This window comes from Nocardia sp. NPDC127579, assembly GCF_042672005.1.
GTDB lineage: Bacteria > Actinomycetota > Actinomycetes > Mycobacteriales > Mycobacteriaceae > Nocardia.
This window is the reverse complement of the sequence record NZ_JBHXVZ010000003.1, coordinates 1-113,668: the sequence shown is the minus strand read 5'-3', so window position 1 is coordinate 113,668 and position 113,668 is coordinate 1. Positions and strand designations below refer to the sequence as shown.

The following is a 113,668-nucleotide window of genomic DNA, read 5'->3' as shown; positions in this document are numbered from 1 at the left end:
GTGCCAGAACAATTGGACCGGGCTGATGGTGCCGGAGAACGTCGAACTGAACTCCTCGAGCACCCGGCCCACCTGACTGTGCACATGGAACGCGCGTTGCGCCAGCTCCGGCACATAGTCCGCGTGCTCGGTGTCCTCGGCGAACGGACGCTCCCGATCCGGCAGGTCGTAGGGGTAGGGCCGGGCGACCATGGCGCCGACCTCCACCTCGCGCAGCGCCGCCATGGCCGCGGTGTAGAACGTGGCGACCGACTGCCCCTGGAGTGGCACCACCGCCTGGGCGCCACGATCGGTCGCGATCCGCAACTCGTGGTCGAAGAAGTCGAACGCACAGGTGAAGACCGGGCCGTTGCGGGCGGTGCCGAGCGGAACGGTGGTCCAGCCGCGAGCAGTGAGCCGATAGGTCATATGCCACCAGTGATTGCGCCGGATTCCCGCGGCCAGGGCCACTTTTCCGATGATCTGGGCGAACCGGTGCAGCGTCTCCTTGGTGGGGCGCCAGGAGTCCAGGGGGATGGCGGGCAGTGGTTCCGACGTCCAGTCCTGCATCACTCGAGTGTGCCACGAGTTTGCCGTAGGCTGGATCACGGTCCGGCGCACAAGGAGGGCACATGCAGTTCGGCGTCTTCACGATCGGCGATGTCACTCCCGATCCGACCACCGGCACGGCGCCCACCGAAGCCGAGCGGATCCAGGCGATGCTCGCCATCGCGCTCAAAGCCGAGGAGGTCGGCCTCGATGTGTTCGCCACCGGCGAGCACCACAATCCCCCGTTCGTGCCGTCTTCGCCGACCACCATGCTCGGCTATATCGCCGCCCGGACCGAGCATCTGGTGCTGTCGACGGCGACCACGCTGATCACCACCAACGATCCGGTCAAGATCGCCGAGGACTACGCCATGCTCCAGCACCTGGCGCAGGGCCGCGTCGATCTGATGCTGGGGCGTGGCAACACCGGCCCGGTGTATCCCTGGTTCGGCAAGGACATCCGCGACGGCATCCCGCTGGCCATCGAGAACTACCATCTGCTGCGCAAGCTGTGGCGGGAGCCGGTGGTGAACTGGCAGGGCAAGTTCCGCACGCCACTGCAGAACTACACCTCCACCCCGATGCCGCTGGACGACACGCCTCCGTTCGTCTGGCACGGCTCCATCCGCTCACCCGAAATCGCCGAGCAGGCGGCCTATTACGGTGACGGGTTCTTCCACAACAACATCTTCTGGAACAAGGAGCACACCCAGCAGATGGTGCGGCTGTATCGCGAACGCTTCGAGCACTACGGCCACGGCGCGGCGAACCAGGCGATCGTCGGCCTGGGCGGGCAGGTATTCATGGCCGATTCCGAAGCCGAGGCCAAGAACTTCTTCCGGCCCTACTTCGACAACGCCCCGGTCTACGGGCACGGGCCGTCGCTGGAGGAATTCGCCGAACTCACACCGCTCACCGTCGGCACACCGCAGCAGGTGATCGAACGGACCCTGGGCTTCGCCGACTACGTCGGCGACTATCAGCGCCAGCTGTTCCTGATGGATCACGCGGGGCTCCCGCTGAGCGTGGTGCTCGAGCAGATCGAGTTGCTCGGACGGGAGGTGGTTCCGGTGCTGCGCAAGGAATTCGAGGCCCGTCGCGCCGCCGGCGTGCCGAGCGATCCGCCCACTCACGACACCTTGTCGGAACTGGGACCCGACGCGCCCTACCATCTCGTCGAGCCGGGCCGGGCAGTCGCGCTCGACCAGCTCGGCGCCGAGGAGTCCGAGCCGTGACGCGCCGGGTGGTGATCGTGACCGCGGGCCTGTCGCAGCCCTCGGCGACCCGCATGCTGGCCGATAGTCTCGGCGCCGCGGTCGCCGCCGCCGTCTCCGGCCGGGGCGAGTCGCTCGAACTCCAGGTCGTCGAATTACGGGAACTGGCACAGGAATTGGCGACCATGATGACCACCGGCGGCCTGCCCACCGCGGGCGTCGCCGCCGTCCGCGAACAGATCTCCGCCGCCGACGGCCTGATCGCCGTGACACCGGTCATGGCCGCCGGCTACAGCGGCCTGTTCAAGATGTTCTTCGACGCCCTCGACCCGGACGCGCTCAACGGCATGCCCGTCCTGATCGGCGCCACCGCCGGCACCGCCCGGCACTCGCTCGTGCTGGACTACGCGCTGCGCCCGCTGTTCGTCTACCTGCGCGCCACCGTCGCCACCACCGGTGTCTTCTGCGCCAACGAAGACCTCAACGCCGCCGACACCACCGACCGGGTCACCCGTGCCGCCGCCGAATTCGCCGGGCTGCTGCTCGCCGAGGACACCGTTGTCCGCGGCTTCCTCTCCGACGACGGCCAGCGGTCCCGCCGCTCCGGCAACGATCTGGGGCGCTCCGCCCCGTTCACCGAACTCCTCGCCGGACACGACGGCACCTCCGGCTGAGCGTCATCTCCTGCGATGTTCCCGGCAGTATTCGACATGCAACCACTGCCGCTGTTCGTCGACGGTGATCTCGGCGCAGCAGTGCGTGTCCGGCTCCTCGTGCATATGCCGTGGGCAGTCCTCGACCAGCTCGCGCAACGCGGGCGCTTCGAGGTCGAATGCGGTTCTGCTGCCGACCAGAAACAGGGTGTCAGCGGTGATCCGTTGCCGGAGAACATCTTTGAATTCACGATCCCAGCGTGCGGCCGCTACGTCGGCTACCTGCGCGGCCTGCGGCAGCCCCCGGCAGAACACCGTGTGCGGCTGTCCGCTCCCGAGCCGGGCTCGCACGTCCTTCCATCGCGACACCGGAAACCGCAGACTGTGGTGCAGCAGCACCAGATCCAGCGGCGGCTCGGTACCGTGCCCGTAGTCGTTGCATTCGAAGCCGTTGCGCCGCAGCGGAAGATAGATGATCGTGCGCGGCGATCGCGCCGCCAGCTCCCACGCCATCCCCAAGGTCAGCGCCGCCGTCTTGTCGACGGTCAGCTGAGCCCCGAGATACCCCTCGTGCAGCGGCGCGTGCGTCACGGTCTGCGCGGGCCGCACCACCCGGTACTCCCGCGGGCCCAATCGCACCGTACTGACCAGCGTTCGCCACCGCTGCCCCGCCTGTCGCATGCCCCCTCCTCCGATCCGCCCGGTGACGATACCGCGCGGGCACCCCACAATCCTCGGCTGCCGCGTGCGGCGTGCAACGCCTACGGTAGGGCGAGAAGATCGACTCACCACCACACCCGGAAGAGGATCTGATGCGCAACCCGAAACTCTGGCTCGCCGCCCTCGCCCTCGCCCTCGCCCCGCTCGCCGCTGCCGCACCTGCCGCCGCGACCGGGCTGCCGCTCACTCCTACCGAGGAGCCGGCGGTCATCGACCAGCAGCAGCCGTGCGTCAATTACCCCGGCAACATCCCCTGCAACCTGTCCACCTTCTCCGCTCAACTCGGCATCGGCCGGTAGCCGGTTCTTATCCGGCCTCGGGTTCGCGCCGATGCCAGGCGTGGCGGGTGTCGTACCACTGGTCACCCGCCGGCACGCCCGCCAGATTCCAGCTCCACGATCGAACCGGCGTGATGCGCAGATAGTGGCCGGGGCCCACCAGGCCCGTGCGCTCGACCGGCGGTTCGGCGTGACCGTAAATGCGAATACCGCGCGCGACGAACGGGTCGAGTGAGACCAGATCGTCGACTACCAATGCCACCTCCGCATTGCCCGCGATGATATTGCGGGCCTTACGCGTCGACGCAACGGTCGCGCCGCCGCCGACCCAGATGGCGGCATCGTCGAACTCGAAGGCAACCGGAACAACGTCCGGTTGCCCGTCGGTGGCACGGGTGGCGAGACGAGCGAGCGGCTGTGACCGCAGGTAGCCGATTTCGGCGTCCGTGAAGCTCATGCCCGCCGATTATTCCGCACCGGAGGCGTCACGAGCAGCAGGTCGCGGGCGCAGCCGGTTCGGTGGCCTGCACGATGGCCGAGTGCATCCCGTCTGCCATCGAGTGCGTCGAGGGTGATCTCGACGCCGCGCGCTCGTCGAGCAACTCCTCCGGGGGCTGCTGCCCTCACACCGGTGCCGACTCCAGGAATTCCTCGGACTCGAAACCCAGCCGGACAACGTGCGCGATTTCGCCGCGCGTCACGGTGATCTCGCTGGTCACCAGCGGGTAGCCGCGGGCCACGATGGTGTATTCGCCTTCGTGCAGGCCGGTCACCCGGTAGCGGCCGTGGGCGTCGGTGCGCGCGGCCGCTACCGCTACGCCGGTTCGGTCGAGGACGGTGACGTGGGCGTCGTGGACCGCCAGGTCCCCGGCGCGGACGGTGCCCCGCAGGATCGCCATCGGTGCGAGTTCGATGTCGAAACGCATCTGCTCGTTGTTCGGCAGGGTCAAAGTCGTTGCGCTGGGCCGCAGCTCGGCGGCGGTCGCGACGAGCGTGTGCGAGCCCGACGGCACGGCATCGAACGCGTAGGCGCCGTCGGCCGCCGTCGCGACGCCGTCGATCACCTCACCGTGCTGGTCGGTCAGCGTGACCGTGGCACCCGCCACGGGTTCGCCCGTCGCAGTGCGCACCACACCCGAGACTGCCGCGGATCCGTACAGTGTCGCGTCGACCCGCTGGAGCAAGCCGTCCACGGCGGTGACGTTCACCGCGACCGGTCGATATCCCTCCGCCGCGAAGATCAGGACGTAGTTTCCCGGCGCGGGCGGGACGATCTCGTAGTCGCCGTCGCTGTCACCGTTGGTGCGTGAAACCTGTTGCCCGCGTGGGTCGAACAGCGTCAGCAGGGTGCCGGATACCTGCCGCCCGTCATCGCGGCGAATGCGGCCCGCGATACGGCCGCCCGCCGGATCCGGTCGTCGATTCTGTCCGCCTACCCGATCTTGTCGCGGACTCGGTCCCCCTACCGAACCTTGTCCCGGACTCCGCCTCCCTACCTGATCTCGTCGCACAGTCTGGTCCCCTACCGGGCCCTGTCGTGGATTCTGTTGCGGCCCAAGGCCATTGACGCCCACGAGGGCGACCTCGTCAGATACCGGCTCGGGAACCACCGTGCGAGGCACGACGACCGGCGCCGGCGCGACCCGGACCACCCGGGACTCCCGCAGCTTGGCCCCCTCGACATCGATATCGGGCAGCACCCGGTCGAGCCAGCCCGGAATCCACCACGAATGCCTGCCGATGATCACCAGCAGCGCCGGAACCAGCACCATCCGCACTACGAAGGCGTCGATGGCGACACCGGCGGCCAGCGCGAAGCCCATGGATTTCGCGGTGACATCGGATTCGAGCAGGAAGGAGCCGAACACCGAGATCATGATGACCGCCGCGGACGTGACCACCCGCGCACCGTGGTGATATCCGGCGATCATGGCCGCTTGCGGCGACTTCCCGTGCACGTATTCCTCGCGCATGCGGGTCACCAGGAAGACCTGATAGTCCATGGCGAGCCCGAACACCAAGCCGATCAACATGATCGGCAGGAAGCTCACGATCGGCTGCGGATCCGCGATCAGCCCGAACGCGCCCTCCTGGAAGATCAGCACGGTCGCGCCGAAGGTGGCCGCCATGGACAGCAGGAATCCGAGGGCCGCGGTCAGCGGCACCAGGATCGAGCGGAACACCAGGATCAGCAGGACGAACGCCGCACCGGCCACGATCGCCAAGTAGGGCACGATCTTGCCGAGCAGCACGTGGTCCATGTCGGCGTAGATCGCGGTGGTGCCGGTGATTCCGAACTCCAGGCCGTACCGCTCGGTCAGCTCCGCTTCGGCGGCTCGCGCGTCGCGCACCAAATCCTTGGTGGCCTGGTCGTTGGGCCCCGCGCGCGGGACACCGTTCAGCATGACGCCGAGTCCGTTCGCGCTGAACTGCGGCGTCGTCACGTAGTCCATCTCGGGGAATTCGGCGAGCCGGTCACGCAGCGCGGCCACCGCGGCGTCGCGCGCGTCCGCCGGCACATGCTGCAAATCCGCGGCCACCGTCAGGATGCCGTTGCTTCCCTCGCCGAACCCGGCCGTCCTGATGTCGTAGGCCTTGCGGACCGTGGAGTTGGTCGGAAAGCTGTCCTCACCGGGCAGGCCCAGCTGCAACCCGAGCGCCGGAACAGCCAGTGCGACAAGGGCCGCCACGGCGAGGGCCAGCGCCGCCCAGGGACGCCGGCCGATCAACCGGGCAACCCGCATGCCGTTGGTGACCGACGTGTCATCCTCCTCCGGATCGTGCCGGGCCACCAGCGGCAGTCTCGGCCGGAACAGGAGGCGGCCGAACGCGCCCAGCAGGGCGGGCATCAGGCCGATCGCGGTCAGCACCGCGAAGAACGCCGCGATCGCGCCACCCAACCCCATGAAGGTCAGGAAGTTCACCCCGACGATACTCAGCGCGCTCAACGCGACAATGACGGTGAGACCGGCGAACACCACCGCCGAACCCGCCGTACCGACCGCGATACCGGCTGCCTCCTCGGGGCTTTCGGCAGCGTGTAATTCGTGTTTGTACCGGGAGACGATGAACAGCGCGTAGTCGATGGACAGCGCGATGCCGATCATCGAGGCCAGGAAGGTCGTGAAGCTCGGTACCTCGATGATCGAGGTGCTCAGCGCGATGAGCAGCATCGCGGCCCCGAGACCGACCAGCGCGGTGATGATCGGGACAAAGGCCGCGACGAACGCGCCGAAGGCGATCACCATGACCACCAGCGCCACGCCCATGCCGATCATCTCGGCCTGACCACTGGGTTGTTCCTGTTCCTGCTGAATGGCTCCGCCGAGTTCGACGGTCAATCCCTTAGCGCGGGCCGGATCGGCGACGGCGTAGGCGGCTCGGCGTTGTTCGTCGGTGATGTCGGCCGCGGAGTCGATGTCGAACGGCACCGTGAGCACGGCGACGGTGGCCGGCGCGTCGGCGCTGAGTACATTCAGCGGTGCACCCGAGCACGCCGCCGGGTCGGCGGCGCGCAGGCAGCCCATCGCCTCGGCGGTCTCGACCGGATTCTGTAGTGCCTCAGCATCTTTCGCGGCGACCAGGGTGCGCCCGCCGTCCTCGACCGACAGCGTTTTCAGGTCCGTGATGAGTGCGGCGATGGCGGCGCTGTTACGCGCGTCGGTGAGTTTCGTCCCGGCCGGCGCCGCGATGACGTACGCGCCGCTGACGGCATCGACGCCGAATCGGGCCGACATTCCCGGGAATTGCTTGTCCAGAATGTCGGTGGCGCGTTCGGACGGCAGCGACGGCATGCTGAACTCGTCGCTCATCGGCTTGCTCAGCATGCCGCCGGCGACACCGAGCACGCCGAGCAGCAGCAGCCACACCGGCAGCACCATCCACTTGCGGCGGAAGGCGAATTTGCCCCAGCGATAAAGGTATACGGACACGAAGGGTTCTCCTGGAAGTAACCGGTTGTGCTGAATTCAGGGCCCGATACAGCACCTTCGCGGCCCGCCGTGCGTGCGAACTGCTCCCCCGCCGTCGCTTTTCCACGGACGTAAACGGAGGAAATACCTCTGGTTTCGAGAGCCTACCGCACGCGCGGAGCCACCCGCGGCGGGGCCGTCATCAGCCGACGCGGCGAAACCGCCCGATCCGAGCGGCATCTCGGACTAGCGTGACGCCTTATGGCTACCAGGGATGTCACCGTGACCGTGTCCATGGACGATGCCCAATGGCACACGCTCCACGACGCGGCCGAGTGCGCGGGAATGACGTTGGAGGCGTACCTGTCCTGGGGCGTCCGTTTGCTGGCGACCCAGCCGCGCCCCGGCAAGAACCTCACCGGCGCAGCCCCCACCCGAATCACGTCCCCGCGCAGTGCGGCCGAGGAGACAGAGTCGGCATGGACGGAATCCTTCGCCGAACGCCTGTCCCATCGAGCCGAACCGTACCGGGAGATCTGAGAGTCCGGTATGGCACAACAGAAGACAGCGCGCGGCTACGTGCGGAAGTATCGGTGGGCGGCGTATTTCCTGGCCCTGGTGATTTGCACGGTGCTCGGCGTCGTCCTCTGGATTACCACGCCGCCGACGGCCGACGCGGTCGACCGGCTCGGAACCCGGCTCGCGCCGGGATTCCTGAGCGCGGCCATCGTCGCGTTCCTGTTTCTGCTCAGCGAATGGATCAAGACCGGCGACGACGAACTCGGCAAACAGGAGAGCGCCGAGGCCGACGACAAAATGCGCGAGTCCATCACGAAACTGGCGACCCAGGTCGAGGCGCAAGCCGCGGAGATCCGTGTGCTGCGGGCCGAACTGGACATCGACGGCCGCGCGAAAGACCTTGCCCGCGTCGGGATCACCGGCGGGTACGGCGGACGTATCGTCCCGAACGAACGGGAATATCTACAGCGCTACCTGAACGCGAGCAAAGGGGTCGACATGATCGGCCTCGACTTCAGTTCGATCACCCGCAATTTCGCGTCCTATTCGCGATTCCGCCCGGGCATCCGGGTGCGAGTTCTCATGCTCGATCCGGACTACCCGGCGGCCGCGAGTTCCTATGTGGGACAGCGGACCACCGAGGAGCGGCAGCCGCGCCCCAGACAGGTCAGCGGTGCACAACTGTTCTGCCAGAACTTCGCGCGCTGGCGCAACGAGCTACCCGCCGAACAGCAGGGCGCGCTCGACTATTCGATTCGGCTTTATCAGACCCTGCCCGCGATCCACTATGTCCGCTACGACGACGAGATCCTGTTCGGCCCGTATCTCATCGAGAAGAGCAGCGAGAACACCTTCACGGCGATCTCCAACAGCGGAACGCCGATCTTCGCGCAGCTGACCGAACACTTCGAGGCTCTGTGGACGCGGTGGTCGCGTCCACCGAACGACGATTGGTTCGATATCACCCGGCCGTGATCATCGGAAGAGGACGTCGATGATCATGACCGAGCCGGCGCCGCCGCTGCCGCCGCCGACCGAGCCCGCGTTGGCGATCTGACGGGTGCCGAGCACCAGTTGCTGGCCCGCGCCCGGGCCACTCTGGATGCCGAGCGTGCTGATGGCGTTCTGGCCCACGGGTGAGGTGACCCAATTGCCCGAAACGACGCTCACCGATCCATCGGACCAGGCGATCGTCCCATTTGCCGGATTACCGCCCGCGCCCGTTCCGGAATTGCTGCCGGTCGCGACATTGAACGGATACCTGATATTCAGCATGCCGCCGGTGACGCCGGGTAATTGCGGGCTGGCGCAATCGGTGAGCCCGCCGGTCACGTTGGTGTCCATCCCGACACTGCCGGTTCCCGGGACGTTGGTGGTGGTCAGCTGACCGCCGTAGCAGCCACCGGCGACCGGATCAGCGCCGGCCGTACCGATCAGCGCGGGGAGGGCGAGTGCCGCTCCGAACAGAACCGCAGTACAGCGTTGAATTCGCATTCGAGTACCTTTCGCCGTGATGCACGGGTGCATCTCGATGGCAGTACGAACGACATATCGATGGTAGGCCGATCGGCCAGGGCCGGCCATGCGCCCCGGGCTCTGCGCACACCTGCCGGTGGCCGTCCCGAAGATAGGTCGATCGACCGATTCGGCAGTGTTCACGGCGACGGACCATCGACGAGTGAGACGAATACTGCGCTACGTGCTGGCCGCCACAGGGTCCGCGGCTGTTGTCCTGCTGCACAACCCGATTCCCGTCTCGGCCCACCCGATGCCGGGCACCTCGATTCTGCTCGATGTGGGTGAGTCGGCGATCGAAGCCGAATTGTCGATCCCCGCGGGCGATCTCGCGGAGGCCAGCGGAATCGATCTGAACTTGCGCGCCGACCTGTCGGCGGATTCCGCTGCGCTGGCGACCTATGTGCGTGAGCGCGTACGCCCGGCCACACGCGACGGTGTGCCGTGGACAGTCGAGATCAACGCCATGCGAATGGACTACGCGGACGGATCGGCGCTGGGTTCCTACAAGGAGCTCGTCGTCGACGCGGCGCTGACGCCACCGCCGAACGCCGATCCGCGCCGCTTCACCCTGAGTTACGACGTGGTCATCCGTGAGGTCGCCACCCATACCGCCGTCGTCTCGGCCCGCCGCGCCGGACAGGTGGATGCCGCCCATCGACTCGGCGTCCTGCGGATGACCGACGGCACCGTCGCCCCGCTGTCGGTGGATCTGACCGCTGCCGCCACCTGGCAGGGTTTCACCGAAATGGTCGTGCTCGGCGGCCACCATATTCTCGAGGGCACCGACCACCTCCTGTTCCTGTTCACCCTGCTGCTGCCCGCCGTCCTGATCTCCGAGGCCGGTCGCTGGCGTTCCGACAACCGCTGGCGGCGCGCGGTGCGGCACATCACCGCCGTCACGATCGCCTTCACCCTCGGCCATTCGGTCGCGCTCGTGGTCAGCGCGCTCACCCGCGCGCAGCTCCCGGCGGTGCCGGTCGAAACCCTCATCGCCGCAACGATTCTGGTGGGTGGCGTCCATATGGTCCGGCCGTTGTTCCCGGGCCGTGAAGCCGTCGTCGCCGGGGCGTTCGGCGTGATCCACGGCCTGGCCTTCTCCTTCACCCTCACCGAATTGCATTTGTCCACCGGCCAATTGGCGCTCAGCGTGCTCGGCTTCAATCTCGGCATCGAGGCGGTTCAGCTGGTCCTGGTCGCACTGGCGCTGCCGTCGCTGCTGGCACTCGCCACCACCCGCGCACAGCCGATACTTCGCGTGGGCAGCGCGGCGCTGGTGATCATCGCCGCGCTCGGCTGGGCGCTCGACCGCGTCGGCATCGCCAACCCCGTCGCGGCAGCCGCAGACCGGCTCGGCGGGTGGGTTCTGCCGATCATCGCCCTCGCGGCCGTTGCCGGCGCCGTCCCGGCGATCCGGTCCGTCTGCGACACCTCGCCCAGCGCGCATCGTCGACGGCACATCCGAATCTCGTTGAGGAACAGCACGAACAACAGTGTCGGGCAGACGATTCGGGCTTCGAACCGGTAGCCTGACCTCTGCGCGGAGGTGGAGTCACCGGCCCGGAGCGGGAGCTGCGCAGAGTACATGCACGGCATGGCGCAGTTCTGAATCGGAGGGGGTTCGGTGCTCGATCCGCGCGCGGTTGCGGTCGTCATCCGCCGGAAAGACGACCGGGTACCGGAGGACAAGACCCTCGAGATCAGCGAATGCGAACCCGGACAACAGCGGGTCCGCGTGCGCTACAGCGGGTTCAAGGATTATCACTTCGGCCCCGAACGGGTGAGCATTCTCGGCCGCCCCGCACCGGTCACGCTGGGAACCGGCCTGGTGTTGTTCGTGGACGGCGAGGCGGTGGCGGGAGCCGAGGCGGCGTACCTGTTCACCGGCCCGCCCGAGGCTGGGTCATGGTGGCATGTGCTGAGCGCGGCCGGTACTTGGAGCGCCCACAGCGCGGACCGGGTGCAGGTACTGCCGAACGCCGCCGCCCGCCCCCGCTCCCGGGATGTGCTGGCCTACTGGCGCACGGTCGCGCAGCGGCTGCCCGGCAGCGAGGTTCTGCTCCGCAACCACGAGAACCTCGAATTCGTGCACCCCGACAGCGCTCTGAGCCGCATCCTCGAGCACGCCCCGATCACTCCGCACCCGGACGACCGGGTGCCCTTGCCGGTGTACCCGTTCCGCACCAACGTCAGCCAGAGCGAGGCGACGCTGAAAGCCCTGCGATTCCCGGTCGCGGTGATCGACGGCCCACCGGGCACCGGAAAGACCCAGACGATCCTGAACATCATCGCCTCGGTGATCTGCGCCTCCGGCGCATCGGTCGGGGTGGTGTCGTTCAGCAATTCCGCCGTGGACAACGTCTTCGAGAAGCTGACCAGGGAAGGCTTCGGGATGGTCGCGGCCAATCTGGGGCGCAGAGTCAAGAAGCAGGAGTTCTTCGACGGCCAGGGATCCCGCAACGCGGCAGTCGATGCGATGTTGCGCAGCGCGCCGCCGCTCGCCGACGACGCCGCGACCGCGCTACGCCGGGTGAACCAGGACCTCGCCGAGCTTCTCGGTCACGATCGAGCACGTGCCGAGCTTCGCAATCGACTGCATGCTTACCAGCTCGAACAGCGACACTTCCAGACCTTCTTCGACCGGCATGAGGTTCCCGGCGCCGCGGACCTGCCGCTGCTGCGGCGCTACAGCGCCGCCAAACTCCTCGATTTCATCGCCGATACCGATCCCCGGTGGCTCCGCGACAGCGGTTGGGGCCGGATCGCCGACACGATGAATCGCTATGTCAAATACCGCGCGCTCCGCAAGGTCGACGCCGAGGACGCCGACGTCATCCTGCGGATTCAGCGCCTGTACTACGAGAAGAAGACGGCCGAACTCGAGCGCGGCATCGAGCAGCTGAGCAGGAAGCTGGCCGGAAGGAGATTCGACGAACTGCTCGCCGAACAGGCCGAGCTCTCCCGGCAGTTACTGGTCGAAGCACTGCGCATCAGGTACACGTCGATGTCCCGGACGATCCACGGCCCGCGGTATCGGCGGAACTTCGGTCAGTTCACCCGAGATTATCCGCTGATCCTGAGCACCTGCCATTCGCTCCAGAACAGCATCGGACCGTCGGCGCTACTCGACTATCTGATCATCGACGAAGCCTCCCAAGTGGATCTGCTGACCGTCGGCCCGGCCCTGGCCTGCGCGCGGAATGTCATCATTGTCGGTGACCTGCAACAACTTCCACCGGTCAGCACGGATCTCGCCGACCCGCCGTCGCCGCCGGATCCGGTGTTCGACTATCGGCGCAGCGTTCTGGCCGCGATCATCGAGTTGTACGGCGATCAGGTCCCGCGGGAGATGTTGCGGGAGCACTATCGATGCGATCCGGACATCATCGGCTTCTGCAACCGGACGTTCTACGACGGCAACCTGATTCCGTATACCACCAGCACGCCGGGAATCGCCTCGATGCGCGTGGTGCGGACCGCACCGGGCAACCATATGCGCTACATCCACGGCGACCCCGACCCGAAGTTCAACGGGCGCAGCAATCAACGCGAGATCGACGTGATCCTGCATGAGGTCCTGCCGTGGTTGAGTGCCGATATTCCGCCCGACGAGGTCGGCATCACCACGCCGTACCGGCGGCAGGCCGACAAGGTGACCGACGCGCTGATCGACTCCATCGAGTCCGACACCGTGCACAAATTCCAGGGGCGCGAAAAGACCGCGGTCGTCATGACCACCGTGCTGGACGGCACCGCCGGCCGGCGGTCCGTCGATTTCGCGGACGATCCACATCTGATCAATGTGGCCGTGTCCCGGGCGATATCGATGTTCGTCCTGGTCACACATCCCTCCGAACTGCCGGAGAGCCGGTACCTGCGCGATCTGATCGGATACATCCGCTATCGCGATCCGGCCCACGCTGTCCTCGACAGCGACATCGTGTCGATCTTCGACCTGCTCTACTCCGACTACACCGCACGGCGGCGCGCCCGTCCACGCCTCGGGTGGGGCCGGACCGCGGTGGACTCCGAGGACATCGCTCTGTCGATGCTCGAAGCAATACTCGCCGAAACTACTTACGGCCACATGGGAATACATCGACAGGTTCTGCTCCAGGATGTGTTTCCGCGCGACCTGGGCAGACTGGACGCACAGCACCGGCGATTCGCCCAGCGCCGGTCGTCCTTCGACTTCGTCATCTACAACCGGATCACCAACGCGAACCTCGGCGCCATCGAAGTCGACGGCTTCAGCTCGCATGAGGCTCGTCCGGAACAACGCGCCCGCGACGCCCTGAAGGACGAGATCTGTGCCCGCTACGATTTCGAACTGTTGCGCCTGCCGACGACCGGCAGTGGTGAAGCCGCCCGGGTCCGCAGATTCCTCGACCGCCTGCCCTGAGCACGTCGCTCGTCCACCGAGGTGTCGTCGGAGCCGCGTTCGACGAACAGCGTCTTGGCCGCATCGCACCTCACCGGATCACCCGAGTCCGGTGCCGCGGCAGCCGATCCCCTTGTAGTACTGGGCAATCCACGAGATCCGGCCGAGCGATCCGTGGGCGGCTCGGCCGACGGCGGAGCACCGAGTCGGCCACGCGTCACAGCCAGGGCCAGCAGCCCACCACCGCCCATGACCACGGCGTCGATCCACTGGTACACCGGATCGATCGCCGCCGCCTGCAACCCGTAGGCCAGGTTGGCGAACGTGTGCGCGGTAACGATGACCAGCACATTGCCCCCGGTGGAGTTGTACAGCCAGCCGAGCAGCACGGCGAACCCGGTCGTCGAGACCACGTAGAGCGGATAGTTCGAATCATGTTGCCCGACAGCCGGATTCCACCACAGCGGCAGGTGCCACAGCGACCACACCACCCCCAGCAGCAGATTCGCCGCCCACACCGGGAGCCGTTCCTGCAGGTGCGGTAACGCGAATCCGTGCCACCCCAGTTCCTCATCGATCCCGCCGCCGAGCACGAATGTGAACACCAGCAGGAACGGGAACGCGGCGAGTCCCGAAACCGCCCCCGCCCCATCCCAACTCGCCCCCGCGAGCAGTTGAACCGGCACGGTACCCAGCACCAGGACGGCCATCCCCGCCGTCGCCGCCAGATGGAACCGCGGCGCCGCACGCCACCGAAACGCGTACCGCAGGAACGGCCGCACCCCCGGTCCTCCCATGCGCCGGCTGGAGCAGATCACGGCAGCGACCGCAGGACCGAGCCCGCCCGGAATCATCAATACGATCCACGGCAGCTCCACCGGCACCGTGCCACGCTCGACCAACGCCGCCGGAACCCACCACATCCAGGTCAGCACGAACGCCAACCCGAAGAACCCGGCCACTCGCCCCCACGCCATACCGCCCCTCCGTCCACCGCATTCCGACACCTGGACGGTAGGCCGCGAATTCTCGATCGCCCTCACCCCACAGCGCTGCTTCGACCTCGTACCCAGGTTGCAGAACCCGCGGCACGATCGACATCGAGGACGCGACGCTCCCGGCCGCGCCGTCTTGATCGGGTTCGGCGCCACCGTCGTCTACGTTGAACGTGTTCTTGGCTGGTCATCCACGGGTTTCGATCGTGCTCCACGAGGAGAACACAGTGCGATTCTTGCGTCCTGCCCTGACCTTCGCGGCATCGGGAAGCCTATTGGCGGGGATCACAACCGCCTGGGCGGCACCGGCCTCCGCTGCCCCACCGCAGGCGGTCTGTGGAATCGACTACAAGACGGTGAGTTCGATGCGCATCGGCTCCTCGGGCACCGTCTACCTGACATACAACTCCTCGAACGGCAACAACTGCGTCGCGACGATCCGCGACAGCACTGGAAGCACCGTGGACATGTCCGTGCGGATCGAGGTCCCGGACACCGGGAGCTCGGCCGAGGACTTCGGCCGCTTCACCTCGCACACAGGCCCGGCCTACGTCTACGGCAGAGGACATTGCGTGAACTGGGGCGGCAGCATCGGCACCAAGTACGTGCAGATCTACAACTCCAACTGCGGGCGGCAGGAGCGCCGGGAAACCTACACCAGGTAACCGCGCGGCTCACTACCCCTGCGGATTCCAGGTCGAGGCCGCCCAGATGACGACGACATCCAGGGCGATGACAACCACGGCCCACCACGTGTTGTAGGGCAGCGAAAGGAAATTGAGGACCATCGACAGTCCCGCGAACGCGATGGCGGCCATGCGCGCCCAGGTCGCGCCCATCATCAGTCCCAGGGCAGTCAAACCGAGGATCACGCCGACCACGATGTGGATCCAGCCCCAGGTGGGGAGATCGAGTTGGTAGGTGTAGTCGAGATCGCGGGCGAAGACGCGGTCGTTGGAGACAGCCGAGATTCCTTGCAGCACCGAGGCGGCCGCGGCGACGAGCAGCAGCATGCCCACCGCGAAGGAGATGCCGAAGGCAAGCCCCTGTCGTGCGGGGTGCCGGGTTCCAGGTGTGACCATCGTTGTCCCTTTCGTCAGCCCAGCAACTGGGCTTTGGCAGCAGCGAATTCCGCGTCCGACAGCGCACCGGAGGCATGCAACCGGCCGAGCTTGTCCAGCCGGGAGACCAGATCGTCACCACTGTCGGCAGCCGGCGCCGGCGCGGCATAGGCCTGCTCCTCGGCCGCGCGCCGCTGCGAACGCCGGTTGACCGCGTTCGCCGTGGCGCTGGCGGTGCCGGTGATGACCGCGGTGCGTGCGACGGCGCCGAGCAGTCCGGGCCGGCCGAATCTCGCTCTGCGAATTACCATGTGCTGCACCCTTTCTACGGAGTCGCCAGCGCGGCATCCATGCTCTCGCGAGGCACCTGGATATGCAGGGTGACCTCGCCGCCACCCCGGCTCACGGCATCGGTCATGCCCCGGGCCCAGGTCTGTTCGTAGACCACCACGATCACCGAGGTGCCCGGACGCATCGTGTCGCGCACGATCTCGAGGTCGTCGACGCTGACCAGGTCGCGGGCGTCTATCCGCAGACCGGCGAGCCCGATTTGCTCGAGCGGTTCGTCCATCTCGATTTCGGTCAGGGAGCCGTCGGCGTCCTTGGACAGATAGATCAGATCCAGGACCGTCACGTAGCCACGGTCGACCACCTCGCCCAACGCGGCCCGCACGCCGCTGTCGACCCGAGTGCCGGGAAAGGTGAGCACGACCAGTTCTACCGGTCCCGGATTCGATGCTGATTCCGCCATGACGGCCATCGTGCCGCCGGGCGTGCGAGCTCACCTCACCCGAATCGGATGAAGCGGGGCGCGGCCGTGCCCGCCGATGATCGCTGGTGCCGACCCGAGCCCGCGCGGAAGGAGTGCCGTCATGGCCGGACGTGCAGCGGCGAGCACTCGCCGGTTCGGCTGGCTGCCACGCGAGCGCATGACCAAACGGGATGTGATCGCGGGATTGCCGGGGGCGATCGGCAGTGTCCCCGACGGTATGGCGGCGGGCGTGCTCGCCGGCGTCAACCCGGTGCACGGGCTCTATGCCAGCATGGCGGGCCCGTTCTTCGGCGGATTCGCCACCAGCACCCGGCTGATGGTGGTCACCACCACCAGCGCCTCGGCGCTGGCGGCCGGATCCGCGCTGGGCGCGGTCGACGACACCGATCGTCCGGCGGCCCTGATACTGCTCACGCTGGTGGCGGGTGTGGTCATGCTGACGGCCGCGGCGCTGCGGCTGGGCCGCTACACCCGGTTCGTGTCACATTCGGTGATGACCGGATTCCTGCTCGGCATCTCCGTCAATATCGTGTTCGGGCAGTTGCCCACCCTGCTCGGCGCGTCCGCCGACGGTGGCGTCGCGGCGGAGAAGGCCGCGAATGTGCTCGCGCATCCGTCGAAGATCGATGTGCCGTCGCTGATCATCGGGCTGCTGGCATTGGCGTCGATGGTCGTGCTCGGGCGTACCCAGCTGCGGCTGATGGCCGCGCTGGCCGCACTGGCGATACCGGCGGCGGTCATGCTGCTGCTGGGCTGGGACTCGGTCAGCACTGTGTCCGACGTCGGCGACATTCCCACCGGAGTGCCGTTACCGCACCTGCCCGATGTCGGCGTCTTCACACCCGCGCTGGTCGGTGGCGCGGCCGCGGTCGCGGTGATCGTGCTGGTGCAGGGCGCGGGAGTCGCCGAGGCCGCGCCGAACGCCGACGGGTCCCGTGCGCGCGCCAACCGCGATTTCGCCGCGCAGGGCGTGGGTAACGTGGCAGCGGCGCTGTTCCGGGGAATGCCGGTGGGCGGCTCGGTGGGGCAAACCGCACTCAACGCTTCGGCGGGAGCGCGCACCCGGTGGGGCGCGATCTGGTCCGGTATCTGGATGCTGGTGATCCTGGCGGTCTTCGCCGGTGTCGTCGGGCGAGTTCCGATGCCGACGCTGGCCGCGGTGCTGATCGTCGCCGCGTTCGGATCCCTGAATCCGCGCCGTTACCAAGCTATTTGGAGCAGCGGAGCTACCTCGCGAATCGCCTTGGTGACAACGTTCCTCGCGACATTGGCGCTCCCGGTGACGGCCGCCGTGGGCATCGGGGTCGCGCTCTCGCTCCTGCTACAGCTCAACCAGGAAGCCATCGACCTGAAAGTGGTTCGACTGCGCGTCGAGGACTCCGATCTGGTGGAGACCACCGCACCGAAACACCTGTCGGACAACGAGATCGTGATCCTCGATGTCTACGGCAGCCTCTTCTACGCGGGCGCACGGACCCTGCAATCCCGGCTGCCCGATCCCACCGGCGCGCGATCGCCGATCGTGATCCTGCGCCTGCGCGGGCGCACCACCGCCAGCGCCACGTTCCTCGCGGTGGTCGCCGACTATGCCCAGCGCCTGGACGCGGTCGGCGGACAGCTGTACCTCAGTGGCGTCGACCCGGCCATCCGGCAGTTGTGGAACGAGGACCTACTCGCCGCCCAGGGTATCCACCTCGAATTCTTCACCGCGACCTCGACCCTGGGTGAATCGACGCTGGACGCGTTCGCCCAGGCGAGAGTGCATCTGCACCGAACCGGCTGAACCGATTCGAATTCACCCGAATCGTGTGAGCGAGCCGCACTCCGGCGAACCTAGGGTGACCGGATGGGCAGTGTGCTCGGCGATCTACTCCCGCTGGCGGTGGGCGTGGCGATCTCGCCGATTCCGATCGTCGCCGCGATCTTGATGATCCTCTCCCGCGACGCGGCCGGATCAGGCACCGGTTTCGCGTTCGGCTGGGTCTTCGGCATCGCCGTGGTGACCACGGTGTTCGTCATGCTGTCGGGAACGCTCGGCGGTTCGGACGACCGGCAAGCCTCGGCCGCGGGATCCTGGATGAAGATCGCGTTGGGCGTGGCCCTGATGTTGCTCGCCGTCGCGCAATGGCGGCAGCGCTCCGACACCGAACCTCCGGGATGGATGCGGGCCATCGACGATTTCACCGCCCTCCGGGCCGCAGGTCTGGGAGTACTGCTCTCGGCGGTGAATCCCAAGAACCTGCTGCTGGGTGCGTCGGCCGGGGTGACGATCGGATCCGATGACCTGTCCATGGGCGAGAAAGCGATTGCTGTAGCGGTTTTCACGGTGCTGGCCGCGGGAAGCGTACTCGCTGTCGTGGTGGGCTACGCCGTCGCCGCCGACCGGCTCCGCGGGAGCCTCGACCGCACCCGAGCGTGGCTACAGGCCAACAACCACGCCGTGATGGCGATCGTGCTCCTGGTGATGGGCGCGGCGGTGCTCGGCAAGGGAATCGGTGGTGTGTGACGCGGCGGCACAGAACGGATGGCAGCCATGACAGCTCGATGGGTGTTCGGATCGTTGCAGGGCTACCAGCCACGCTGGCTTCGCGCAGATGTGGTCGCGGGACTGACGGTGTGGGCCGTCATGGTGCCCGAGGCGCTCGCGTATGCCTCGATCGCCGGGGTACCGCCGGTCGCGGGTCTGTACGCAGCGTTTCCGGCGCTGGTCCTGTACGCGCTGGCAGGTAGCTCCCGGCACCTGGTCGTGGGACCGATGTCGGCGACGGCGGCACTCTCGGCCGCGATCGTCACCCCGCTCGCCGGGGCGGACCACGACCGCTACATCGCACTGACCGCCGCCCTCGCGCTCACGACCGGGCTGGTCGGGCTGCTGGCAGGTCTGATCCGGCTCGGATTCGCGGCCGCCTTCATCTCCGAACCCGTACTGAAGGGGTTCATCGTCGGATTGGCGCTCACCATCATCATCGGTCAGGTCCCCAAGCTGTTCGGTATCCACAAACACGAGGGCAACTTCTTCGAACAGGCGTGGGGCGTGCTGACCGATCTCGGCGAAACGAATTGGCGCACACTCCTTGTCGGCGGAATCAGCCTGATCGTGGTCCTCGGGTTGCGACGGTGGCTGCCGCTTGTCCCTGGGTCGCTGGTGGCGGTGCTGCTGGGTATCGCCGCGGTCGCCGTCTTGCAGCTCGACGACCACGGCGTCGCGATCGTGGGCCATATCGACGCCGGACTGCCCGCACTCGGGTTGCCCGCCGGCGTCGGGTTCGGTGACTACCTCGATCTGCTCGGCCCCGCGGTCGGCGTCGTCCTGATCGGCTTCGCCGAGGGGCTGGGTGCGGCGAAAACCTATGCGGCCAAAGCGGGTTACACCGTCGACCCGAACCGGGAGCTGCTCGGGCTCGGCGCGGCGAATCTCGGATCCGGATTCGCCTCGGGCATGGTGGTCAACGGCAGCCTGTCCAAGACCGCCGTCAACGGCGCCGCGGGCGCCAAGACCCAGTTGAGCGGTCTGGTAGTCGCCGCGCTGACGGTGGTGACCCTGCTGTTCTTGACGGGCCTGTTCGAAAAGCTGCCCGAGGCGACCCTGGCAGGCGTGGTCATCGCCGCGGTGATCGAACTGGTCGACTTCGCGGCACTGCGCCGGCTCTACCGGGTGTGGACCGAACGGCTCGGCAGCATCTACGGCCGCGCGGCCCGAGCCGACTTCCTCGGCGCGGTTGCCGCGATGGTCGGCGTGCTGCTGTTCGACACGCTGCCCGGCCTACTGATCGGGATCGGGATCTCGATGCTGCTGCTGGTCTATCGCGCCTCGCAACCGCACGTGGCGCGCCTGGCCGGCCAGGGGGCGCTGTGGCTGGACGCCGAGCACCACCCCGACCTGCCGCGCCGCCCGGATCTACTGGTGGTGCGGGTGGAGTCGGGTCTATTCTTCGCCAACGCCGACTATGTCCGCGAACGCATCGAGGCATTGTGTACCGATCGGACCCGGCTGGTCGTGCTCGATGCCGAAACCTCACCGACCATCGATGTCACGGCCGCCGCGATGCTGGAAGCCTTGCGCGAGAGCCTTTCTCGGCGCGGCATCGACTTCCGGATCGCGCACTCGATCGCCCAGTTCGGCGACGAACTGGATTCGGCCGGAGCCGGCGATCGACTCACGGTCTACCCGACGGTCGAGGCCGCGATCGCCGACCTACCGGCCGAGACGACACGAGAGGCTGACGATGAATGACCTGCTGCTGCGACTGCTTCCGGAGATCGGGGGGCTGCTGATCACGCCCGGCGCGGTCATCGGCTGCATCCTGCTCCTGCACACCGGCCGGCCCGTGGCCAACGCGGGCGGGTTCGGCGCGGGATTCCTGCTGGTCTACTCGATGATCGCGCTCTCGGCGCTGCTCGGCGGCGCCTCCGATCCCGGTGCGACCTCCCAGGAGGTCTCGCACGGCGCCGGCCTGGCGGTCGGCCTGCTGTTCCTGGTGGTCGGATGCTGGATGGCGCTGCGCAAGCCGTCCCCGGTGACCGAGCGGCCGCGCCTGTTCCGGGAACTCGACACCGCGAAACCGCTGAAAGCCTTCGTCATCGGTGTCGCACTCGGAGTGATCAATCCGAACCTGTTCATCATGATGGCGGCGATGAGTTCGGTGTCGAGTTCGGCCGTCGGGGTCGGCGGCGCGTTGCTGGCGACGCTGATTCTGCTGATCGCGGCGCTGGGCGACATTCTGATTCCGATGCTCGTCTTCCTCGCGCTCGGCGACCGAGCGCGCATGGGACTCGACCGTGCCGAAGTGTGGTTGCTGCGACACAGCCGAGTGCTGTCCCTGGGGGTGCTCTTCGGATTCGGAGCATTGTTCACCGCGCGTGGCATAGCGAATCTGAGCTGAGGCCGATCACTTCCGTGACGCGCCGCGCTTGCGCAGCATGAGCACGCCGGTCAGCCAGCCCACCGCGAACATGACCAGCAGAATCAACCACATCGGCGACCGAATCGAGATCAGCAGGAATTCGATCTCGACCTTGTCCCGATTCTCGAAGAAGAAGATGATCGCGATCGCGGTGAGCGCCAACGCCAGCCACTGATTGAGCGACAACCGGGACAGCGGCGAAGGTTTCGCGGAATTCGATCCGGAATCCCTGGTCATGCCAGCGCCTTCGATTTGAGCTGATCGAATTCCTGCTGGGTGATCGTCCCGTCCGCCAGCAGACGTTTCGCGTCGGCGATCTGCGCGGCCGGACTGGTTCCGGCGGTATCGCGGATGTAATCGGCTTGCGCGGCCTGTATCTGGTCGGCTTCGGCGGCCGCACGCTCCTGCATGCCCTTTCCGCGCGCGATCAGATACACCAGCGAGGTCAGCAACGGCAGGAAGATCAACAACACGATCCACAGCGCCTTCACCCAGCCCGAGGTGTCTCGATCCCGGAACAGGTCGCCGATGATGTAGAACAGCAACAGCAGGTAGGCGATGAAGGCGAAACTCACCACGATCAGCCAGATCACTTCCCAGAACGACATGATGCACCTCGATGCCTCGGACGGAATGACAATTGCCGCCACGTTATGGCTCGGGTCGCGGGCGCAGGATCACCCGAATCGGGTGAAGATCGGCTATCCGGCCTCGGCGGGGCCGGGTTCACGCGGGGCGCTGCTGATCAGCGCGCTCACCCAGCGCGTGGAGGGATCGATATCCAGGAGCACCGCACGCAGCAGCAGGGTCAGCGGAATCGCCAGCAGCGCGCCCAGTGCGCCGAGCACCCAGGCCCAGAAGATCAGGGACAGAAAGGTGACGGTGACACTCAATCCGACCGCGTCGCCCACATACTTCGGCTGGATCACCGACTGGATCAGAAAATTGATCAGGCAGTAGACCACGATGACCCAGATCATCAGTCGTGGCCCGCCGTCGAGCAACGCCAGCAGCGCCGGTGGTATCAGCCCGACGACGAATCCGATATTCGGGATGAAGTTGGTGATGAACGACAGCACCGCCCACAGCAGCGGCAGCGGAACTCCCAGCCACCAGAGCGCTACACCGTCGAATACCGCGACGATCAGGCCGAATACCGTTGAGACGAGCAGATATTGGCGGGTACCCGCGGCGAACGCGCCCAAAGCGTAGGAGATGTCGGGACGTTCCCGGGTAATGATCTCGGTCCGCGGTCCGATCGACATTCCGTCGGCCGCCATGAACAGCAGCAGGGCCAGCACGAACGCGAGATTCGACAGCACTCCGGCCAGTCCGCTCAGCGTCGTCTGGAGCAGATTCAGCAGCTGCGAATAATCGAGCCCGCTGAGCAGGTCGTGGATCTGGTCTCTACCGACACCCCAGCCCGACAACATCGAGCGCACCCCGCCGAGCAGGTCGTCGAATCGGGTGGAGTAATCGGGCAGTTCCGTGGCCAGTTGAGCGACCGAGACGATCAGGACCGCCAGCAGACCCAGCACGATCGCGTACGCCGCGACCAGTGCGAGCACCATTCCCAGCCAAGCGGGCAGGCCACGCCGCCGTGCCCACACCTGCACGGGCTGCACGGCGATGGTGAGCATGAGCGCCAAGAAGACCGGGCCCACAAGTCCGGCGGATACCTTGATGCCCGCGATCGACACCACCGCGCCCGCCGTCGCCAGCAGGACGATCAGACCGCGCGGAATCGACCAGGCGGTCCCCCGCTCCAGCGCGGCGGGGTCCAACTGAGGCTTCATTACGGTCAGCACCTCCCAGCGACGATAGCCAGCACATTGCCTACTCGCTGAACGAGCGCACATTGCGAAACGGTCGCGATCCAATCCCACGTCCGGGAATCAGCCCGGCGCGCTGATGTTCGACACTATGGTTCGACTGCGAGGCGACCTTCATCTGTTCCGGGTGAAGTCCTACGGCAGCTTCTACCGTGCGCGCGCCCGATCGCCATCGGATTCGACGAATTGCGCACGCCGTAGCAGGTAATCAACTGTCACACCGCAGGAGATCCAGTGCCCGTATCGCAAAGTACCGGCCCACGAGATCAGCGCCGTCGCGCGCCGCGAGGACCCAGCGCGCCGCGGCCGGCCTTTCCACTCGTCGATCGCGCCGAGCTCCTGACAGCCCTGGATGCCGCACTCGCCGACAGCTCGACGCTGACTATTTGCTCACCGGTCGGAACCGGGAAGACAGCGCTCCTGACCGAATGGATGGCGCGCCATACCCGCCGGGATTACCCCGGCGGGTCGGCCTGGATCGCCCTCACCGAAGGACGGCCCGCCACGACCCTGTGGCAGCGTGTACGCGGCGCCTTGTCGCTGCCCGCCACCACCAGTGCGCCATTGACCACTCCGCTGACCGAAGCAGCCGAACTGGCCGAGCAGATCGCCGAACGCGCGCTGCCGACACTGCTGGTGATCGACGACGCCCACCTGGCCACCGACCCGATGACCCTGGCCGGTCTCGAACACTTCCTGCTGCACGCGCCGGACTGCCTGACCACGGTCGTGGCAGCGCGTTTCGAGCCACCGATCCGCTGGCATCAGCTCGCGCTGAATTCGCGACTACGCAGGTGGTCCGCCGAGGATCTGGCGTTCTCGCCCGCCGAAGCAGCGCAGGTCTGCCGCGAATACGATTGCGCGCTCGACGATTCCGGCCTCGCGCTGCTGATGGGATTGACGCGCGGATGGGCGGCGCTGGTACGGATCGCCGCCCTCTACCTCGCGTCCCGATCCGAACCTCCGACGGTGGCGCTCACCGCCCTCTCGCGACTACCCAACCCGGTGTCGGATCTGCTGGCCGGCGAACTGATCGATACCCTCTCCCCCGGCTTGCGAATGTTCCTGACCTACACCAGCGTGCCCCAGGAGTTCACCGAATCACTCGCCGACGACCTCACCGGCGGCGGCGCGACCCGATGGCTGCACGAACTGACCCGCCTGAACTATCCGTTGAGCAGCGTCGTCCGCGGCGACGAGCTCTGGTACTCCTACCACCCGATGCTGCGCGCCTACTTCCGCGCCGAACTCACGCGACTGGGTCCGGCGTCGGCCGACGAATTGCACGCGCGCACCGCGACATATCTGCGCGCGTCCGGCGAGCCCGCCGCCGCGCTACCGCATCTGGTGCGGCTGCCGAATCGGGAACCACTGCTGGACTTCCTCACCCGCGACGCGCTCGGCGTCGTCTTCGACGGGCACGGACCCGAACTGTTCGAGCAGCTGGCAGCTCTGGACGCCACGCTCCTGCGGGATCCGTTCACGCGATTGCTGCATGTCGCGGACGCGCTGAGCCGGGCCGATGCCCCCACCGCCCGCGCCTACTGCGACGCGCTGGAACACACACGCGCGCAACCGAGTTCGCTGGTCTCCGCGGAGGTCCGCGCCGCACTAGCCGCCGCGGTGACCACCGAACTGGGCCTTCGCACCGATACCCGCCTCGACCAACGCGAAACCGAAATCCCCTCGCCCACCGGCGAAACCGATCTGGATTGCTACCTCGCCGTGGAGACGGGGACGGCGCTGCTCGCGTGCGGCGAGCTCGACGCCGGCGAACGCCGACTACGCGCGGCCCTGGCCGCGGCCGACCTGCGTGCGCATCCCCGGCTGCGACTGCGTGCCCTTACCCGGCTGGCCATGGCCGCCGCGCTGGCCGGCGCGCTCACCACCATGCGCCTACGCAGCGACACCGCACTGGAATTCGCGCACGCGCACGATCTGAGTGCCGCGTGGGAGGCAGCCCACGCCGCCGCTCTGGCCGCGCTCGGCGCCTACCTACAGGGCGAGCACACCGAATCCGATCTGGTTCCCGCTGTCCACGCCGAGCACCAATCGCCGGATGACCCGCTGGGTCCGGCCGGCGGGTCACCCAGCCAGCTGGTCGCGATACTGACCGCCGCCGCGGACACCAACGTGGCGGAGCTGCTCCGGCAGAGTCTGTCCCGCATGCTGGACACCCAACCCGCCGCGCTCGACGGCGGCCTGATTCCGTTCGTGGTGTGGCGTCTGCTGCGGGCGCACGAAACCTACGAGGCCCAGCTGCTCACCGACCACGCTCGCACCGTTTTCGGCGACACCCCCGACATCGCCTTGGCGCAGGCAGCGCTCGCGGCCGGTGCGAACCGGTCGCGCGCGGTCCTCGATCTCGTTCGGCCGCTGCTGTCCGCCGAGCCTCGCGTCCATCCCGTCCACGAGGTCACCGCGTGGCTGCTGCATGCCGGCGCCCAGCACGATCTGGGCAACGCGGGCAAAGCGCGCGCCGGCATCGAGCGCGGGCTGCGCCGGGCCGCGGGCGAACATATCGTCCGGCCGTTTCTGGACGTGCCCGGCGCGCTGGCGCTGCTGGACGCCTTCGCCGGCACGTTCGGCCACTACGACGATTTCGCCGCGGAACTGCGCCGTCACCCCCTGGCGCACAGGGCTTCTCGTCATCCCGCCCTGACCGACACCGAGTTGAAGGTGCTACGGCACCTACCGTCGGTGCACACCACCCAGCAGATCGCCGATGACCTCGGGGTCTCGATCAACACGGTGAAAACCCACCTGCGCGGCATCTACGCCAAGCTGGGGACCAACTCGCGGATGCAGGTGGTGGCGGCCGCTCGCAGCAGCGGCCTGCTGTGACCCGGCCGGACTTCACCCGCGGCGGATGAAGTCACCGCCGTCGCGGCGGCGCATGCTCGAGCGACGTCGGTCACCAAGGACGGAAGCGAGGTCGCTGCCGATGTCGGCCAGATACCGGTTCGTTGTGGAGGGTGAGCTGTCCGAACGCGCGCTGACGGCCTTTCCCGACCTGGAGGCCGTCCCGCCCCACGACGGCACCACGGTGCTCTCCGGGACGATCGCCGATTCGACCGCGATGCGCGGGATCCTGGCTCGCTTCGACAGCCTCGGGCTGACGCTGGTGGAGATGCGCCAACTTTCGCAGTGAGGAGAGCATCGTGTACCTGCTGGCGCCGCAAAGCCAACGCCGGACGCTCGACGAACTCGACGATCGGCTCGACTTCACCGTCGGAGACACGCGCTCCAAGCGCTCGGCGTTCTGGATCATGCTGGTGTTGTCCAGCATCATCGCCTGCTCCGGCGTGGTCGGCGACTCGACCGCGACCGTGATCGGAGCCATGATCGTCGCACCGCTGTCGATTCCGATCCTCGGGATCGCGCTCGGAATCGCCACCGGCAGAACCACTTTGGTGATACGCAGCGTGCTACTGGTCGTGGCGGGAGTGGTGCTGGTAGTGGCGGTCGGTTTCGTCATCGCCCAGATACTGCCCAATCCGACGAATGTACTGTCGAATTCACAGGTGCTCGGACGGACAGCGCCGAAACTCATGGATCTCACCGCTGCCCTGGCCACCGGGCTGGTCGGCGTCATCGCCATGATCCGCCGTGATGTCGGCGATGTGCTGCCCGGCGTGGCGATCGCGATCTCGCTGGTGCCGCCGCTGGCGGTCGTGGGGGTCTGCCTGGGATCGCACGCGCCGGCGCTGGCTCTGGGCGCGTTCGTGCTCTTCGCCTCCAATGTGGTCGCCATGGTGATCACGGCAACCGTCGTACTCGTCGCCACGGGATACGCCGGCGAAGCCGGGGCCGGGACCGCCCGGCGCGGCCGCGCCTACGCCGTGCTGGCGGCCGCGCTGCTGCTGGTGGCCGCGCCGATGGTGGTCAATTCGCTGGTCTCGCTGTGGGCCGATCGGGTGGCCGGTGCGGCCACGGTGTGGTTGCGCGAGGTGCCCGGCGCGGAGGTCACCGACGTGACCCTGCACACCGACACGGCGACGGTCCGCGTGCTGGCGCCCGCCGACCTGCCGGAGCTCGCGGATCTTCAGCGCACCGTCGACGACATCGTCCCGTGGAATCCGCGAGTGGTGATCGTGCACACCGTCGGCAGCCGCCTGGACAATCGTTGACGAGCACCGCTTTCACCCCTTTCGGGTGAGGCACGCCCACCCTCCGCGACGCAGGCTTCGATCATGGCTGCGACACCGAAACCGGCATCCGAGTCCATCGCCCGCCAGAACAAGGCGCTGCTGGAGCAGCTGCCGTTCTCCGACACCCAGGACTTCGAGGACGCGACCAGGGGGCTGATCGCCCGGCGCACCCCGAACGCGGTCACCGACGCGGACGGAACCGTGGTGTGGGACAACGACACCTATTCGTTCCTCGAAGGCGACGCTCCCGACACGGTCAACCCCAGTCTGTGGCGACAGTCGACACTCGCCGCGATCGAGGGCCTGTTCGAAGTCGTGCCCGGCATCTATCAGGTGCGCGGCCTGGACCTGTCCAACACCTCCTTCATCGAAGGCGATATGGGCGTCATCGTGGTCGATACCCTGCTGACGGTCGAGACCGGCCGTGCGGCACTGGAGCTCTATCGGCAACACCGCGGCGACCGACCGATCAAGGCCGTCATCTACACCCACTCCCACGCCGACCACTTCGGCGGCGTGAAAGGCTTTGTCTCCCAGCAAGAAGTAGACGACGGCAAGGTACGGATCTTCGCCCCCGAGGGATTCGTCGAGCATTCGGTGTCGGAGAACGTCTACGCCGGAACAGCGATGAACCGGCGCGCCGCCTACATGTACGGCGCCGCGCTCGCGCGTGGCCCGCAGGGGCAGGTCGGCGCGGGACTGGGCCAGACGATCTCCACCGGAACGGTCTCGCTCATCGCGCCGACCGACTTCATCACCACCACCGGGCACGAGGAGACCGTCGACGGCGTCCGGATGGTCTTCCAGATGGCCCCCGACACCGAGGCCCCGTCGGAAATGCTGGTCTACTTCCCGGATTTCACAGCGCTGTGCGCGGCCGAGGACGCCACCCATACGTTCCACAATCTGCTGACCCTGCGCGGCGCGGTCGTACGTGACCCGCACGGCTGGGCCGGCTACATCACCGAAACCATCGACCTGTTCGGCAGCGACGCCGAAGTCGTCTTCGCCTCCCATCACTGGCCGGTCTGGGACAACGAGCGGGTCCGCGCCTTCCTCGCCACCCAGCGCGACCTCTACGCCTATGTCCACGACCAGACCCTGCGCCTGATGAACAAGGGGCTCAACGGCCCTGAGATCGCCGAAGCGATCCAGCTACCGCCTTCACTCGAGAACGCCTGGTGCGCACACGGCTACTACGGATCGCTGAGCCACAACGTGAAGGCCATCTACCAGCGTTACCTCGGCTGGTTCGATGGCAATCCGGCCGGCCTCTGGGAGCACACCCCCGTCGAACAGTCCAAGCGCTACGTCGATTTCATGGGCGGTTCCGACGCGGTGCTCGCCAAGGCCCGTGAATCCTTCGACGCCGGCGACTACCGGTGGGTCGCCCAGGTTCTCAACCATGTCCTCTTCGCCGATCCGAGCCACGCCGAGGCCCGAGACCTGTTGGCCGACACCTACGAACAGCTCGGCTACGGCGCCGAGAACGGCACGTGGCGCAACTTCTACCTGTCCGGCGCGACCGAGTTGCGTGACGGCCGGTTCGGCACACCCACCGAGACCAACGCCCCCGATGTTCTCGCGCAGCTCACCCCGGCCATGCTGTTCGACGCCATCGCCATCCAGGTCGACGGCCCCAAAGCCTGGGACGAGAAGCTCGCGATCGACGTCGTACTCGCCGACTCCGGCGAACGTTACCGGTTGACACTGGCCAACGGCGTACTCACCTACAGCGGCCGCCCGCAGCCCGGGGAAGCCGACGCGGCATTGACGACGACGGCCCCGAACTTGGCGCCGCTACTGCTGGGCGGCCTGTCCGAAAGCCGGCTCGCCGACACCGGAAGCGTTCTCACCGGCGATACGTCTGCTTTCCAACGGCTCGCGGCGCTGCTGGATCCCGGCGACAAGGACTTCGCCATCGTCACCCCGTGACGCGGCAACCCGGTCCGGGTGATCGGAGGCGGTTCGATGGAGACCGAGGACCTCGTGACCTCACGTGCCACACCGGATGCGAAGCGTGGCGCCCGACTGCGCTGGACCGCCGCCGCGGTGCTCCTGGCGCTGATCGCGGCACTGGCGGCGGCCTCGGTTCTCGCGCGGTTCGCCCGCGGCGAGATCCTCGATACCGACCGCTATGTCCAGACCGTCGCGCCACTGGCGACCGACCCCACACTGCAAGCCGGACTGGTCGACCGGATCACCGACATGATCATGGTACGACTCGACGTCGAAACCCTAGCCGCGCAGGCGTTGGCCGAACTGGCTGCCGACCGTCCGCGGATCCCGCCCGCCATCGTGGGTCTGGCGCCGGTGATCGGCACGCAGACACGCGACTTCGTGCACGAGACCGCGGAATCGGTCGTTACCTCGGATCAATTCGCTGAACTGTGGGTTCAGGCCAACCGGCAGGCACATCGCGGTGTGGTCGCGGTACTGACCGACGACACTCGCATTCCGATCGATGTCGACGACAGCGGCGCGGTAAGCGTGCCGCTCGGTCCGATCGTCGACAGGGTGCGCGCGGCTCTGCTCGGGCGAGGGTTCTCACTCGCCGAGCGGATTCCGGCCGTCGACGCCTCGTTCGTGCTGTTCCGGTCGCCTCGGCTCGTCGCGTCGCGACACTGGATATCGCTCGGTGACCGACTGGCCGATGTGATGCCCTGGGCAACCCTGCTCGCCGCAGTCGGCGCAGTCCGGGTCGCGCCGAGAAGCAGCCGCCTGCGCGCACTCTCGTCGACCGGTGTCGCCCTGGTGGCCGCGATGACGCTGCTGGCCGTACTGATCACCGTGGCACGTTCGGCATATTTGCAGGCGCTGCCTGCCGGAATTCTGTCCCGCGAATCCGCGACGGTGGTGGTCGATGTACTGCTGGAGCCGTTGCGGACCACGGTGCGCACGGTGTTCGTTCTCGGCGTTGCCGTCGCCCTCGCCGGCTTCCTCCTCGGCTCCTCGCGCCCGGCGGTCGCGATTCGCGGGTTCACCGCCGGAATGCTGACAAGAACGCGGCGCGGCGGCCGCCCCGAGTAGGTCACCGGCAACCTACAACTGTTCCGCGGCCCGCTCGTTCCGTTCGGGTCCACGCAGGAACCGACCGATCAGCGATTCATCCGCCGCCAACGACCCGACCATGGATGCCGCGCCGACGATCACAAGCGACATCACGAAAAGCCAGCTCACCGAGGTGAACGCCAGCCCCAGAGGGCCGAAATGCTGGCGGGCGCTGGCGGCGGTCCGTGGCAGGACCGCCCGCCCCGCCACATGTACCACCGTCAGACCGGCAGCGGTCAGCAATCCGGTCCCCCAGAGCATGCGCCCGGTCAGCGCGTCTTTCGTCAGCAGAAGCGGGGTCAGTGTCCAGACCAGGGTCCACACCACGATTTCGCCGATCAGCGCGAGCGGGCGTCCCACGTAGGCGAGGTGGGTGAGATCGCGGGTTTGCCCGACCAAACCGACGGCCAGCGCGACCGCCAGTAGCGTCGCCAGCCACCGCCACGCATCACGCGGACCCATCGAAGGCACCTGCCACGCCGCACCGTAGACCCGGCCCAACGCACGGGCGAACGAAGTACCGCTGAGAACCACCATCAGGAACCCGGCCACACCGAAAGCGGCCAGCGACGGATCCGAGGACCCGGCCGCGTCACCCAATTCCAAAGTCCCGGTGTCGAATCCGAACTGATCGCGAATGGTGTCGGCGGCGGCGGACCAGCCGCTGAAAACCGATGTCGCGATGATCACCGGCAGGACCGAGGTGAATATCTGCGCCGCCAGGGCCAGCGAGCGATCCACCACCTGGATCTCGACGAGGCCTTCGACGATCCGCCACAGCATCCGACCGGCCGGACTGGTGCGGAGCGCCGCGACCACACCGCCTGCTGCGTCCCTCAATGATCGGTCCTTCCGGCGTAGCGGATTCTCGAGCAGCCTTTCCGATGATTACCCCGCCCGCCTCACCCACCTGGGGTGAATTCGTTGTGCCGCCGCATGCACCGTCAGCCCAGCAGACCGCAGACCTTCCAGCCACCGTCCTCCATGACCAGGTCATAGGTGAAGGATTGGGTCGACGTGCCACCGTCGGCGGTGACCGGGACGTCGACGGTGAAGGTGCCCTTCTCGCCGTTCGACGCGACATCCACGCTGGCCAATCTCGATTTGGGCCAGCCCGCGAGGTTGGCCTTGTCCAGATCGGATTTGCAGATCAATGTGCTGTCTCCCGGCTTTCCGTCCGCGAATGCCTCGGCAGCGGAATGTGGAGTACGGAACCCGGCGTCCGCGCTCTCGTCCGTGGCGCACCCCGAGAGCACGGCGATACTGACAGCAGTTGCCGTCAGGCCGAGGGCACGAAGTATCGACCTGATTCTGTCCAACTGTGGATACTGCAAGTCCGTCATCGACTGTTCCTAGCGCTTCCGCGCTGAAACATCAAGAGCCACAGTTGACTTGAAATACGGTGCCGGGCCACAGATGCGCCCGGCACCGTGCGGGTCAGGGTGTGACGATCGGAAAGTTCGGGTCGGGTTCATCGAGGAGGCCGAGCAGCCGGTGCAGGACGCCGATGTCGCCGATGTGGTCGACGCCTTCGAATCCTTGCCCGCCCAACAGGGCCAGCAGTTGAGGTTTGGTGAGGGTGAGCGTGAGGTCGACATCGGCCTTGCGGCGAGGATCGACGGTGCGAATGAGTGCCCCGTTGGACAGCGTCAGCCGCACGGTGGAGTTCAGATCGGTGAAATTCCAGTCGATGACGAGTGATTCGGTGGCTGCACGGGGCCCGTTCACCCGAATGGCCACGGTGTCGAAAAGCTGCTCGATCGAGAGTGCGGCCGCCATACCACCGGCAAGGTTCAGCGCCGTGGGATATACGCCCTCGCGGAGTTCCTTGGCACCCATCAGATAGAAACCACGCCAGGTGGCATTCTCGGAGCCGTAGCCGAGTTGTGTGTAGACCTCGGCGAGAGCGGCTTTGGCGGCGGCGTGATCCGGGTCGGCGAACACCGCGTGCTTGAGCAGTTCGGCGGCGAAACGCAGATCGCCGTCCCGGCTGAAACCGGCCGCCTTCTCGACGACGGTGTCGATGCCGCCGAAAGCTCGGACATAGCGTGTGGCCGCGGCCTGGGGCGGATGCTGCCACAGCGAGCTGGGATGACCGTCGAACCAGCCGAGATAGCGTTGGTAGATGGCTTTGACGTTGTGGCTGACCGAGCCGTAGTAACCGCGCGCGGACCAGGCGTCGTCCAGCCCCGGCGACAACTCGATCTGTTCGGCGATCTCGACACCGGTCAACCCTTGATTGAGCATGCGCAGGGTCTGGTCGTGCAGGTAGCAGTACAGGTCGCGCTGGACACTGAGGAACTCGGTGAGATTCTCGGTACCCCAGGTCGGCCAGTGGTGCGAGGCGAAGGCGACCTCGGAATCGGTGGCGAACATGTCGATCGCCTCGTCGATGTATCGCGACCACACCCGGGCATCACGCACCAGCGCACCCCGCAGGGTCAGCAGGTTGTGCAGATTATGGGTGGCGTTCTCGGCCATGCACAACGCCCGCTGGCGCGGAAAGTGGAAGTTCATCTCCGCCGGCGCTTCGGTGCCGGGCGTCATCTGGAACACGATGGGAACGCCGTCGATGGTCTCGCGCTGCCCGGTCTCGGTGATATCGACCGTCGGCGGGTACAGACTCAAGGTGCCCGTGGAGGTCTGGATGCCCAGCCCGGTACTCATCTGCCCATCCGGGGCCGGTGTCAGCCCGATGGCGTACATGTAGCTGGCGCGCCGCGTCATCGCGGTACCGGCATAGACGTTCTCCGAGACCGCCTCGGCCATGAACCCGGCCGGCGCCAGGATCGGCACCGCACCGGGACCGTCGGGCAGCACACCGGCCACACCACCGAAATGGTCCCCGTGCGAGTGGGTGTAGATGACGCCGGTGACCGGTCGGTCGCCGCGATGCTCGCGGTACAGCGCCAGGCCCGCCGCGGCGCATTCGGCCGAAATGAGCGGGTCGATGATGATCACACCGGTGTCGCCCTCGACGATCGTCATATTCGAGATGTCGAAACCGCGGATCTGGTAGATCCCCTCCACCACCAGATAGAGGCCGTTCTTCACATTGAGCTGCGCTTGACGGAACAGGCTCGGGTTCACCGTGTCCGGGCACGGCCCATCCAGAAACGCATACCCGGAGGTATCGAAGACGATCGTGCCTTTGTCGTTGCGGATGGTCATCGGACTCAGCGTCGCGATGAATCCACGATCAGCGTTCTCGAAATCGGTGCGATCCCCATAGTCCAACGCCATCCCTGGATCAACTCCTCGGCTCGACGATCAGTGCTGGTCGCATCGATTGTCGTGGTCCGCGGGCAGCAGAACCTTGACCGACACGGATGCGTGTCGAAACTCCGCAGGGTGGGGCACAAGATGATCTGGTCTTCGGCCTCCCCCTGAACCGAGTCATACGCATGAGCTGCGATTAGTCCCAGATCCGCAGCAGCTGTCGCGAGGACATCGAACGACGTTTGCTCCTGCACAAGGAATTTCGTATAGTGCCTCGTAGCGACGCGCTTGATCCAAACAAACGACCGGTGTTGTCCGCCCAAAGAGGGTATCCGAACGCGGGTCATGCCGATTCCAGAAAAGATTACGCTACCCGCAATATCGGCCGCCGCCTACGCAGAGGTGAAATAATGCCTGGCCAGCCTTTCTACAACCACTATGACGACCCCGACGAAGAGTGGGATGAGGCGCCGCTCCAGCCGACGCGCCGCTCAGAGCAGACCCCGCGTCCCGCCGAGCCTCCTCCGTTCAACCCACCGCCTCTGGTGGCACCTGCACGCCCCGGCGAATCGGCGACCGGGTCTCGGCCTTCTCCCAAACCCATGCCTAAGGACTTTCCACCAGTCGTCTACCTGCCGGTATTGACGGAGGTTCACAGTATCGAAGACGCGCAGATCATGATGAGACAGACGCGTGACGGCAGAGTTGCGTGCATGGCTTATTCGGCTCTGGATCGCCTTCATGAATGTTGTGGAAGCGACCAGCCGTGGATGTGGACAACCACAGTCTCGCTGGACGCCCTGTATCAAGCTCGGCCTTTCGACATCCTGCTTCTGGACGTTTACATTCCCGAGGAGCACAGGAACATGCGAGCATGACCGAGCTGAATATAGATCTCGACACGCTGGCAACAATCGCAACTACGCTCTCGACCTCCGGCACGGAACTCGATGGTACGAGCAAGAAGACACCCGACACCGTTGATGCCGGAACGGTAGCGCCCTCCGTATTGGCCATCCTGTCAGTGGTGCTGGAAGGGGCCGGCCAACTCGTAGTGGGCCTGGCTGCGAGCGCTGATGCTGTCACTGAGGCCGCGAAGAAGTACAAGGAACAGGACGACACCACCGCTGACGCAATTATTCGGGATACGTGGAAGCTAGGGTAACAATGTCTATTGATACCGAGGTCGACGGTGACCCTACGAGCATTCGGGCTGTAGGAGCATGGCTGCGTGACACGCTGGCCAGCCAATTAGCCTCCTCCGCAGACGATCTCGCCAAGGTGAAGGTCCTGGCTGATTCCGCTTGGGAAGGTGAGGCGGGTGATGCGTTCTCGACCAAGATGCAAAACACAGTCACAAAAACAGACGAGTTTGTCGCCAAGGTACGTGGATACGCCACGGAGTTCGACAATCTCGCAAATCAGGTACAGCAGGCACAGTCGGATATGGAGACGATCCGCAAGAACGCCTCGACCGCGGGTCTATCCGTCAAGGAAAATGTCATCGAGAAGCCTGGCGAAGGTAACGCCGACAAGATAGCGGCCTATAACACTGCCGCGCAGGCCGCGGAAGAAGTGCGAGGGAAGGTGAGCTTCTGGGGTTCTACGTGGAAAAACATGCAGAACGACGTCAAGGATAAGTGGTTCGTGGTCGTCGGTGACATGGTGAACGGTGCCGTAGGAACCCTCTTTACAAAACACTCATCGACGCTTCTTGCGAATTCAGCTGTACTGTCCAGCGACGCTCTCAAAACGCTGATCGAGGCCAAGAATGCCCCGGCAGGCACTCCTCGCGCGGTGCTCTATCGAGACGTTGACTGGAGTCGGCAACTGTTCAAGAACGCCGGCGAGGCGTTGGACGATGCGGCAAGGGCCAAAGCGAGTGGTGCAAAAATCGGATTGAGAGTCGGTGGTGCGCTAGCGGTGGTGGGTGTCGCATACGATATCTACAACGGTAAAGACCCCGAGCAGGCCATTGTCTCCGGAGTGGGCGGTTTCGCCGCCTCAGTTGCCGCGGGTGCGGCGATCGGCTCATTTATTCCGGTTCCGGTTGCGGGAACGGCCGTCGGGGCCGTCGGCGGCGCGGTAGTGGGTCTCTTCACCTCAGGAGCGATCGACTCGATGTACACGAATGGTTTGAGTCTGAGTAGTGCGGTCGACGGCGGAGCGAATGCGCTCGGCGGCGCCGGCAAAGCGATTGGCGGCGGTGTCTCGAAGGCGTGGAATGCGATCTTCTGAGAAAAACCAGCGTCAGAGTCCGTGGCCAGGAGCAGCCGGGCAGGTAAGAAAGCGCATCGTGTCGGCGGTCGGACTCTGCGGGCTGGTCGTCGTGTGCGCAGTCGGCGCCCTGGCCATGCGGCGCAGTGGAGATGCTGCGGCGCAGGCCGTCTCGAAGTATGTCGCGCTGTTCGGGCTCGCGCTGATCTTCGTGCTCGCGTTGGGGATCATCGCGGATCTCAGAATTGCCCACCGGTCCGCGGTCAGGACCGATCGAGGACATGACATTCCAGCAACGGTCGTACCCGGCTCGAGTGTGTATTTTGGTCTGTATCAAGCATTCTGGCTGTGTTTCGCGACGATATTCATCACTGCCGCAGTCGAGATCGCAGGGGCCGCCTGGCGAACGCATTGGCCGCTGGTTGTGATATTCGCCGGCATCGGACTATTCTCCGGATCCGCACCTGCGCTTGCCCTCACAGGACGGCTCCGGCGTGGACGAATTGCACTCACGGAAACCGAAATAATCCACTACGGCTGGAGTTCGCAATCATCCCTGGCCTGGGGAGATCTTCTCAAAGTCGGTACCGCGTTCGAACGGGCACCGCTGATCATAGTTACCGGCGTGGTCGGTGCAGAGCCGCACTACACGACACCCAGCCTGAAACTGAACGGCAAGACGAAGCGGCTGTGGCAACTCGACCGTCTGCCACTCGCCGGCTGGATCTTCATTGAATGCCCACGTTTCTCAGTCAACGGATCCATGCTCTACCACTACCTGACGTTCTATGCCGAGAATCCAGCAGCACGAGCGGAACTGGGAACAGCGTCCTCCGTGGATCGATGGTGCCGCCTGTCAGGGTGATGGGTTCTGCGCATGTAGCGTGAACAGCGTCGGTGCGCTGTGGCGTGGGCCAAGAGCGCAGTACACACGATCTTGAACAACCCCGCTACACCGTTTGCGGTGTGTATGCATGGCTGGCCCCGACCACATCAAAGAAACCTTGGGCACAGCTGGAGACCAGCCAACCCGCAAGCCAGACAGACGCTCTGGACCCGGCCCGGCACTCGCGAACTAGCTTGAGTTTTAACCTCGGGGCTGGTCAGACAGGCCCCGGTCGATCTTGAACGAAGCCCTTGGGTGATTCATCTTGCGACAGAAAGAATCTCGACCAAGGGCTTCAGTTGAATAGTGTGCACGACGCCGGCGCTGCCGGTGCTTGCAGGGACCTGTCGGCGGTCGGGCGGGAGCTGTATCACTGTGTGACCACCCGACCTGATGCTGTGTTCGAGTTGATCGACGCACCGTTGTGCGCCGACGGGCCGGTGCGGCCGCTTGCCCATGTCCGTCACGGATCGCTCTCCGGTTCGGCGTAGTCGCCGACCGCGTTGCTCCGGCTTAGGTGTGACAGAGATCTCTGGTCTACCGTTCGCGCTCTGCCTCGCCCTGGTGAAGTGATGTGCTGTCAGGGGATCGACGACCAGCCGCGGGCTCGGATTATCAAGGCTCAGTTGCGAAGCCGATACTCTGGTCGACCAAGTGAGCGATCAGTCGGCGGGGGCTATCGCAAGGGGTGCAGTGAAGGAGTCCAGTATGAGAACGGTAGGAGGTGACCAGCGGAGTGTCGTCTCTCTCGATTGACCCCGAGGAGGTTAAGGCTTTGGGGCGCTTGGCCTACGATCTCGCAGGAGAGTGCCGTTCTGGATACGCATCACTTGTCACTGACGTCAGAGCAACGATCGACGGATGGTCGGGCAACAACGCCAGCACATTCGCAGCCGGTTGGGATGAGTTTCATGAAGGTGCCGACCAGATATGGGACGCACTGTTCGATCTCGCGGCGAAGTTGGGGGTAACCGCCCAATCTTTGGGGACCGTCGACGAATCGTTCTCCGCGGAGATCAGTTCCCTCGACCTCCCCTGAACGGAGAATCTGATGACAGACACTCCGCCATTTTCAGTTGACTTGGACACGCTCGAAGCCCTGGCAGCACGTATGCGTGGATATCTCGCCGCAATCGCGGATCGGCTGGCCGAATTCGAACAGAAGGCCAAAGACGTTGAAGGCGTGTGGGTCGGCGACGCAGCTGAAGCGTACCGCGAAGCACAATCCGAGTGGTTGGCCGGAGTGACCGATATGAAAGAAGGGCTCGCGGTCCTCGAAGCCAGCATAAGGGCCGTTCATTCCGGCTACACCGACGCCATGGCCGAGAACCGAAAGATCCTTGGCATATGACGACGGTAGACGTCGACGCGAAGGTTTACTATCAGGCCGCCACGAATTGCTTCGATGCCGCCGATGCGCTCTGGGACAGCTTCAGATACGTCTTCACTGAGCTTTCCAACTGCGGCCGTATGGCCGGCATCGACGAGGATGGACGAACCTGGGCAGCCTCCTACGACAAGTCGGCGACCGAAGCGGTTGCGTTCTTCGAGGCTACCCATGACGCCCTCTATGCCTACGGTGTTGCACTGAACGACCTCGGATTCTCCCACGCCCAATCCGACGCGAAACTGCAAGGAACCACACAGCCCGAGCGCCCCAAAGATCGCGACGGCAACACTTTCGGGCCGTACCACATTCCAGCGACCGCAGGCGGAAGCGGCATCGGTTTAGCAAAGGCTGCCGTCGAAGTCCTGGATGCGATCAATTGCCCGCTCCCCGACGGCGACACCGACAAGCTCGCGAAGGCAGCCGAGGCGTGGGATCGACTTGGCACGATATACCAGAACACGAATGCCAAGGACAAGATCACAATCTCTGGCACTTTGTTCGCCAATGTGGTGTCCGATGACGTGCAGCAAGTTCGCGATGACCTGAAGACCTTGGAAAATTCCATGGGCGAACTGCTCAGCATCTGCAAGCAGATCAGCAAAGCCTGCACGGACTACAAGGAATCCATCCAGGCACTTCGCGAGAATATCAAGGAATTCATAGAAGGAATCGTCGAAGACGCTGCGCTCGATATTGCGATAACGATCATCGCAACGGCCCTCACCGGTGTCGGCGGGTTGATAGCCGGCGCCAAGGCGGTCGAGTCGGCGCGACGGTGGGCCGGGAAGATCCAGACCGCGGTCAAGCTTTGGCGATCGGCGAAATGGCTCCAGATCAAGGGAGTCGCCGATGACGCCGTGGCAAATATGGCGAAAGCCAAGAAGGCTGTCACTGATCTCCGTGATCGCTTACGCAAGAGCGACACAGAACCGAATCGGCCGCCTGCCCTACCTACGAAGCCAGCGCTAACCGATATCGACAAGAAGGCGCTCTGGGAGTACACGGGTCCTGTTGCGGAAGAGTTGAACTGGAAGATACGCAACGGCGCCCTAAGCAAGGTTGATGATCTGAGAATATCTGATATCAATGCGGCGTTGGATAAGCTACCCGACTACACCGGAACAGTGACGCGCCGCGTTAATCTGGATGCAGAATATCTTGCACGTTACGAGCCAGGCAGCGTCGTCACCGAGACTGCATTCACGAGCACAGCCCGCAGCCCGACTGCCGCCTTCGAAGGAAATGTCGAGATGCAGATAATATCCAAGCACGGCAAGAGTGTTGAGGAGTTCGCGCGCAAGCCTGAGGAGCAGGAGGTACTCTTCAAATCGGGTACTTCATTCGAAGTTGTGAACAAGTTCCCCGACCCGAACAATCCCGGGCGTATAATTGTACAAATGATCGAAGTATAGGATGGAAGCTCGATGGGTGAATGGTATAAAGGTCGATATTTTTCAAACCGAGAGGAACTCGGATTGCCGCCGCTGAGCCAGGAGGAGCTGGACGACGCCGCAGCCAAGTTCGCCGAGTTCAATCGGCAGCGTGATGCAGTCCGGCCCGAGGACCGTGTCCAGCTCTCCGACCGGTTCGGTGCTCATGATTTCGATTGGGACGACGAGAACTACCATCCTGACGGCACCCCGAAGAAGCCAGGCCTCAAACCGCGCCGAGCATACCTTCCAGGTCGAGACGACCGCGACTGAGCTCGAGGCGGAGACACCTGATTCCGCGCGAAATCGGTCGAACAGACCGGAGTCCCGAAGGCTCTAGCGCCGGAACGCATCTGTGCGGCCTCCACAAGTATCTGGACCCCCTATGCCAGGCTGTCTTCAGGCTGATGCTCCCACCCGTGCAACTCTTGACTGAGGTTCGGATGCTCGTGCGGTCTGCCGCGCCTCCGCATGGCGCGGAGATGTTCGAGGCCGAGAGTTGGTCACGGTCAAGGCATCGGAATCCGGGGCGGTGAGGACGATCAAGCGCGGACCACACTGATTGTGTGGGTGCCCGAGGTCGGAGGCCCGATCGACCCGGATTCCGAGGCCCGCGACTTGATCATGTCGGTCTTCGGTGGCCTGTCCAAAGGCGAACGCAACCGGATCAAGATCCGCGTCCGCGCCGCCACGGCCGAAGGCCGCTACCTCGGCCGCCCACCGTTCGGGTACCAGCTCGTCGATGCCGGGCCGCATCCCAATCCCGGCAAAGCCGCGGACGGCATCCGGCTGCACCGGCTGGGAATCGCCCCGGTCACTGGGCCTGTCGTCCAGCGCATCTACGCCGAATACCTGGGCGGGATCGGCGTTTTCGCGATCGCGCAGCGGCTGTCTGCCGACGGCATCGCGTGCCCGTCGGCCTATGACCGTCAGCGCAACCTGCATCGGTGCGCTGTCGCATGGTCCAAGAGCGCGGTGCGCACGATCTAGACCGACCCGCGCTATACCGGTCACGAGGTCTGGAACAAGCAGCGTAAACAGGAATCGTTGATCGATGTCGAGGATGTCGCGCTCGACCACCCGACCAAGCTGACGTGGAACCCGAAGGGCGAGTGGGTCTTCTCCGATCAGCCCGCGCACGAAGCACTGGTCAGCGTCGAGGACTTCGAGAAGGTCCGCCTGCGGGTTGGCCTCGCACGGGCCGCGCTCGACCGGTAGAGAGGTCCGTGGCAGCCACCCCTACGCCTTCCGAGGGTTGATCCTGCACGAAGCCTGCGAACGGCGAATGCAAGGCGCATGGAACCACGGCCGCGCCCATTACCGCTGCCGGTATCCCTCGGAATACGCACTCGCCAACAACCTGGATCACCCGTTCGCGGTGTATCTGCGTGAAGACCAGATCATCGGCCAGGTCGATGCCTGGCTGGCCGAGGTATTCGCCTCCGACCACATCGAGGAAACCCTGGCACAACTGGAAAACGTCCAACCCGCCAGCCGCACAGACGCTCTGGACTCGGCCCGACGTTCGCTGGCCGCCTACGACCAGAAACTCCTCCGCCACCGCGCCGCGCTGGAATCCGGTGCCGACCCCGAACTCATTGCCCAGTGGACCCGCGAGGTGCAGAAGGAACGAGCACTCGCGGTCGAGCAGATCGCCACCCTGGAAGCGAAATCGCAGCCCATGCGGCGGATGAGCAGACAGGAGATCCGGGAGATGGTCGACAATCTCGGCGGCTTGCTGACGATCTTGCAAAGTGCAGACCCTGCGAACAAGCACGAGGTGTATCGTCAACTCGGCCTTATACCGACCTTCAACCACGAAAAGCGGGTGGTCTTGGCAGAAGCTTCGCCAAAACCACCCGTGGGTGTACTGGTCGTGTCCGGAGGGGGACTTGAACCCCCACGCCCGATAAAGGGCACTAGCACCTCAAGCTAGCGCGTCTGCCATTCCGCCACCCGGACCGGTGTGCTCAGCAAGGTTAACGGATGTGTCGGCTGGGACCAAATCGCCCGGCGGGTGGTGGCCCGCCGGGCGGATTCGGGCCGGTCAGCGACGTGGTTCGGGGTCGGCCGACCAGGGGTCAGCGCAGTTCCTCGAACGTCCGCTCGAAGGCCAGGGCCCCGTGGCCGGCCGCGACCTGACGGTCGACGAGGTTCTTGATCGGGGCGACCACGTCGAGGGCGACGCCCGCGTCCTGGCTGGCGCGCACGATGGCGTCGAGCGCGGCCTTCTGGAACGCGAGGTGCTGGACCTCGGTGGTGTAGTCGCCGGATTCGATGATCCGGCCGTACTCGGGGAGCATCTGGGACATGGCGCCGATCCAGGCGGCAGCCCGGTTGCCGAAGTCCGCGACCGATCCGCCCGTCGACGAGACCATCGCCGCGGCGTGCATGAACCCGGTGAACATCGCGTACATATTGGCGAGCAAGGCGAAATCGTAGGTCGCCGCGAGACCTGCGTCCGCACCGAAGAACTCGGCGGTGCCGAGCAATTCGAGGGCGGCGAGGTTGCGGTCGAATACCTCGCGCGAACCGCTGTAGAGCAGGGACGAGCCGGGCTGGCCGATCATCGGGGGCACGGCCATGATGCCGCCGTCGAGGTAGTCGATGCCGTGTTCGGCCGCCCATCGCGCCAGTTCTCGGGACTCCTCGGGGGCGGTGCTGGTGAGGTTGATCAGCTGGCGGCCGCGCAGGTCGCCCACCAGCGGGTCGAGGACCGTGTGCACCGAAGCGTGATCGAGCAGGATGGCCACGACGACCTCGCTCGCCCGCACCGCCTCCGCGGCCGAGCCTGCTGCGGTGGCGCCTGCGGCGACGAGGTCGGCGGCCTTGCTCGCGGACCGGTTCCACACCGTCGTCGGGTGGCCGCCCTTCACGAATGCCGAGGCCAGGGCCTGGCCCATCGCGCCGAGACCGAGAACTGTGACTGTGGTGTCCGCCATCGCGGGTGTCTCCTTCGTTGCTGGTTGTCAGGTGGTCAGCGCGCTGGAATCAACCGTGCTCGAAGGCCGTTGTCCGGACAAGTACCTACTATTTGGTCGGGTACTGACAAATGGGTGTGTGAACAGGTAGAGAGGTTGTGGCGTGAGCGCGAAGAGATCCGGACCATACTTCTGCGGGATCGACGCCGCCATGGACGTCATCGGCGGCAAATGGAAACCGCTGATCCTGTGGGAGCTCGAGGAGCACGGCGTGCGCCGCTTCGGTGAACTCCGCCGCGGTCTGCCCGGCGTCTCGGAGAAGATGCTCATACAGCACCTGCGCGAACTCGAAGAGGACGGCATCGTCAGCCGCGAGGTCTACCCGGAGATCCCACCGCGCGTCGAATACGAACTCACCCAACTCGGTTCGGCCCTCAACGCCGCCCTCGCGCCCCTCGGCGTCTGGGGGCGCGCCCGTATCGACCGGATCGGCGCCGACCGTGTGCACGTCACCACGGCGATTGGCGCCGAACCATCCTGATTGTCTATAGTTCTCAAGCGCAGTTGATCTTGATCGACCGCACATCCACCGGTCCGGGTGGCGGAATGGCAGACGCGCTAGCTTGAGGTGCTAGTGCCCTTTATCGGGCGTGGGGGTTCAAGTCCCCCTCCGGACACAACTCATCACAGATGCCGTTGCGCTGCAACAATATTCGACCATGGCACGGTTGTATACGCCTGCGACGGTCGCAGTCCCCGAAGCTCTGTCACAAATCTGCAAAACCTGAGTCGCTGGTAACAGCTGTTCAGCGGAAAGCGCTCGGCGACACGGAGCACGACATGGTTTGGGTGTCGATATCGATGAGATCCCTGAGCAGGGCGGACACGACGTCGGTGTGGAACCACCGAGCACAATATCTGCTCGGTAGTCCAGCCAGGTTTGCGTCGACAGTACCGGTCCTCCTCCTCGATCTGCGCTGCCTGCGTGGGTCCACGTCGAGAGATACGCCTGGAGGTTTGTTGCGGCGTGGTGGACGCGATCGGCGGCCGAGCAGTGCTCGGAGGATTGTCGGTTGTGAGACATCGGCGGTCGAATTGAGCGCGGAGACGTTCTTGTCGCGCGGGTAGGGGCCGCCGTCGAACACCTCGACTTGGCCCCCGTGCCCTGGTCGCTTGGACCCTCGATAGCGGCCGAGATCCGCAGGTATCAATCGTCGACGACTCGCGCTGCGTAGAATTCGAGCTGCCACGACTGTGTTCGCCGGGCTTGATCACTTGTCACGGCGGCCCATGGCGGGTAGACCCGGAAGCCGCGCTTACCGCCGATCCCGTTGCGCGAAACGATATCTCGCCGCACCAATGCTTCCTGTGGGAAGACGAAGTACCCGTGATTCTCGCCATCGGCGACGCTGATCACGAAGTACCGAATTCGATCCTCGACATCGAACGGACGAATGGGCCCCTCGCTAGAGCGTTGCCAGACTGTGACGAACTGGCCCGGTTTCGTGGGTGTCGTCTTCGCGATACGGAATCGAACCGGCGCGCCGTCGACCGAGAAGGCGAACGCTCCGTAGTCCGCGCTTTCGGGTTCGGCGATCGGGGCTGTGCAGATTTGCCTGTCTCCCCACAACAGTTCCCGGGCCGCTTCGAGTTCTGTCGGCAGTCCGGCATCCCAGCCCGCGCTTGTCACCGTGCCATCTACTCCGCGGTGATCCGAACCCGGTCCGGAATCCGATCCGGAAACACCTGGAACAGCTTCGTCAGTGCGTCGGGATCGCCGTCGACGGTGACGCGGCCGGTGGTGATCGCCTCGGACAGGGCCAGTCGGCCGGCGCTGATGTCGATCACAGTGCCCGGATCCGTGGCCACCGTGGCGTCGAATCGGTCCAGAGGGCCCGGTCGGACCGTGACTTCTCGAGAGCTGGCCCGCAGGTAGGCTTCGGTTTCGCCGAGGCGGAACCGGTAGGTGTAGTCCGTTTCGGCGAGGGCGTCGCGGTCGATCAGTTGCGCGATGAAGCCGAGGGCCCATTCGGCGCGGTAGGGGTCGCCGGGGTTCTGCGCATCGGCGCGGTGCCGCGCGCCCCACAGCACCAGCGGCAGCAGCGCTTCCGCCAATTCCGTTCCCACAGTGGTCAATTCGTAGACGGTTGTGGCGGCAGGTGGCGGCAGGTGGCGTTGGGCGATGATGTCGTCGTCTTCGAGCTGGCGCAGGCGCGCCGCGAGCAGGCTGGAACCGATGCCGTCGAGGGCGCCGGCCAGGTCGGTGTAGCGCTTGGGGCCGGACATGAGCTCGCGTACGAGCAGCAAGGTCCACCGCTCCCCTACGACGTCCAAGCTCCACGCGAGGCTACAGAACTGGTTGTATGCACGTCGAGCCATCCCACCAGCCTACCAACCAGGAATGTTCTGGGAGTGCACGGTTCTTTTTCATGTCAATGACTCGATTTCGGCTCGGTCGACAATGTCGATTCCGACGTCCTTGAATTTCCGGTCGAGTGCGGAAAGGCTGAATATTTCCTCTGGATTGACACACCCGGTGAGTCTCGCCGCCAGCGGACTGTCCAGCAATGCCGACCCGAACACGTGGGCTGCCCTGGCCGCATGCAGATACCCGCCGGCGCATTCGATGGTGCGCTCGGCGAGGCGGTTGCCGCGCGCCGACACGGCGGCCCAATGCATGATGGGCTCGCTACTCGGCTGCGCCGGCGCCGATCGACGGCCGAACAGGAACGGCGCTCTGGGCACCTCCGACAGCAATCCGAGCGGGTTCAGGGCGACCACGAGATCGTGCAGCAGCTTCTGATCGAAGTACGCGAAGCTGTGGACATTTCGGCCCCCGACGGTGTCCAGCAGCCAGGCGCGCTCGCGCTCGGCGAAGCCGAAACACGTTGTCGCGCCGACCGGATCCGGCAGGTTCAGGCGGATGGCGTGATGGCGCGGTGACCGCTTGGTGTAGACGCCGTGCCGACCTATGGTTGTCAGATTCTCGTGCACGCATCCGACGCCGGCGCGGCCGCTCATTCCGCTCGCGGGCAGGCACATCACGAATTCGATGGTGTCCGATTCCGGATGACGCGCGAGCAGGTCGGCGAGGACGAGGTTGCTGACCCCCGGCGCCAACCCGGCGTTGAGCACGACGGCACCACGATTCCGCTGCCGCGCCGCGCGAATTCGCAGTGCGCGAGCCGCGCTCACCGGCACGGACGCCAGCGTGAGCACGCGGCCACCATTGGCCATGGCCCAGTGCTCCGCGGCCAGGTCGTCGTCGGGGACGGTGTTGACGGTCAGGTCGGCTACTTGGATCGCGGGACCGAGGGTTTCCGGTCGCGCGAGATCGAACGGCACCGAGCCGGGCAGATCGCGCTTCCTGCGGGTGCCGCGCAGCACCCGCCAGCCCGCCTCGGCGAAGACCGAGGCGACCGTGGATCCCAGCACTCCGTCCGCACCGGCGACGAGTACCGTTGGACCGCTCATCGGATTCATACCAGCTCCTTCGTCTCGACCAGTTCCCGCTCTGCCGGGAGCATCTCGGTTTCGGTCCATCCCCAGCGGTCGTGCCAGCGCCGCAGCGGACCCGGCGCCCACCAGTTCGCGCCACCGGCGAGTTTCATGAACGCGGGAATGAGCAAGGTGCGCACCAGGAACGCATCGACCAGCACGCCGAGGGTGAGCCCGACGCCGAGGGCGCGCATGAACAGCACCTCGCCCGCGCTGATCCCAACGAACACGATGACCATCACCAGGGCCGCGGCGGTGACGATCCGGCCGCTGCGCGCCATCCCGAAGGCCACCGAATGTTCGTTGGCGCCAGGCCCTTTGCCGGATCGCAGCCATTCCTCGCGGATCCGCGACAGCACGAACACCTCGTAATCGATCGCGAGCGCGTAGGCGATGCACGCCAGCAGCGGCGGCACGAAGGCGATGGTGCCGTAGCCGCCGCCACCCGCGGTGCCCAGCGCACCGAGGTGACCGGACTGGAAGATCCACACCACGACTCCGAGCGCGGCCGCGAGCGACAGCACGTTCATCACCAGCGCTTTGATCGGCATGAGCACGCTGCCGGTCATGAGGAACATGAGCACCAGCGTGATCGCGGCGACCAGGGCGGCGACCAGCGGAATCTTGTCGGTGATGCCGGCCGAGTTGTCCAGATTCCGCTGCGCGATCCCGCCGAACAGCGTGGGCGCGGGCGCGGGTACCGCGTGCAGCGCGGCCAGCTGGTTCTTGCCGCCGTCGGTGAACGGGTCCCTGGTGGTCGACACCGTCAGGTAGGCGGCATCGCCTTCGAGGGCGGCGCCGAAGGTCGCGGCGCTGACCGGCCGGCCTTGCGCGTACAGGCCATTCGGGCCCGCGACCCGGGTGACGTCCTCGACCAGCGACAGCTCCCGCGCGTACTCGGCGACCGCACCGGGCGAGGTCACGCCCGCCGGGATGACGATCACGACATTGCCGGTGACGTTCTGCTGCTGGAATTCCGATCGCAGGAGATCACCGGCTTGGCGCGACATCGTCGACGACGGCAGGATCCGGTCGTCGGAGTAGCCGAGCTCGATGCCGAGGAACGGCGCGCCGAGCCCCAGCAGGATCGCACCGCCGACCAGGACGACCGGCACGGCACGGCGCATCGAGAAGATCGCCGCTCGATACCAGAATCCCTCCTCGGGACGACGCCCTGGCCGACCCAGCCGACGCGCGATCGGCTCACGGATATCGAGCGCGTCGATGCGCGTTCCCAGCAGGACGATCAGTGCCGGAGCCAATATCAAAGCCCCGACCAGCGACAGCGTGACCGCGATGACGCCGCCGTAGCCCAGCGACCGGAGCATGTACTGCGGGAACACCGTCAGCGTCGCCATGGTCAGTCCCATGGTCAGCGCCGAGTAGGTCACCGTGCGGCCCGCGGTGTTCAGCGTGACCACCAACGCTCGTTCCGGTGGGAGGCCACCGGCGAGTTCTTCGCGGTAGCGATTGACGATGAACAGGGTGTAGTCGATGGCCAGGGCCAGACTGAACGCGGTGGTCAGGTTCACCGCGTAGATCGAGACGTTCGTGAAGAAGTGGATGGTCCACAGCGACGCCAGGGTGCCTGCGATGGCGAAGACAGCGACCAGAAGCGGTAGCGCCGAGGCGAACACACTGCCGAAGATCCAGACCAGCGCCAGGAAGGTGAACGGGATCGCGATCGCCTCCATGAGCAGCAGGTCGGCCCGGGAGCGGTCCTGTGCCTCCCGGAACGCCATCGCCTGGCCGCCCGCGGCGACCGTGACGCCGTCCGCGGTGCCGACGAATCGCGCGGCCAGTTCGTCGGCCCGGGCCGGGGCCGAGGTGTCGTCGCCCGCGATCTGCGCGGCCACCAGCCCGGTCCGCCGATCGCCGCTCACCAGTGCGCTGTTCAGCTGGGGCGGGACGGTCCAATACGAAATGACCTGCCGCGCATGGGGAGAGCCTCGCAGGGCCGCGACGATCGCCTGACCGCGATCGATCGCCGCCGGACTGTCGACGCCTTCCGACCCGGTCACCGTGAACACCAGCGACGATCCCCCGGCCTGGAAGGTCTGCTCGAGTATCTGCTCGGCCCTGGTGGATTCGGCGCCGGGCTCGTCGAAGAACCCGCCGGAGGGCAACTTCCAGGTGGCGGGCGCCGCGTAGACGCTCGCCACGACGACGAACAGCAGGGCGCCGACCACGATGCGCCGCGGGTTTCGCAGGACCAGTCCGGCCAGGTCGGTGAGCTTCATTCGGATCCGTTCGCCGATTTCTACAAATCTTTTTGCAGTTTCACTGTATGTTTTTGAAGTAAATTAGTCCAGAGCGAAACGGAGAAGATTCCCATGCGACCTCTACCGGCGATCACCGCATTCCTGACCTGCGCGGCCCTACTGAGCGGATGCGGAACCGACCGGCCACCGTCGACGACGTCCACGGCAACCAGCAAGGACTGCTCGCAGAACGGCAAATATCCGCCCTCGCCGACCGTCGATCAGCTGACCGGCCTGCTCCAGCGCGGCCTCGACCCCGACGTCCCCGCCGCCGACAAGATCGATCTGCTCCAAGGCGGCGCGGGCGACCCCGAATTGTTCAACCGCATGATTCCCGCGCTACAGCAGGCAGACTTCGGCGTCACCATCGACGGTGTCACCGACTACTGCAACGGCACCGCCAATGCCGCTGCGACACTGAGGTTCTCGGGCCAGACCAATGAAAGCCAGGTGCCCCTGGCCGCCGAGGACGGCCGCTGGAAACTCGATCGGCTCTGGACGTGCGCCCTGGCCACCAACTTGCAGCAGACCTCGCCCATCTGCCCGTAGCCGGTTCGCACACCGATACCCGGCGAACCCTGGCGCGATCGCGAGATATCGACCATACAGATGGTCGCAGTTGTATGGTCTGTGGGTGACCGCGATACCGCCACGCCCGAAGCAGCTCGATTCTCCGATGCTGCCGACGATCTTCAAACACGTTGGCAGAGCACAGGTGTGGATCTATCGACGCACCAGCGGACGTATCGGCGGCAAATGGCGGATCGGCGCGGGATTTCGGCGGCCCGTGCCGACCCTGCTGCTCGAGCATCGCGGGCGCAAGTCGGGCACCGAGTACACCACTCCCCTGCTGTTCATCCGCGACGGCGACAACACGGTGATCGTCGCGTCACAGGGTGGGTTGCCCAAACATCCGCAGTGGTATCACAACCTGCGAGCCGCGCCCGATGCCCACATCCAGATCGGCCGCGATCGTTTTCCGGTCCATGCCGCCACCGCGGACGCCGAGCAGCGTGCGCGACTGTGGCCGCTGCTCGTCGCGGCCTTCGCCGACTTCGACACCTACCAAGCCTGGACCGACCGTGAGATCCCCGTCGTCATCCTCCGCCCCGGCCATGCGGCGGAGGACTGACGGTCATTCCGGTTCGGCGAGGCGTTGCGAGCCGGATCGGGCATCGGAGATGTTCTCGATGATCCGGGCGACGTGTTCGTCGAAGCGCGACCGCTCCAGGGTGGCGACGCCGGTGAAGATCGGGCGGTACAGGAAGGCGAGGGCGCCGAAGATCGCGGTCGAATTCAACGCGATATCGGTTTCGTCGGCGCCGGGGGCGCCGAATCCGTCGGAGGCCAGTGTCGCCGCGATCGGGGTGGTGAACTCGGCGATGAGTTCGTCGCCGCGATGCGCCAGCGCGGGCGTGGCCAGGGACTCCACGAAGATCACCCGGCCGCGGCGCGGATCGGCGGTCAGGTAGTCGCCGAAGGCGCGGACCACGCGACGGACCCGATCGGCGCGATCCGCGGGAGCCTCGGCGAGCGCGGCCAGCAGGGTTTCCCGCGCACCGAACACCACCTCCTCGAGAACCGCGACCATGAGATCCTCGAGATTGGTGAAGCTCTCGTAGAAGTAGCGCTCGGTCAAGGCGGCCTCGCGGCAGACCGCACGCATCGAGATCTCCACGGCGCCAACCGTTCCGAGCAGCTCCAGCCCGGCGTCGAGCAGTTGACGCCGGCGGGTGGCGGCCCGCTGTTCCGGGTCGATGCCACGCCACCGTCGTTTCGTCGCTTCCTGCGTCGTCTCCATGCGGGCCACCCGCACGACGATACCTAGTTGACCCCTCGGCCCGATCCGGCCCAGTGCTTTTCCCGCAGCTCACGCTTGAGCACCTTGCCCGCACCCGACACCGGCAATGCCGCCACGAGTTCGAGGCTGCGCGGCGCCTTGTATCCGGCGATGAGTTCCCTGGTGTGCGCGCGGAGCTCGGCGAGTTCGACCGTCGTGCCGGGCGCGCAGACGACGACCGCGTGCACTCGTTCACCCCATTCCGGATCCGGCACGCCGATCACCGCGCAGGCAGCGACATTCGGATGGGCGGCGACGGCGTTCTCCACCTCGGCGGAGTACACGTTCTCCCCGCCGCTGACGATCATGTCCTTGATCCGGTCGACGATGTAGAGGTAGCCGTTCGCGTCCAGGTAGCCGCCGTCGCCGGTGTGCATCCAGCCGTTGCGGACGGCGGCGGCGGTGTCCTCGGGCCGGTTCCAATAGCCGAGCATCACGTTGCCGCCGCGCACGATCACCTCGCCGACCCCGCCGGCGGGCAGCTCGCGTCCGTCCGCGTCGACGACGCGGACCTCCGCGTGCGACACGGCACGTCCGGCCGAGCGGAGGCGCCCCGCGCGATGGTCGTCGGGGCCGAGCAGAGTGGCGATCGGCGCCAGCTCGGTCATGCCGTAGGCCTGGGTGAACGAGGCTCCGGCGAACACTGCCATCGCGCGAGCCAGCACAGCTTCGGAAATGGGCGAGGCGCCGTAGATGATGCCGCGCACACTGCTCAGGTCGTAGGCGGCGACGTCGGGATGGTCGGCGAGCAGCTGGATCATGACCGGCACCAACAACATGTCCGTCACACGGTGGGTCTCGATCGCGGTGAGGACGGCGAGCGGATCGAACATCGGCACGATCACATGACCGCCACCGAGCAGCAGCTGCGCGTACCAGGTGGTGAGATCGGCGAGATGGAACATCGGCGCGGCGTGCAGCGACGAGCTGCCCGGCCCCATGAGATATCCGGTGGCGATCGCGCCCAGCGTGGCCGTGGTCAGGTTGGCGTGGCTGAGCATCACGCCCTTGGGAAAGCCGGTGGTACCGCCGGTGTAGAAGATCCCGGCGAGTTGGTCGCCGCCCCGGCGCGCGTCCTCGACGGGTTGACCCGAGGCGACGAGATCTTCGTAGCCGAGCGTGTTCTCGGGTGCCGGGCCGTCGCCGCAGTGGATGACCGTCCGCAGGCCCGGGTATTCGTGTGCGATCGCGGGCAGCATCGGAGCGAACGCGTCGTCGACGAACAGTACGGTGGTGCCGGAGTCGGCCAGCGAATAGCTGATCTCCTTGACGCTCCAGCGAATATTGACCGGGTTGAGCACCGCGTCGGCCCACGGGACAGCGAGTAGATACTCGCTGAGCGATCGGAGTTCAGCGCCAGTATCGCGACTCGATCGCCGCCGCCGACCCCGAGTCCGCGTAGCGCTCCGGCCAGCCGCGCTACTCGGTCGGCCACCTCGGCGAAGGTTCGGGTGCGATCACCGAAGGTCGTCATGACGTGATCGGGTATCTGCTGCACCGAGCGATGCAGTCCCTGCGTGAGGTACATGGGCGAGAACTCCTGGTATTGGAGGGGTCAGTGGTCCGTGCGGGCCGCGTCCCGCGTTTCGAGGTCTTCGATCAGTGCGTGGATCCGCTTGTCGCGGGACAGGATTCCGTCACCGAGCGCGGCGATCTCGCCGCGCAGCAGCGACCAGATCCGCCAGACCGAGGGGGCCACGGTGACACCGGCCCGGCGCTCGATGCCGTCCACGACGCCGCGCGCGGCGTCGTCGGCGCTGATCCGGCGGCGAAACACCGGCGGCAGCAAGGACTCCAGGGCCTGTCCGGCCGGATCGTCGTCGAGCGTGGCGCGCGCCAGCCGGGTGTCGACCAGGCCGAAGTAGGCGATGCCCGCGCTGGCGCCGTACGCGGCGAGTTCGAGCCGCAACGCGCGTCCGAGTTGTTCGACGCCGGCCTTGCTGATCATGTATGCCGCGCCGCCCGGACCGGGCGCGAACGCCGCGCACGACGACACGACCACGATATGGCCCTTGGCATCGATCACCGCGTCCGCGGTGGCGTGCACGGTGTTGAAGACACCGGTGAGGTTGATGTCGAGGACGCGTTCGAAGGCAGCGGGCTCGATGCGCCGCAGCGTCGCCGGGGGTGGGGTGACTCCGGCGTTCGCGATGACGAGGTCGATGCTCCCGGACCGCTCGCGTGTGTGCCGAACGGTGTCGGCGAGCGCGGTGCGGTCCCGGACGTCGGCCTCGACGGTGACAGCGGCCGCGCCGAATTCGCTCGCGGCGTCGCGCAACGCGGTGGCGTCGACGTCGATCAGGACCACGCGGGCGCCACGGCGAATCAGTTCCCGGGCCAGGGCCCGGCCGATCCCGTCTCCGCCGCCGGTGATCAACGCGACTTTTCCGCGCACGTCGAATCCGGCTCCGCGCTGCGCCAAGCCCGCGGCGAGATCCCGCAGCGTGGCGGTGATCGTCGTTGTCATTCGTCTGCTCCTGGGGTCAGAGGTCCAGCGTCAACGCCGCGCCGTCGGCGCGCGATACGCAGATCAACATGCTGTTGTCCCGCTCCCGCTCCGGGAGGAGCGTGTCGCGATGCCGCACGCCGCCGTCGAGCACCCGCACCTTGCAGCTGCCACAGAACCCCTGCTGGCAGGAGTACGCGATACCGGGCAGTTCGCGCCGAATCGCCTGGAGCGCACTCTCGTCCGCGGCCACCGCGATGGTCTTGCCGGTGCGCTGGAGTCTGATCTGGAACGGTGCGCCGTCGACGACGGGCAGCGGTGCGAATCGTTCGGTGTGCAGCGACGCGGTCGGGTTCAGATCCCGGACGAGTACTCGCGCCGCGGCCATCAGCGGGGCCGGCCCGCACAGATAGATCGCTGCTCCCGGCTCGGCCAGCGGCACGATGGTCGCGATATCGGGTGGCCCGAACAGGTCGTCGGTGCGGACGTCCACCTCGCCCCCGCGGTATCCCACCAGTTCGTCGACGAACGGCATGCTGACCCGGTCGCGCCCGAGATACACCAGCCGCCAAGGGATTCCGCGCAGGGAGGCGGAACGCACCATGGGCAGGATCGGCGTGATGCCGATGCCACCGGCGACGAACAGGTAGGACGACGCGTCGATCTGCCGAAACGCGTTGCGCGGACCTCGGATTCGAACGGCGGCACCCGGGGTCAGCTCGTGCACCTCACGAGATCCGCCACCGCCGTCGGCGATTCGCCGCACCGCGATGCGGTAGGCGCTCCGGTCGGCAGGATCTCCGCACAGCGAGTACTGCCGCTGTTTCCCCGACGGCAGGAACAGATCCAGGTGGGCTCCAGGGTGCCACTCCGGCAGCCGGGCGCCGTCGGCGGCCGCGAGCGTCACCGAGACGACATCGTCGGCTTCGACGCGGACGGACCGCACGACCATCTCGACGTCGAACCCGGTCCAGCGCACCGGCTTCGGCCGCGACAGCACCGCCGCGGCGGGACTCTCCGCGAATACCCGGCGATAGGCGGCGCCCATGGCGTCGAATGCGCGCATCGTGCGCGAGGGCTGCATGACGGTCACGCCCTCACCCCGCGCTCTCGGCGTTGGCCGCCGGGGACTGGGCCAGATACCTGATCGCGGCGTCCATGCTGCCCAGCTGCGAGGGATGGAATTCGGGGTCGAGGTATTTGGGGATCTCGGTGACGAAGATCGACGCCTTGGGGATGACTCCCCGGCGCGAAGCGCTGAGCAGTTCGAACAGCCACCATCGGCGCCGAGGCCGCTGCGGGTCGTTCAGGTACAGGTAGCGTGCCGAGCTGACGAACAGCACGGCCAGGGTGAGACTCCCCAGCAGCGCGGTGCGGACTCGGCGCGCGTAGCTGCCGTCGACATACATGAAGGCGTCGAAGGCGACATTGCGGTGCTCGACTTCCTCGGCGCCGTGCCAGCGGATCAGATCGAGCATGGTCGGATCCATGCCCTTCTCCTCCAGCACCTGCTGGTTGAGCAGCCATTCGCCGACCACGGCGGTGTAATGCTCCATGGCGGCGAACAATCCGAGCCGCTCACTGAGCCAGGCTCGGCGAGCGCGTCCGGTCAGACCGTGGTCACCGAGGATCCGGTCGACCATCCATTCCATCTTGCGGGCCATCGGCTCGACATCGAGGCCGAGTTCGGCGAGATGGCGCCGCGCGCCTTCGTGGGAGGCGGCATGAGTGGCCTCCTGGCCGACGAAGCCGACGACTTCCTCGTAGAGGCGCTGGTCGTCGATCAGCGGAAGTGCTTGCGCGAGCGCCTTGGACATGGCGTGCTCGCCCTCGGGCAACACCAGGTGCATCACGTTGATGATGTGCGTGGCCATGACTTCGCCGGGGATGTAGTGCAACGGCACTGCGGACCAATCGAATTCGACGTCGCGGGCGGCGATGACATGGGCCTCTTCGTCATAGCGACGTGCGCCACGCGGGTCGATGACGGGGGTGCGGCCGAAACTCCGCAGAATACTCATCGGGGCGTGCTCACTTCCCGGACGGCACTGTCCGTTTGCTTTCCCGCGGTACGAATCTCGAATTCACCGAGCCTCGCGCGGCGAGTGCGTCTCTGGTATTGGCGGCTGAACCCGGGATAGAAGACGAAGTTCCGGCCCGAATCGTCGATGTAGTAGCTGCTGCATCCCCCGGCGTTCCAGACCGATCGTCCGAGCCCCTCCTCCATCTCCGCGACGAAGGCGTCCTGCACGTCCGCGCGGATGTCGACGCTGGTCAGCGCGCGGCGCTCCATCTGCCGCAGCACGCTGATCACGTAGGCGATCTGGGCTTCGATCGTCACCACCTGGGAGGTGTAGGTGACCGAGTTCGGGCCGAGCATCATGAAGAAGTTCGGGAAACCGTGCACGACGGTGCCGAGGTAGGCCTTGGCGTTGCCGTTCCACACCTGGTCGAGTGGTCGTCCGTCCCGGCCCCGGAAGCGAGCGAAGACCGGGTGGTCGGTGAGGCGGAATCCCGTGCCGAGCACGATGGTGTCGACCGCGCGGAACGCGCCGTCGGTCGTGACGATGCCGGACGGGGTGATCTCCCGGATGCCGTCGGTGACCAATTCGCTGTTGGCCGCCGCGAGGGCCGGGTAGTAGGTGTTGGAGAAGGTCGGCCGCTTGCATCCGAAGGAGTAGCCGGGGGTCAATTTCGCCCGTAGCGCGGGGTCGCTGATCTGCCGGCGCAGATGCGCGCGGCCGACTTGTTCGGCGGTGCGCAGCAGCGCGGGACGCCAGACCAGCCCGGGCACCAGCGCTTCCTGAACCAGGTCCAGGCTGGTGCGCGCGAGTCGCTGTGCCAGCGGCAGACGTTCGAACAACCGCTGTGGTCGTCCGGACATCGGCCGGTCGGGGTGCGGCATGATCCACGTCGGGGTTCGTTGGAACACAGTGAGTTTCGCCGCGCGGGGTTGCAGGCGCGGAATGATCTGGACGGCGGAGGCGCCGGTGCCGATCACCGCGATGCGCGCACCGTTCAGGTCGTGGTCGTGATTCCATTCGGCGGTGTGCACGACCTGGCCGCCGAAGGTCTCCAGGCCGGGGATGGCCGGGCGCGCCGGGGCGCTGAACGGGCCGAAGGCCCCGATCAGGATCTCGGCTTCGAAGTCACCGCGGCTGGTCGCCACGCGCCACCGCTGCGCCGCCTCGTCCCAGGTGGCATCGAGCATGTCGTGTTCGAGGCGCAGCCGATCGCCGATACCGAAACGCTCGACGCACTCGCGCAGGTAGTTCTTGATCTCGGGCTGCAACGGATACAGCCGGGTCCAGGCCGGGTTGGGCGCGAACGAGAACGAGTACAGGATCGACGGGATATCGCATTGGGCGCCGGGGTAGGTGTTGGCCTGCCAGGTGCCGCCGACCTCCGCGGCGCGTTCGATGATCACGAAGTCGCGGATGCCGGCCAGGTCGAGTTGGATCGCGGCGCCGATACCGCCGAATCCCGCGCCGATGATGGCGACGCGCACCCTGGTGGTTTCGATCTTCGAAGTGGGAAACGTCGTTGTTTTCCGCATGTGGAAAGCCTCCTCGCTGCTCTTCCGGGAGTCAGCGTATTTCTGACATCACTTGCTGTCAACAGCAGTCGATGTCAACTTTGTCGCGAGCGGTAACACCGAACAGGCCCATACGCACATGTGGGTTCACACAGACCGGAGCCGGTCGCCACTGGAATGCCTCCAACAAGCGCATCGATCACAGCGGACGCGACGAGGGGCCGGTTACAGTGAATCGAATCCGGCAGGCCGATCCGGGTTTCGTATTCCATGCAAGGGAGCATGCGTATGACGGCCGTCTCGAACTCGCTCGCCGAGTACCGCGTGAGCCGCGCTGAACTCACCCACCGGGTCGTCGTCTCGTTCAGCGCGTCGCATCCCGGCTCGGAGCTGGTGCTCGAGTTCGCCGCGACGCCGACCGAGGCCGACGAATTCGCTTGCGCCGCAAGGCGTACCGGCCTGCTGGTCACGGTGGACCGCCGGGTGAGCGCAGACCTGCGCCCACTGCCCTGCCGCAGCCTGTGGCACTGAACTACCCGGTCTTCGAAGCCACCGCGGCCCGGGCCCGTTCGATCTCGTTGATGTGGGTCTCGGTCCATTGCCGCAGGGCGGCGATGGGTTCGGCCAGGCTCCGGCCGAGCGCGGTGAGGTCGTACTCGACCCGTGGCGGAATGGTCGGGTGCACCGTGCGGGTGATGAACCCGTCGGCTTCGAGGCCGCGCAGGGTCTGGGTCAGCATCTTCTGCGAGACACCTTCGATGCGCCGGCTCAGATCGGTGTAGCGCATGGTGCCGTGCAGGAGGGAGTCGACGACGAGGACCGTCCACTTGCCTGCGATGTGGTCGAGCACCTGGCGCGTCGGGCATTTCGCGGAGTAGGCGTCGGCCGGCAGTCCGGAGGATTCCACCACGGTCGTCATATAAGGAGAGTAACGCACTAATTAGTGCCCTCTTCCGAATAGAGAGTGACGCACCAATAGTTAGTGTCATGATTCAGACACTCTCCGTCGCGGAAGCGATCCGCACTCGCCGCACCGTCCGCCACTACCGGCCCGATCCGATCCCCGCGGCCACGCTGTCGGCGCTGCTCGAACTCGCCGTCGAAGCGCCCACCAGCTGGAATCTCCAGGACCGATCGATCGTCGTCGTGGCCGGCGACGAAGGCCGCGAAGGACTCACCCGGGCCACCGGCGGGCAGCCGCAACCACAGGAAGCGCCCGTCGTCCTGGTCTTCGTCGCCGAACCGCAGTCCTGGCGCGCGGATCGCGCCGATATCTACGATCAGGCCCGGCGGAGCGGGGCCTGGAGCGACGAGTTCATCGACGCGTTCGCCGCGGCCTCGGCGGAATTCCAGACCGATCTCGACAAGCGCGGGCTACTGCGCGAATACGCGGTCAAGGACGCGATGATCGCGGCCTCGTTCGTGATGCTCGCCGCCACCGAACTGGGCCTGGCCACCTCGCCGATGAACGGCTGGGACGAGGACAAGGTGAAACAGGTGATCGGGATCGAGGATCGCGACGACCTGGCCATCGCGCTGCTGGTCTCCGTCGGCTACCCGGCCGAGGAGCGGATCCATCCGGGTCGGCGCGCCCTGGAACACACCGTCTTCTACGAGCGGCGCGCGCCCGGAGTGCGCTGAGGCCCGCTAGCCGACGTGTTCGACGAGGCGGGGCAGCAGGGCCGGGAGGGCGCGGGCGGCGGTGTCGCGGATCGATTCCGTCACGGTCGGCGACAGCGGGGTATCGTCCGGGTTGACCTCCACCACCGGGATGCCCTGTTCCAGCGCGGCCGAGGGCAGCGCCGCCACGGGGTAGACGATGCCCGAGGTGCCGACGACCACCACCACCTGCGCCCAGGCGATGGCTTCGGCCGCGGCATCCCACGGCCCCTCGGGCAGCGCCTCACCGAACCACACCACGCCCGGACGGATCCGCCCGCCGCACGCGCAGTGCGGCGGGTCGAGCGCATCGACGGGCTCGGCCAATGCCGGGAGCGGCTCGAGGTAGGCCGCGGCGCAAGTGTCACAACGGAATTCGAACAGGCTGCCGTGCACGTGATGCACCGTCGTGCTCCCCGCCCGCTCGTGCAGATCGTCCACGTTCTGCGTGATCACCCGCACGTCCGCCGACCGCTGCCACTCGGCCACGGCACGGTGCCCGGCATTCGGCTGGACCGAACGGGCCAGGTGATGTCGCCACAGATACCAGGCCCACACCACCTCGGGTTGCCGCGCCCACGCCTGCGGACTGGCCAGCTCGGCCGGATCGAACCGCTCCCACAACCCCGTCTGCGCCTCTCGGAACGTCGGCACACCGCTCTCCGCCGACATTCCCGCCCCGCTCAAAACCGTCACCCGCATGCCGCCAACCTATCCACCTCCGCCCCCGGCGCAAGCGAATAACATCCCTCAGGGCAGGGGGATCCGCGCACACCCGACCTGGTTGCCGCCGGCGTCGTAGGTGGGCCAGAGCATGGCGGCGGAGGTCTTGGGGCCGAAGACACCGTCCTGGTCGACATTGCTCGCATCCTGGACGTAGCGCAGGTCCGCTTTCGTGCCCTCACCGTAAATACCTGTGCCATCGGCATTCTCACGCTGATAGCAACCGCGCAGTGCGGTGTGCAGCACGACGACGCCCTCGATCGGTTCGGCGAACCGGCCCTGCTCCCCGGACCGGGAATCGATCAGGGACAGGATGCAGATCCGGGAACCGTCCCGGGTGCTCGGCACGATCGCATGCGAGCCGTCTCCCACCGGGACCTCGACCGAGAAATGGCAGCGCCCACTGATCAGGCCGGGGATGGTGGTCGCGGACGACGTCCCCGGCACCTCGCCGTTCGGGCTCGCCCGCAAGGCGAGCGACAGCGCTGTCGTGAGCAGCGCGGCGGCGACCAGCGCGGCCACGAGCCCGCGTCGATGCCGAGTGGCCCGGCGCAAGATCGCCGCGCGGCCCGTCGATCCGCGCAGGGTGGCCGCGGCGGCCGTGGCCAGTTCACCGCAGCTCGCGTATCGATCGGCCGGGTCCGCGGCCGTCGCCTTGGCGATCACCTCGCGCATCGCGGGCGAGACGCGATCGGTGTCGGTGCCGGGCAGCGCGCTGGGCTGCCGCCCGGTGAGCAGCTCGTAGAGGGTGACGCCCAGGGCGTGCACGTCCGCGGAATAGTCGACCGGCAGCCCGGCCCGCTGCTCCGGCGGCGCGTAGGGCGCGGTGTAGGCCCAATAGCCCGTCATCGTGCGGGTACTGTCGGTCTCGGTGCTGCGCGCGATGCCGAAGTCACCGACCAGGACCCACTCCGCGTCGCCGTGATCGGCGGCGAGAAAGATATTGGCGGGCTTCACATCCCGGTGAATCACCCGATTGCGATGCGCGTGGTCCAGGGCTTTCGCCGCCTCGGCGATGAGGCGCACCGCCCGCTGCGGCTCGACGCCGTCGGGATTTGCTTCGATCAGTCCGGCCAGATCGCCGCCCGGCACGTACTGCATGGCCAGCCACAACACGCCGCCCTCGTCGCCGAACCCCTTGACGTCCACGATGTTCGGATGTTGCAGATTGGCCGCCAGTTCGGCCTCGCGCCGGAACTGCGCCGCGTACACCGGCCGGCTCCGGGGGTCGCGCATGACCTTCAGCGCCACCTTCATCGACACTTCGGGATCCTCGGCCAGATACACCGTGCCCATGCCCCCGGTACCCAGACGGCGCTCGATGAGGTATCCGGCGAAGATCGATCCACTCGGCAGCTCATTCGCACACACCGGCCCCTGCACCTCCTCGGGCGGTCGTCTTGCAGCGAGAATAGTACTCCGGAAAGAACTTTCGCATATGCTGAAGCAGTCGCCGCCCAGCGGGAGGATGCGGTGGAATCTACTGGACCGGCCATGGATCTGCGGGTGCTCGGGCCGGTTCGCCTGCTCGTCGACGATACCCCGATCGCCCTGCCCGGCACGAAACTTCGCGCCCTGCTCGCCGTGCTCACGGTGAACCGGCGCCGAGCCGTGACCAGAACCGCTCTGCTGCGCTCGATCTGGGAGCGGGATCCGCCGATCCGTTCGCACGGCGTCGCGTACAGCTGCGTTTCGACGCTGCGCACGGTCCTGCACGGTGCCGGAATCGACGATCGCGCAGTCCTGCGCACCGTGCCCGGTGGATACCTGCTCGATATCGCGGACGACGACTGCGATATCGGGCGCTTCGAGACCGCCTGTGCCCGTGGCCACCTCGCCACCTCGGCCGGCGACTCGGCCCAGGCCGCGCTCCACTTCGCCGAAGCGCTGGCACAGTGGAGCGGTGAGGCCGCCGCCGACCTGCGTGAACTCGGCTTCGCCGCCAACTTCGCCACCGACATGGCCGAACGGCGGACCAAGACCCTCGCCGACCGCATCGGAGCCGAGATCGACTGCGGCGCAGACGGTGCCGTGATCGGCGAGCTGACCGCGCTCACGCGCGAACACGCCTTCGACGAACGCATGTGGCGGCTACTCGCCACCGCGCTGTATCGAGCCGGGCGCCGAGCCGACGCGCTCGATGCCTTCCGGAGCCTGCGTCGCGCGCTGCGGGACGCCGGGATGAGTCCGGATCCGGCCACCGCGGCCCTCGAAACCGCGATCCGCGATCAGCAGCCGCTGTCGAGCGGAAAACCCGTGCGCGGCACCACCGTTCGAGAAGAGCCGAGAACCCGGCATTCGGCCTGGCTGCGGATCGGCGATGCCGCGCCGGTCCTGATTCCCGCCGCCGGACTGGCGCTGGGCCGCGAGATCGGCAACGACGTGGTGATCGACGACTCCCGGGTCAGCCGCCGGCATGCTCGCGTACTGCCTCGCGGCGGCGACATCTTCGTCCGGGACCGGGATTCGGCGAACGGCGTCTTCGTCAACGGCGTGCCGATCACCGTCGACACCCTGCTTACCGACGGCGACGAGATCCGGATCGGCGCAACGACAGTCGTCTACGAAGTGCGCACCGAAGAAAGTCCGGAGAACACCCGAAGCGGCCCTTTCTAACTTCAGCGGTGGGAGAACTCTCCCGCACCGCACGATATTCAAGGGGACCTCGATGAAACTCCGCTCTCTGCTCGCCGCCTCCACCTGCGCCGCCGCACTGCTGCTCGGCGTGGCCGCACCCGCCGTGATCGCCGCCCCGGCGCAGCCGATCGCCTACGGCTGCGACTACACCTCGAACCGGCCCGTCCTCGCGCACGGCAGCGCGGGCGAGGCCGTGAAGCAGGCCCAATGCCTGCTCTTCGCCAAGGGCTACGACCCCGGCTACATCGACGGAAAGTTCGGCGATCTCACCGCGAGCGCGGTCTATCTGTTCCAACTCGACTCGGGCCTGAACACCGACCGCATCGTCGGCCCAGACACCTGGGCCGCGCTCTACGGGTGACACCGCGTCGCCGGCACCGGCGTCTCGCCCCGCGCTGAACCCCTGACCGGCATTCGCGGTCAGGGGTTCACTACTGCCCCGGTCGGCGAATTCCGCCTCGCCCCGGGCGTCGGGGTGCCGCGATCAACCGTGACCCCACCGCGTCATCGCGTCGCGAACGCTCGACATCGGTGTGATCGAAGCGCAGGCCCATAGCCGATAGAGCATCGGGTAGAGGCGTGCTTGCCACGCGATACCGCGTCCGGTCGCCCCGATCGGCAACCGGGCCAGCACCGCGAATAACGAGCCGCCCGGCAGATTCGAGCATCCGCTGCGGCACCGGATCGACCAATCGCGGCCTCACCGCGCGGCCCCGGGTTCGACACGGCGCGAGAGCGATTCGAGGAACGGAAGGGTCAGTGCGAGGAATTCGGCGGGCGCACTGGCGAACACGACGTGACCGGTGGGCAGCGAGTGGAACTCCGCGTGCGGCAGCCGTTCGGCGACCGAACGGCCGTAGGGCAGCGGTGCCACGACATCCTTCGCGCCCCAGATGATCAGTGTCAGCGCGGTCAGTTCCGCTGCGCGGGAACTGAGATCGGCGGCCGGCGTCGCGAAGCTGCGCCACAGGGCGGCGGCGACGGCCGCGCCTGCCGCCGAGGCGGCCCGCGTGGCGACGGCGTCGGTGATGACGCGGTCTCCAGCGTGCCGCGGGCGCATATAGGCGCGGACCAATCTCGGCAGCAGGCGGCGCGTCACCGCGGGAACGCCGAGTAACCGGAAGTACCCGCGCAGGAACGGATTGAGCGCGGCGAACCCTCCGGTATTGACCAGGATCAGTCCTGCGACTTGCTCCGGCCGGGAGAGGGCCAGTCGCGCGGCCGCGTATCCGCCTACCGAGTTGCCGATCAGGACCGGGCGGATCAGGCCGAGTCCGTCGACGATGTCTTCGAGGGTGTCGGCCAGCAGGGGTGCGGTAACCTCGGCGGGGTTTTCGGAGCGGCCGTGCCCCGGCCAGTCGACGGCGATGACGCGATGATCTCGCGCCAGCGGCGCGATGATGGCGTCGAAGTCGTGACTGTCGTGGAGGTTGGCGTGCAGCAGCACAACAGGCTGTCCGGTGCCGATGTCCCGGTAGGCGACGCGGCCGCCGCGGGTGTCGATCGATGTGTCCATGGCGATCCTCTTCCGAATTTCATTGACCAACTGGTCGGTCAATGAGAACTGTACGCCCCCATCCCGAAGGAGTCCCGATGTCAGCGAGATCCGGATCCGGCACGCAGCGCGCCGCGGCGGCCGCGCGTACCCGAGAAGTGCTGATAGACACGGGTTTCCGACTGGCCGAGACAACGCCACTGAACAAGCTGAGCGCCAATGCCGTGGTAGCCGAGGCAGGCGTCTCCAAGGGCACCTTCTTCCACCACTTCCCCACTCGCGCCGACTATCTCGTCGCCCTGCACGACGGTTTCCACGACCTGCTGGAGCGGGAGATCAGCACCGTGATCGAGGGCATGGCACCGGGCACGGACCGCCTGCTCACCGGCTCGATCGCGTATCTCGATGTGTGCCTGCGCAATCGGGGCGTCCGCGCACTGCTGGCCGACGCTCGCGCCGAACCCGATGTGATCGCCTCGGTGCGTGCGCGCTCGGAACGGACGGCAGAGTTGTGCGTCGCGGATTTCCAGGAGCTCGACACCTCGTACCCTCGCGAGAGCGCCCGCCTGTGGGTCCGGCTGGTGGCCGAGGTCGCACTGCTGGAGGTGATAGCCGGCGGACCGGACGCGGGCCTGCGCGCGGCACTCGGCGAATTCGCGCGGCGGCCGTGATCGCGCCGAATCGAATTCCGGCAGAGAAAGTCGCTATAAGTTCGCCAAGTCGGTTTCGGTCAACGTTCCATATCGAAATCCGTACGCGGCGTCGCGATCACCTATGGTCGAATTCGTGAATTGATCGGCACTTTCGGATCGGCTGCGGAAGGAACCTTGGCTATGAACGAAAGAGGAGATAGTTCGCTACAGGGTTACCACCGAGCGGTGCGAGTTCCGATTCGACGACCGGTTCGGGTGGTGGATCTCCTCACCGGGGCAATGGTGCTCGCCATGGCCGGGCTGGCCATGCTGGGCCCGGTGATCGCCGGTGTACTGATCTATCGCAACGGCGCCGCGCCCGAGGGCACCGCCGTGACCGCGTCGCTGGTGCTGGCGGTGATCGCGGTAGCGGTCACGCTGGTCGCAGCCGCGGCGATGGGCGCCGTGGCCTGGCGGCGGATGCGTCGTCGCCGCCCGCCGATCGTCGAACGCCCACGGCGTCAGCCCTATCCGCAGGGATACGGCCGGGTCGCCACCCGCACCGCCGGAGCGTAGGGCTCGGCAGCGAATCGATTTCCCCTCGCAGGACAAACCACGTTTCGGCAGGCATGCAGGAGGAGAAACCATGAGAATTTCCGCACTGTGGGTCCAGCTCTTCGGCGGTGCGCGATGACCGCCGCGCTCGGTGCCGTGCCGGCCGAGGTCGACTGCCGCCGCCTGGAATTGCTGACGGTCGTCAACGACCGCGCCCGCTGCGAGAAGTCGATGTCGGCACTGCTGGACCGGGCGGCGCGACGCTGGCTCGGCCGCACCGGCCAGGGCGAACTCGCCCCGGGACGCGGCTGGCACACGATCGACCGCGGCGAACAGTTCGGCGGTGCGGACAGCCCGATCCGCCTGATCGAGGCCGCTGCCGCGGGCACGGTGCTGCGCACCGGCAATCTGGCCACCGATCTCGCCGCCACGCTCATGTTGCATTCCCGCTGCCCGGCGCTGGCGGATTCGATCCAGTTGCCCGACCGCATCACCCCGCCGTCGAGCCTGCGGATCACCATCTACGGCTTGGACGGTGACGACCTCGCCCTGGCCGAATCCCTCGTCGACGTGCTGACCCGCGGTGACGCGTTGACCATCCTCGATCGCATCACCCAGGCGATCACCGTGCACGCCGGACCCGACAGCACCGACCCGCGCGGGTGTGGCTGCGCCGCCGTGACCGATCTGCGCGCCGGCTGACTCACGCGCCGTAGTGCAGATGCGCGGCCCAGCGCGTGGGCAAACGGGGGTAGGCGTCGCGGTGCCGCCGGACGGCCTCGTTGAGCGCTTCGGCACTGCGTTCCGTGTGGGGCGCGGAAGTGCCTTTGTCCGTGAGGTTTTCGTAGAATCCCGTGGCGACATCCAGCGCGGATTGATCGTTGATCGCCCACATGGTGCCGATGACGTGCCGGTAGCCCGCGAGCTGGGTGGCCGCGACCAGGTGGATCGCCTCGTCCGCGGTATTCGGGTGGGTGCTGGTGGTGTCGCACGCGGACAGGTAGGCGAGTTCGGCGTCGGTGAGATCCAATCCGATCAGCGCGTTGACCGTCAGCGGCTGCGTGCGGTGATCGTGCAGCATGATGTAGCTGACGGCCGGGTTGTCTCGTTCGGTTTCGGCGTGGCAGGCGAAGTGCGCGATCGAGTGTGATCGCAGCGCCTCGGTCACCGACGCGTAGGTCGCCGCGTCCTCCCGCAGGATCATCGGCTCGGGCAGCAGCCGCGCCACCCGTTCGGTCTCGGCTTCGGCACTGGGCAGCGCGGCCGCGTCGGGCGTGGTCGGCATCGAGACCAGGAGCGCGGCCGGTTCCGCGGAACGGGATCGCTCGAGCCGCGAGTACCACAGTGCGCCCAGGTTGGCCGTGTAGGAGCAGATCGTGCGGTCCAGGACGGTCCGATCGCCGCCGTCGTGGTGCCCGGCGGCGTGCAGCGGCAGCAAGGCCACCGCGCCGATCGGCGACCACCAGATGCGCGGCCGCCGCGCGGCGATCCCGGTGACGCCCAGGTGTCGCAGTACCGGTTCGGCGATAGCGTCCCACTGCCAGGCCAGCACGTTGCGCAGGCTCGGCTGCGCGGCCTGGCGGGCGCGCAGATCGCTGCCGACCGCGGCGATGTCGACGGCCCGCCACAGGTCTATGACCTGATCGGCCAGACGAGCGCTGGTCAGCTCGGGCAGCGCGACGACCCGGACGGGCCGCTGCGGATCGTCGGTCACGATCAGCGCGCCGCCGCCGGAATCGTCGCCCGCGTAGCACAGCACGATCGGGCCTTCGGCCGCCGCCGCACGCAATGTGTCGATGCCCGGTGGCCGCAGGAATCGGCGGAACCGATCCAGCGCCCGAATCCGCTCCAGGATCTCGGTCCAGCGCCGATCCAGCGCGAGTCGTTCGTCCGCGACGTCGAGCACCGGCCGCTCCGGCACGTAATCCGGTTCGAGTACCTCCCGGGACAATTCGGTCAGTTCCAGTTCGGCGGCGCGACGGCGAATCGCCTCGAATTCGGCCGCGAGCTCCGGCTCGAGCTCGCGTAATTCCGCGAGATCCCTGCGCTCGTACACGGTTTCACTCATCAGCTGCCCGCGGGTCTGCTCCAGGAGTTCCACCGCCCATTCGAGGTGATCGGCGGCGACGCCGACCGCGGCGATATCGCGCGCCAAACCGCTCTGCTGCCGCAGTAGATACACCCGGTCCGCGCGCATCAGCCCGCGCGGGGCCACCAGTGGCATGAGTTCCACCGCGCGCTCGAGCTCCCGCAGCGCCGAATCGTGCGCGCCGAGGCGGACCTCGAGCGCGGCGAGCAGGCGACAACCCTTGACCTGCAACGCGATCGGCGCACCGGAGAGGCCGCGCAGCGCGGCCCGAGCGGAATCGAACAGTGCCGCGCGCTCGGCGTCGAAGCTCAGCTTCTGCACGATCGCGCCCAGGTTGTAACGCAGGACCGGCAGGAGCGGGCTGTCGTCCGGGGCCAGTGCCAGCGCCGTCCGGCAGAGTTCCGCGGCCTCGTCGAGCAGTTCCGGTTCCGCGGTCTGCCCGGCCAGCTTCACCATCGCGCCGGCCAGATTGACCAGCCGCAGCGGACGGTTCGGATGGTCGTCGGCGGTCTGCTCGAGCACGTCCACTCGAATCCGCACCGCCTCGGCCAGCGCGCCCTCGTCGCGTGCCGACTCACCGAGCAGAACCAGATGCAGACTCAGATTGTCGAGATAGACCTCGCGCTCGCCCCGGTCCGCGGGCATGGTCGCCGCGGCGTCACGGCTGACGTCGACGGCCTGCTGGATGAATGGTCGAAAGTTGGTGCGCTCGAACTGGGTTCGGAGCACACCGCTGTAGACATCGAGTGCTCCGGCCCGCGCGGCCGGGTCCGTCGCGGCGGCGATCGCGGCCCGCCCGTGCTGTGCGGCCTCGTCGAGCAGCAGGAGATCGCCGGTCCGTTCGAAGAGGACCTGTAGCGCGCGGCTGGAATCGATACGGATCCGGACGTGCTCGGGATGATCGGCCGGCGTGACGGCTTCGGCGGCCCCCAGCTCGGCGACCGTCTTTCGTGCGGTCTCGGCGCCGGCCCTGCGCTCGAGCAGATCCACACTCAGGCTCGCGTGGCGGCGCAGACAATGTGCTCGATCAGGGTGCTCGGCATCCAGGACTTCCAGGGTGGCCCGGCCGATGTCGACGGCCGCCTCGAGGTCGGCCGACGCGTGCGTGACGTGATAGACGGCATCCAGATTCTCGCGGAGAAAGCCCAGGCGCTGTGCGCGCTCCGGATGCTCGGCAGGGGTCGCCTCGATCGAGGCGCGTAGCGTCGCGACGGCCTCGCGCATCAGCGGCAGATCGTCGTCGAGGGCGGCGGCGGCCTGCACGGCGATGCCGAGATTGTTGAGGGCGAGGTGGCGGTGCTCCGGCCGGGCGACCGCGACAGCGGCCCGATGCGCGGCTATCGCCTCGTCCAGCAGGGCGCGCTCCCGGGTCCGGGAGTACAGCAGCATCAGCGAATTCCCGAGGTCGCTGTGGTGCGGTCCGCTGTCTGCTGTCTCGTGCGCGCTCGCGGCGACCGCGGCCCTGCCCAGGCGAACCTTCTGCTCCAGCAGGGCCGGATCTCCGATTCGCTCGTGCACCCAGCCCAGCGCCCAGCTGACGCGGGTGAGCCGATCGGCTGCGGCGGGTTGTTCCTCGATGAGGTCGGTGACGATCCGATGCAGTACCGCGGGGTGGCCGGTTGTCTCGGAAAGGTGGTGCAGCGCTTGACCGAGATTGTTCTGGAGTGAGTCGTCCAGGGGCCGGGCCGCATTGTCGGCGACGGCCGCGCACAGCAGCGTCAGCGCTTCGCCGAGCAGATCCGGATCGTCGACGGCTCGCGCGCGGGTCGAAAGCATGCTGCCCAGATTGCCGCGAATCAGCGCGTATTCGGGTGTCCCGACCGCGGTCCCGGTCAACGACTCCCGGAGCAATTCGATCGCCTCGTCGAGGTCCGCGAGGTGCCGGCTGTGCCCGTAGCCGACGAACAGGCTGTTGCCGAGATGACTCGCTACTCCGGCTCGCGCTTCATGCTCTGCCGGAAGAACTTTCAGCACCGCACGCCAGGACCGGGTGGCGTCGGCAGTGTCGGCCCGGTCCTGGGTACGGAGATAGAGTTGGTCCTGGGCGGCGCCGAGACAGGACAGCAGTTGCGCCCGATCCGGGTGGTCGACGGGGGTATCAGCTACCGCGGCATCGATTTCCGCCACCACCGCACGATGTGCGGCCACCTCCTCCGTGCGCGCGGACCTGGCGAGCAGGACATCGGTCAGCATGCCGAGGTACATGCCGCGCTCGGCGATCCCGGCGGCGGCCAGCGCCGCGCGCGCCACCTCGGCAGCGGCATCGAAAACAGCGGAATCCTCGCTCTGCCACGACAACCGATGCAGGGCCACCGCGACTTCGTAGAGTTCGCCGGACTGCTCGCTGACCTCCGCCGCCGGGTGCGCATCCGTCCACGGCTGCCACGCTTCGGCGAACTTGCCGAGCGTGGTCGCCAGCGCCGGGTCCGAGGCCGACATCAGCCCGGCCGCGCCGGCGAGCGCCACGATGGACACCTTGTGCACCGCGCCGTCGCCGGTCCGTTCGAACCATCGCAGCAGCGCGGTACCCAGGTTGTGCAGGAATCCCGCCTCGTTCGGGTCACCGGGCGGAGTTTCGGCCACGGTCGTCTCGAGACACCGGATCGCCTGGGCGAGTGCCTCGAGGTCGTTCGAGTACGCGTACACCGCCCGCCAGGCGCCACCGAGATTACTCAGGTAGGTGGCGCGATCGGGTGCGCCGGGTTCGGTCGCCGAAACCGCCCGCTGATGCGCGTCGATCGAGTGCCGCACATACTCGGTATCGGCAGTGCGATAGAACAATTCGGTCAGCACCAGACCCAGATTCGTCAGGCACGCGGCCTGCACCGGATCGCCGGGCGCACTCTCGGCGGAGACGACCCGCACCTGTTCGACCTGCTCCGCCAACATCGGCACATCCGCGCGCTCGATATGCAGCCTGCATGCCCGCGCCGCGAAATCGACCAGCTCGGCCACAGTCGCCACGATCGAAGACCGCTCGTCCATGATGCCCCCCTGTTCGCCGCACAGGACCTGTGATCACGCCGCGTCCCGGCAACGATACCGCCGCAGCCGGTATCCGGGGGCCGGTTATCTTCAGGCCGTCCAGCGCGGTCTGGCCTACGCCGAGGAGTTCCTCGACCTGATCACCGATCGAATCACCCAGGACGACAGCGGGCACCGATCATCCTCGGGCGCGGCGGAACCAGATCCAGGGCCGGCGCCGACGGCCGATCGGAATCGGTTCCAGCACACTCCCTTTCACCGTGATGGTGACGGTGCCCGACGCGCCGCGCGGGGTGCGCAGCACTCGGGTGTAGCCGCCGTCGTAGCGGCTCAGCAATACACCGCCGCCCGGGCTCGGATAGGTGACTCCGCGCATGGAATCCGGTATCTCACTGTCGAATTCACCGATATCGGTCTCGAACAGCACATCCCGGGGACGGAACGGGCCGAGATCGCCACCGTTGCGGTCGCGCGGGTGCACGGTGATCGCGACTCGCTCCCAGCCCCGATAGGACTCCAGCCATTCGATGTCGACGGAGGTGCTGGACGGATCGACACTGACGCCCACCCAGCGTGAAACCATGGCGGTGCGGGCGAATTCACTGCCGTCGGGCAGGGTGCCGGTAATGGTGAAGCGCCACCGGTAGCTGCCTTCGTGGCCGGTGTCGACGTACCGGTTGCGGTAGTCGCCGGTGTCGTCGGCGTCGAAGAGTTCGGCGGTGCCGTCCTCGAAGACGGCGGCCGGTGTCTCGCTGGGCAACTCCGGTTCGTTCTCCTCGCGCAGCAGCGACTGGATCATCAGGGCTTTCGGGGCCGCCGGATCGGGCGGCCGGGGACGGGCGGGGCGATACTCGAGCCCCGCGGTGGCCAGGATGGTGCCCAATGACACTGCGGGACGGACGAGTTCGACATGCACGCGGGCATTGCGGACCGGGTCGTCGCCGGCCCGGATCCGGCAGGTGATCTCGATCGGGTCGCCGGTGTCGTAGCAGTCGCGATCGAAACCGACGGCCACACGCACCAGCAGATCCTCGAAGGCGAGCAGCTCGGTGAGCGGAGCCGGCGCACCGCCGACCCGGTACACCACATGCCATTCGGTGCCCGGGACGGCGTTCTCGTCACCACCGAACAGCGCCGCGATATCCACCCAGGTCAGCACATGGGTGGCGAACTCCAATTCGGTCCCGCTGACGGGCACCAGCGGACCGCCCGACTGCGGCCGATACGACAGCTCCACCGTGCCGCCCGGCGTGGCATGCACCGAGAACACCACCCGGCGGGCGCCCGCGGCGACCAGCACGGTGTATTCGTTGCCCGCGCCGGGCGGATTCACCTGGGCCGTTTCCACCCCGGCGGCGAACGCGGCCATCTGCCCCAGCGCGGCGGTGAGCTGACCGACCTTGGTCAGTTTGACGTATTTGCCGCCCGAGTCCACCGCGAGCGCGTCGAGTACGTCCTCCTGCACGGTCGCGCCGAATCCGATGGTGTACAACGACATCCGCTGATCGACAGCGAACCGGGCCCCGGTTGCCCGCGCCACCTCGAAGCGCTGCGTGCCCGACGGGGCCGGACTGTTCGGATCGACCACGACGGCACCGGCGTTCTCGTACCCGTCGGTGAGCAGCACCGTGGTGAAATGCGGGTCCGCGGCGATACCGGCGGCAGCGAAGTCGTCCATCGCCGCCACCAGCGCGTCGCCGACCGGCGTGCACGCACCCGGGCTGCCGAAGGGCACGCTGGTCAGCGCCGCGTTGCCGAGTGCGGACAGCCCCAGGACGCGCTCGAGCGAACTGTTCGGCGTCGCGGTCTTCCAGGCGCAGCCGGAGTGGTCGAAGGCCAGCAGCGCGAGCCGATCGTCGCTGTGCACACCGGAGCGCATCGCGACGAACAGCCCCGCCAGCACCTCCGCCGCCACCACCGCATGGGCCCAGCGCCCGCCGAGCGACATACTGCCGGACCGGTCCAGCACCAGTGCGAGCCGTTGCGGCCGGGGCCTCACGCTCAGCGTGCGGCTCGCCGAACCGCTCAGACCGGTGCCGGTGTAGGTGACGCGCAGCGTCGCAGTGACGGTCCGCGCCTGATATACCGTCGGCAGTGCGCACACGAGCGTCGGATTCGGGCCGGTCTGCGGAAACTCGGTCAGCACAACGGGTCCGGTCTTGGTCCAGGCGAATTCGAGGGCCGGCGCGGCGCCCACGGCGGTCGGCCCGGCGGTGCCCGCGGTGCAGGTGAGGGTGTCGCTCTCACGCACGGTGCCGCCGGACAGGGTGGGCGCTGCCAGGGTGAAGGACGCCGCCGGATCGCAGAGCACGCGCCGAATGGTCCGGTGGCCGGGCTGATTCGCGCTCTGGCCGATATCCCAGGTGGTCGCGGCGCTCGCGGTGGCGCGTACGGTCCAGACCTCCCCGGCCGCGGGATTCGCGGTCGCCAGCACCTCGGCGCTGATCACCAGGTCCGCGCCCTCGGCCGCGACCTCGGCGACGATCCGGCGATCGGGGAACGGATTGCCGGTGTTGGTGGCACCGGCAGCCGTCGGCAGCGCCAAGCTGATTCCGGCGTGTTCCAGCGTGACCGCGGGTGCGCCGGTGGTGGCCGGATACCGCACCGTGAAGGTGCCGAAGTGCTGTGCGACAAAGACGTTCAGCGACAGCTCGGCCAGCAGGCCCACGGAATCGTGGGCGCGATAGACCGGCTGGTCGAATGCGCTCGGCGTGATGGACGGCGAGGCCATGGCTCCTCCTTCAGACCGCGGTCACGAACCGCTTGGTATAGATCCGGACCTTCCCGGTGCGGGTGCTGACCCAGAACACCCACACCGTGGTGTCCGGACCGGCGACCGGGAACGGCAGCGTGTCGTCGTGCTCCGAACGCACCAGCTGACGTGGAGTCCCCCACTGCCCCACCGGGTCTCGCCGCATGGCCAGCAGATCACCCTGCCCGATCGGGCCCCGGGCCCAGATCAGCCAGAAGGTGCCGTCCTCCGCGTCTTCCACCGCACACGGTTCACGATCGGTGCTGTCGCCCCCGCCGAGTCCGGACACCGGGGGCTGCCAGGTGTCGGTGAACCGGCTGGCGTTGATACCTGTCCCGGTTTGCCAGAACAGCCACGCGCCGCCGCCGCGCGGGCACAGCAGGAACGGCGGTGCGGTCGATCCGCCGGGCGGATCGGCCACTTTCATCGACGCGCTCTTCTCCCCGGTGCTCGGATTCAGCCAGGTCGCGAAGATGCCCTGAGCGGTCACCATGACCGTCCAGATCCGGCCGGTGCTGTCGAGCGCCGCGTGGAAATCGCGGATGGTGGTGTCGCGCGAGGCCAGTTCGGTCGGCCCCTCCACCCAGTCGGAGGTGACCATGTTCCAGCGCCGGAAGTACCAGCGGTCGGTGACCTGGGCGCCGGGCACCGTCTTGTGGAAGAACACCGTCGCCACCGTCCCGGCGACGATGACGAACGGATTGTCCTCGGCCACACCGGGAGTCACGGCGACGGGCAGTTCGGTCGCTGTCGCCAGCTCGCTCAGCGTGCCCCGCTTGGCCTGGATACCGGCATTGGGCCCCGACTCGCTCTGGTAGACCACGAACAGCGTGCCGTCGGGCAGTTCGGCGACCGAGGGATGGGTGTGGCCCACACCGCGTGTCACCTGCACGGTGGTCGCGAAGCCGCCGGCCAGGTCGTCCAGCCCCATTCGGGACGCGTACACCTGCTCGTTGTTGCCGCGATCGCTGGTGAACAGCACGACCAGCCCCCCACTGCTGTCGCGCAGTGTGGCGCGCCCGAGATTGTCCAGCGCGTCGGATTCGGGCGGCGGTGGCGCGACGGGTTGCTCCGGTGTCATCGGCAGCTGGCCGCGCAGCAGCGCGTTGATCGCGTCGCGCAGACTGACCGGCGGGCGGTCGAAACCCGCGCGATAGTCGGTCGAGCTGGTGCCGAGCACATCCTCGATCAGGGTGGCGGGCGGCAGTTGCAGCCGCTGCTGCCGCCGGTCGGTGACGTCGGTGGCACGCACCGTACCGTCCCCGGCGCGCCGGGTCAGCACCGCCAGCAGCGAATAGGAGTGTCCGGCAACGACATCCGGATCGGTGCCGTGCGGAACGGTGGTTCCGGCCCGGACCCGCACCACCCAGTCCCGGCGCACCCGCGCACCGGTCTCCACCCCCAATCCGGCGTGCAGCAGCCGGGTGTCGTCATCGGCGGTGACGAAGGACTCCCACACGTCGAGGACGACCGCGACGTGTCCGTCCACGGCGGCGTCGACCAGTCGGCGTACGGGCTCCACGCCCAGCTGTTTCGCCAGCGCGGCCGCACCGGCGCGATCCTCGTGCAGATCCTGGTCGGTGAACGCGATGTCGGAGGCGATGGTGGCGTCGAGTCCGTCGACCAGAATCCGGCCCACGCCCCGCAGACCGGCTTCCCCGACGGGGATGTTCGCGTCGGTGGCGGTAGCGCCCGCGCCGATGGTGAAGTCGTTGACCGCGCCGGTGCCGACGATGTGGAATCCGTCGTTGCCTTCGGGCACGCCGTCCCCGACGAACCATTTCAGATAGGCGCGCAGCTCGAACTTGCGAATGTCGTCGAGTTCGTTCAGGTCGACGTCGGCGATCGGAGCACCTTGCAGGATACGGACATTGACGTAGCGAGCCAGTGGATCGAAGGTGCTCGCGGAGATCTGGGTCATGGTCGTCCTCCCGGTGGGTCAGCGGTCTGGGATGCCGACGACACGCACCTGCGCCGCCACGAAACCGGCCAGCAGCCGGTCCAGGCGGCGCGCGTCCGCCGCGTCGACAGCGGTTCCGGTATGCCCGGGACCGGCATGGATGGTCACTGCGCCCGGCAGATAGCGTTCGCCGGGCGCGGGCTCGTCACCGCGCGGGCGCTGCGGTGTGTAGGCCAGCAGGTCGCCGAAGGTTCCGGCGGCGGTATTGCGGGCGGCGTCGTCGAAGCTCACGGTCCGGGTACCCGCGTAGCGGCGCAGCGAGATCTCCGGTGCCGCACGCCCGGTCGCCGATTCCCCGAGTACGGCGGGTGCGACATTGCGATCGCTGCGGAATATCAGGGTCGGCGGTGCGGCATCGGGCAGCACCGCCGGATCGGTATCGGAGGCGGGTCCGGTGGTGACCGCGACGGGAGCGGACACCGCACCGGCGGCGTTCACCTGTACGCGCCAGATCCGGTCCCCGCCACCGCGATCGGAGCGGAAATACACCCGCAGCGAGCCGTCGGCCGCGGGCACGAGCACAGGTTCGCGATCCTGCGCGCCGAGGGCGGTCAGTTCGGTGACGGCGGTCCACGCCGTCGCACCGGCGGCCCGGCGGCGTAGGGTGAGCTGCCAGGTGCCGCCGGTCGGCGAACGCTGCCGGCGCGCGGCTGCCAGCAGCACCGTTGTCCCGGCGCGAGCCAGATGCGGCTCGCGTTCGCCCGCGGCCGAGTCGGTGACGAGGTCGAGCGCCGACCACGGCTCGGTCATCGTGACGACGATGCCCGGCCCCACCTGCCGCGGTGTCCAGCGTCCACCGGGCACACGGCCGAAAGTGCCGTTCGTGGTGGCGACCCAGGTCTCCTCGCCCGTGGCCACGATGGCACGGCAGTTCGGTTCGGCGACCCCGGCCGCGGCGCCGTGCAGAATCCGTCGCCCGGTATCACGGATCTCCACGACACCGGCGGCGGTGGCCAGCCAGACGGTGCCGCCGTCGACGGCGAGATCGCGCACGTCGGCGGCGCGGGGCGCGAGATCGGTGAGATCGTCGGCGCGGACGGCGTCGCCGTCGATCCGGAGGACCCCGGCGGCGGTGGCCGCCCACACCGCGCGGTCGGGGGCGATCAGGATGCGCCGCACGTCCGGGCGGGCAGCGGCGCGCAGCGTCGTCCAGGTCTTGCCCCGCCACACCGCGATCCCGGTCGGCGTGCCGGCCCAGACGCTCCCGTCCAGGCCGACCGTGATGGCGCGAATATCGTTGGCGGGCAATCCCTGTGCCGTCGTGAACGCGGTCCACGCACCGGCCTGGTCCCGCCGGCTGACGCCGCCCGCGGTGGCGACCCAGACGCTGGCGTCCGGGCCGATCGCGACGCCGCGCAGCGTGTCGGAGACCAGGCCGCCCGCGGTGGATGCCTTGGTGAAGGTGGTCATCGCACCGGCGGCGTTCCGTGCGGTCAGCCCCGCGGTGCCGGCGATCCAGACGGTGCCCTCGACATCGGTGACCGCCTCTCGAATATCGTCGGCGGGCAGGCCCTGGGCGGTGGTCAGGGTCGTGATACCGGTCGGGGCCACGATGTTCAGCCCGGCTCGGGTCGCGACGAGCAACCGACCGGTCCAGCGGGTGGTGATCAAGCGCCAGCTCTCGGCGTCGTGCAGGCTCCAGCACAGCCGCACCGCGCCCTCGGATTCCGCCAGCGCGGCGCAGTCGGCGCTGCGTCCGGCGGGCGCGGGCACTACCCGGCGCGCTGGGCCCCAGTCGACGGCGGCGTCCCAGCTGCCCCGTCCGATCGCCTCGCGGTTGCCGAATCCCAGCGCCCAGGCTCCGGTGGAAGCGGCCAGGTCGACCCGCAGTGTCGCGTCGGGTCCGGCCGCTTCCGTTTCCACGACCAGCCCGTGCATGTCCGCGGCGCGCACACCGGCCAGCTGGGCATTCATGGCCGCCGCCACTTCTGCCGCGGTGGCGGCGGCGGGATTCGCGTAGTCCTGGGCGCGCACGGTGAAGCGCTGCGCGACAACAGATCCCGTGAACGTGACGGTCGCGCCCGGAACCAGCGCGAACGGTGCGGCGAGCTCGGCGCGCAGCCGCGCCGGAAGCGGCGGCGCGGGGACGCCGATCCGGAAGTACGGCGTCGAGCCGTCGGTGGCCGGATCCGCGATCCAGGCGCACCACAGTCGGTTACCGGACAGCGCCACCAGGGCCGGATCGGATTCGGACCGGCTCATGGTTCCGGCCTCGAAGCCGTCGCCGCCGATCGACCGCGCGCTGTACCAGCGCTCGGCCCGCCGGGCAAGGACCCGCAGATGCGGGGTCGGCGCATCGGCGGCGCTGGTGCTCGCGTAGGCGATCCAATGGACGCCGGCGGCATCGACGGCGGCGGCCAGGCGGCCTCGCGGTGCGCCGTCCAAGCTCAGCAATGTCGCCGGTGCGGCCGAGATCGCCACCCGCGCTTCGGATGTCGTGCGCAGCGACGCGATGCGCAGCTTCCCGCCGACGACACTCGCGCGCACCCCGGGCACCCCGCGCCCGATCACGACGGCGACCTCGGCGGCCGTGGCCGCGCCGATCCGGGCGAAATCGGCGGCCGACAGTCGCAACACCATCGGGGGCCCGCCATCGACCGCCACCCGCAGCCGCATGCCCTCCGCCAGCGGATACGGTCCGGCCACCGCGGTCACCTGGGTACCGGCCGCGCCGGCCAGCCCGAGCGCCACCGCCGCGTCGGCACTACCGGTCCAGCTGCCGTCGGCCCGCTCGACGGCGGCGTGGAGATTGCGCTGCGGCGGGGTGTTGGTACGCGAGAGCTGTTGTGCCGCTTCACTGATTCGCGCGGTCCAGCCGGTGTAGTGGGTGACGAGTTCGGCGATGCCCGCGACGGTGCCCGCGGTGCGGTACCGCTGTGGCGCGGCGGCGATCTCGCCGCGCAGCCGGGCCACCTCGCCGGGCACACCGGCGATATCGGCACTGCTGGGTTCCCAGCCGATCCACTGGGCAAGCAGGGGAAGGTATTTCGCGTCGGTCCGGGCGATATCGCGCAGGTCGCGCAGGCCGTCCGCGCCGCCGCGCAGCGCGCCGACCGCCATCCCGAAGACATCGACCAGTCGCCGCAGCTGACCGCCCGCCGCCCCGGCCTCCGGGAACCAGCCGGTCCCGGCATCCACCGGCCGGGTGCGGGTGTCGGCGCGGCGATACACCTCGGGTATCGCCTCGTACAGCGCGCGATGGTAGTGATACACCCCCGCGGGAGTCGCACTGACGCGCGAGACCTCCGCCGGTGTCGCGTCGGAGGCGATCCGGTAGTAGCAGGTGCGCCCGGGTTCGAGTGGCCCGGCGGCGCCCGCGTCCAGTAGTTCGACCTCCTGGCGCACCAGTGCGTGATCGGCACGCCGGTAGGTGTGCACGGTGGCGCGCAACACTTCTCGCAGGCCGGCGCCGTCGCGATGGGCGACGCTGACCACCTCGCTGGTCCGGCGCAGACCGTCGACCAGGTCCACCGTGCCGGGCAGTCGGCGCACCGCGACCGCGCTGTCCTCCGGGGGCGGGAACCCCGCGCTGTCATACACCAGATGGGGCCCGGCGGCGGCCGGGAAGTCGAAATCGTGCGACTTCCGATGCACCGTGACGCGCGGCAGAGCGCCCGTCTCATCGGGAATCACGGTCCAGGACAGCAGGATTCGACGCCCGATCAGATCGGCGGACGCGCGCGGGCCCACGATGGTCATGGCCGGGCCTCCCGGATCTCGAGGGCGCCCAGGACCGGGATCTCGAATTCGCCCGCCTCGATCCGACCGCCGGGCGCGATATCCGCCGATACGGCGTCGCGCACGAACACCGGCAGCCCCTCGAGGGCCGGCAGACCCGCCGCGGCCAAGGCGGCCTCGAGATCGGGCGCGGGCCGATCGGCGCGCCGGAACCGGTCGACGGTCGCGCCGAGGACACCCGGCACCGACTCCACGACCGCGTAGACCTCGCTCAGGTAGACGGTCTGCCCGAAGTCCCGTTCGGCGAACGACAGCAGCCGCGCGACGGCCGAACCCACCGCCGCGGGCACCGTGGTCGGCGCGGCCCGCCGGTCCACGACGACCGAGACGGTGATATCGATCGGCGCGGGCCGCGCGCCGAACACCGAGACCAGGGTGGTCGCCGGGCGCTTGTCCTCGAAGTAGGCGATCAGATGGTCGCGCAAGGATTCCGGCAGCGGGCCGAGCCGGTCACCGGCGGGTGCGACGTACAGGTCCACCCGATTCCAGGATCGACTGTGCACCCGCACCTTGGCGACGGCGCCGGAACGCCGGGCCAGGGCCGCGTAGTCCTCGGCCGTCACCGCCCGCTGCATCGATCGGAACAGCTGCGGCGCTGTGCGAATCGCGCTCTGCGCCGACTCCGCGGCGCTGCCTCCCGCCGCCGGATCCGGATTGGTCACCGCGGCCAGGGCCGGGATCGGCGTCGCCGCCTCGGTGATCGCTCCGGCCGCGACATTGCCCCGCGCCCCGACGCACACCCGGTAGCCCGCGCGAATATTGTTCGCCGCCACCGGCGGACGCCGAGCGGCGAACACCACCTGCGGTGTCTCGCTCGCGTCGACGACGAGCCGATACTCGCGGGCGGTCGAATCCGATACCGCGCCGGTCGACCGCGCCCACAGCACCCACCCCGCGCCCTCGTTCACCTCGACTCGCACCGAGTCCAGATCGATGTCTCGATCCGGCAGCGCCACCATCTGATCCGGCACATCCGCCCCGGACCCGATGACCACCGGCGCGGACACCAGTCCCTGGGTGACCGGCAACCGGTCGTAGTGCACCAGCTGCGCGCCGGGATCCGGGCGCACCTGACTCGACCGCAGGTCGAGCACCAGATCCGGCCCCAGATACAGGAATTCGATCGCGCCCTCGGCGGCCACCTGGGCACGGAACCGGCTGCCGGTGGCGACCGTGACGCGATCCGGATCCGCGGGCGCGACCGGCGCTCGAAAGCTCAGCCGCAGATCGGCGCGGGCGGGTGCGGGCAGCGCGAACTCGTAGCCGATCAGCCGCAGCAGATCTACCAGACCGGCCCGCTCGGTGGCCGTAGACGGGAACAGTTCGCTGGCGATCCGGTCCTGGTAGTAGGCCACGACATCGCCGCAGTAGGCGAACAGGTCGATCAGCACCATGATCAGATCGGAGGGCGAGCGGTCGGTCCACTCAGGCAGCCGCTGGGCGGCCAGGCGCAGCAGAGCCGCACGCAGCGAGGCGTAGTCCTTGTCGGTGTAGTCGATCGCGGGCGTGCTCATCGGATGCCTCACTCAGGCCAGAGGAATGATCGCCAGGCCCGAGGCCGGTGCGTCGGCATGCACGTAGCGCAGCGCCAGCTCGACGGTCCCCCCGCTGCGCCGGACCTGCGCGCCGGTGACGACAACCCGTGTCTCCCAGCGGATCACAGCTTCCTCGGCCTGGCGGCGCAGCAGGTCGGCGGTGACGTCGTCGTCGGGTTCGTGCGCCAGCGCGGCGAGATTGGACCCGTACTCGCGCAGCATCGGACGTTCGCCCAGCCGGGTGCCGAGCAGCAGCATCAGATCTTCCTGAATCTTGGTGGCGCCCGCGCTCCAGACCGCCGCCCCGGTACCCGGGTCGATGCGGAACGGAATGGACGGGCCTCTCGGTTCGGTCATGGTCGGCTCCTCGGGATCAATCCAGCGGACACGGCGGCAGTGCGGGCGGTTGCGGCAGCGCGGGAATGTCGGGCAGGGCGGGCAGACCCGGCACCGCGGGCACCGGCACCACAACCGTCGGCAACGGCGGCAACGCGACACCCGGCAGGCCGGGCAACGCCGGAACCGGCAGCGCGGGAATGTCCGGTAGCGCGGGCAGACCCGGCACCGCGGGCACCGGCACCACGACCGTCGGCAACGGCGGCAACGCGACACCCGGCAGATCCGGCAGCCGCGGAATCGGGACATCCGGAATATCGGGCAGCGCCGGCAGCCCGGGCACCGCCGGAATCGGCACCGAGATCGCCGGAAACGGCGGAAACGCGCATCTACTCATTTCACGACCACCGAACTGCTCAGGTGCACACCGGGAATCAGCTTGGGCAGCACCGCCAGCTGCGGTGACGGGCCGCCGGGCGGATGGACGTGACCGACGAGCAGGGTCCACAGCGCCTCCATGCCGCTACCCAGCACGGCGGTATCGGTGGCCCCGGCCCCGAGGGCGATCGAGGTCGCCTCCAGCACGACCTTCGCCGCCCGGATGTGCACCGTGTCGCCGGTGACATTGACGACCGCGCCCTCGGCGTTGATCACCCCGATTCCCTTCTCGCCCATGGCGATGAAGTTCCCGTGCCCCTCGGCGAGGGTCGCCGATTCGTTGGCGGCGTCCAGATGCAGATACGAACCGGCCGGACTGGACAACAGGACGCCGCCCTTCTCGTCGATCGAGATCAGCGCGTCACCGGTGTGCTTGATGAGCACGGTGTCGGCCGAAACCTTCGCCTGCGCATCGGGATTCAGCGCCACGGCGGTCCACAGGGGCGATTCGGGATTGCCTGCCTCGAATTCCACGAAGACTCCCGCACCCACCGGCGGCACCATGTACGTCCCGTACGGCAGGCAGGCCTCGGCGCTGACCCGGACCCCGGCCCCGAACACGTCGAGCACCTCGACCTCCAGCATTCCGCGATGCTGGGCGTCGGCATTGTCCAGCACCGTGGCGCGGTATTTGCCGTAGTAGCGTCCGACGTGGCGGCTGCTCTCCTCGATCAGCATCGCGCTCTCCTATCTCGTCGCCAGGAATTCGGTGGAATAGGCCGGGCCGGCGCCGGTGCGGCGGTAGTGGTGGCCGACCCGCCGCACATACCAGTCGCCGACCGCCCAGGGCGCGACGCCGGAGATATGGACCCGTGATTTCGCGCGGAGCGCCACGGTGCCCAGGGCGATCCCGCGCCCGTGGAACCCGAGTGCGGCCGTCGGGTCCTGGGCCGGACGCGCGGCGAGTTCGGCTGCGGTGCGGCCGGATTCGCCGCTGATCCGTTCGACGGGGCCGGCCAGCCGGGCGGTCGCGGCCGCCGCCAGCTCGCTCAGCGCCTCGAGTGCCGCGCCGCGGCGCGCTCCCAGTTCCGCGGCCCGGCCGGTATCGGGCGCGGGCAGCGGGGCTGGATCGGAGGCAGGCGGGGCGGGCGTGGTGCGCGCTGCGCCGGTCGCCGGGTCGGTGGTGGCGGCGACGCGGACCGGCGCCGCCAGCGCGGCGCTGCGCTCGTAACAGAATTCGAGCAGTGAGCCGCCGCCGCGCGCGAAGGTCAGCTCGCCGAGCGGCTCGGCCGCGATGATCTTCGTCAGCGGCGTGAAATAGAAGTTCGAGGTGTCGACCCCGTCGAATTCGCAGAAGGCCAGGCAGCCCTGGCGTCGCGCCTGGTCGAGGATGAATTCCCATTCGTTGACATTCGCCGGGCGGCTGGGCCGGCGGGTGTCGAGCGCGATATCGGTGCTCGGCTCGATCTGGAAGGGCCGCAGATCATTGGCCGGGCGGCCCACGACCCGGGTGAGCACCGAACTCAGCGTCTCCCCCGCCCGCCATTCGGCCGGATCGTAGGGGCGGGCGGCGAGCCGGTAGGTGAAGTCGAGCGCGGTCAGCTCGACCAGCTGCCGGCGCGGCGCCGCGAGCATGCGCGCCGCCATCACAACGCCTTCGAAGACAAAGGTGGGCATGCTGGTTTCGCCGAATCCGACGCGCACCTCGAGCCCTTCGAAGGAGGCGTCGGCCAGCACTCCGGTGCTGTCGTCGAGGCGGATGACGGCCTGATCGGTGATCCGGTCGTCGTCCTCGACGGTCACCGCGACCAGGGGCGCGCTGATATCGCGCCAGTCGCTCCCGTCGGCGCTGACCAGGACCCTCGCCGTCGCCGCGCTACCAGTCATCGGAACACTCGCGTCCGGTCGGCCCGGTCGGGCAGTTCACCGACCGGAATATCGAGAATGTCGCCCGCGCGCAGATCCAGCGGGAAACACACCGGGTTGCGATCGGCCACCGCCCACCATGCCGCGCTGTTGCGCAGATAGCGCCAGGCCAGATACTCCAGGTCCTCGACACCACCGAGCCGATGCCGGTAGCCGGCGGTGTCGGCTGCCGGGGTGCGGCGGATGGGCAGCGTCGCGTGCACCGCGCCGTCGGCGCCGGTGGCCGCGTAGGCGCTCAGCTGCCGGTAGCGGGAATTGATCGAGACTGCCATGGCTTTCCTTTCACAGGTCGAACACGTCCTGCGCCAGCGCGAAACCTGGAATCTGTTGCAGGACGTCCTCTTTGTCGAGGCGACCGCCGCCGAGGGCGCGCACGGCGTTGATGTTGCGCAGGATCATGTCGCCGATGGTCGAGAGCGAACGCGGCTGCTCGGTCAGGGTGAGGCTGATCTCCGCGCGGTCGGCGGTGAGGTCGGGCGCGAACCTGGTGATCTTGATGTTCAGATCGGTCATCACGCACTCGAGCGCGATATCGCCGAGCTTGAGCTGACAGGTCGGCGGATACTTCCACTCCGGCGAGCGAAACAACCGCGGCAATTCCACCGACGGATTCATGAATGATCGGAGCACCGCGAGATCCAGTTCGATATCGCGCGGCTTGGGCGGATTGCTCGCGACATCGCCCTCGTCGGGTTTGCCGTGGGTATCGATCGCGAACTCCAGCGCGAAGGTGCGCGCCTTGCCGGCCTTCGCGACCTGCGCCGGCGTGGCCGTGAGCAGCGTGCCCAGTTCCAGCACGTCGTCGAAGGCGCCCCCGGCCATGGCGAACTGCTTGGCATCGCCGGTCTTGTCCTTCCCGGCGGCATAGCTCTTGTCGAAACCCCAGTCGCCCCGCTCCTGGGAATCCTCGTAGGTGAACGACTTCTTCTCCGAGAGGATTTCCGGGTGATACTGGAATTTGAAGATCAGCGGCGGCAGGTTGAGCACGTTCGCCAGATAACCCATGCGCATGACTCCTCCTAGCCGACCTGGGGAACATAGGGCCGGGGCTGGAGCCGGGTGCCCCGGATGGCGTCGAAACGGTCTCGCCCCGCGATCCGGTCCCGGATGTCCTCGCCCGCCGGCGTGGACTCCTCCGGCCGCCAGAACGATTGCGGCGGCGGCGCTTCCGGCGCCACCGCGGGCGCGATATCGATGACGACCTCATCGATCCGCACCACCGCGGCGGGCGCACCGAGCTGCGGCTGCTTCGCGAAGTTCGGTCCGGCCTGCGGCGTGCCGAAGTAGGTCGAGGCCCGGTCGAGCAGCCGGCCCAGTCCCCCGTCGACCAGCCATCTGCCGTACGCCTCGGCGATCGGCGCGAACGCGGTCGGTGCCGCCGGGATCGCCGGCAGGAGGTCCTCGGCCGTCTTGTCCGCTCGGCTACCGAGCTTGGTCAGCCGGTTCGCCAGCGTGCGATCCGAGCGTTCGACCTCCTCGAGCGCCGCCTTGTCCAGGCTCTCCGAGAAGGTGGTGAGCCCCGCGCGTAGCGCGGCGGTCGGCTTGCTCACCAGATCGGCTCCGGCATCGCCGATCTGCTTGGCCGCGGCCTTGGCCTCGGTTCCGGCGGTCGCCATGATCTCGGCCAGATCCGGCGGCACCGGCGGGAGCGTCAGCGGTGGACGGGCGGCGTCCCCGGAATCCGGCTTCGCCGCGCCTTTGCCGGACGCGCCGTCGGCTTTGTCCTTGGCGGCCAGTCCGCTCAGGATCGGAATCAGATCCACCACCTGCGCCAGCAGCCGGAACACCCGCAGCGCACCGATATCGCGCAGGATCTTGTCCACCGCCGGAACCAGCCAGTTCAGTAGAGCGTTCGCGGTCTGGACGACCGCGCCGCCGACCACACCCACCAATCGCAGTGCGCCCTCCAGCAATCCGCCGATCGCGGTGAACACCGCGCCGAGCGCCTCGGTGATCGTCGCGGACAGGGCGCGCACCGCCAGGGCGGCCACCCGCACGATCATGGCCAGTGTCTCGAGCGCGAGCACCACGACGGCCCCGCGCAGCACCAGCACGTTGCGGACCGCGAAGCGCAGGGTGTCGGCAATGGCGTTGCGCAGCTGCGGAAGCCGGTCCAGCAACCAGGACAGCGCCGCGATCGCGGTCGGAACCACGACGAGCAGGCCGCCGGCCAACCGGGTCGCGGCGTCGAAGGCGACGGTCAGCGAGTCCGCGAGCCCACGCCAGCGCTCGGCGTCCGACGGGGCGGGCCCGGGTGCGGGCGCGTCGCCGGAAGCCGCCGCGGGGCGGGCGAATTCGCCGTTGGCGGCGCGCAGCAGCGCGGTGAGCGCCTCGAACCGGCCCTGCACCGACTTCAGCATGGTCACCAGGTCGATCGGGGTCTGCGCGGGCGTGGGGGCCGTGCCCGGTGCCGCGAGGGCGGAACCGGTCGCCGCCGCCGGGGCCACCGGGGCCGAATTCACCGGTGCCGCGGCGCGCCCCAGGCCGAGCCGGGCGATGATGCGCTCGACGCGCTCGACGATCCGTTCGATGGTCGCCATCGAGGTGGCCAGCCACCACGATCCGGCCGTGCCCCCGACGACGCCGCCGAACAGATTCCCGACGAAACTGCCCACGCCGCCCAGCAATCCGGCGAACGCGTCACCGAATCCGCGAGCGGGGTCCAGATCCGAGAGATTGACGACGTACACCCGCAGCGCGCCGTCCTGCAGCGGCGGTGCGCCGAATCCACCTGCGCCGGAACCGAATACCGTCATGGCCGAGAGGGTGTAGCGGGTGGTGCTCCGCTCGATGTCCTCCAGCGCGCGACGGGCGTATCGGGTCTGGGTGAGCAACAGGCCCAGGGCGGTGATCACGTCGTCCACGACTCACCTCCCGATCCGCGCCCGATAGGACGCACGCACCGTGGCGGCGAATTCGTCGGCGAGGGTGTCGAGCACGTCACCGGTCACCGGGCCGCCCACCCGCACCAGCATCCGCGGCACCACCACCCGGGGCAGCGGGCGGCGGGCGAGCACATGCGGCGAGGTGGGCGTCGGACGCCCGGGGCCGGGACCGGCGGGTTCCGGTTCGACGAGATAGCGCGCGTGCCAGCGCTGCGCGGTGTGCCGCGCGAAGCCGTCCATGGCCGCCGCCAGCGTCGCCACGCCCCCGGCCACGAGCCACGATTCCACTCCGACGGCGAGCGGATCACGCTGTGCCGGTTCGGGTTCCGACGGCAGCAGGGTGTCGGCGAGTTCGCCGTAGTCCAGCGCCAGGCGGGCGTCCAGCCGGGTATCGGCCGCCAACGGGCCGAACTGATCCGCGGTCGCCGCCAGCCGGTCCGCGATTCCGGTGAACCCGGTGCTCAGTGCCACTCGCACGTCGGTGCTGGTCGCCGCCAGCACCTCGGCGACATTCCGGCGGACCTCGGGTCCGAACAGCGTCCCACCCCAGGTCGGCGTTGTCAGGTGGAAGTGCAGCGGCGGCGCTTCCGGCTCGACCGCGCGGGTCTCGAACGGCCCGGTCGGTGGCACCCAGCGGTCGAGTCCGACGAGTTCGAGCAGTCCGGCCACGAAACGCACCCACGCCACCAGGACGTGCAGGAAGTGTGCCAGTTGGGCAACGAAATCCCGGACGGCCGTGCCGAGCGCCGTACCGAAGCCGACGACGAATCGGGACAGCCCGCGCACCAGGGCGCCGACCATACGCTCGAGGCCGCGGAACAGCCGCAGCAGCCATGATCCGGTCGACCGCAGTCCGGCGAACACCGCGCGATAGGCGCCCGCGAGCGTGCGGCGAACGTAGCGCTCGGCCGATTCGAGCAGGTCCAGCACGAGCAGGTGCGCACGAATATCCAAGGCCGCCAGCAGGATCGCAACCAGCCGCGGCAGCGCGAGCGCGATGAGCCCGGCCGCGAGCACGATCTGTTCCGCCTCGTCGCCGAGGGGCGCGGCGGCGGGCGGCGCGCCGATCGCGGCGGCACCGGCAGCTGCGACGGCGCCTGCGCCGGCTCCACCCACGGCTCCGGCCGCGATGCCTGCCGCGGTGGCGAGTGAAAGCGATTGCGGCACACTCGGTTCGGCCGAGACGATCGCGGCTGCCCGCAACACGGTGGCGACCCCCCGGTCCAGGTCGCCGTCGGGCTCGCTTGCCCGCACCAGACCGCCGTAGAGCGCCGCCGTCACCCCGACCAGATCGAGTACGGTGCGCGCGCCGGGATCGAAGTCCGCCGGCATCGGCCGGTCGAAGCGCGTGATCGAGGCGTCGATCGCGGCCAGCAGTTCGTCCGCGGCCGCCACCAGGTCGGGTACTCCCTGCGCCGCGCTCCACCACCGGGACCATCCGGTCTCGACCTGCGCGCCGAAGGCGGCGAACCCGACGAAGGACACCGGATCCGGCTCGGCTGCGGCCGGAACCATCAGGACGGCCGGCGCGGTGCCCTCGAACGCCAGGATCGGTAGTTCACGCGTAGCGATGGCGGCGGCACGCACCGCGATACCGCGCCGGGCGATCGAGCCGCCCAGTCCCTCCGCGGCCGCCGACGCCAGCTTGTCCTGCCGGATCAAGGCGGCGAAGCGAATCGCGATGGCGGCGAAGTCGAGTGGCATCTCACTGCCCTCCGGCCGGGACGGACACCGCGTAGGACCGCGCGCGCAGCCGCCGGATCAGCTCGTCGCGCAGCGACCGTGCGTCGGCCGGCGTGCGTCCCGGGGCGCGCAGCCGCAGGGTGCCGATCTCCGGGCGCACCGGAATCGGCGCATCGGGTCGCCGCACCGGCAGCGCTCGCTCGGCGGTCGGCGACTCGGCCGTGCCGTACACGAACCGAGCCATTCCCTGCGCCGCGGTCGTCAGCTGCGGTGCGTACCGATTCCACAGTCCCGGAGTCAGATACGTGCCGATCAATGGCATGAGCAGGGCGATGAGCTCGTTCACCCGCATGCGTTCGGCCGCGAGCCGCGCACGCAGACCCACGCGCTGCGGTGCGAAGATGCTGCGGCGGTCCGCCATGCCCGCCAACGCGAGCACACCGCGCACCTGCCACACCAGCGACGGCCGGACCGGGCCGGGCGGCACGATCGCGCCTGCCCGCTCCAGGGCCTGCATCGTCAGCGCCGGCCCGGCCGGACGTGGCGTACGGTCGAGGATCTTGCCCACGTCGGGGAAGTCCAGGGGCGGTAGCAGCAGCTCACGCCAGGTCGGATGGGTCGGCGGGGGTTCCCCGGCCTTGTCGGCCATGGCGGCGGCCAGCGCGGTGATCATCCGGACCGTCGGGTTCGATCGGAACGTATCGACCAGGTAGGTGACGACCGCACCCAGATAGTCACCGATCAGGCCGGGCAGCCGCCCGGCGTGGCGCTCCACGGTGTCCATCGCCAGCTCGAGGCCCTGCCCGATGACATCCCTCACGGCGACGACCGACTCCTGGACCGGGGTCGCGAGATCGCGCAGCGCTCGGATCGGCGACCAGTCGCCGGTGCGAAACCGGGTCAGCGCCCGGCCCGCCGAGTCGAGGACGGCGGTGAGCGCGGCCGTGGTCGTGGCCAGCGCGGCCCGCGTCCCGGCGATCATGCGCGCCGCCGGGATGAGCTGCGGCACCACCCGGGTCACGACGAAAGCGACCGCGCCCAGCAGTTGCGCGGCCACCGCGCCCATCCGATCGCCGAAGCGCAGCAGCGCCGCCAGCAGCGGATTGCGCACGGCCGCACGGGGTCCGGTCAGCAGCCGCAACAGCGCCGTCGTAGCGATCATGGTCGCGGCCACCGCACTCGCCGCGGCGAGTCCGGCATCGATCTGCTCGCGCAGCAGCACGAAGGCTCCCAGCGCCCCCGCCGCCCCGAGCGCGGCGCTCGCGCCGAACGCGGTCGCACCGATCCTGGCCAGCGCGCCGAGATCGGTCACCCCGAACGGCGACAACACCGTCGCGGTGGCGAAGGCCAGGGCCAGCAGTTGCAGCGCGCCGAACAGCACGGTGACGATTCCGAGCCGGCCATTGCGGAACAGGAGCTTCCAGCCGGTGATCTGCCCGCCGGGGCTGAGCAGCAGCCCGCCGAGCATGCCCGCCAGCGCCGCCACCGGCTGCACGACCGCGCCCGCACCCGGGGCCGGCACGCCGGCGCCGCTCAGCAGCCGCGCCAGGATCTCGGCGCGATTGCCGATCACGATCCGGACCCGGGCCTGAGTGCGCGGCACCGCACGGCCGAACCAGGCGGACAGGAACGCCCCGCGTCCGCGCTGGATCAGCACCGCCTCGGCGCGCAGCATATCCGCCCACGGCAGCAGGGCTTTCGCCGCCGCCAGCGGGGTCGACAGGAGCACCGACGGCGTGTCCAGCAGCAGTGCGATCGGCACCGTCGTCACCTCCTTCGCTTCAGCCGTGCTGTGCGGCCTCGATGCGGGCGTTCTCCTGTTCGATCTGCTCGACCAGCAGCCGCACGAAGTCATGGCGTTCCCCGACCGCCATATCCATCAGGTCCGGGTAGGACCAGTGCAGGTGATAGGCAAGGAAGAACACCTCCCGGCGCAGTTGCTCCGCGCTCACTCCGGAGCTAAAAAATTCGTCATGTCCAGGCTCGCCCGGATCTCGTGACCGCAAGCCGGGCAATCCAATTCACGCACCAGATCGATGCCGGGCGCGGCCTCGTTGAACGCCTTGTCGATCAGCCGCCGGTCACCGAGGGTGAGATCGGCGAAGATCTTGGTGCCGAGCGCCTCCATCCGATGGGCGGGCATCTCGCCCAGCCCGCGCAGGCATCGGGCCAGCAGCGCGTTCTTGCCGAGCGAGGCGTTCTTGCGCATCTGCGGCGCCGCCGCGGACTCGTCCTCGCCCCGGGCCAGCCGCAGCGTCATCGCGGTGTGCACCGAGCCGTCCTGGTCGAGATAGCCGTCGCGCAACTCGACGTGGATGTCCTCGGGCAGTTCACCCTCGCCGAGCATCCGGGTCGGCAGATCGTCGAGATGCTCGACCGTCTCGAACCGTTCCCCGCAGGCCGCACAGGTGTAGTTCGCGGCCAGTTCGTCGCCGAAGGTCAACGAGCGCAGGGAAATCAGCAGATAGTTGCGGTCCACCGAGTAGAGCGCGTCGATATCGCGGCGGCCGAAACTCGGCAGGTCACCCAGGCGCACGATGCAGCTGGCCAGCAACGCGGTGACCAGGCGGCCACCGTTGCGCTGGTTGGCCGGATCGGCCAGCAGCGCCTCGTCGCGCCCGGTCATCTTGCGCAGGACGATCCTGCGGTGCACCTGGCCGTGTTCGTCGCAGAAGCCCACGGGCAGGCGAAGTTCCACCTCCCGGCCGCCGCGCGGCGGTTGGGCGGTCACCACCGGCGGGGTATCCATCATCGTCATCGGGCTCTCCTCAGCTCTTCGGGCTCCACTCGAGACCTTCGTGCTCGAGCACGATGGTCTGCAGCATCAAATTGGTCGATCCCGCCTCGAGATCACTGAATTTCGACGACTTCACCCAGGCGAGCCGGAACAGGAAGCGGCCCACCTCCTCGCCGTTGTGGTTCTTGATGATCGCGCCGTTGCGCCGCTTGCCCGATCCGCCCTGGCGCAGCGCGTCCAGGTCGAAGGTGTCACGGAACCACTGCCGGAACTTCGCGTCGTCGTCACTACCGTCGACGCGGCGCTCGATGGTCAGCGGCTCGAATTTCACCTTCGCCGCCGACAGCCGATACACGTGCCCGGTCCGCCCGTCGGGCTGTTCGGTGGTCTCCACCTCGCCCTCGCTCAGTCCGGACACCTTGCTCAATCGCGGGCTCCAGGTGCCGTCGACTTCCATATAGAATTCGCCGGCTCGGTAGCCCTCCCAGAAATCGCCGACCTGTGGCATCGAAACTCCTTGGTTATGTGACGAATACGGTTCTGGTGCACGACATTCGCGCTAGCCTTCCGATACGGTGGCGCCGCTGGCCTGCTGGCCGACCCGGACCACGATGGTCTCGGCGGGACGCGAGGGATAGAAGTACACCTCCACCGTCAACAACCCCTGCTCCACCTGATCGGGTGGATTGTTGGTGGCGTCGACGATGACGGTGAAGGTCTGCGCTGCCGTCCCGGTGCCGAAGGCGCCCTGCCGCCACAGCCCGAGCAGGAACGGGGTGATGGTCGTGTACTTCACCGAGGTCCACAGCGCGTCGCGGTTGGGTTCCTGCCGCGCCCACCGCAATCCGTCGCGCAGACTGGATTTCACGTAGTTGAACAGCAGCCGCACGTTCACATACCGCCAACGCGGATCACCGCTGGTGGTGCGGGAGGCATCGATCACGATCCCGGCGCGCGGCACCATCCGAATGCCGTTGACCGAGCCGTTCACCACGAGATTCGTGTGATCGGCCGCCGACAACCGAGATTCGACGTCGAGCGCGCCGCGCAGGCTCGCCTCGTCGCCCGCGGGCGCCTTCCAGATCCCGCGGGTGGTCTCGGTACGCGCGTACACGCCCATGACGTGGCCGGTGGGCGGGATGGTGATCAGCGGATTGTCACCCACCCCGGCCGGGTCCGGCACCACGATCCACGGACCGTACAGTGCCGCATACCCTTTCGTGGACGACAGCTTCTGGCCGTAGCCCACGGCCGCGTCCACGTCCAGACCGCCCGGTACCGCGCCGACGAACATCACATCGCCGCGCTTCTCGCAGTAGCCGATCGCCTGGCGCGCCGCCGAGATCTCGGTGCGTTCGCAGCACAGCAATTGGATGTCGACCGGGTCGAACGCGGTCAGCCCGGCATTGAAGTGGGTCACCGTGGGTGTCGTGTCGGCGCCGCCGGTCAATGCCGTCCACGCGGTCTCGATCGGCCGCTTGGTCGCGCCCGCCTGCGCCGCGACCCGAACGAACCGGGACCCGGACACCGGGTTGTTGATCACGCGGGCCACGTGATTGCCGAGGCTCTCCTGCATCGACAGTCCCCGATGGGTTTCCACCACGTGCTCCTCGTCGCCCTTGTCCTTGGCGATCTGCACGTCGAACACCGAGGTGCCCACGACGACCTTGCGGACGTCGTTGAAGGCGGCGATATTGGCCAGATCGGGGCTCCACTTCACCTCGCCGGTCGCCTGATCCAGAAACGTGATCCGCGCGCTGCCGTTGTTCGTGCCGTCGGAGATGTCGATCAGATCGCCGACCGCGAAGCCGGCGGGATCGGCCAAGGTCGTGGTGTTCTTGGCGAAGGCCGCGACCTGGCCGAGCTGCGGGGTCGTCGCCGGAGCGGCGAAACCCAGCGAGCTGTTCGCGGCCACCACCTTCAGGCTGGTGAATCCGGACCCCTGCGCCGCCTTTTCGCCGGTGGAGGTCAGCACCAGTTTCGTCCCGTCCAGGCTTACCTCGACCGCATCGGTCTTGCCGTTGAGAATGCCTGCCAGCTCGGCCGCCGTCACCTGGGCCGGATTGCCGAAATCGCCCAGCTGGAAGGTTATCTCGACCGGCGCGCCGTCCACCTCGAGTTTCAGCGCCGGCGCGGCCGACATGTCGAACGGCTCGGTCAAGGCGGTGCCGGTGAGCTTCGCCGGAGTGGTCTCGCGCACCCGGCTGGTCCGCGACGAACCGTAGGCGACCCGCACGAACAGCCGCCGGGCCCAGGCGCCCGGATCGGACTGCCCACGAAATCCGCCCTCGACGGTGAGCACGATCGGATCGTTGCCGGCCTGCCCGGACTTGATCGACAGTTTCGCCGGCGTCGTCCCGACCGGGTCGACGATCCGATTGACGTAGGCGGTCTGACCGCCGTTGTCGAAGAATCCCTTCACCAGGTAGGCGCCCACGCTGCCGGTCCGGTAGCCGCCGAACCGCTCGACGAATTGCGCGAAGCTGGTCACCCGGGTGGGCTGGCCCGGCACGCCGCGGTCGGTGGTCACACTCAGCCCCGCGACCGACACGGCGGCCCCGGTCACCGACGGCGCGGTCGCGCCGTCCACCTCGACGACATTCACCCCGATATCGAAACCCATTGTCCGACTCCTTCTTTCACGCTCATGCCGAGATGTCGAGCAGGTCGTCGACGAGGTCGACGCGCTGCACGGGAACGACCGGCGCGAGCGCCGCCGCCGGGGTACGCACCCCGATCCGGTACAGCAGCGCCGGCACCTCGCCGATCCGGTCGCCGCCCGGCGCACCGAGTAATTCGATCGCGGCGCGCTCGCCCTCGATCGACAGCTCGCCGGCGGCGGGCAGCCGGGACAGCACTGTCTCCAGCAACTGCGCCTGGGTCGCGCGGTCGGCGGCGATCACACGCACCGCGTAGTCGAGATCCAGCGGTGTCCCGGCGCGGTATTCGCGGTAGCCGGCCGCGGTGAAGTCGCGGCGAACCGGGCGGTCGATCGCTCGCGCCGGCGCGAAGCGGATATCGAACTGCTCGATATCGATCGCCGGAGGTGCCGGAATCGGTTGTGCCGGAGTCCGAATCGCGACCGGAACGGCGGCGTTGCCGAGCCGTACCGTGCCCAGGCGCGCCAGCAGCGCCGCGTCCGCGTCGGCCAGCGGCCGGGGGCGCACGGCTACCAGGTCATCCAGATGGATCGCGAACGGCCCTGCCACGCACCGCAATCGGATGCCGTCGACGCTCGTCGAGATCGTCGCGGGCAGATCGGCCAGGCTCATCGCGACCACCGTCCAGCCGGTGCGGCGCGGCACCGGGATCAGCCGCCGCCACGCATTGGCGGCCGCCTCGAATCCGACCGCGGCCGAGGCCAGCCCCACCTCCAGCAGGAACTCCCCCGGCGGCGCGGCCGTCACCGCCAGCGACAGCCGCAGCTCACCGCACGCCGAGATGTCGGTGGCCGGGATCGCGCGCTGGAAACGGTGGCCGGAGGCGTCCGGGCTCGCGGTGAGGCGGGCGCTCACGCCGTCGGCGCCCCAGCCCATGTGCCGCGGATCGGAGGTCATGGTCAGCTCGGCCGACCCACTCACCCCGTCGGCCGCCAGCGCGCGCCACGCCGTCCCATCGTTCATGGCGTCCAGCACCAGCGCGGTCATCGCGTCGGTCCCACGACCATGGTGTTCATAGCGACGACAATGACAGCGCGAGTGTCACACCCGCGTCACCGTCGCATCACCGCGCAGGCCGCCCCGGAAAGGCGGGGCAGGCGACGAGTTCGGCCAGCGCCGAGGACGGCTCCACGCCGAGTTCGGCCCGCACCACACGGCGATACAGCTCGAACGCGCGGCGGGCCTCGCCGAGATTGCACTCGGCCAGATGGGCTTCGATGAGCACCCGCTGCGCGCTCTCGCGCAGCGGGTCGGCGGCCACCGCCATCATCGCCGCCTCCACGCTCTCCGCTGACCGGCCGGCCTCGCGCAGCCGCCGCGACAGCTGTTCGGTCGCGTGTAACACCCGCTGCCGCAATCGTTCCCGCGCGATGATCACCCAGTCGTCGTACCAGCCGGGCAGCAGATCCAGGGCATCCTCGAGCCACGGCATCAGCACCAGATCCGCGGCGGTGTAGCTGCCGTCGATGAGCCGGCGCGCCCATTCGCCCGCCAGCCGGGCATCCACCAGCACCGGCTCGCGCACCGACAGCACCGAGCTGTCACAGGCCATGATGTCCACCCCGGCCCCGCGCAAGCGCCACAGCGCGGAGCGCAGATTGCCGGCGGCGCGCTGATCGTCACCGTCGGGCCACAATCGTCCCGCCGCGAAATGCCGATCGACACTGGGATGGTGCAGTGCGGTCAGCACGACGACACGTCGGCTGCCGACCGGAATCTCACGGCGTTCACCCCCGACGGTGACGTAGGGACCGTGAAACAGATGTAGCCCCAGGGAAACCGGCGAGTCCCCCGTCCAGGCCGCAGTGGGTGGTGCGGATGTTCTCATCTCAACTCATAAACTCGGCCCGTCAGCTGATGGCGCAATCGTGTAAGAACCCACGCACCGCTTCGACCGCACCGTCGATATCGTTGAACCGTCGCGTCCGTCCGATCCGAGGATCGCTGCCGGCCAGGTCGGTCACAACGGTGACCAGTACATCCCCGGTCTGCGCCTCCGCGCGAACTATGCACAGGCCGACCGGACCCATCGATAGCATATCCGTCAGAGTGAACGTCGAGCGTCACCGTTGCGTTACCGGTTCCGCCGAGATCACGACCCGCCCGCGATTATCCGATTTGCTCTGGTCAGACGGGCGCGGCTGTGCTCTCCTGAAGTTATGGACCGGGAAGAACCATGAATCCCATGGTCTTGTGCACGGTGAACCACGCGGCCGACGCGGTGGCGTTCACCCCTGACGGCAACCGCGTTCTCAGCACCGGTCCCGATGGCACAGCACGGCTCAGCGACGCCGCCACCGGCACCGAATCGGCCCGGTTCACCGCGCCGGTGCCGCTGCTCGAACCAGCGATCAGCCCGGACGGCACCCTGCTCGCGGTCAACGGTTTCCTGTTCGACGGTGATCTGGGCGAGGACTCGATCTACACCACGTTCGTCGCCGACGCCGCCTCCGGTGCGAAACGGTGGGAGGTCTCGCACCCGCAGGAAGCGTTCGTCACCGATCAGGTGCTGTTCCCGGCCGGCAGCGCGACGCTGTTCCAAGCCGCCATGTACAGCGCGGCGACCGTGTTCACCGCCGCCGACGGTGCTGTGCGCTGGAAACTGCCCCTGACCCGTCCCGACCCACTGACCTGCGTGGCCGCCGACACCGGCGCCGGTCTGATCGCCTGCGGCAGCGGCGACATGTTCGCCTTCGAGCCGGATCCGCCCGGCCGAGTCCGGCTGCTGGAGGCGGCGACCGGAACGGTGCGCTGGAATGTCGCGGTCCCGAGCCCGGTCGTCGGGATCGATCTGCACGCGGGAGCGGGTGTCGTCGCCATCTGCCGTCACGACAACAGCACCGCGCTGCTCAGGCTCGCCGACGGCGGCGTGCTGCGCGAACTCGGACCCGCCAGCGACGAGTTCCAAGTACTCGGCTGCTCGGTACGGATCGCACCGGATGGCCGGACCGTGCTGACCCAGGACGTCCTCAACGTCGCCACGGTCTACTCGGTCGCGAACGGAAACAAACTGTGGTCCTGGGCTTTCCACGACTCCGAGGCATTTCTGCCGACACCGTCCTACAGCTTCGACTCGCGCTGGATCCTGCTGCCGGGCGAGACCCGCACGGCCTTGCGCGTCGTCGCGGCGGGAACCGGCGCCACCCGCTGCGTGCTCGCCCATCCGGCTACGGTCATCCGTTCCTCGCAGTTCGACTCGACCGGCACGCGGGTCGTCACCGGCTGCGAGGACGCCAAGGTGCGGGTCTGGCGGCTACCGCCGGCCGAGCGGCTGCGCCTGCCGCAGCCCGGCGCGGTCACCGATGTCGTCTTCGAATCCACCGGTATGAGGCTGGCGGTCGCTTCCACCGACAAGTCCGCGCGCGCCCTCGCCGTCGGCGACGGCACACCGGTCGCCCGGCTCGATCACGACGGGCCGGTCCGCGTGCTCTGCGCCGTCCCCGGCCAGTCGTGGATCGCCACCGGCAGCGACGACGGCACCGCACGGATTCTCGACCCCACCACCGGCGGGCAACGTCTGCGCCTGGCACACGACGGGCCGGTCCGCGCGCTGGCCGCGAACCACACCGGCACCCGATTGGCCACGGGCAGTGACGATTTCACGGCTCGGCTGATCAATACGGTGTCCGGCGCGCAGGTGCGCAAACATCAGTTCAACGGCGCGGTCACCGCGGTCGCCTTCCACCCGGACGGAACGCAGCTGGCCGCCGCGAGCACCGAGGGCATCGTCCGGCTCTTCGCCACCGCCTCCGGCGCACCACTGCTGACCATGCAACCCGGCACGGCCGTCACCGCGGTCGCGTTCCGCCCGGATGGACTGCGGCTGGCCACCGCGCAGGCCGACAACACCGTGCGGGTCTTCGACGCCACCAATGGACTTCAGCAATTCAGCATCGTCTTCGACGCGACGGTGCACGGCCTGGCGTTCAGCCCCGACGGCACCCGGATCGCCATCGCGAGCGCGGACAAGACCGCGCGGATCTTCAACAGCGCCGACGGAGCACCGGTCCACACCCTCGCGCACGACGCACCGGTCACCGCGGTGGCCTATCGCGCCGATGGCGCCGCGCTCGCCGCCAGCGCCGGATCGGTTGTCATCCAATGGAATCCGATCACCGGCGGGCGGATCGCCGAGTTCGGTCACGACGGCGTCGTGACCGCGTTCGGCTACCCGCCCGGTGGGGCCGCGCTCGCCACCGCCACCGCCACCGCCGTATTGCTCTGGAACGCGCCGTGAAGCCCCCTGGTGCCGTACTGGCCACGGCCGCACTCGATTTCGATGTTCGAGCGCTCGCGCTCGCGCCCGACGGCAAGCGCGTCGCCGCCGCCGGGACCGCCGTGGCGGCCCTGGACACGCAGACATTGCAGCGGCGGTGGCAGGTACCCGGTATCGGAACGGTGCGCACCGCCCGATTCGCTCCGGACAGCCGCCGCATCGTGACCTTCGCCACCATCGACGACGAACATCATCAGGTGCGACTGCTCGATGCGGCCGACGGTAGCGTCCTGGGAGCCCTGGACCTCGCCACGCCGATCATCGTCTCCGGCGATGACCCGGACAACCCGGCGGGCAGTGCCTTCGGGCTGCTCCTCGGGGTCGCGATCGCCACGGCAGTGTTCCGCAAGGCGCTCGACGGCACCTCCCGCAGCCTCGTGTTCAGCGCCGACAGCAAACATGTCGCGGCGCCGGGCGGCGAATTCGATCCGGCCGACGGCCATCGCCGCTACCCGCTGCCGGGCCTGCTGGAGCCGGACGGCGCCATCGTCAACGGTCCCCTGAGCCTCGACTTCAGTCCGGACAGCCACAGTGTGGTCGTGGGCTGGAACCGAGCAGTGCAGTCGATGAAAGCCGCGACCGGCGCGGTCGTCTGGACCCACACGCAGAAGGGCAAGATCGCCCGCGTCTGGTTCGATGCCGACGGCAAGGTGTGCGCGCTGTGCACGCCGAGTCAGGACGTCATCACGCTCGATCCCGGAACCGGCGCGGTCCAGCGCACCGTCCGGCTCGATCTCGCGATCACCAATCCCCTGTTCTTCATTACGTTTCCACCACACACCGAGCTCTCCGCCGACCGCGGGCAGCTGGCCGTGTTCGGCGCGACCCGGATGACGGTCTTCGACCTCGCCAGTGGCGCCCGGCGATTCGATCCCATCGCCTACCAGTCCCTGACCGACGGTCCACCGGTACGCGCCCGGCTCTCGGACCGGGGCGATCTGGTCGCGGTCAATCGGCTCCCCGGCGAGCCGACGGGAATCATGGTGGCGCGCACCGATTCCGGCGCGACGGTGTGGGACAGCGGTACCGCGATCGATGACGCGGTCTTCACCACGGCGCCCCGGCGGCTGATCGTCGGCGGCGACCGAATGGTCCGAGTGCACTGGATCGGCCCGGTGCGGCTCGCCCCGATCAGCCGGCTCGACCACGGCGGCGCGGTCCGCGCGGTCGCGTTCGCCCCCGATGGCCACAGCGTCGCGACGGCATGTGCCGACCGCACCGCCCGTGTCTTCGACAGTGCCGACGGCACACAGCTGCGTCGATTCGAGCACGAGGACGCGGTCACCGCGATCAGCTATCGGCCGGGCGGAGCCCTGCTGCTGACCGGTTCGGCCGACGGCACCGCCCGCGGCTTCGACCTCACCGACGGCAGCGAAGCGTTCCGCGTGGTGCACGGCGGGTCGGTCACAGCTGTTCTCACCACCGTCGACGGTAAGCGGGCGGTGTCGGGCAGCGCCGATGCCACCCTGCGCGTCATCGATCTGAACACCATGGCGGTGACGCGGACGATCCAGCTCGACGGCGCTGTGGAATCGCTTGCGGTATCCCCGGATTCGGCCCTGGTCGCCGTCGGCGCCACCGATTCGACCGCGCGGATCTATCGCCTCGCGACCGGTCAGCGGCTACTGACCCTCAATCACGAGGCATCGGTGCGGGCCGTCGCCTTCAGCCGCGACGGAACCCGGCTGGTCACGGCGGGCGGCAAGACCGCGATCGTCACCACCGTCGCCTCCGGTCTGCCTCAGCGCACGATCACCCACGCCGGCCCGATTCACACCGCCGCCTTCCATCCGGACGGCGACCATCTGCTCACCGCCGACGCGACTCTGCGAATCACCGACCTGCGCGACGGAACCACCACTCTCGCGATCACCCACGAGAACCCGATCCATGCCGCCGCCTTCCGGCCCGACGGTGCCGCAGTGGCCACCGCCGGCGCGGACGCCGCCGGGCATCTGACCGAATTTCCCGGCGGCGAGGAGCTTTTCGTCCTTCCGCACGAAGGTTCGGTCGATGCCCTCGCCTTCGACCACTCCGGTACCCGCCTGGCCACCGCCGGCGCGGACGGCAGCGCGCGCGTCTACCGGTGGCCCACCTGACCAACCGCTCGTCGTACAGCGCGACCGGGTTCGGCGCAGCGGGCGGTTCGGTCAGCCCGCGGCGGGCATCGCCTTACGGTTGCGGGTCCCGTACAGTTCGCGACCCTGTGCGGGAGAGCGGGTTTCGAGCAGAGCGGGCGGCTCGTTCTTCACATGCTGTTCGAGGACCTTGCCCGCCATCGGGGCGACGATCGGCGCGGCCAGGATCAGCCCGCGCTTGTCGAACAGGGTGAACAGCCACACCAGGATCCGGCCCGCGGGCCGAACCAGCAGGTCCACCAGCCGCCACTGCTCGAACTGGCCGAGGCGGCGCATCCACTGCGGCAGGGTCGCGATGGAGGCCGTGGCGAGCAGGCGCGCGCCGAGGGCATAGGTCCAGCCGGCGCCGTGCTTCGGTGAGGTGAACAGCATCTGATGCATGCCGTCGAGGGCGCGCTCGGTGACGCACAACCGCGGGCGGACAGCGTCGAAGTACGCCTGGACGCCCTCGCGGGTGCGCGGAACATCCCGGGGATCGCAGGTCTGCAATTCGGCGGCGATCGCGCACTCCTGCCAGTACCGGTTCTCCTCGTCGGTGCTCAGCTGGCCCGGGCCGAACATCTCGTAGGCCTTGAGTACCGAATGCCAGCCGGTCAGGTGGATCCACAGCTGGGTCTCGGGGTTGTTCGGGCTGTAGCGGCGGCCGGTGACCGGCTCGATGCCAGTCGAGCGCGCATGCAGTTCCAGCAGATGTTCGGAGGCCCTGATCGCGGTCGCGGTATCGCCGACGGCCACGATCAGGAAGTACACGAAGGTCATGTCCAGCCGGGTGCGCGGATCGGAGTAGATCTTCGCGGTATCCGACACCGACGCGGTCAGGAACGGGTCGAAGAACTCGAGGGCCACCGCGCGCTGGAATCCGATCACCGCGGTCGGAGCGGTCCAGATCTTCCAGCTCGGCGAATCGGGTCCGAAGAACCCGTAATCCTCCCGGCGCAGAGTGGTCGGATCGAAGGTCATGATGGCTCCTCAGCAGGCGCTCCAGCGAATACAACGCCACCGTAGCAATTGCGTGCGTCGAATACAACGGGTACGTAGCTTTAGGCGGGGCGAGGTGCCACCGATCGCCGCGTACTGGCAAGATGGGGCCGGTGAAGGCGAGGCGACAGTGACCACATCCCAGCGGCCGCGGCGGCGATACGCGCCACGGTTGCCCGCCGAACAGCGTCGCGCCCAACTGCTGGACGCAGCGTTCGCGGTGCTGAGCCGGGTCGAGTTGCACGAGCTGAGCATGGAGGCCGTCGCCCAGCAGGCCGGAGTCGGGAAACCGGTGCTGTACACGGTGTTCAAGACCCGTACCGAATTGGTGGAGGCCCTGCTCGCCCGCGAGCGCGATCTGGCCCTGGAACAGGTCGCGGCGACCCTGCCCGTCGACCTGATCGGCGCCGACCCGGTGGTCGCGGCCTCGGCGACGGTCGAGGCGTTCGTCGCGGTGGCACTGGAGAATCCGACGCGCTGGCGGCTGGTACTCGCCGGTCCGGGCAGCGCGCCCGACGAGTACCGCGACGCCATCCGCAGCTCGCGGGCGGGCATCTTCGATCAGGCCGAGGCGCTGGTGCGGGTCGGTTTGGCCATTGATTCACGCTGGGGCGCAATGGATTCGGCTCTGCTCACCAATTCACTGCTCACCGTCGCGGAGATGCTCGGCCGGCTCGCGGTCAGCGACCCCGAAACCTATCCGCGCGAACGGATCGAGGGATTCGTGCAGTCCATCGTGCGGCTGCTGACCGGCCAGGCGGGCTGAGGATGTTCGCCCACAGCGGAGGAGCAGCCAGCCTGGCGCGGCGCGGTCGTAGGCTCCACCTATGAGCGAGCATTCGAGCGTCGAGACCCCGCGTACCGAAGCGCCGCGATTGCGCGCGATCCCCGGCGGACGAGACGAGCGGCCCCGCCGGACCGACTCCGAGATCCGGCCGATGGCTCCGGTGCAGACGCGGCCCCGGACCGAACTCCTCTGGCGGGAGGCGCTGGGCCGGCGACTGCGCATCCTGCGCCGGGAACAAGGCGAGACGCTCGCGGAAACCGCTGAGCGGGCCGGTGTTTCACCGCAGTACCTCTCCGAGGTCGAGCGCGGGCTCAAGGAGCCCTCGAGCGAGATGGTCGCCGCGATGGCAGGCGCCCTCGGCACACCGCTCGGCGGCCTGGTGCACCAGGTCGCCGACGACCTCGTCCGGCACAGCCGGATCGCGGCACCGCGCGCGATCGGCCCTCGAACCCACGCCCCTTACAACGGGCTGCTGCTCGCCGCTTAGCTCGCACTCGCGGCATCTGCCGCGCCGCGGTCATCCCGGCAGATTCCGCGCCCGGGACGAGCTCAGTCCTGTGGCGCGAGCACTCGGTCGACGATGCCGTAGTCGATCGCCGCCTGCGCGGTGAAGACGCGGTCGCGGTCGGTGTCGTGCCGGAGCGTTTCCACCGTTTGGCCGGTGTGCTCGGCCAGCACGGCCTCGACCTCGGCACGCATCCGGACCAGCTCGTCGGCTTGCAGGATCAGGTCGGGGATGGTGCCCTGCCCGCGGGCCGCGGGCTGGTGCAGCACCACCCGGGCGTGCGGCAGCATCGAACGTCGTCCTCGCACGCCGGCGGTCAGCAGCACCGCGCCGACCGCGATAGCCTGGCCGACGCAGGTGGTGACCACCGGCGACTGGATGTGCCGCATGGTGTCGTAGAGCGCGAGCATGGCGGTCAGATCGCCGCCCTCGCAGTTGATGTAGAGATTGATGTCCTGGCCCGGGCTGTCCGCGTCGAGGTGCAGCAGTTGCGCGATGAGCGCGTTGGCGACGCCGGAATCGATCGGGGTGCCGAGGTAGACGATGCGCTCGGTCAGCAGATGCGAGTACACGTCCATGATCCGCTCGCCGCGCGGATGCTGGGCGATGACATTCGGAATCGTGTAGCTGCTCATGAGATTCCCGCCTTCTGCCGCCGCGGAACGACCTGCCAGAACGAGTCGACGATGCCGTCGATGAAGCCGTACTCCCGGGCCTGGACGGCGGTGAACCACCGATCGTGCAGGGAGTCGTCGAAGACCTGGTCGTAGGGCTGCCCGGTGTCCTCGGAGATGAGGCCGAGCACGGTCTGCACGGTGTAGCGCAGATCGTCGGCCTGCACCTCGACCTCGACGGCGCTGCCGCCGATGCCCGCCGAACCCTGATGCATCAGGATGCGCGCGTGCGGCAGCGCGAAACGCCGCCCGCGCGACCCCGCCGAGAGCAGGAATTGTCCAGCGCTGCATGCCAATCCGAGCGCCAAGGTCGACACCTCGCACGGCACCAGCCGCATCACGTCACGGATGGCGAGCATGGCCGGAACCGACCCGCCCGGCGAGTGGATCCACAGCGAGATGCCGGCGTCCGCGTCCTCGGCGGCCAGGGTCAGCAGCTGGGTCATGAGCAGGGCGCCGTTGTCGTCGTCGAGCGGGCCGTCGAGCACCAGGATCCGGCGCGCGAAAAGTTGTTCTCGGGTGCGCCAGTTGAACATCGGCGTCTTGTCGTCGTGTGCCATGAATCCACCGTGCCCCAGCGCCACCCCGGAAATCGCGCCACGCTGCTGTGAGCGGATCCGCTCACAGCAGCGTCGTGTCTCAGGCGACCGCGCGCTCCTGGCAGGCGGCGGCGAGATCCAGGATCAGCTCGGCGAACTCGGCCGGCCGGGCGAGCGGGTAGTAGTGCCCGGCCCGCGGGATCACCAGCAGCCGGCCCCGCGCGCACGCGGCCAGCGATCGGCGCTCGCCGACGCGGAAGTGGTCGCGGGCGCCGTTGACCAGCCAGACCGGTCCGGGATAGGCGCCGAGACCGCCCAGCAGATCGAAATCACGTAGCGCGGCAACGACATCCGGAATCACCTCGGTCGCGATGCCGCCCCGGTCGATGTCGTGCGCCACCCGCGCGGGCAGTACCGATTCGAACACGCGGCGACTGATCCGCGCGCCGCCGTCCGGGCGGCTCGACAGCACCCTGTGCATGGCGGTGAACGGCCGGGCCAGGGCCGGGCCGGGCTGACAGCTGGCACCGGCGACCACCAGTCCCGCCACCCGGGCCGGATCCGCGGCGGCGGCCGCGGTGCCGACGAACCCGCCCAGCGAATGCCCCACCACGATCGCCCGGCCGCCGACCCGGTCCACGCCGTCGTGGACAGCGGCGACCGCCGCGTCCAGCGTGAACTGGTCACCGCGCCGCGACCCGTGGCCCGGCAGGTCGACCGTCGTGACCGGGCGCTCGGCGCCGACGCGCTCGGTGACCGCGGGCCAGCACGCACCGCTGAGCCGGATGCCGTGCACGAGAACGAGGGGAAGTGCTGTCATGTCGATCCTCCAAAACGCAACGCAACGTTGCGTTGCAATCTACCGAGTCGAGCACAGCGATGCAACACAACGTTGCGTTGTATTGTGTGGAGGTGGACAGATCGGACCAACGGGTCGGCACCGGACCGCGACGAGCACAGGACATCTTCGCGGCGACCCTGAATCTACTGGCGGTGCAAGGCTATTCGGGTTTGACCATGGAGTCGGTGGCCGCGCGTTCCGGGGTCAACAAGACCACCCTGTACCGATGGTGGCCCTCCAAGGACGCGCTCCTCGCGGCGGCGCTGGCGGATGCCGACCTGCTGAGCTTCGACATCCCCGACACGGGGACCCTGCGCGGCGACCTGCGGGAGATCGCGGCCGGAATCCACCGGCTGCTCACCGATACCGCCACCGCGCCGATCGCCGGCGCGGTCCTCGCCGCGGCACCGGCCCGCCCCGAACTGACCGCGATCGGGCGGGCCTTCTTCGCCGGACGGCTGGAACGCGAACGCCCGCTGTTCGAGCGCGCCGTCCAGCGTGGCGAGCTGCCGCCCTCGGCCGATCCCGCGGCGATCATGGACGCCCTGGCCGGCGCGATCTGGTTCCGGACGCTGCTGCGCGGCGAGCCCGCGACGCCCGGCTACCTGGACACCGTCGTCGATCTCGTCCTGCCGGGAACCGCCCAGGGCTCAGCCTGATTCCAGCTCGGCGATCCGGCCGCGGAGCAGACGACGTTCGGGTTCGGTGTGCAGGACGGCGATGGCGGCCTGCACGACATACTGCCCGCGCGCCCGGACGATGGCTTGGTCGAGCAGGGCGCGGCTGTCCGCGATCAGCGCAGTGTCCCAACGGGTTCGGTCCTGCTGATCCAGCAGCACGATCTCCTCGTCACGATGGCGGCGCGGCGGGCATGGGCGCACTGCATCAGCGCCAGCAATCCGAGCACTTCCGGCTCGTCGGGCATGAGAGCCGCCAGCATTCGGCCCAGCCGGACGGCCTCCTCGGCGAGCGCCGGGTGGCAGCACAGAAAGATCAGCTCGAGCCGCTCGTCCGGAAAGGCCGTCTCGGCCATGGTCGCCTCCTCGACGTCCGACACCGCGAGCAGGTGCGCCTTCGCCGCGAAGAGACGATCGCGGCGCAGGCGGTCGAGGACCCGGCGGCGCGCGACGGTGGTCAGCCACGCGCCGGGTCTGTCCGGCAGACCTTCCTTCGGCCACTTCTCCGCGGCGATCGCGAAAGCCTCCTGGGTGGCCTCCTCGGCGAGGTCGATATCGCCGAAAAGGCCACTCAGCGTGGCGAATACGCGCCCCCACTCGGCGCGGAAGATCTCCTCGATCACGCCTTCACGATGGGCCGGATCTCCACCGCGCCGCCGAGCCGGGCGGTCGGCACCATCGCGGCGACCTCGATCGCGGCATCCAGATCGTCCGCCTCGACCAGGAAGTAGCCGCCGAACACCTCCTTGGTCTCGGCGAACGGCCCATCGGTCACCAGCGCGTCACCGTCGTGCACCCGCACCGTCGAGGCGGTGTGCGGCGGCGCGACATGAGCGCCCGCCACCACCCGCGGATCGGACCGGATCGCGAGATACTCGGCGGATATCGCCTCCTGCTCGGCGGTGTCGAGCGCCTCGAACACACCGGGCAACACGTTGATCAGCAATGCGTACTGCATGAAATCCTCCACTGTCGAACTGTCCTGTCACCTACCCGACGAACATCATCGGCCGGAGGGGACACCCGGCGGCGGATTTCTAGCCGACCACGCGCGCCAGCAGCGCGACGAGCTCACCGCGCTCGGCCGGCGACAGACCGGCGAGCAGGTCGTCCTGCACGGCGGTCAGACGCGAGTCCAGCTTCTCGAGCCGGCGCCGGCCCGAGCGAGTCAAGGTGATCAGGTTGCGGCGGCGGTCGCCGGGATCCGGCGTGCGTGCGACGTATCCCTGCTCGGTCAACTCCCCCAGCATGGCATGCATATCGCTCTGATCGATGCCGCACCGCTGACCGATCCGCACCTGACTGTCCGGACCGAACTCCACGAGAGCGGCCAGAATCGCGAAATGGTAAGCGCGGCCCTCGATCTCGGCCATCGCCAGGCCGATCAACCGATGCGCCCGGACCGCGGCCTTACTGATCAGCCAGCTCGGTTTGCCGCGCAGCCGCTCGGGCGCGTCCTCCAACTCCATGTGCGCCAGTCTAGCCAAAACCCTTGGACGGTCCCACGAACTCGAGATACCGTTGGTCGCACCAAGAGATTCGGAGCGGAACCCATGTCACTGACTTCACACCAGGCGCGCGCCATCAGCACCACCGTCCGCGCGCACGCGGCCACCCTCGGCGCACAGGTCACGGTCGCGATCGTCGACAGCGGTGGGCACGTGCTGACCGTCGACCGCATGGACGGCGCCCCACCCCTGTCCGCGCGAATCGCCCCCGCGAAAGCCACCAGCGTGGCCCTGTTCCACCGCGACGGCACCGAACTGACGCGACTCGGCGAGGCGTGGCCGACTCTGTTCGCGCAGCTGGATCAGGTTGCGGGCGTGCCGATCATCGCGGGCGCGGGCAGCAGGCTCGTCACAATGGGCGACATCGTCGTCGGCGCGATCGCGGTGAGCGGCGGTCGGCCCGATCACGACGACGCGTGCGCCGAAGCCGGGGTCGCCTGCCTGTCGACGTGACGAGCATCGGCACTCACGGGCGGCTACCACCCCTGTCGGCACCAAATCGTCTCGCGCAGTGGCCATTCGGGCGTTCACGCAGGATCGATCGCCCCACCGGATGTTCGCCGATCAGGCGGCGGAGGTCACGCGGTAGACGTCGTACACGCTCTCCACCTTGCGCACCGCGTTCAGCAAGTGCCCCAAGTGTTTCGGGTCGCCCATCTCGAAAGTGAACTTGCTGATCACGACCCGGTCACCGTGGGTGGCGACCGACGCGGACAGAATATTGATGCGCTCGTCGACCAGAGCCCGGATGACGTCCAAGAGAAGCCCTGTGCGGTCGAGGGCTTCGATCTGAATGGCTACCAGGAATATCGAGGACGGCGACGGCGCCCACTCCACGTCGATGATGCGCTCGGACTGTTCACGCAGCGACTCCGCATTGGTGCAATCGGTGCGATGCACACTGACGCTACCGCCGCGCCCCAGGAAGCCGAGAATCTGGTCACCCGGCACCGGCGTACAGCACTTGGCCAGCTTGGTCGCCGTTCCCAGTACGCCCGGCACGATCACACCCGCATCCCCGGAGACCCGCGGCCGGTTCGGGGTGGTGGAGGGCGTGGAGCGTTCGGCGAGTTCGTTCTCCACATCGTTGAGGCCACCCAACTGGGCCAGGAGGCGTTGCAGGACGTGTGGTGCCGACACCTTGCCCGCACCGATAGCCGCGTACAGCTCCGAGATGTCGCCGTAATCGAGTTCGTGTGCCACCGCAGTCATCGCGTCCACATTCATCAAGCGCTGCAACGGAAGCCCGACCCGGCGGACCTCCTTGGAGATCTGCTCCTTACCGGACTCCAGCGCCTCCTCGCGTCGCTCCTTGGCGAACCACTGCCGGATCTTGGCCTTGGCCCGCGGCGAGACCACGAAGCTCAACCAGTCCAGGCTCGGGCCCGCGTTCCCCGCCTTGGAGGTGAAAACCTCCACCACCTCACCGTTTTCGAGCTGCCGCTCCAAGGGGACCAGGCGTCCGTTGACCCGCGCGCCGATAGTGTGATGCCCGACCTCGGTATGCACCGCGTAGGCGAAGTCGACCGGAGTCGCCTTCTGCGGCAACGTGATCACATCGCCCTTCGGGCTGAACACGAAGATCTCCGGCGACTTCAGATCGAACCGCAGCGACTCCAGGAACTCCGCCGGGTCGGCCGCCTCACGCTGCCAGTCCAGCAGCTGCCGCATCCAGGCCATATCGTCGACCTCGGCGGTATCGCCGGAATGCTTGCCGCGCGTCTCCTTGTAGCGCCAGTGCGCGGCGATGCCGAACTCCGCGGTGCGATGCATGTCCTGAGTACGGATCTGCACCTCCAGCGGCTTACCGTCCGGGCCGACCACGGTGGTGTGCAGCGACTGGTAGACGCCGTACATCGGCTGAGCGATGTAATCCTTGAACCGGCCCGCCATCGGCTGCCACAGCGAATGCACCACACCGACCGCCGTATAGCAGTCGCGCACCTGGTCGCACAGAATCCGGATCCCCACCAGATCATGGACGTCGTCGAAATCTCTTCCCTTGACGATCATCTTCTGATAGATCGACCAGTAGTGCTTCGGACGTCCCTCGACCACGGCGGTGATCCGGCTGGCCGCCAACGTGTTGACGATCTCGGCGCGGACCTTGGCCAGGTAAGTGTCGCGGGTGGGCGCACGCTCCGCCACCAAGCGCACGATCTCGTCGTACTTCTTCGGGTGCAGGATTCCGAAGGCCAGATCCTCGAGCTCCCACTTGACCGTGGCCATACCGAGCCGATGCGCCAGCGGCGCAATCACTTCCAGTGTCTCCGAGGCTTTCTTGGCCTGCTTCTCCGGCGGCAGGAAGCGTATGGTGCGCATATTGTGCAGGCGGTCGGCCACCTTGATCACCAGCACGCGCGGATCACGGGCCATCGCGATGATCAATTTGCGGATGGTCTCGGCCTCGGCGGCGGCGCCCAGATTCACCTTGTCGAGCTTGGTGACGCCGTCGACCAGGTGCGCGACCTCCTGACCGAAATCGCCTGTCAGCTGCTCGAGTGTGTAGTCGGTGTAGCCGACGGTGTCGTGCAGGAGCGCCGCCACCAGGGTTGTGGTGTCCATCCCCAGTTCGGCGAGGGTCGTAGCCACGGTCAGCGGGTGGGTGATGTAGGGGTCGCCGGATCTGCGGAACTGATCGGCGTGTAAGGCATCCGCGACGTCGAATGCGCGCTGCAATAGCGTCAGATTCGCCTTGGGATACAGTTCCCGGTGCACGATCGCCAGCGGCTCCAGCACCGGCTCGATCATCACGAGACCGTGCCGCCGGGCGATCCGATCTGTCCACCGGCCGAGCGCGCGCCGCCAGCTGAACGGTCGCCGGGGCTGGGTACGGCTCTGCGGTCGGGCTGGTTCACTGAGTCGCCGGAGGGCTGCGATGGCGTCGAGGGTTTCGCCCGCCCGCGGGCCGTGGTCGATCGCCTGGTAGAGAATCAGGGCCTGCTGGAACAACTCGTCGGCTCGGCCGTGATTCTCGGTGGCCACGCAAACGAGCCCCAGACTCCTGAGAACGTCGGCTTGGCCGAGGCGGTAGCCCAACGCTCGGTAGATACCGAGCGCTTGTTCGTACAACATCGTCGCGTCCCCGAAAACCTCGGTGACTCGGCGTAGTTCGCCGAGCGAGGCCAACGCGTCGGCCTCGCCGTGACGGTGCCCCAGCGTGCGGTAGGCCGTCAGTGCCTGCATGTGCGGACCGGTCGCGTGCTTGTAGTCCTCGCCGAGGCGGCGCAAGCGGCCGAGCGCGTCGTGTACGTCGGCCTCGCCGAGCACATTGCCGAGCGTGCGGTATCGAGTCAGCGCCTGCTGGAACAGCTCCACCGCCTGCTCACGATCCCCCGTCACTTCCCGGACCCGGCCCAGAGCCACCAATGCATCGGCCTCGCCGAGCACATTGCCGAGCGCGCGGTATCGAGTCAGCGCCTGCTGGAACAGCTCCACCGCCTGCTCACGATCCCCCGTCACTTCCCGGACTTGACCGAGAGCAGCGAGCGCGTCGGCCGCACCGAGCTGATTGCCCAGGGCGTCGTCCAGATCGAGCGCTTCCTCGAACAGGTCAACGGATTGCTCGTACTCATCGGCAAGCAAGCGCATGCGACCGAGGTTGCGCAGAGCTTCGGCCTCCCCCTGTCGATCGCCCACCGAGCGATAGAGCTCGAGGGCACGCTGGTGCAACTCGGTCGCCTGCTGGTAGTCCCCGGTAAGCCGGCGAATACGACCGAGCGCGTCGAGCGCGTCGGCCTCCCCGAGCCGATCGCCGAGTTCGTGGGTTGTCGTGGCAGCTCGCTGGTGCAAACTCGCCGCCCGGGGCCAGTGCCCGTCGAACTCCAGCAATCTGGCCACCGAGGCGGTCAACGCGACCATTCGCACGAGGTCACGGCTCGCGGTGTGGTCCAGACAGGCCAGCAGATTGTCCTGCTCGGTACGCAACCAGGTGAGCGCCTGTAGTTGATCGCCGAATTCCGGCACCCCGGCACGACGCGCGACAGCGGCCGCATCGGTGCGGTCAGCACTGGTGCGGCTGGACGAAATCAGCCACTGGCCGGCGTGGGCCGCGGTGTACTGGTAGTAGTCGAGCAAGCGCTGCACCGCGCCGACCGAGTCGATCTCCGAGTCGGCGGCCGCCAGGCTGTTGGCATACGAACCCAGCAAATCGAGCAGCCAGTAGCGGCCGCGCCTGGTTTCGTCGAGCAGATGGTCGTCGTAGAGGGCGAGCAACTCGCGCCGGGTGGTCTCGATATCCAGGTCCACCAGCGCGGCCACCGCGTACACCTCCAGGTCGGGGCCGGGATGCAGACCCAATCGCCGGAAAACGCGCTGTCGTTGCGCTGGAAGCGCCTGATACGACAGGTCGAACGCGGCGCGCACGGCCGGGGCGTCTTCGGCGATCAGCCGATTCGCCGCCGCTTCGACCTCACCGGCGTAGGCGTCGATATCGGCCGCGGTCCACGACGTGTGGTGCGCGATCCGACCGGCGACCAGCACGATCGCCAGCGGTAGATACCCGCATACCTTCGCGACATGCGCTGCGGCAAGTCCTTCGGCCGCATCGATCGCTGCCCGACCTGTCACGGTGAGCACCAGATTCTTCGCCGCCTCCGGCGCGAGTCGCTGCAACGCCAACGGGTTGGTGTCCGGAAGCGTGAGCCGATGGCGGCTCGTGATCAGGGTCAGACTGCCCGATCCGCTCGGCAGCAGCGGCTCGATCTGTTTCTGGCTGGCCGCGTCATCGAGGACCAGCAGAATCCGCTTGTCGGCGAGCAGATGACGCCACAGATCGACACGTTCGGCCAAGGTGTCGGGCAGGTTGCGCGGATCTGTGCCGACCGCGACCAGCAGTCCGGCCAGGACCTCGGCCGCACCCGCCGCGGCTTGTCCGAGGGTGTAGGCATGCAACTGGACGAAGTACTGGCCATCGGGGAACTTCGATGCCAGTCGATGCGCGGCGTACACCGCGAGGGTGGTCTTACCGATGCCGGCCATACCGTTGATCGCGTGGATGGCTACCACCCGACCGCCCTCGGCCGTATCCAGGATCTGTCCCAATTCCGTGTCCCGGCCCAGGAAATCACGCGGGAGCGCAGGCAGACTCGAGGTCACGAGTTCCCGGGGCGGCACCTGAGCCGCCACCGGCAAGTCGCCGGCGGGCAGTGCGGCCGCCCCGATGGCCAATGTCCGGGCGACCACCCCGGTAAGACTGATTCCCCCCGGTACCTGCTGGGGCGCGCTCGGTGCGGAGGTTACCGGCGCGCCACGGGAGGGTCCTGGGGTTGCGCCTTTCCCGCTGTCACCGACCCGATTTCGAGGGCGCCGGAGAATCTGCCGTCGACCACTCGCACGCCGGTTCCGGTCGATTCCACCTGCCGGATTCGTAACGCGGCCGCGGACACTCGTTCCAGATCGACGCCCGCCGAGGCGCCCGCTGTCGCCTGGTGTGCGCGCACGACCGCCAGCAGGGCTTGCGCCGCCGCGAGCAGGTTCTGATCGTTTTCGGCCCCCGCACGCTGGAGGTCTTCGGCCAGCACCGCTCGGCGCGCGGCCGAATCAGGTTGCTGTTCCACCGGATTGACACTCGACGGCCCGGCGCTGGCGGCGACCAGAGCCTTCAGCGTCGCGTAGGCGTCGATCACCGGCCGTTCGGCAGTGGCGCTCGAGCTCGCGACCGCGCCCACGGCGACCGCCTCGGCGACGATCGCCGGCACCGTCTCCCACACGAGATCCCCTCCCGCCACTCGCATCGCGAGGCATCGATGGACTGACCGCTGGATTCTACGCCGCGCATCCGGGCCGGTGAGCCGTTACCGCGTCCGGAGAAACCAGCGTGGCCGCTTGAAAAACCTGCCGAGCCAACAGCATCCGCTCCCCCGACCGTTGCGGGATCTACCCGGCGCCGCGCTTCGAGCGGCGTGCCTTGCGGGCTCGGGAGCGGTAGGAATCCAGAACATGCTGCTGGAGCAGGTAGCCGAAGCCGGAGGATTCCAGGCGCAGGCCCAGTTGTTCCGCGCTGATCCCGAGCCGCGCGGCGGTGTCGGCCAGACGCCAGTCGTCGGCCGCCAGCTGGGACAGCAGGTAGCCGCGCCGCACCTGGTTCTCGGCGAGCCAGAACGTCTTCAGGTACAGGACCTGGCCCTTGGCGTCGGTGATCGTCTCGCCGATATGGTTCTCACGCTTCAACTGGAACGCCGGCAGGAACCGGGACAGGGTGAACCGGTCCATCCGGTAGACACGTTCCCAGCTGTAGGTCTCCGCCAGCAGGCCGGTCGCCATGGTCCCGGCATGGAACCGAGCCCACTCCGTTTCCTGCTGTCCGGCGAACAGTCTCAGGTCCGCGACGGAATGGATACCGGTGTCGGGCAGCCGCACCCGGTACTCCGCCACCGACGGCGCACACAGCGAATACCGGAAGATCAGATCGCCGTACAGATCGTGGATCAGGCTCGGATGCAGCGCCCGGTAGTCGGCGGGATGCGGCAGCACGAAGGCCGAGGCCAGCGCGTCGGCCACATACACCAGCACACCGCACTGGTCCGGATGGATCTCGAAGACGCGCAACGCATCGGCCAGCCCGCTGACCTCCGCACCCTGGTACGCCTGCTCCACACGCGGCGACAGCCCGTTGCGCAGCGCCCGCCGCGACCATTCCTCCCACGCGTAGGCGGGACCGCCGAAATGCAGGGCCAGATATCCCTCCAACGCCAGGTGCAGCGGCAGGAAGCGGAGCCGGGTCCTGTCCTGCCGCCGCGCCAGCCGGTGCTGAAAATGCAATCGCATGTGCTTGGGCTGCTGGGTGCTCAGTTGCGTGCCGTAAGCGGCCGCGGGGGCTCCGTCACCGCTCCAATCGGCCACGAACCCGTGCGGGATATAGGAGGTGTAGTAGGTGCGGCCGAGGTCGACCACGCCGATATCGGCGTCGTACAGGTCCGCGTGCAGACGCAGATCCGTGATCGGCTCCGCGCGCAGCAGCGGCACCAGCCGCACCCCGCCCCACACCTGGGCGGGGCCGGTGGTGAGGCCGCCGAGGTCAAGGGCGGTCATCGGGTCTCCAGGAACTTGTGGATCCGGGCCGCCAGATAGTCCGTCAGCTCGGCCAATTCGGTACGGCCGGTGGAGAATTGGGCCAGCTCGACCAGAGCGGGCAGATCCTCGGCGGTACGGATCCCCGCGGTGGGCACCGACGCCGCGAGCCGCCGAACCTCGAAATCGCCGGCGTCGTAGACCGGGTTGAGATGCACGATGCCGACCCGGCCCTCCGGATCCAGCTGGGAATACCACACGCGCAACACCTCGGCGGCAAGGCCGGGCGGCGCGTTGTCCCAGCCGTCGGACACGATGACGACCCGATCAGGGGCGGTATCGAGGGCGTCGATGAGGCGATGGCCGAGCGGCGTCGACCCGTACGGGTACCCGAGCAGCGCATCGCCACGCCCCGATGTCCACAGCGGAACATATTCGGCGGCAAGGACTTCCAGCAGGTAATGGCACGCCAGCGCGACCGCGAGCGGACGGCGTCGCTTCACGGCCGAGCCGAAGCTGGAGAAGCTGTCGTCCAGTACCGCGGCCACCGTGCCCCAGCGCCCACGCTCGGCACCGGCCGCGCGCCGCGCCGCCGCACGCAATGCCTCGGTCAGTTCCGCACGCCGCCGCGCCCGCTCGTCGAGCGGAAGCGCGAGCACATAGGAGGCCAGGCGGGTCAGCGGCATCCGGCTCAGGTCCATGCGCACGTCGGTGGCGCCGTGGCGGCGAGCCGACTCCTGCAACCTGAGCTGTTCCAGCCGGGTCATCCGGGGTGCGATACCGGCGAGGAACTCCTCCCGGTCGATCCCGCGCCGGGCCGCGAATCCCTCCGCGACCGTGTACGGCAGGTCGTAGACGCCCTTCTTCGCGTAGTGCGCCGCCCGCCACGCTTCCAGCAACGGCGTGCTGTACTGGGTGCGGCGACGCGGCGCGAACAGGAAGTCACCCAGTTCCGGGTGCTGCGGCCGAACGTGGTTGTGGCGCAACGCCGTCGCGAGACCACGACGATACTTCACCGCGTCCAGTGCCGGGTCGGGCCGCGACGCGAACCAGTCGCGGACGATGGCCCTGGTGCGCCGGTTGTTGACGCCTGCGTCCCGCACGCGGCGCAGCAGCCGGTAGACCCGCTGCGGTGGCAGCAACTCCAGCCGCCGGGCGATCAACCGGCCTTCGGTGCGCCGCTGCTCGTCGGTGGCCTCGCTCGCGGTCACCAGCAGCCGCAGAATGATCAGCGCGGCATTGTGATCGTTGATATCGAGAGCCAGGGTCGCGGTGTACAGGTCGCGATAGTTGCCGAGCATGTAGTCGTGCAGAAAACTCAAGGAGAGCTGCTGCTGGCTTCGCCCGGAATGGAATTCGCGCTGCCCGGTCGCGGTGATCGAGGCGTTGGCGAACAGCAGCACGTCCTCGGTCGCTACCTGATCACTGCGCACACTCATGGCCTGTCCTGATGAATCGATGGGTGCCGGCCGGGGAATTGGAGCGCGAGCAGCGAATTAGCTGATTAAGAGTCAACGTCCGGAAGTCGCGCCGGAGTCCCGCGGCCGGCGCACCGAGGCTATCAACCAGCGCCCGGAGGTGTCGCCTCGATTTCCAGGGCGGGTCCTCCGGGAGCACGGTCATCGCGTCCGCGGCGTCGGGCGGCGCCTTGTGCCGGTGGTCGGTGTCACCGACCACCGGCACGGCGAGCGCCGGGAATTCATCGGTGCCGAAGCAGCGACAGATGGACTACTGCCCTGTCTTGACCCCCGGAGCCTTGGCCTTACCCTTCATTGCCAGCCCCTTCACGGCGACCGGCGGAGCCGATGCTTCGGCCGGAACCGGTTCGGCGGCAGCGGTTTCCGCGGCGGCTTCCGCGGCAGCGGGAGCCGCCGGAGCCGGGGTCTTCGCACCGGGCGCCTTGGCCTTGCCCTTCATCCCCAAACCCTTGACCGGGGCAGCAGGAGCAGCGGACTCAGCGACCGGGGTCTGCACCGGACCCGACTCGGCCTTGGCACCAGGCGCTTTCGCGCCACCCTTCATGCCCAGCCCCTTACCCGGAGCCTTCGCCGGACCCTTCATCGCCAAACCACCACCAGCAGGCTTCACCGCAGCAACCGGAGCAACAGGTTCAGCGGCAACCGGCTCCGGCTCCGGCTCCGGCTCCGGTTCGGGCTCGGCAACAACCTTCGGCTGCTGCACCACCACCAAATTCTCACCCAGAACCTTCGCATCCACCCGAGTGATCGCATCCAACATCAA

100 protein-coding genes, 2 tRNA genes and 8 pseudogenes (1 of these 110 cut by a window edge) are annotated in these 113,668 nt (G+C 67.9%); 43 read left to right on the top strand and 67 right to left on the bottom strand.

What is annotated here, in order from left to right; translation table 11 throughout:
* Positions 1-549, bottom strand: the 5' portion of a protein-coding gene (locus tag ACFVMC_RS12835) for a DUF5996 family protein (RefSeq protein ID WP_379209741.1). The gene continues 438 nt to the left of window position 1, outside the view; the window shows 549 of its 987 coding nt (coding positions 1-549); the start codon lies at positions 547-549; the stop codon falls past the left edge of the window.
* Positions 550-611: 62 nt separating this feature from the next.
* On the opposite strand from ACFVMC_RS12835, the gene ACFVMC_RS12830 reads away from it, so the two are divergent.
* Both ACFVMC_RS12830 and ACFVMC_RS12825 read left to right on the top strand, forming a co-directional pair.
* Positions 612-1,763: an LLM class flavin-dependent oxidoreductase gene (locus tag ACFVMC_RS12830; protein ID WP_379209739.1), complete on the top strand. Its 1,152-nt coding sequence runs from the start codon at positions 612-614 to the stop codon at positions 1,761-1,763.
* On the top strand, positions 1,760-2,416 hold the full coding sequence (locus ACFVMC_RS12825) for a CE1759 family FMN reductase (RefSeq protein ID WP_379209737.1): 657 nt from the start codon (positions 1,760-1,762) through the stop codon (positions 2,414-2,416). Before ACFVMC_RS12830 ends, ACFVMC_RS12825 begins: the two co-directional genes overlap by 4 nt.
* Before the next feature lie 3 nt (positions 2,417-2,419).
* Here the strand turns inward: ACFVMC_RS12825 and ACFVMC_RS12820 are convergent, their stop codons facing one another.
* A complete protein-coding gene (locus ACFVMC_RS12820) occupies positions 2,420-3,076 on the bottom strand; it encodes a hypothetical protein (RefSeq protein WP_379209735.1) in 657 nt (218 codons plus the stop codon).
* Positions 3,077-3,207: 131 nt separating this feature from the next.
* Between ACFVMC_RS12820 and ACFVMC_RS12815 the strand changes: the two genes are divergently transcribed.
* The gene (locus ACFVMC_RS12815; protein ID WP_379209734.1) at positions 3,208-3,414 is read left to right on the top strand and encodes a hypothetical protein; all 207 of its coding nucleotides are present in this window, start codon (positions 3,208-3,210) and stop codon (positions 3,412-3,414) included.
* A gap of 7 nt (positions 3,415-3,421) precedes the next feature.
* Here ACFVMC_RS12815 and ACFVMC_RS12810 read toward each other — a convergent pair whose 3' ends face one another.
* The 3 genes and pseudogenes from ACFVMC_RS12810 to ACFVMC_RS12800 all read right to left on the bottom strand — a co-directional run.
* Positions 3,422-3,850, bottom strand: coding sequence for a PPOX class F420-dependent oxidoreductase (locus tag ACFVMC_RS12810; RefSeq protein ID WP_379209732.1), 429 nt, complete (start codon positions 3,848-3,850; stop codon positions 3,422-3,424).
* Between the two features lie 166 nt (positions 3,851-4,016).
* A pseudogene (locus ACFVMC_RS12805) lies at positions 4,017-4,775 on the bottom strand (collagen binding domain-containing protein); the annotation flags it as partial.
* A gap of 270 nt (positions 4,776-5,045) precedes the next feature.
* A pseudogene (locus tag ACFVMC_RS12800) lies at positions 5,046-7,325 on the bottom strand (MMPL family transporter); the annotation flags it as partial.
* A gap of 240 nt (positions 7,326-7,565) precedes the next feature.
* On the opposite strand from ACFVMC_RS12800, the gene ACFVMC_RS12795 reads away from it, so the two are divergent.
* On the top strand, positions 7,566-7,844 hold the full coding sequence (locus ACFVMC_RS12795) for a hypothetical protein (protein ID WP_379209730.1): 279 nt from the start codon (positions 7,566-7,568) through the stop codon (positions 7,842-7,844).
* 9 nt (positions 7,845-7,853) lie between these two features.
* The gene (locus ACFVMC_RS12790) at positions 7,854-8,798 is read left to right on the top strand and encodes a hypothetical protein (protein ID WP_379209728.1); all 945 of its coding nucleotides are present in this window, start codon (positions 7,854-7,856) and stop codon (positions 8,796-8,798) included.
* On the opposite strand, the gene ACFVMC_RS12785 is transcribed toward ACFVMC_RS12790, so the two are convergent.
* Complete coding sequence (locus tag ACFVMC_RS12785) at positions 8,799-9,317, bottom strand: hypothetical protein (RefSeq protein WP_379209726.1); 519 nt, start codon at positions 9,315-9,317, stop codon at positions 8,799-8,801.
* A 184-nt stretch (positions 9,318-9,501) separates the two neighbouring features.
* Here ACFVMC_RS12785 and ACFVMC_RS12780 point away from each other — a divergent pair, with 184 nt between their 5' ends.
* Complete coding sequence (locus ACFVMC_RS12780) at positions 9,502-10,866, top strand: HupE/UreJ family protein (protein WP_379209725.1); 1,365 nt, start codon at positions 9,502-9,504, stop codon at positions 10,864-10,866.
* 96 nt (positions 10,867-10,962) lie between these two features.
* Positions 10,963-13,740 (top strand): AAA domain-containing protein, encoded by a 2,778-nt coding sequence (locus ACFVMC_RS12775; RefSeq protein WP_379209723.1) that lies wholly within the window; start codon positions 10,963-10,965, stop codon positions 13,738-13,740.
* Here the strand turns inward: ACFVMC_RS12775 and ACFVMC_RS12770 are convergent.
* Positions 13,656-14,696, bottom strand: a complete 1,041-nt coding sequence (locus ACFVMC_RS12770; RefSeq protein ID WP_379209721.1) for a CPBP family intramembrane glutamic endopeptidase — start codon at positions 14,694-14,696, stop codon at positions 13,656-13,658. The two genes, ACFVMC_RS12775 and ACFVMC_RS12770, sit on opposite strands and share 85 nt — an antisense overlap.
* Positions 14,697-14,941: 245 nt before the next feature.
* Between ACFVMC_RS12770 and ACFVMC_RS12765 the strand changes: the two genes are divergently transcribed.
* Positions 14,942-15,379: a hypothetical protein gene (locus ACFVMC_RS12765; protein ID WP_379209719.1), complete on the top strand. Its 438-nt coding sequence runs from the start codon at positions 14,942-14,944 to the stop codon at positions 15,377-15,379.
* A 12-nt stretch (positions 15,380-15,391) separates the two neighbouring features.
* Here the strand turns inward: ACFVMC_RS12765 and ACFVMC_RS12760 are convergent, their stop codons facing one another.
* From ACFVMC_RS12760 to ACFVMC_RS12750, 3 genes are read right to left on the bottom strand one after another with little or no spacing between them, the layout of a single operon-like run.
* Positions 15,392-15,796, bottom strand: a complete 405-nt coding sequence (locus ACFVMC_RS12760; protein ID WP_379209717.1) for a hypothetical protein — start codon at positions 15,794-15,796, stop codon at positions 15,392-15,394.
* Positions 15,797-15,810: 14 nt separating this feature from the next.
* Positions 15,811-16,086: an SHOCT domain-containing protein gene (locus tag ACFVMC_RS12755; RefSeq protein WP_379209715.1), complete on the bottom strand. Its 276-nt coding sequence runs from the start codon at positions 16,084-16,086 to the stop codon at positions 15,811-15,813.
* A 14-nt stretch (positions 16,087-16,100) separates the two neighbouring features.
* On the bottom strand, positions 16,101-16,526 hold the full coding sequence (locus ACFVMC_RS12750; protein ID WP_379209713.1) for a DUF6325 family protein: 426 nt from the start codon (positions 16,524-16,526) through the stop codon (positions 16,101-16,103).
* A gap of 121 nt (positions 16,527-16,647) precedes the next feature.
* Here ACFVMC_RS12750 and ACFVMC_RS12745 point away from each other — a divergent pair, with 121 nt between their 5' ends.
* The 4 genes from ACFVMC_RS12745 to ACFVMC_RS12730 all read left to right on the top strand — a co-directional run bounded on the left by ACFVMC_RS12745 (position 16,648) and on the right by ACFVMC_RS12730 (position 21,430).
* Positions 16,648-18,330 (top strand): SulP family inorganic anion transporter, encoded by a 1,683-nt coding sequence (locus tag ACFVMC_RS12745; protein ID WP_379209711.1) that lies wholly within the window; start codon positions 16,648-16,650, stop codon positions 18,328-18,330.
* A gap of 63 nt (positions 18,331-18,393) precedes the next feature.
* Entirely contained in the window at positions 18,394-19,053 is a 660-nt protein-coding gene (locus ACFVMC_RS12740) for a GAP family protein (RefSeq protein WP_379209710.1), read from the top strand.
* 27 nt (positions 19,054-19,080) lie between these two features.
* The gene (locus tag ACFVMC_RS12735) at positions 19,081-20,781 is read left to right on the top strand and encodes a SulP family inorganic anion transporter (protein WP_379209708.1); all 1,701 of its coding nucleotides are present in this window, start codon (positions 19,081-19,083) and stop codon (positions 20,779-20,781) included.
* Complete coding sequence (locus ACFVMC_RS12730; RefSeq protein ID WP_379209706.1) at positions 20,774-21,430, top strand: GAP family protein; 657 nt, start codon at positions 20,774-20,776, stop codon at positions 21,428-21,430. The genes ACFVMC_RS12735 and ACFVMC_RS12730 overlap by 8 nt, the downstream gene beginning before the upstream one ends.
* Before the next feature lie 6 nt (positions 21,431-21,436).
* Here the strand turns inward: ACFVMC_RS12730 and ACFVMC_RS12725 are convergent, their stop codons facing one another.
* From ACFVMC_RS12725 to ACFVMC_RS12715, 3 genes are all read right to left on the bottom strand, one after another.
* Entirely contained in the window at positions 21,437-21,688 is a 252-nt protein-coding gene (locus tag ACFVMC_RS12725) for a hypothetical protein (protein WP_379209704.1), read from the bottom strand.
* On the bottom strand, positions 21,685-22,059 hold the full coding sequence (locus ACFVMC_RS12720; protein WP_379209702.1) for an SHOCT domain-containing protein: 375 nt from the start codon (positions 22,057-22,059) through the stop codon (positions 21,685-21,687). Before ACFVMC_RS12720 ends, ACFVMC_RS12725 begins: the two co-directional genes overlap by 4 nt.
* Before the next feature lie 93 nt (positions 22,060-22,152).
* Positions 22,153-23,247 (bottom strand): AI-2E family transporter, encoded by a 1,095-nt coding sequence (locus ACFVMC_RS12715; protein WP_379209700.1) that lies wholly within the window; start codon positions 23,245-23,247, stop codon positions 22,153-22,155.
* 270 nt (positions 23,248-23,517) lie between these two features.
* Here ACFVMC_RS12715 and ACFVMC_RS12710 point away from each other — a divergent pair, with 270 nt between their 5' ends.
* The 5 genes from ACFVMC_RS12710 to ACFVMC_RS12690 all read left to right on the top strand — a co-directional run bounded on the left by ACFVMC_RS12710 (position 23,518) and on the right by ACFVMC_RS12690 (position 30,464).
* Positions 23,518-26,127, top strand: a complete 2,610-nt coding sequence (locus ACFVMC_RS12710; RefSeq protein ID WP_379209698.1) for a LuxR C-terminal-related transcriptional regulator — start codon at positions 23,518-23,520, stop codon at positions 26,125-26,127.
* A 100-nt stretch (positions 26,128-26,227) separates the two neighbouring features.
* Positions 26,228-26,434, top strand: a complete 207-nt coding sequence (locus ACFVMC_RS12705) for a hypothetical protein (RefSeq protein ID WP_379209696.1) — start codon at positions 26,228-26,230, stop codon at positions 26,432-26,434.
* A 10-nt stretch (positions 26,435-26,444) separates the two neighbouring features.
* On the top strand, positions 26,445-27,413 hold the full coding sequence (locus tag ACFVMC_RS12700) for a TIGR00341 family protein (RefSeq protein WP_379209694.1): 969 nt from the start codon (positions 26,445-26,447) through the stop codon (positions 27,411-27,413).
* 63 nt (positions 27,414-27,476) lie between these two features.
* Positions 27,477-29,369, top strand: a complete 1,893-nt coding sequence (locus ACFVMC_RS12695; RefSeq protein ID WP_379209692.1) for an alkyl/aryl-sulfatase — start codon at positions 27,477-27,479, stop codon at positions 29,367-29,369.
* Between the two features lie 36 nt (positions 29,370-29,405).
* The gene (locus tag ACFVMC_RS12690) at positions 29,406-30,464 is read left to right on the top strand and encodes a hypothetical protein (RefSeq protein ID WP_379209690.1); all 1,059 of its coding nucleotides are present in this window, start codon (positions 29,406-29,408) and stop codon (positions 30,462-30,464) included.
* A 12-nt stretch (positions 30,465-30,476) separates the two neighbouring features.
* Here the strand turns inward: ACFVMC_RS12690 and ACFVMC_RS12685 are convergent, their stop codons facing one another.
* The 3 genes from ACFVMC_RS12685 to ACFVMC_RS12675 all read right to left on the bottom strand — a co-directional run bounded on the left by ACFVMC_RS12685 (position 30,477) and on the right by ACFVMC_RS12675 (position 33,728).
* Positions 30,477-31,325 (bottom strand): hypothetical protein, encoded by an 849-nt coding sequence (locus ACFVMC_RS12685; RefSeq protein ID WP_379209688.1) that lies wholly within the window; start codon positions 31,323-31,325, stop codon positions 30,477-30,479.
* Positions 31,326-31,429: 104 nt separating this feature from the next.
* Positions 31,430-31,828, bottom strand: coding sequence for a hypothetical protein (locus ACFVMC_RS12680; RefSeq protein ID WP_379209686.1), 399 nt, complete (start codon positions 31,826-31,828; stop codon positions 31,430-31,432).
* 94 nt (positions 31,829-31,922) lie between these two features.
* Positions 31,923-33,728, bottom strand: coding sequence for an alkyl/aryl-sulfatase (locus ACFVMC_RS12675; RefSeq protein ID WP_379209684.1), 1,806 nt, complete (start codon positions 33,726-33,728; stop codon positions 31,923-31,925).
* 386 nt (positions 33,729-34,114) lie between these two features.
* On the opposite strand from ACFVMC_RS12675, the gene ACFVMC_RS12670 reads away from it, so the two are divergent.
* The 9 genes and pseudogenes from ACFVMC_RS12670 to ACFVMC_RS12630 all read left to right on the top strand — a co-directional run bounded on the left by ACFVMC_RS12670 (position 34,115) and on the right by ACFVMC_RS12630 (position 40,845).
* The gene (locus tag ACFVMC_RS12670) at positions 34,115-34,582 is read left to right on the top strand and encodes an SAV_915 family protein (RefSeq protein ID WP_379209683.1); all 468 of its coding nucleotides are present in this window, start codon (positions 34,115-34,117) and stop codon (positions 34,580-34,582) included.
* Entirely contained in the window at positions 34,579-34,869 is a 291-nt protein-coding gene (locus tag ACFVMC_RS12665; protein ID WP_379209681.1) for a hypothetical protein, read from the top strand. Before ACFVMC_RS12670 ends, ACFVMC_RS12665 begins: the two co-directional genes overlap by 4 nt.
* 2 nt (positions 34,870-34,871) lie before the next feature.
* Entirely contained in the window at positions 34,872-35,942 is a 1,071-nt protein-coding gene (locus ACFVMC_RS12660) for a WXG100 family type VII secretion target (protein ID WP_379209679.1), read from the top strand.
* Positions 35,929-36,786 carry a stage III sporulation AC/AD family protein gene (locus ACFVMC_RS12655; RefSeq protein ID WP_379209677.1) on the top strand — a complete coding sequence of 286 codons (858 nt, stop codon included), beginning with the start codon at positions 35,929-35,931 and terminating at the stop codon, positions 36,784-36,786. The genes ACFVMC_RS12660 and ACFVMC_RS12655 overlap by 14 nt, the downstream gene beginning before the upstream one ends.
* A gap of 745 nt (positions 36,787-37,531) precedes the next feature.
* Entirely contained in the window at positions 37,532-37,846 is a 315-nt protein-coding gene (locus ACFVMC_RS12650) for a WXG100 family type VII secretion target (RefSeq protein WP_379209676.1), read from the top strand.
* A gap of 12 nt (positions 37,847-37,858) precedes the next feature.
* Complete coding sequence (locus ACFVMC_RS12645) at positions 37,859-38,158, top strand: WXG100 family type VII secretion target (protein ID WP_379209674.1); 300 nt, start codon at positions 37,859-37,861, stop codon at positions 38,156-38,158.
* Positions 38,155-39,609: an ADP-ribosyltransferase gene (locus ACFVMC_RS12640; RefSeq protein WP_379209672.1), complete on the top strand. Its 1,455-nt coding sequence runs from the start codon at positions 38,155-38,157 to the stop codon at positions 39,607-39,609. Before ACFVMC_RS12645 ends, ACFVMC_RS12640 begins: the two co-directional genes overlap by 4 nt.
* Positions 39,610-39,621: 12 nt before the next feature.
* Entirely contained in the window at positions 39,622-39,900 is a 279-nt protein-coding gene (locus ACFVMC_RS12635) for a hypothetical protein (protein ID WP_379209670.1), read from the top strand.
* Between the two features lie 198 nt (positions 39,901-40,098).
* Positions 40,099-40,845: pseudogene (locus ACFVMC_RS12630) on the top strand (recombinase family protein).
* A 659-nt stretch (positions 40,846-41,504) separates the two neighbouring features.
* Here the strand turns inward: ACFVMC_RS12630 and ACFVMC_RS12625 are convergent.
* A tRNA-Leu gene (locus tag ACFVMC_RS12625) sits at positions 41,505-41,589 on the bottom strand.
* 119 nt (positions 41,590-41,708) lie between these two features.
* Positions 41,709-42,578, bottom strand: a pseudogene (locus tag ACFVMC_RS12620) (NAD(P)-dependent oxidoreductase); the annotation flags it as partial.
* 133 nt (positions 42,579-42,711) lie between these two features.
* Between ACFVMC_RS12620 and ACFVMC_RS12615 the strand changes: the two are divergent.
* Complete coding sequence (locus ACFVMC_RS12615; protein WP_379209668.1) at positions 42,712-43,089, top strand: winged helix-turn-helix transcriptional regulator; 378 nt, start codon at positions 42,712-42,714, stop codon at positions 43,087-43,089.
* 51 nt (positions 43,090-43,140) lie between these two features.
* Positions 43,141-43,225 (top strand) — tRNA-Leu (locus ACFVMC_RS12610).
* Positions 43,226-43,755: 530 nt separating this feature from the next.
* Here ACFVMC_RS12610 and ACFVMC_RS12605 read toward each other — a convergent pair.
* The 4 genes from ACFVMC_RS12605 to ACFVMC_RS12590 are packed head-to-tail and all read right to left on the bottom strand — an operon-like array spanning position 43,756 to position 48,286.
* The gene (locus ACFVMC_RS12605) at positions 43,756-44,238 is read right to left on the bottom strand and encodes a MepB family protein (RefSeq protein ID WP_379209666.1); all 483 of its coding nucleotides are present in this window, start codon (positions 44,236-44,238) and stop codon (positions 43,756-43,758) included.
* A gap of 8 nt (positions 44,239-44,246) precedes the next feature.
* Positions 44,247-44,927, bottom strand: coding sequence for a winged helix-turn-helix transcriptional regulator (locus tag ACFVMC_RS12600; protein ID WP_379209665.1), 681 nt, complete (start codon positions 44,925-44,927; stop codon positions 44,247-44,249).
* 48 nt (positions 44,928-44,975) lie between these two features.
* Positions 44,976-46,022 carry a hypothetical protein gene (locus ACFVMC_RS12595; protein WP_379209663.1) on the bottom strand — a complete coding sequence of 349 codons (1,047 nt, stop codon included), beginning with the start codon at positions 46,020-46,022 and terminating at the stop codon, positions 44,976-44,978.
* A 5-nt stretch (positions 46,023-46,027) separates the two neighbouring features.
* On the bottom strand, positions 46,028-48,286 hold the full coding sequence (locus ACFVMC_RS12590; RefSeq protein ID WP_379209661.1) for an MMPL family transporter: 2,259 nt from the start codon (positions 48,284-48,286) through the stop codon (positions 46,028-46,030).
* Positions 48,287-48,379: 93 nt separating this feature from the next.
* Here ACFVMC_RS12590 and ACFVMC_RS12585 point away from each other — a divergent pair, with 93 nt between their 5' ends.
* Together ACFVMC_RS12585 and ACFVMC_RS12580 are read left to right on the top strand one after the other, a co-directional pair.
* Positions 48,380-48,856, top strand: coding sequence for a hypothetical protein (locus ACFVMC_RS12585; RefSeq protein ID WP_379209659.1), 477 nt, complete (start codon positions 48,380-48,382; stop codon positions 48,854-48,856).
* 127 nt (positions 48,857-48,983) lie between these two features.
* Positions 48,984-49,439, top strand: a complete 456-nt coding sequence (locus ACFVMC_RS12580; protein ID WP_379210564.1) for a nitroreductase family deazaflavin-dependent oxidoreductase — start codon at positions 48,984-48,986, stop codon at positions 49,437-49,439.
* A 3-nt stretch (positions 49,440-49,442) separates the two neighbouring features.
* Here the strand turns inward: ACFVMC_RS12580 and ACFVMC_RS12575 are convergent, their stop codons facing one another.
* The 6 genes and pseudogenes from ACFVMC_RS12575 to ACFVMC_RS12550 all read right to left on the bottom strand — a co-directional run bounded on the left by ACFVMC_RS12575 (position 49,443) and on the right by ACFVMC_RS12550 (position 56,149).
* Entirely contained in the window at positions 49,443-50,108 is a 666-nt protein-coding gene (locus ACFVMC_RS12575; RefSeq protein ID WP_379209657.1) for a TetR/AcrR family transcriptional regulator, read from the bottom strand.
* 23 nt (positions 50,109-50,131) lie between these two features.
* A pseudogene (locus ACFVMC_RS12570) lies at positions 50,132-51,675 on the bottom strand (long-chain-fatty-acid--CoA ligase).
* A 27-nt stretch (positions 51,676-51,702) separates the two neighbouring features.
* Positions 51,703-52,614 (bottom strand): short-chain dehydrogenase/reductase, encoded by a 912-nt coding sequence (locus ACFVMC_RS12565; RefSeq protein WP_379209655.1) that lies wholly within the window; start codon positions 52,612-52,614, stop codon positions 51,703-51,705.
* Between the two features lie 16 nt (positions 52,615-52,630).
* Positions 52,631-53,677, bottom strand: a complete 1,047-nt coding sequence (locus tag ACFVMC_RS12560) for a PDR/VanB family oxidoreductase (protein ID WP_379210563.1) — start codon at positions 53,675-53,677, stop codon at positions 52,631-52,633.
* A gap of 13 nt (positions 53,678-53,690) precedes the next feature.
* Entirely contained in the window at positions 53,691-54,614 is a 924-nt protein-coding gene (locus ACFVMC_RS12555; protein ID WP_379209653.1) for a metal-dependent hydrolase, read from the bottom strand.
* Positions 54,611-56,149 (bottom strand): flavin-containing monooxygenase, encoded by a 1,539-nt coding sequence (locus ACFVMC_RS12550; RefSeq protein ID WP_379209651.1) that lies wholly within the window; start codon positions 56,147-56,149, stop codon positions 54,611-54,613. Before ACFVMC_RS12550 ends, ACFVMC_RS12555 begins: the two co-directional genes overlap by 4 nt.
* Before the next feature lie 267 nt (positions 56,150-56,416).
* On the opposite strand from ACFVMC_RS12550, the gene ACFVMC_RS12545 reads away from it, so the two are divergent.
* Positions 56,417-56,659 carry a hypothetical protein gene (locus ACFVMC_RS12545; protein ID WP_379209650.1) on the top strand — a complete coding sequence of 81 codons (243 nt, stop codon included), beginning with the start codon at positions 56,417-56,419 and terminating at the stop codon, positions 56,657-56,659.
* Position 56,660: 1 nt separating this feature from the next.
* Here ACFVMC_RS12545 and ACFVMC_RS12540 read toward each other — a convergent pair whose 3' ends face one another.
* Positions 56,661-57,047 carry a winged helix-turn-helix transcriptional regulator gene (locus tag ACFVMC_RS12540; RefSeq protein ID WP_379209648.1) on the bottom strand — a complete coding sequence of 129 codons (387 nt, stop codon included), beginning with the start codon at positions 57,045-57,047 and terminating at the stop codon, positions 56,661-56,663.
* Positions 57,048-57,115: 68 nt separating this feature from the next.
* On the opposite strand from ACFVMC_RS12540, the gene ACFVMC_RS12535 reads away from it, so the two are divergent.
* On the top strand, positions 57,116-57,769 hold the full coding sequence (locus ACFVMC_RS12535; protein ID WP_379209646.1) for a nitroreductase family protein: 654 nt from the start codon (positions 57,116-57,118) through the stop codon (positions 57,767-57,769).
* Positions 57,770-57,775: 6 nt separating this feature from the next.
* Here the strand turns inward: ACFVMC_RS12535 and ACFVMC_RS12530 are convergent, their stop codons facing one another.
* A complete protein-coding gene (locus ACFVMC_RS12530) occupies positions 57,776-58,489 on the bottom strand; it encodes an NAD-dependent deacetylase (RefSeq protein WP_379209644.1) in 714 nt (237 codons plus the stop codon).
* 48 nt (positions 58,490-58,537) lie between these two features.
* Complete coding sequence (locus ACFVMC_RS12525) at positions 58,538-59,881, bottom strand: serine/threonine-protein kinase (protein WP_379209642.1); 1,344 nt, start codon at positions 59,879-59,881, stop codon at positions 58,538-58,540.
* Positions 59,882-59,983: 102 nt separating this feature from the next.
* Here ACFVMC_RS12525 and ACFVMC_RS12520 point away from each other — a divergent pair, with 102 nt between their 5' ends.
* On the top strand, positions 59,984-61,126 hold the full coding sequence (locus tag ACFVMC_RS12520; protein ID WP_379209640.1) for a BTAD domain-containing putative transcriptional regulator: 1,143 nt from the start codon (positions 59,984-59,986) through the stop codon (positions 61,124-61,126).
* A gap of 52 nt (positions 61,127-61,178) precedes the next feature.
* Entirely contained in the window at positions 61,179-61,508 is a 330-nt protein-coding gene (locus ACFVMC_RS12515; protein WP_379209638.1) for a peptidoglycan-binding protein, read from the top strand.
* Between the two features lie 339 nt (positions 61,509-61,847).
* Here ACFVMC_RS12515 and ACFVMC_RS12510 read toward each other — a convergent pair whose 3' ends face one another.
* Positions 61,848-62,663 (bottom strand): alpha/beta fold hydrolase, encoded by an 816-nt coding sequence (locus tag ACFVMC_RS12510; protein ID WP_379209636.1) that lies wholly within the window; start codon positions 62,661-62,663, stop codon positions 61,848-61,850.
* 77 nt (positions 62,664-62,740) lie between these two features.
* On the opposite strand from ACFVMC_RS12510, the gene ACFVMC_RS12505 reads away from it, so the two are divergent.
* The 3 genes from ACFVMC_RS12505 to ACFVMC_RS12495 all read left to right on the top strand — a co-directional run bounded on the left by ACFVMC_RS12505 (position 62,741) and on the right by ACFVMC_RS12495 (position 64,531).
* Complete coding sequence (locus ACFVMC_RS12505) at positions 62,741-63,313, top strand: TetR/AcrR family transcriptional regulator (protein WP_379209634.1); 573 nt, start codon at positions 62,741-62,743, stop codon at positions 63,311-63,313.
* Positions 63,314-63,475: 162 nt separating this feature from the next.
* The gene (locus ACFVMC_RS12500) at positions 63,476-63,850 is read left to right on the top strand and encodes a hypothetical protein (RefSeq protein WP_379209632.1); all 375 of its coding nucleotides are present in this window, start codon (positions 63,476-63,478) and stop codon (positions 63,848-63,850) included.
* A gap of 114 nt (positions 63,851-63,964) precedes the next feature.
* Positions 63,965-64,531, top strand: coding sequence for a hypothetical protein (locus tag ACFVMC_RS12495; RefSeq protein WP_379209630.1), 567 nt, complete (start codon positions 63,965-63,967; stop codon positions 64,529-64,531).
* A 1-nt stretch (position 64,532) separates the two neighbouring features.
* Here ACFVMC_RS12495 and ACFVMC_RS12490 read toward each other — a convergent pair whose 3' ends face one another.
* The 21 genes from ACFVMC_RS12490 to ACFVMC_RS12390 all read right to left on the bottom strand — a co-directional run bounded on the left by ACFVMC_RS12490 (position 64,533) and on the right by ACFVMC_RS12390 (position 93,532).
* Positions 64,533-68,903 (bottom strand): CHAT domain-containing protein, encoded by a 4,371-nt coding sequence (locus tag ACFVMC_RS12490; RefSeq protein ID WP_379209628.1) that lies wholly within the window; start codon positions 68,901-68,903, stop codon positions 64,533-64,535.
* 178 nt (positions 68,904-69,081) lie between these two features.
* Positions 69,082-71,634: a hypothetical protein gene (locus tag ACFVMC_RS12485; protein WP_379209626.1), complete on the bottom strand. Its 2,553-nt coding sequence runs from the start codon at positions 71,632-71,634 to the stop codon at positions 69,082-69,084.
* A 10-nt stretch (positions 71,635-71,644) separates the two neighbouring features.
* Entirely contained in the window at positions 71,645-73,576 is a 1,932-nt protein-coding gene (locus ACFVMC_RS12480) for a hypothetical protein (protein ID WP_379209624.1), read from the bottom strand.
* 18 nt (positions 73,577-73,594) lie between these two features.
* Positions 73,595-77,314, bottom strand: coding sequence for a phage tail protein (locus tag ACFVMC_RS12475; RefSeq protein ID WP_379209622.1), 3,720 nt, complete (start codon positions 77,312-77,314; stop codon positions 73,595-73,597).
* Positions 77,311-78,867, bottom strand: coding sequence for a baseplate J/gp47 family protein (locus tag ACFVMC_RS12470; protein ID WP_379209620.1), 1,557 nt, complete (start codon positions 78,865-78,867; stop codon positions 77,311-77,313). The genes ACFVMC_RS12475 and ACFVMC_RS12470 overlap by 4 nt, the downstream gene beginning before the upstream one ends.
* 12 nt (positions 78,868-78,879) lie before the next feature.
* Positions 78,880-79,245 carry a GPW/gp25 family protein gene (locus tag ACFVMC_RS12465; protein ID WP_379209618.1) on the bottom strand — a complete coding sequence of 122 codons (366 nt, stop codon included), beginning with the start codon at positions 79,243-79,245 and terminating at the stop codon, positions 78,880-78,882.
* 16 nt (positions 79,246-79,261) lie between these two features.
* Positions 79,262-79,621 (bottom strand): hypothetical protein, encoded by a 360-nt coding sequence (locus tag ACFVMC_RS12460; RefSeq protein WP_379209616.1) that lies wholly within the window; start codon positions 79,619-79,621, stop codon positions 79,262-79,264.
* Positions 79,618-80,340 (bottom strand): phage baseplate assembly protein V, encoded by a 723-nt coding sequence (locus ACFVMC_RS12455; protein WP_379209614.1) that lies wholly within the window; start codon positions 80,338-80,340, stop codon positions 79,618-79,620. The genes ACFVMC_RS12460 and ACFVMC_RS12455 overlap by 4 nt, the downstream gene beginning before the upstream one ends.
* A 9-nt stretch (positions 80,341-80,349) precedes the next feature.
* Complete coding sequence (locus tag ACFVMC_RS12450) at positions 80,350-81,489, bottom strand: hypothetical protein (protein ID WP_379209612.1); 1,140 nt, start codon at positions 81,487-81,489, stop codon at positions 80,350-80,352.
* Positions 81,486-81,800, bottom strand: coding sequence for a hypothetical protein (locus ACFVMC_RS12445; protein WP_379209610.1), 315 nt, complete (start codon positions 81,798-81,800; stop codon positions 81,486-81,488). Before ACFVMC_RS12445 ends, ACFVMC_RS12450 begins: the two co-directional genes overlap by 4 nt.
* A 10-nt stretch (positions 81,801-81,810) precedes the next feature.
* Positions 81,811-82,533, bottom strand: a complete 723-nt coding sequence (locus ACFVMC_RS12440) for a hypothetical protein (protein WP_379209608.1) — start codon at positions 82,531-82,533, stop codon at positions 81,811-81,813.
* A gap of 14 nt (positions 82,534-82,547) precedes the next feature.
* On the bottom strand, positions 82,548-84,392 hold the full coding sequence (locus tag ACFVMC_RS12435) for a hypothetical protein (RefSeq protein ID WP_379209606.1): 1,845 nt from the start codon (positions 84,390-84,392) through the stop codon (positions 82,548-82,550).
* A 3-nt stretch (positions 84,393-84,395) separates the two neighbouring features.
* Positions 84,396-86,117 (bottom strand): hypothetical protein, encoded by a 1,722-nt coding sequence (locus tag ACFVMC_RS12430; protein WP_379209604.1) that lies wholly within the window; start codon positions 86,115-86,117, stop codon positions 84,396-84,398.
* Between the two features lies 1 nt (position 86,118).
* Positions 86,119-87,858, bottom strand: a complete 1,740-nt coding sequence (locus tag ACFVMC_RS12425; RefSeq protein WP_379209602.1) for a hypothetical protein — start codon at positions 87,856-87,858, stop codon at positions 86,119-86,121.
* 19 nt (positions 87,859-87,877) lie between these two features.
* On the bottom strand, positions 87,878-88,048 hold the full coding sequence (locus ACFVMC_RS12420) for a hypothetical protein (protein WP_379209601.1): 171 nt from the start codon (positions 88,046-88,048) through the stop codon (positions 87,878-87,880).
* Complete coding sequence (locus ACFVMC_RS12415) at positions 88,045-88,854, bottom strand: hypothetical protein (protein ID WP_379209599.1); 810 nt, start codon at positions 88,852-88,854, stop codon at positions 88,045-88,047. The genes ACFVMC_RS12420 and ACFVMC_RS12415 overlap by 4 nt, the downstream gene beginning before the upstream one ends.
* A 10-nt stretch (positions 88,855-88,864) precedes the next feature.
* A complete protein-coding gene (locus tag ACFVMC_RS12410) occupies positions 88,865-89,341 on the bottom strand; it encodes a phage tail protein (protein WP_379209597.1) in 477 nt (158 codons plus the stop codon).
* A 51-nt stretch (positions 89,342-89,392) separates the two neighbouring features.
* On the bottom strand, positions 89,393-91,456 hold the full coding sequence (locus ACFVMC_RS12405; RefSeq protein WP_379209595.1) for a phage tail sheath family protein: 2,064 nt from the start codon (positions 91,454-91,456) through the stop codon (positions 89,393-89,395).
* 22 nt (positions 91,457-91,478) lie between these two features.
* Positions 91,479-92,480 (bottom strand): hypothetical protein, encoded by a 1,002-nt coding sequence (locus ACFVMC_RS12400; RefSeq protein ID WP_379209593.1) that lies wholly within the window; start codon positions 92,478-92,480, stop codon positions 91,479-91,481.
* A gap of 76 nt (positions 92,481-92,556) precedes the next feature.
* Positions 92,557-93,321, bottom strand: coding sequence for a BTAD domain-containing putative transcriptional regulator (locus ACFVMC_RS12395; protein WP_379209591.1), 765 nt, complete (start codon positions 93,319-93,321; stop codon positions 92,557-92,559).
* 22 nt (positions 93,322-93,343) lie between these two features.
* Entirely contained in the window at positions 93,344-93,532 is a 189-nt protein-coding gene (locus ACFVMC_RS12390) for a hypothetical protein (RefSeq protein WP_379209589.1), read from the bottom strand.
* A 137-nt stretch (positions 93,533-93,669) separates the two neighbouring features.
* Between ACFVMC_RS12390 and ACFVMC_RS12385 the strand changes: the two genes are divergently transcribed.
* Together ACFVMC_RS12385 and ACFVMC_RS12380 are read left to right on the top strand one after the other, a co-directional pair.
* Positions 93,670-95,730: a PQQ-binding-like beta-propeller repeat protein gene (locus ACFVMC_RS12385; protein WP_379209587.1), complete on the top strand. Its 2,061-nt coding sequence runs from the start codon at positions 93,670-93,672 to the stop codon at positions 95,728-95,730.
* On the top strand, positions 95,727-97,868 hold the full coding sequence (locus tag ACFVMC_RS12380) for a WD40 repeat domain-containing protein (RefSeq protein WP_379209585.1): 2,142 nt from the start codon (positions 95,727-95,729) through the stop codon (positions 97,866-97,868). Before ACFVMC_RS12385 ends, ACFVMC_RS12380 begins: the two co-directional genes overlap by 4 nt.
* Positions 97,869-97,919: 51 nt before the next feature.
* Here the strand turns inward: ACFVMC_RS12380 and ACFVMC_RS12375 are convergent, their stop codons facing one another.
* Positions 97,920-98,867, bottom strand: coding sequence for an oxygenase MpaB family protein (locus ACFVMC_RS12375; protein ID WP_379209583.1), 948 nt, complete (start codon positions 98,865-98,867; stop codon positions 97,920-97,922).
* 148 nt (positions 98,868-99,015) lie between these two features.
* Here ACFVMC_RS12375 and ACFVMC_RS12370 point away from each other — a divergent pair, with 148 nt between their 5' ends.
* Together ACFVMC_RS12370 and ACFVMC_RS12365 are read left to right on the top strand one after the other, a co-directional pair.
* Positions 99,016-99,651, top strand: a complete 636-nt coding sequence (locus ACFVMC_RS12370) for a TetR/AcrR family transcriptional regulator (protein ID WP_379209581.1) — start codon at positions 99,016-99,018, stop codon at positions 99,649-99,651.
* 61 nt (positions 99,652-99,712) lie between these two features.
* Complete coding sequence (locus ACFVMC_RS12365; RefSeq protein ID WP_379209579.1) at positions 99,713-100,159, top strand: helix-turn-helix domain-containing protein; 447 nt, start codon at positions 99,713-99,715, stop codon at positions 100,157-100,159.
* 62 nt (positions 100,160-100,221) lie between these two features.
* Here the strand turns inward: ACFVMC_RS12365 and ACFVMC_RS12360 are convergent, their stop codons facing one another.
* From ACFVMC_RS12360 to ACFVMC_RS12350, 3 genes are all read right to left on the bottom strand, one after another.
* Positions 100,222-100,812 (bottom strand): ClpP family protease, encoded by a 591-nt coding sequence (locus ACFVMC_RS12360; protein WP_379209577.1) that lies wholly within the window; start codon positions 100,810-100,812, stop codon positions 100,222-100,224.
* The gene (locus tag ACFVMC_RS12355) at positions 100,809-101,411 is read right to left on the bottom strand and encodes a ClpP family protease (RefSeq protein WP_379209575.1); all 603 of its coding nucleotides are present in this window, start codon (positions 101,409-101,411) and stop codon (positions 100,809-100,811) included. Before ACFVMC_RS12355 ends, ACFVMC_RS12360 begins: the two co-directional genes overlap by 4 nt.
* Positions 101,412-101,490: 79 nt before the next feature.
* A complete protein-coding gene (locus ACFVMC_RS12350; RefSeq protein ID WP_379209573.1) occupies positions 101,491-102,210 on the bottom strand; it encodes an alpha/beta fold hydrolase in 720 nt (239 codons plus the stop codon).
* A 92-nt stretch (positions 102,211-102,302) separates the two neighbouring features.
* Between ACFVMC_RS12350 and ACFVMC_RS12345 the strand changes: the two genes are divergently transcribed.
* Positions 102,303-102,890 (top strand): TetR/AcrR family transcriptional regulator, encoded by a 588-nt coding sequence (locus tag ACFVMC_RS12345; protein WP_379209571.1) that lies wholly within the window; start codon positions 102,303-102,305, stop codon positions 102,888-102,890.
* Here the strand turns inward: ACFVMC_RS12345 and ACFVMC_RS12340 are convergent.
* The 4 genes from ACFVMC_RS12340 to ACFVMC_RS12325 all read right to left on the bottom strand — a co-directional run bounded on the left by ACFVMC_RS12340 (position 102,882) and on the right by ACFVMC_RS12325 (position 104,377).
* Positions 102,882-103,070, bottom strand: coding sequence for a hypothetical protein (locus tag ACFVMC_RS12340; RefSeq protein ID WP_379209569.1), 189 nt, complete (start codon positions 103,068-103,070; stop codon positions 102,882-102,884). The genes ACFVMC_RS12345 and ACFVMC_RS12340 overlap by 9 nt on opposite strands.
* Entirely contained in the window at positions 103,025-103,531 is a 507-nt protein-coding gene (locus ACFVMC_RS12335; protein ID WP_379209567.1) for a DUF6596 domain-containing protein, read from the bottom strand. Before ACFVMC_RS12335 ends, ACFVMC_RS12340 begins: the two co-directional genes overlap by 46 nt.
* Positions 103,528-103,866 carry a YciI family protein gene (locus tag ACFVMC_RS12330; protein ID WP_379209566.1) on the bottom strand — a complete coding sequence of 113 codons (339 nt, stop codon included), beginning with the start codon at positions 103,864-103,866 and terminating at the stop codon, positions 103,528-103,530. The genes ACFVMC_RS12335 and ACFVMC_RS12330 overlap by 4 nt, the downstream gene beginning before the upstream one ends.
* A gap of 79 nt (positions 103,867-103,945) precedes the next feature.
* A complete protein-coding gene (locus ACFVMC_RS12325) occupies positions 103,946-104,377 on the bottom strand; it encodes a MarR family winged helix-turn-helix transcriptional regulator (RefSeq protein ID WP_379209564.1) in 432 nt (143 codons plus the stop codon).
* A gap of 84 nt (positions 104,378-104,461) precedes the next feature.
* Between ACFVMC_RS12325 and ACFVMC_RS12320 the strand changes: the two genes are divergently transcribed.
* Positions 104,462-104,869: a heme-binding protein gene (locus ACFVMC_RS12320; RefSeq protein WP_379209562.1), complete on the top strand. Its 408-nt coding sequence runs from the start codon at positions 104,462-104,464 to the stop codon at positions 104,867-104,869.
* A 111-nt stretch (positions 104,870-104,980) separates the two neighbouring features.
* Here the strand turns inward: ACFVMC_RS12320 and ACFVMC_RS12315 are convergent.
* The 6 genes and pseudogenes from ACFVMC_RS12315 to ACFVMC_RS12290 all read right to left on the bottom strand — a co-directional run.
* A pseudogene (locus ACFVMC_RS12315) lies at positions 104,981-107,161 on the bottom strand (RelA/SpoT family protein); the annotation flags it as partial.
* Positions 107,162-107,350: 189 nt separating this feature from the next.
* Positions 107,351-109,423, bottom strand: a pseudogene (locus ACFVMC_RS12310) (tetratricopeptide repeat protein); the annotation flags it as partial.
* Positions 109,424-109,653: 230 nt separating this feature from the next.
* Positions 109,654-110,127 carry a hypothetical protein gene (locus ACFVMC_RS12305; protein WP_379209560.1) on the bottom strand — a complete coding sequence of 158 codons (474 nt, stop codon included), beginning with the start codon at positions 110,125-110,127 and terminating at the stop codon, positions 109,654-109,656.
* Between the two features lie 166 nt (positions 110,128-110,293).
* Positions 110,294-111,448, bottom strand: coding sequence for a hypothetical protein (locus tag ACFVMC_RS12300; RefSeq protein WP_379209559.1), 1,155 nt, complete (start codon positions 111,446-111,448; stop codon positions 110,294-110,296).
* A complete protein-coding gene (locus ACFVMC_RS12295) occupies positions 111,445-112,866 on the bottom strand; it encodes a hypothetical protein (RefSeq protein ID WP_379209557.1) in 1,422 nt (473 codons plus the stop codon). The genes ACFVMC_RS12300 and ACFVMC_RS12295 overlap by 4 nt, the downstream gene beginning before the upstream one ends.
* Positions 112,867-113,155: 289 nt before the next feature.
* Positions 113,156-113,668: pseudogene (locus ACFVMC_RS12290) on the bottom strand (Fe-S oxidoreductase); the annotation flags it as partial.

What these genes read in the sequence shown, in the direction of transcription:
- ACFVMC_RS12720 (WP_379209702.1), bottom strand. Translation starts at nt 22,059, where the DNA reads ATGTCGTTCTGGGAAGTGATCTGGCTGATCGTGGTGAGTTTCGCCTTC.
- ACFVMC_RS12810 (WP_379209732.1), bottom strand. Translation starts at nt 3,850, where the DNA reads ATGAGCTTCACGGACGCCGAAATCGGCTACCTGCGGTCACAGCCGCTC.
- ACFVMC_RS12790 (WP_379209728.1), top strand. Translation starts at nt 7,854, where the DNA reads ATGGCACAACAGAAGACAGCGCGCGGCTACGTGCGGAAGTATCGGTGG.
- ACFVMC_RS12750 (WP_379209713.1), bottom strand. Translation starts at nt 16,526, where the DNA reads ATGGCGGAATCAGCATCGAATCCGGGACCGGTAGAACTGGTCGTGCTC.
- ACFVMC_RS12635 (WP_379209670.1), top strand. Translation starts at nt 39,622, where the DNA reads ATGGGTGAATGGTATAAAGGTCGATATTTTTCAAACCGAGAGGAACTC.
- ACFVMC_RS12550 (WP_379209651.1), bottom strand. Translation starts at nt 56,149, where the DNA reads ATGCGGAAAACAACGACGTTTCCCACTTCGAAGATCGAAACCACCAGG.
- ACFVMC_RS12510 (WP_379209636.1), bottom strand. Translation starts at nt 62,663, where the DNA reads ATGGACACATCGATCGACACCCGCGGCGGCCGCGTCGCCTACCGGGAC.
- ACFVMC_RS12665 (WP_379209681.1), top strand. Translation starts at nt 34,579, where the DNA reads ATGACCGAGCTGAATATAGATCTCGACACGCTGGCAACAATCGCAACT.
- ACFVMC_RS12670 (WP_379209683.1), top strand. Translation starts at nt 34,115, where the DNA reads ATGCCTGGCCAGCCTTTCTACAACCACTATGACGACCCCGACGAAGAG.
- ACFVMC_RS12760 (WP_379209717.1), bottom strand. Translation starts at nt 15,796, where the DNA reads ATGGTCACACCTGGAACCCGGCACCCCGCACGACAGGGGCTTGCCTTC.
- ACFVMC_RS12515 (WP_379209638.1), top strand. Translation starts at nt 61,179, where the DNA reads ATGAAACTCCGCTCTCTGCTCGCCGCCTCCACCTGCGCCGCCGCACTG.
- ACFVMC_RS12545 (WP_379209650.1), top strand. Translation starts at nt 56,417, where the DNA reads ATGACGGCCGTCTCGAACTCGCTCGCCGAGTACCGCGTGAGCCGCGCT.
- ACFVMC_RS12325 (WP_379209564.1), bottom strand. Translation starts at nt 104,377, where the DNA reads ATGGAGTTGGAGGACGCGCCCGAGCGGCTGCGCGGCAAACCGAGCTGG.
- ACFVMC_RS12675 (WP_379209684.1), bottom strand. Translation starts at nt 33,728, where the DNA reads ATGGCGTTGGACTATGGGGATCGCACCGATTTCGAGAACGCTGATCGT.
- ACFVMC_RS12530 (WP_379209644.1), bottom strand. Translation starts at nt 58,489, where the DNA reads ATGCGGGTGACGGTTTTGAGCGGGGCGGGAATGTCGGCGGAGAGCGGT.
- ACFVMC_RS12295 (WP_379209557.1), bottom strand. Translation starts at nt 112,866, where the DNA reads ATGAGTGTGCGCAGTGATCAGGTAGCGACCGAGGACGTGCTGCTGTTC.
- ACFVMC_RS12575 (WP_379209657.1), bottom strand. Translation starts at nt 50,108, where the DNA reads ATGGAGACGACGCAGGAAGCGACGAAACGACGGTGGCGTGGCATCGAC.
- ACFVMC_RS12535 (WP_379209646.1), top strand. Translation starts at nt 57,116, where the DNA reads ATGATTCAGACACTCTCCGTCGCGGAAGCGATCCGCACTCGCCGCACC.
- ACFVMC_RS12655 (WP_379209677.1), top strand. Translation starts at nt 35,929, where the DNA reads ATGCGATCTTCTGAGAAAAACCAGCGTCAGAGTCCGTGGCCAGGAGCA.
- ACFVMC_RS12440 (WP_379209608.1), bottom strand. Translation starts at nt 82,533, where the DNA reads ATGGGTTATCTGGCGAACGTGCTCAACCTGCCGCCGCTGATCTTCAAA.
- ACFVMC_RS12770 (WP_379209721.1), bottom strand. Translation starts at nt 14,696, where the DNA reads ATGGCGTGGGGGCGAGTGGCCGGGTTCTTCGGGTTGGCGTTCGTGCTG.
- ACFVMC_RS12540 (WP_379209648.1), bottom strand. Translation starts at nt 57,047, where the DNA reads ATGACGACCGTGGTGGAATCCTCCGGACTGCCGGCCGACGCCTACTCC.
- ACFVMC_RS12430 (WP_379209604.1), bottom strand. Translation starts at nt 86,117, where the DNA reads ATGCCACTCGACTTCGCCGCCATCGCGATTCGCTTCGCCGCCTTGATC.
- ACFVMC_RS12495 (WP_379209630.1), top strand. Translation starts at nt 63,965, where the DNA reads ATGACCGCCGCGCTCGGTGCCGTGCCGGCCGAGGTCGACTGCCGCCGC.
- ACFVMC_RS12320 (WP_379209562.1), top strand. Translation starts at nt 104,462, where the DNA reads ATGTCACTGACTTCACACCAGGCGCGCGCCATCAGCACCACCGTCCGC.
- ACFVMC_RS12795 (WP_379209730.1), top strand. Translation starts at nt 7,566, where the DNA reads ATGGCTACCAGGGATGTCACCGTGACCGTGTCCATGGACGATGCCCAA.
- ACFVMC_RS12585 (WP_379209659.1), top strand. Translation starts at nt 48,380, where the DNA reads ATGCGACCTCTACCGGCGATCACCGCATTCCTGACCTGCGCGGCCCTA.
- ACFVMC_RS12480 (WP_379209624.1), bottom strand. Translation starts at nt 73,576, where the DNA reads ATGACCCAGATCTCCGCGAGCACCTTCGATCCACTGGCTCGCTACGTC.
- ACFVMC_RS12560 (WP_379210563.1), bottom strand. Translation starts at nt 53,677, where the DNA reads ATGCAGCCCTCGCGCACGATGCGCGCATTCGACGCCATGGGCGCCGCC.
- ACFVMC_RS12465 (WP_379209618.1), bottom strand. Translation starts at nt 79,245, where the DNA reads ATGACCGAACCGAGAGGCCCGTCCATTCCGTTCCGCATCGACCCGGGT.
- ACFVMC_RS12390 (WP_379209589.1), bottom strand. Translation starts at nt 93,532, where the DNA reads ATGCTATCGATGGGTCCGGTCGGCCTGTGCATAGTTCGCGCGGAGGCG.
- ACFVMC_RS12645 (WP_379209674.1), top strand. Translation starts at nt 37,859, where the DNA reads ATGACAGACACTCCGCCATTTTCAGTTGACTTGGACACGCTCGAAGCC.
- ACFVMC_RS12725 (WP_379209704.1), bottom strand. Translation starts at nt 21,688, where the DNA reads ATGACCAGGGATTCCGGATCGAATTCCGCGAAACCTTCGCCGCTGTCC.
- ACFVMC_RS12445 (WP_379209610.1), bottom strand. Translation starts at nt 81,800, where the DNA reads ATGGCAGTCTCGATCAATTCCCGCTACCGGCAGCTGAGCGCCTACGCG.
- ACFVMC_RS12740 (WP_379209710.1), top strand. Translation starts at nt 18,394, where the DNA reads ATGGGCAGTGTGCTCGGCGATCTACTCCCGCTGGCGGTGGGCGTGGCG.
- ACFVMC_RS12485 (WP_379209626.1), bottom strand. Translation starts at nt 71,634, where the DNA reads ATGGCCTCGCCGTCCATCACGCCGAGCGCATTCGACCAGCCGGTCTAT.
- ACFVMC_RS12815 (WP_379209734.1), top strand. Translation starts at nt 3,208, where the DNA reads ATGCGCAACCCGAAACTCTGGCTCGCCGCCCTCGCCCTCGCCCTCGCC.
- ACFVMC_RS12330 (WP_379209566.1), bottom strand. Translation starts at nt 103,866, where the DNA reads ATGCAGTACGCATTGCTGATCAACGTGTTGCCCGGTGTGTTCGAGGCG.
- ACFVMC_RS12500 (WP_379209632.1), top strand. Translation starts at nt 63,476, where the DNA reads ATGAACGAAAGAGGAGATAGTTCGCTACAGGGTTACCACCGAGCGGTG.
- ACFVMC_RS12820 (WP_379209735.1), bottom strand. Translation starts at nt 3,076, where the DNA reads ATGCGACAGGCGGGGCAGCGGTGGCGAACGCTGGTCAGTACGGTGCGA.
- ACFVMC_RS12785 (WP_379209726.1), bottom strand. Translation starts at nt 9,317, where the DNA reads ATGCGAATTCAACGCTGTACTGCGGTTCTGTTCGGAGCGGCACTCGCC.
- ACFVMC_RS12300 (WP_379209559.1), bottom strand. Translation starts at nt 111,448, where the DNA reads ATGACCGCCCTTGACCTCGGCGGCCTCACCACCGGCCCCGCCCAGGTG.
- ACFVMC_RS12490 (WP_379209628.1), bottom strand. Translation starts at nt 68,903, where the DNA reads ATGGACGAGCGGTCTTCGATCGTGGCGACTGTGGCCGAGCTGGTCGAT.
- ACFVMC_RS12680 (WP_379209686.1), bottom strand. Translation starts at nt 31,828, where the DNA reads ATGACGGACTTGCAGTATCCACAGTTGGACAGAATCAGGTCGATACTT.
- ACFVMC_RS12705 (WP_379209696.1), top strand. Translation starts at nt 26,228, where the DNA reads ATGTCGGCCAGATACCGGTTCGTTGTGGAGGGTGAGCTGTCCGAACGC.
- ACFVMC_RS12555 (WP_379209653.1), bottom strand. Translation starts at nt 54,614, where the DNA reads ATGAGTATTCTGCGGAGTTTCGGCCGCACCCCCGTCATCGACCCGCGT.
- ACFVMC_RS12660 (WP_379209679.1), top strand. Translation starts at nt 34,872, where the DNA reads ATGTCTATTGATACCGAGGTCGACGGTGACCCTACGAGCATTCGGGCT.
- ACFVMC_RS12730 (WP_379209706.1), top strand. Translation starts at nt 20,774, where the DNA reads ATGAATGACCTGCTGCTGCGACTGCTTCCGGAGATCGGGGGGCTGCTG.
- ACFVMC_RS12395 (WP_379209591.1), bottom strand. Translation starts at nt 93,321, where the DNA reads ATGAGAACATCCGCACCACCCACTGCGGCCTGGACGGGGGACTCGCCG.
- ACFVMC_RS12410 (WP_379209597.1), bottom strand. Translation starts at nt 89,341, where the DNA reads ATGCCACAGGTCGGCGATTTCTGGGAGGGCTACCGAGCCGGCGAATTC.
- ACFVMC_RS12565 (WP_379209655.1), bottom strand. Translation starts at nt 52,614, where the DNA reads ATGACAACGACGATCACCGCCACGCTGCGGGATCTCGCCGCGGGCTTG.
- ACFVMC_RS12830 (WP_379209739.1), top strand. Translation starts at nt 612, where the DNA reads ATGCAGTTCGGCGTCTTCACGATCGGCGATGTCACTCCCGATCCGACC.
- ACFVMC_RS12640 (WP_379209672.1), top strand. Translation starts at nt 38,155, where the DNA reads ATGACGACGGTAGACGTCGACGCGAAGGTTTACTATCAGGCCGCCACG.
- ACFVMC_RS12735 (WP_379209708.1), top strand. Translation starts at nt 19,081, where the DNA reads ATGACAGCTCGATGGGTGTTCGGATCGTTGCAGGGCTACCAGCCACGC.
- ACFVMC_RS12745 (WP_379209711.1), top strand. Translation starts at nt 16,648, where the DNA reads ATGGCCGGACGTGCAGCGGCGAGCACTCGCCGGTTCGGCTGGCTGCCA.
- ACFVMC_RS12365 (WP_379209579.1), top strand. Translation starts at nt 99,713, where the DNA reads ATGAGCGAGCATTCGAGCGTCGAGACCCCGCGTACCGAAGCGCCGCGA.
- ACFVMC_RS12505 (WP_379209634.1), top strand. Translation starts at nt 62,741, where the DNA reads ATGTCAGCGAGATCCGGATCCGGCACGCAGCGCGCCGCGGCGGCCGCG.
- ACFVMC_RS12355 (WP_379209575.1), bottom strand. Translation starts at nt 101,411, where the DNA reads ATGGCACACGACGACAAGACGCCGATGTTCAACTGGCGCACCCGAGAA.
- ACFVMC_RS12475 (WP_379209622.1), bottom strand. Translation starts at nt 77,314, where the DNA reads ATGACCATCGTGGGCCCGCGCGCGTCCGCCGATCTGATCGGGCGTCGA.
- ACFVMC_RS12690 (WP_379209690.1), top strand. Translation starts at nt 29,406, where the DNA reads ATGGAGACCGAGGACCTCGTGACCTCACGTGCCACACCGGATGCGAAG.
- ACFVMC_RS12415 (WP_379209599.1), bottom strand. Translation starts at nt 88,854, where the DNA reads ATGACGATGATGGATACCCCGCCGGTGGTGACCGCCCAACCGCCGCGC.
- ACFVMC_RS12470 (WP_379209620.1), bottom strand. Translation starts at nt 78,867, where the DNA reads ATGAGCACGCCCGCGATCGACTACACCGACAAGGACTACGCCTCGCTG.
- ACFVMC_RS12455 (WP_379209614.1), bottom strand. Translation starts at nt 80,340, where the DNA reads ATGCTGATCGAGGAGAGCAGCCGCCACGTCGGACGCTACTACGGCAAA.
- ACFVMC_RS12350 (WP_379209573.1), bottom strand. Translation starts at nt 102,210, where the DNA reads ATGACAGCACTTCCCCTCGTTCTCGTGCACGGCATCCGGCTCAGCGGT.
- ACFVMC_RS12695 (WP_379209692.1), top strand. Translation starts at nt 27,477, where the DNA reads ATGGCTGCGACACCGAAACCGGCATCCGAGTCCATCGCCCGCCAGAAC.
- ACFVMC_RS12590 (WP_379209661.1), bottom strand. Translation starts at nt 48,286, where the DNA reads ATGAAGCTCACCGACCTGGCCGGACTGGTCCTGCGAAACCCGCGGCGC.
- ACFVMC_RS12450 (WP_379209612.1), bottom strand. Translation starts at nt 81,489, where the DNA reads ATGACTGGTAGCGCGGCGACGGCGAGGGTCCTGGTCAGCGCCGACGGG.
- ACFVMC_RS12600 (WP_379209665.1), bottom strand. Translation starts at nt 44,927, where the DNA reads ATGGCTCGACGTGCATACAACCAGTTCTGTAGCCTCGCGTGGAGCTTG.
- ACFVMC_RS12580 (WP_379210564.1), top strand. Translation starts at nt 48,984, where the DNA reads ATGCTGCCGACGATCTTCAAACACGTTGGCAGAGCACAGGTGTGGATC.
- ACFVMC_RS12385 (WP_379209587.1), top strand. Translation starts at nt 93,670, where the DNA reads ATGAATCCCATGGTCTTGTGCACGGTGAACCACGCGGCCGACGCGGTG.
- ACFVMC_RS12360 (WP_379209577.1), bottom strand. Translation starts at nt 100,812, where the DNA reads ATGAGCAGCTACACGATTCCGAATGTCATCGCCCAGCATCCGCGCGGC.
- ACFVMC_RS12405 (WP_379209595.1), bottom strand. Translation starts at nt 91,456, where the DNA reads ATGGGTTTCGATATCGGGGTGAATGTCGTCGAGGTGGACGGCGCGACC.
- ACFVMC_RS12375 (WP_379209583.1), bottom strand. Translation starts at nt 98,867, where the DNA reads ATGACCTTCGATCCGACCACTCTGCGCCGGGAGGATTACGGGTTCTTC.
- ACFVMC_RS12715 (WP_379209700.1), bottom strand. Translation starts at nt 23,247, where the DNA reads ATGAAGCCTCAGTTGGACCCCGCCGCGCTGGAGCGGGGGACCGCCTGG.
- ACFVMC_RS12595 (WP_379209663.1), bottom strand. Translation starts at nt 46,022, where the DNA reads ATGAGCGGTCCAACGGTACTCGTCGCCGGTGCGGACGGAGTGCTGGGA.
- ACFVMC_RS12400 (WP_379209593.1), bottom strand. Translation starts at nt 92,480, where the DNA reads ATGACCGCGCTGGTGCTGGACGCCATGAACGATGGGACGGCGTGGCGC.
- ACFVMC_RS12755 (WP_379209715.1), bottom strand. Translation starts at nt 16,086, where the DNA reads ATGGTAATTCGCAGAGCGAGATTCGGCCGGCCCGGACTGCTCGGCGCC.
- ACFVMC_RS12460 (WP_379209616.1), bottom strand. Translation starts at nt 79,621, where the DNA reads ATGAGTAGATGCGCGTTTCCGCCGTTTCCGGCGATCTCGGTGCCGATT.